General features: G+C 53.9%; 99 protein-coding genes and 3 pseudogenes (2 of these 102 cut by a window edge). 44 read left to right on the top strand and 58 right to left on the bottom strand.

The features are described 5' to 3' along the window. The 3 genes from FBY13_RS00790 to FBY13_RS00780 form a co-directional block, all read left to right on the top strand. Positions 1-1247, top strand: the 3' portion of a protein-coding gene (locus FBY13_RS00790) for an FdhF/YdeP family oxidoreductase (protein ID WP_145393226.1). 1081 nt of this gene lie to the left of the window's left edge; only the last 1247 of its 2328 coding nucleotides appear in the window; its start codon lies off the left edge, out of view; it ends in the stop codon at positions 1245-1247. 311 nt (positions 1248-1558) lie between these two features. Further along, positions 1559-2272, top strand: a complete 714-nt coding sequence (locus tag FBY13_RS00785) for an MgtC/SapB family protein (protein WP_145393225.1) — start codon at positions 1559-1561, stop codon at positions 2270-2272. Positions 2273-2526: 254 nt separating this feature from the next. After that, positions 2527-3063 (top strand): C40 family peptidase, encoded by a 537-nt coding sequence (locus tag FBY13_RS00780; RefSeq protein WP_063879641.1) that lies wholly within the window; start codon positions 2527-2529, stop codon positions 3061-3063. Positions 3064-3295: 232 nt separating this feature from the next. Here the strand turns inward: FBY13_RS00780 and FBY13_RS00775 are convergent, their stop codons facing one another. From FBY13_RS00775 to FBY13_RS00750, 6 genes are read right to left on the bottom strand one after another with little or no spacing between them, the layout of a single operon-like run. Then, positions 3296-3943, bottom strand: a complete 648-nt coding sequence (locus FBY13_RS00775; RefSeq protein WP_145393224.1) for a flavin reductase family protein — start codon at positions 3941-3943, stop codon at positions 3296-3298. Position 3944: 1 nt separating this feature from the next. Further along, entirely contained in the window at positions 3945-5369 is a 1425-nt protein-coding gene (locus FBY13_RS00770) for a M24 family metallopeptidase (RefSeq protein WP_063879643.1), read from the bottom strand. A 15-nt stretch (positions 5370-5384) separates the two neighbouring features. Continuing rightward, positions 5385-6209 carry an ABC transporter permease gene (locus tag FBY13_RS00765; protein ID WP_145393223.1) on the bottom strand — a complete coding sequence of 275 codons (825 nt, stop codon included), beginning with the start codon at positions 6207-6209 and terminating at the stop codon, positions 5385-5387. Next, positions 6202-7029, bottom strand: a complete 828-nt coding sequence (locus FBY13_RS00760) for an ABC transporter permease (protein WP_145393222.1) — start codon at positions 7027-7029, stop codon at positions 6202-6204. Before FBY13_RS00760 ends, FBY13_RS00765 begins: the two co-directional genes overlap by 8 nt. Before the next feature lie 9 nt (positions 7030-7038). Next, complete coding sequence (locus FBY13_RS00755; protein ID WP_145393221.1) at positions 7039-8088, bottom strand: PotD/PotF family extracellular solute-binding protein; 1050 nt, start codon at positions 8086-8088, stop codon at positions 7039-7041. A 20-nt stretch (positions 8089-8108) separates the two neighbouring features. After that, positions 8109-9215 (bottom strand): ABC transporter ATP-binding protein, encoded by a 1107-nt coding sequence (locus tag FBY13_RS00750; RefSeq protein ID WP_145393220.1) that lies wholly within the window; start codon positions 9213-9215, stop codon positions 8109-8111. 500 nt (positions 9216-9715) lie between these two features. Between FBY13_RS00750 and FBY13_RS00745 the strand changes: the two genes are divergently transcribed. Together FBY13_RS00745 and FBY13_RS00740 are read left to right on the top strand one after the other, a co-directional pair. Next, positions 9716-10819, top strand: a complete 1104-nt coding sequence (locus FBY13_RS00745; protein ID WP_145393219.1) for a sugar phosphate isomerase/epimerase — start codon at positions 9716-9718, stop codon at positions 10817-10819. A gap of 98 nt (positions 10820-10917) precedes the next feature. Then, positions 10918-11658 carry a GntR family transcriptional regulator gene (locus FBY13_RS00740; RefSeq protein WP_063879649.1) on the top strand — a complete coding sequence of 247 codons (741 nt, stop codon included), beginning with the start codon at positions 10918-10920 and terminating at the stop codon, positions 11656-11658. Between the two features lie 1227 nt (positions 11659-12885). On the opposite strand, the gene FBY13_RS00730 is transcribed toward FBY13_RS00740, so the two are convergent. From FBY13_RS00730 to FBY13_RS00680, 11 genes are all read right to left on the bottom strand, one after another. Continuing rightward, on the bottom strand, positions 12886-13296 hold the full coding sequence (locus FBY13_RS00730; protein WP_145393217.1) for a VOC family protein: 411 nt from the start codon (positions 13294-13296) through the stop codon (positions 12886-12888). 250 nt (positions 13297-13546) lie between these two features. After that, positions 13547-14221 carry a hypothetical protein gene (locus tag FBY13_RS00725; RefSeq protein ID WP_254353882.1) on the bottom strand — a complete coding sequence of 225 codons (675 nt, stop codon included), beginning with the start codon at positions 14219-14221 and terminating at the stop codon, positions 13547-13549. Between the two features lie 241 nt (positions 14222-14462). Next, the gene (locus FBY13_RS00720) at positions 14463-14903 is read right to left on the bottom strand and encodes an NUDIX hydrolase (protein ID WP_145393215.1); all 441 of its coding nucleotides are present in this window, start codon (positions 14901-14903) and stop codon (positions 14463-14465) included. Positions 14904-14964: 61 nt separating this feature from the next. Next, a complete protein-coding gene (locus FBY13_RS00715; protein WP_145393214.1) occupies positions 14965-16161 on the bottom strand; it encodes a PotD/PotF family extracellular solute-binding protein in 1197 nt (398 codons plus the stop codon). Between the two features lie 4 nt (positions 16162-16165). Next, complete coding sequence (locus FBY13_RS00710; protein WP_145393213.1) at positions 16166-17182, bottom strand: GTP-binding protein; 1017 nt, start codon at positions 17180-17182, stop codon at positions 16166-16168. A gap of 20 nt (positions 17183-17202) precedes the next feature. Beyond that, a complete protein-coding gene (locus tag FBY13_RS00705) occupies positions 17203-17487 on the bottom strand; it encodes a hypothetical protein (RefSeq protein ID WP_063879654.1) in 285 nt (94 codons plus the stop codon). A 10-nt stretch (positions 17488-17497) separates the two neighbouring features. Beyond that, positions 17498-18244: an SDR family NAD(P)-dependent oxidoreductase gene (locus FBY13_RS00700; RefSeq protein ID WP_063879655.1), complete on the bottom strand. Its 747-nt coding sequence runs from the start codon at positions 18242-18244 to the stop codon at positions 17498-17500. A 9-nt stretch (positions 18245-18253) separates the two neighbouring features. Next, positions 18254-19027: an SDR family NAD(P)-dependent oxidoreductase gene (locus FBY13_RS00695; RefSeq protein WP_145393212.1), complete on the bottom strand. Its 774-nt coding sequence runs from the start codon at positions 19025-19027 to the stop codon at positions 18254-18256. Positions 19028-19036: 9 nt separating this feature from the next. Further along, on the bottom strand, positions 19037-20407 hold the full coding sequence (locus FBY13_RS00690) for an MFS transporter (RefSeq protein ID WP_063879657.1): 1371 nt from the start codon (positions 20405-20407) through the stop codon (positions 19037-19039). A 34-nt stretch (positions 20408-20441) separates the two neighbouring features. Next, positions 20442-21317 carry a polysaccharide deacetylase gene (locus tag FBY13_RS00685; protein ID WP_063879658.1) on the bottom strand — a complete coding sequence of 292 codons (876 nt, stop codon included), beginning with the start codon at positions 21315-21317 and terminating at the stop codon, positions 20442-20444. A gap of 20 nt (positions 21318-21337) precedes the next feature. Beyond that, positions 21338-22714, bottom strand: a complete 1377-nt coding sequence (locus FBY13_RS00680; RefSeq protein WP_145393211.1) for an amidase family protein — start codon at positions 22712-22714, stop codon at positions 21338-21340. A gap of 295 nt (positions 22715-23009) precedes the next feature. Here FBY13_RS00680 and FBY13_RS00675 point away from each other — a divergent pair, with 295 nt between their 5' ends. Next, the gene (locus FBY13_RS00675) at positions 23010-24056 is read left to right on the top strand and encodes a GntR family transcriptional regulator (protein ID WP_145393210.1); all 1047 of its coding nucleotides are present in this window, start codon (positions 23010-23012) and stop codon (positions 24054-24056) included. Positions 24057-24430: 374 nt separating this feature from the next. Continuing rightward, on the top strand, positions 24431-26329 hold the full coding sequence (locus tag FBY13_RS00670; protein WP_145393209.1) for a M48 family metallopeptidase: 1899 nt from the start codon (positions 24431-24433) through the stop codon (positions 26327-26329). Positions 26330-26412: 83 nt separating this feature from the next. On the opposite strand, the gene FBY13_RS00665 is transcribed toward FBY13_RS00670, so the two are convergent. Genes FBY13_RS00665 through FBY13_RS00650 form a run of 4 tightly spaced genes read right to left on the bottom strand, consistent with a single transcriptional unit; the run spans position 26413 to position 30813 of the window. After that, positions 26413-26802 (bottom strand): RidA family protein, encoded by a 390-nt coding sequence (locus FBY13_RS00665; protein WP_145393208.1) that lies wholly within the window; start codon positions 26800-26802, stop codon positions 26413-26415. A 9-nt stretch (positions 26803-26811) separates the two neighbouring features. Continuing rightward, the gene (locus tag FBY13_RS00660; protein WP_145393207.1) at positions 26812-28143 is read right to left on the bottom strand and encodes an FAD-binding oxidoreductase; all 1332 of its coding nucleotides are present in this window, start codon (positions 28141-28143) and stop codon (positions 26812-26814) included. 32 nt (positions 28144-28175) lie between these two features. After that, positions 28176-29648: an aldehyde dehydrogenase gene (locus FBY13_RS00655; protein WP_145393206.1), complete on the bottom strand. Its 1473-nt coding sequence runs from the start codon at positions 29646-29648 to the stop codon at positions 28176-28178. Between the two features lie 34 nt (positions 29649-29682). Beyond that, positions 29683-30813: an alanine racemase gene (locus FBY13_RS00650; RefSeq protein ID WP_145393205.1), complete on the bottom strand. Its 1131-nt coding sequence runs from the start codon at positions 30811-30813 to the stop codon at positions 29683-29685. 94 nt (positions 30814-30907) lie between these two features. Between FBY13_RS00650 and FBY13_RS00645 the strand changes: the two genes are divergently transcribed. Next, a complete protein-coding gene (locus FBY13_RS00645) occupies positions 30908-31816 on the top strand; it encodes a LysR family transcriptional regulator (protein WP_063879665.1) in 909 nt (302 codons plus the stop codon). Between the two features lie 33 nt (positions 31817-31849). Here FBY13_RS00645 and FBY13_RS23610 read toward each other — a convergent pair. The 4 genes and pseudogenes from FBY13_RS23610 to FBY13_RS00625 form a co-directional block, all read right to left on the bottom strand. After that, positions 31850-31987 (bottom strand): annotated as a pseudogene (locus tag FBY13_RS23610) (cupin domain-containing protein); the annotation flags it as partial. A 174-nt stretch (positions 31988-32161) separates the two neighbouring features. Continuing rightward, on the bottom strand, positions 32162-33022 hold the full coding sequence (locus FBY13_RS00635) for an SUMF1/EgtB/PvdO family nonheme iron enzyme (protein WP_145393204.1): 861 nt from the start codon (positions 33020-33022) through the stop codon (positions 32162-32164). Between the two features lie 3 nt (positions 33023-33025). Beyond that, the gene (locus tag FBY13_RS00630) at positions 33026-35284 is read right to left on the bottom strand and encodes a hypothetical protein (protein ID WP_145393203.1); all 2259 of its coding nucleotides are present in this window, start codon (positions 35282-35284) and stop codon (positions 33026-33028) included. 75 nt (positions 35285-35359) lie between these two features. Beyond that, positions 35360-35599 (bottom strand): annotated as a pseudogene (locus tag FBY13_RS00625) (resolvase); the annotation flags it as partial. Positions 35600-35916: 317 nt separating this feature from the next. On the opposite strand from FBY13_RS00625, the gene FBY13_RS00620 reads away from it, so the two are divergent. From FBY13_RS00620 to FBY13_RS00610, 3 genes are read left to right on the top strand one after another with little or no spacing between them, the layout of a single operon-like run. Then, positions 35917-36480: a fasciclin domain-containing protein gene (locus FBY13_RS00620; RefSeq protein ID WP_063879667.1), complete on the top strand. Its 564-nt coding sequence runs from the start codon at positions 35917-35919 to the stop codon at positions 36478-36480. 40 nt (positions 36481-36520) lie between these two features. Further along, positions 36521-37075, top strand: a complete 555-nt coding sequence (locus tag FBY13_RS00615; protein ID WP_063879668.1) for an RNA polymerase sigma factor — start codon at positions 36521-36523, stop codon at positions 37073-37075. Next, on the top strand, positions 37072-37719 hold the full coding sequence (locus FBY13_RS00610) for an anti-sigma factor domain-containing protein (protein WP_063879669.1): 648 nt from the start codon (positions 37072-37074) through the stop codon (positions 37717-37719). The genes FBY13_RS00615 and FBY13_RS00610 overlap by 4 nt, the downstream gene beginning before the upstream one ends. Positions 37720-37843: 124 nt before the next feature. Here the strand turns inward: FBY13_RS00610 and FBY13_RS00605 are convergent, their stop codons facing one another. Continuing rightward, a complete protein-coding gene (locus FBY13_RS00605; RefSeq protein WP_145393202.1) occupies positions 37844-39484 on the bottom strand; it encodes a methyl-accepting chemotaxis protein in 1641 nt (546 codons plus the stop codon). Between the two features lie 886 nt (positions 39485-40370). On the opposite strand from FBY13_RS00605, the gene kup reads away from it, so the two are divergent. Then, a complete protein-coding gene (kup, locus tag FBY13_RS00600) occupies positions 40371-42239 on the top strand; it encodes a low affinity potassium transporter Kup (RefSeq protein WP_145393201.1) in 1869 nt (622 codons plus the stop codon). Positions 42240-42511: 272 nt separating this feature from the next. Here kup and FBY13_RS23355 read toward each other — a convergent pair whose 3' ends face one another. Then, positions 42512-42652, bottom strand: a complete 141-nt coding sequence (locus FBY13_RS23355) for a hypothetical protein (RefSeq protein WP_186440773.1) — start codon at positions 42650-42652, stop codon at positions 42512-42514. A gap of 189 nt (positions 42653-42841) precedes the next feature. Between FBY13_RS23355 and FBY13_RS00595 the strand changes: the two genes are divergently transcribed. After that, on the top strand, positions 42842-43258 hold the full coding sequence (locus FBY13_RS00595; RefSeq protein WP_063879671.1) for a GFA family protein: 417 nt from the start codon (positions 42842-42844) through the stop codon (positions 43256-43258). An 11-nt stretch (positions 43259-43269) separates the two neighbouring features. Here FBY13_RS00595 and FBY13_RS00590 read toward each other — a convergent pair whose 3' ends face one another. The 4 genes from FBY13_RS00590 to FBY13_RS00570 form a co-directional block, all read right to left on the bottom strand. Beyond that, entirely contained in the window at positions 43270-44385 is a 1116-nt protein-coding gene (locus FBY13_RS00590; RefSeq protein WP_145393200.1) for a HipA domain-containing protein, read from the bottom strand. Continuing rightward, on the bottom strand, positions 44385-44624 hold the full coding sequence (gene hipB / locus FBY13_RS00585; protein WP_063879673.1) for a type II toxin-antitoxin system antitoxin HipB: 240 nt from the start codon (positions 44622-44624) through the stop codon (positions 44385-44387). Before hipB ends, FBY13_RS00590 begins: the two co-directional genes overlap by 1 nt. A gap of 604 nt (positions 44625-45228) precedes the next feature. Continuing rightward, entirely contained in the window at positions 45229-47604 is a 2376-nt protein-coding gene (locus FBY13_RS00575) for a glycoside hydrolase family 3 N-terminal domain-containing protein (RefSeq protein ID WP_145393199.1), read from the bottom strand. A gap of 22 nt (positions 47605-47626) precedes the next feature. Further along, entirely contained in the window at positions 47627-49006 is a 1380-nt protein-coding gene (locus tag FBY13_RS00570; RefSeq protein WP_145393198.1) for an MFS transporter, read from the bottom strand. 525 nt (positions 49007-49531) lie between these two features. Here FBY13_RS00570 and FBY13_RS00565 point away from each other — a divergent pair. Further along, a complete protein-coding gene (locus tag FBY13_RS00565; protein WP_063879676.1) occupies positions 49532-50164 on the top strand; it encodes an acyl-homoserine-lactone synthase in 633 nt (210 codons plus the stop codon). On the opposite strand, the gene FBY13_RS00560 is transcribed toward FBY13_RS00565, so the two are convergent. Beyond that, the gene (locus tag FBY13_RS00560) at positions 50136-50885 is read right to left on the bottom strand and encodes a LuxR family transcriptional regulator (protein WP_109716372.1); all 750 of its coding nucleotides are present in this window, start codon (positions 50883-50885) and stop codon (positions 50136-50138) included. The genes FBY13_RS00565 and FBY13_RS00560 overlap by 29 nt on opposite strands. Before the next feature lie 609 nt (positions 50886-51494). On the opposite strand from FBY13_RS00560, the gene FBY13_RS00555 reads away from it, so the two are divergent. Then, on the top strand, positions 51495-52388 hold the full coding sequence (locus FBY13_RS00555; protein WP_145393197.1) for an SDR family oxidoreductase: 894 nt from the start codon (positions 51495-51497) through the stop codon (positions 52386-52388). Positions 52389-52442: 54 nt separating this feature from the next. On the opposite strand, the gene ampC is transcribed toward FBY13_RS00555, so the two are convergent. Both ampC and FBY13_RS00540 read right to left on the bottom strand, forming a co-directional pair. Beyond that, a complete protein-coding gene (ampC, locus tag FBY13_RS00550) occupies positions 52443-53582 on the bottom strand; it encodes a class C beta-lactamase (protein ID WP_304621912.1) in 1140 nt (379 codons plus the stop codon). Positions 53583-53915: 333 nt separating this feature from the next. Further along, positions 53916-55097, bottom strand: a complete 1182-nt coding sequence (locus tag FBY13_RS00540) for a glycosyltransferase (protein WP_145393195.1) — start codon at positions 55095-55097, stop codon at positions 53916-53918. A 260-nt stretch (positions 55098-55357) separates the two neighbouring features. On the opposite strand from FBY13_RS00540, the gene hpxO reads away from it, so the two are divergent. After that, entirely contained in the window at positions 55358-56515 is a 1158-nt protein-coding gene (hpxO, locus tag FBY13_RS00535; RefSeq protein ID WP_096010573.1) for an FAD-dependent urate hydroxylase HpxO, read from the top strand. A gap of 37 nt (positions 56516-56552) precedes the next feature. Here hpxO and dcp read toward each other — a convergent pair whose 3' ends face one another. Genes dcp through guaD form a run of 5 tightly spaced genes read right to left on the bottom strand, consistent with a single transcriptional unit; the run spans position 56553 to position 64539 of the window. Further along, a complete protein-coding gene (dcp, locus tag FBY13_RS00530; protein WP_145393194.1) occupies positions 56553-58595 on the bottom strand; it encodes a peptidyl-dipeptidase Dcp in 2043 nt (680 codons plus the stop codon). 60 nt (positions 58596-58655) lie between these two features. Beyond that, positions 58656-59432, bottom strand: coding sequence for a xanthine dehydrogenase accessory protein XdhC (xdhC, locus tag FBY13_RS00525; RefSeq protein WP_145393193.1), 777 nt, complete (start codon positions 59430-59432; stop codon positions 58656-58658). Continuing rightward, positions 59419-61785: a xanthine dehydrogenase molybdopterin binding subunit gene (gene xdhB, locus FBY13_RS00520; RefSeq protein ID WP_145393192.1), complete on the bottom strand. Its 2367-nt coding sequence runs from the start codon at positions 61783-61785 to the stop codon at positions 59419-59421. Before xdhB ends, xdhC begins: the two co-directional genes overlap by 14 nt. Beyond that, on the bottom strand, positions 61775-63214 hold the full coding sequence (xdhA, locus tag FBY13_RS00515; RefSeq protein ID WP_145393191.1) for a xanthine dehydrogenase small subunit: 1440 nt from the start codon (positions 63212-63214) through the stop codon (positions 61775-61777). The genes xdhB and xdhA overlap by 11 nt, the downstream gene beginning before the upstream one ends. Next, positions 63211-64539 carry a guanine deaminase gene (guaD, locus tag FBY13_RS00510; protein ID WP_145393190.1) on the bottom strand — a complete coding sequence of 443 codons (1329 nt, stop codon included), beginning with the start codon at positions 64537-64539 and terminating at the stop codon, positions 63211-63213. The genes xdhA and guaD overlap by 4 nt, the downstream gene beginning before the upstream one ends. A 384-nt stretch (positions 64540-64923) precedes the next feature. Between guaD and ydfG the strand changes: the two genes are divergently transcribed. Further along, the gene (gene ydfG, locus FBY13_RS00505) at positions 64924-65670 is read left to right on the top strand and encodes a bifunctional NADP-dependent 3-hydroxy acid dehydrogenase/3-hydroxypropionate dehydrogenase YdfG (RefSeq protein ID WP_063879687.1); all 747 of its coding nucleotides are present in this window, start codon (positions 64924-64926) and stop codon (positions 65668-65670) included. Positions 65671-65698: 28 nt separating this feature from the next. On the opposite strand, the gene FBY13_RS00500 is transcribed toward ydfG, so the two are convergent. Next, entirely contained in the window at positions 65699-66025 is a 327-nt protein-coding gene (locus FBY13_RS00500; RefSeq protein ID WP_063881184.1) for a YnfA family protein, read from the bottom strand. Positions 66026-66158: 133 nt separating this feature from the next. On the opposite strand from FBY13_RS00500, the gene FBY13_RS00495 reads away from it, so the two are divergent. Continuing rightward, a complete protein-coding gene (locus FBY13_RS00495; protein WP_063879688.1) occupies positions 66159-66482 on the top strand; it encodes a DUF1283 family protein in 324 nt (107 codons plus the stop codon). Between the two features lie 45 nt (positions 66483-66527). Beyond that, entirely contained in the window at positions 66528-66824 is a 297-nt protein-coding gene (locus tag FBY13_RS00490; protein WP_063879689.1) for a DUF1161 domain-containing protein, read from the top strand. An 87-nt stretch (positions 66825-66911) separates the two neighbouring features. On the opposite strand, the gene FBY13_RS00485 is transcribed toward FBY13_RS00490, so the two are convergent. Then, positions 66912-68378: an MDR family MFS transporter gene (locus tag FBY13_RS00485; RefSeq protein WP_109716381.1), complete on the bottom strand. Its 1467-nt coding sequence runs from the start codon at positions 68376-68378 to the stop codon at positions 66912-66914. A gap of 378 nt (positions 68379-68756) precedes the next feature. Here FBY13_RS00485 and FBY13_RS00480 point away from each other — a divergent pair, with 378 nt between their 5' ends. The 4 genes from FBY13_RS00480 to osmV are packed head-to-tail and all read left to right on the top strand — an operon-like array spanning position 68757 to position 72194. After that, complete coding sequence (locus FBY13_RS00480) at positions 68757-69473, top strand: ABC transporter permease (protein WP_063879691.1); 717 nt, start codon at positions 68757-68759, stop codon at positions 69471-69473. A 16-nt stretch (positions 69474-69489) separates the two neighbouring features. After that, complete coding sequence (locus FBY13_RS00475) at positions 69490-70401, top strand: glycine betaine ABC transporter substrate-binding protein (protein WP_063879692.1); 912 nt, start codon at positions 69490-69492, stop codon at positions 70399-70401. Between the two features lie 9 nt (positions 70402-70410). After that, a complete protein-coding gene (osmW, locus tag FBY13_RS00470) occupies positions 70411-71058 on the top strand; it encodes an osmoprotectant ABC transporter permease OsmW (protein ID WP_096010567.1) in 648 nt (215 codons plus the stop codon). Next, positions 71058-72194: an osmoprotectant ABC transporter ATP-binding protein OsmV gene (gene osmV, locus FBY13_RS00465; protein WP_063879694.1), complete on the top strand. Its 1137-nt coding sequence runs from the start codon at positions 71058-71060 to the stop codon at positions 72192-72194. The genes osmW and osmV overlap by 1 nt, the downstream gene beginning before the upstream one ends. 148 nt (positions 72195-72342) lie before the next feature. Here the strand turns inward: osmV and bioD are convergent, their stop codons facing one another. The 3 genes from bioD to FBY13_RS00450 form a co-directional block, all read right to left on the bottom strand. Further along, positions 72343-73041 carry a dethiobiotin synthase gene (gene bioD, locus FBY13_RS00460; protein ID WP_063879695.1) on the bottom strand — a complete coding sequence of 233 codons (699 nt, stop codon included), beginning with the start codon at positions 73039-73041 and terminating at the stop codon, positions 72343-72345. Positions 73042-73156: 115 nt separating this feature from the next. Next, a complete protein-coding gene (locus FBY13_RS00455; RefSeq protein WP_096010566.1) occupies positions 73157-74374 on the bottom strand; it encodes an ROK family transcriptional regulator in 1218 nt (405 codons plus the stop codon). A gap of 136 nt (positions 74375-74510) precedes the next feature. After that, positions 74511-75395, bottom strand: coding sequence for a LysR family transcriptional regulator (locus tag FBY13_RS00450; protein WP_145393189.1), 885 nt, complete (start codon positions 75393-75395; stop codon positions 74511-74513). Between the two features lie 94 nt (positions 75396-75489). Here FBY13_RS00450 and FBY13_RS00445 point away from each other — a divergent pair, with 94 nt between their 5' ends. The 6 genes from FBY13_RS00445 to FBY13_RS00420 all read left to right on the top strand — a co-directional run bounded on the left by FBY13_RS00445 (position 75490) and on the right by FBY13_RS00420 (position 80335). Continuing rightward, the gene (locus FBY13_RS00445; RefSeq protein ID WP_109716383.1) at positions 75490-76737 is read left to right on the top strand and encodes an MFS transporter; all 1248 of its coding nucleotides are present in this window, start codon (positions 75490-75492) and stop codon (positions 76735-76737) included. A gap of 165 nt (positions 76738-76902) precedes the next feature. Continuing rightward, positions 76903-77160 (top strand): hypothetical protein, encoded by a 258-nt coding sequence (locus FBY13_RS00440; protein WP_096010563.1) that lies wholly within the window; start codon positions 76903-76905, stop codon positions 77158-77160. 203 nt (positions 77161-77363) lie between these two features. After that, positions 77364-77909 (top strand): cytochrome b561, encoded by a 546-nt coding sequence (gene cybB / locus FBY13_RS00435; RefSeq protein ID WP_063879700.1) that lies wholly within the window; start codon positions 77364-77366, stop codon positions 77907-77909. A 165-nt stretch (positions 77910-78074) separates the two neighbouring features. Next, positions 78075-79259, top strand: a complete 1185-nt coding sequence (locus FBY13_RS00430) for a sugar transporter (protein WP_063879701.1) — start codon at positions 78075-78077, stop codon at positions 79257-79259. Between the two features lie 597 nt (positions 79260-79856). Further along, positions 79857-80180 (top strand): hypothetical protein, encoded by a 324-nt coding sequence (locus FBY13_RS00425; RefSeq protein ID WP_063879702.1) that lies wholly within the window; start codon positions 79857-79859, stop codon positions 80178-80180. A gap of 56 nt (positions 80181-80236) precedes the next feature. After that, positions 80237-80335: a YoaK family small membrane protein gene (locus FBY13_RS00420; protein ID WP_015700245.1), complete on the top strand. Its 99-nt coding sequence runs from the start codon at positions 80237-80239 to the stop codon at positions 80333-80335. 2 nt (positions 80336-80337) lie between these two features. On the opposite strand, the gene FBY13_RS00415 is transcribed toward FBY13_RS00420, so the two are convergent. Both FBY13_RS00415 and FBY13_RS00410 read right to left on the bottom strand, forming a co-directional pair. Then, the gene (locus FBY13_RS00415; RefSeq protein WP_063879703.1) at positions 80338-80604 is read right to left on the bottom strand and encodes a DksA/TraR family C4-type zinc finger protein; all 267 of its coding nucleotides are present in this window, start codon (positions 80602-80604) and stop codon (positions 80338-80340) included. Between the two features lie 102 nt (positions 80605-80706). Next, positions 80707-82302, bottom strand: a complete 1596-nt coding sequence (locus FBY13_RS00410) for an ABC transporter substrate-binding protein (RefSeq protein ID WP_063879704.1) — start codon at positions 82300-82302, stop codon at positions 80707-80709. 127 nt (positions 82303-82429) lie between these two features. On the opposite strand from FBY13_RS00410, the gene pepT reads away from it, so the two are divergent. Then, positions 82430-83656 (top strand): peptidase T, encoded by a 1227-nt coding sequence (pepT, locus tag FBY13_RS00405; RefSeq protein ID WP_063879705.1) that lies wholly within the window; start codon positions 82430-82432, stop codon positions 83654-83656. 61 nt (positions 83657-83717) lie between these two features. On the opposite strand, the gene FBY13_RS00400 is transcribed toward pepT, so the two are convergent. After that, positions 83718-85388, bottom strand: a complete 1671-nt coding sequence (locus FBY13_RS00400) for a methyl-accepting chemotaxis protein (protein ID WP_109716389.1) — start codon at positions 85386-85388, stop codon at positions 83718-83720. Between the two features lie 188 nt (positions 85389-85576). After that, entirely contained in the window at positions 85577-87097 is a 1521-nt protein-coding gene (locus FBY13_RS00395; RefSeq protein ID WP_145393188.1) for a carboxylesterase/lipase family protein, read from the bottom strand. A 172-nt stretch (positions 87098-87269) separates the two neighbouring features. Between FBY13_RS00395 and FBY13_RS00390 the strand changes: the two genes are divergently transcribed. Beyond that, complete coding sequence (locus FBY13_RS00390) at positions 87270-87704, top strand: DoxX family protein (protein ID WP_096010560.1); 435 nt, start codon at positions 87270-87272, stop codon at positions 87702-87704. 35 nt (positions 87705-87739) lie between these two features. Here FBY13_RS00390 and FBY13_RS00385 read toward each other — a convergent pair whose 3' ends face one another. Continuing rightward, on the bottom strand, positions 87740-89080 hold the full coding sequence (locus FBY13_RS00385) for a VOC family protein (protein ID WP_145393187.1): 1341 nt from the start codon (positions 89078-89080) through the stop codon (positions 87740-87742). A gap of 67 nt (positions 89081-89147) precedes the next feature. Beyond that, complete coding sequence (locus FBY13_RS00380; protein WP_063879710.1) at positions 89148-90488, bottom strand: aromatic acid/H+ symport family MFS transporter; 1341 nt, start codon at positions 90486-90488, stop codon at positions 89148-89150. A gap of 318 nt (positions 90489-90806) precedes the next feature. Here FBY13_RS00380 and FBY13_RS00375 point away from each other — a divergent pair, with 318 nt between their 5' ends. Then, positions 90807-91727 carry a LysR substrate-binding domain-containing protein gene (locus FBY13_RS00375; protein WP_063879711.1) on the top strand — a complete coding sequence of 307 codons (921 nt, stop codon included), beginning with the start codon at positions 90807-90809 and terminating at the stop codon, positions 91725-91727. Here the strand turns inward: FBY13_RS00375 and smrA are convergent. Beyond that, on the bottom strand, positions 91724-92290 hold the full coding sequence (gene smrA, locus FBY13_RS00370) for a DNA endonuclease SmrA (RefSeq protein ID WP_145393186.1): 567 nt from the start codon (positions 92288-92290) through the stop codon (positions 91724-91726). The genes FBY13_RS00375 and smrA overlap by 4 nt on opposite strands. A gap of 318 nt (positions 92291-92608) precedes the next feature. Between smrA and FBY13_RS00365 the strand changes: the two genes are divergently transcribed. Continuing rightward, a complete protein-coding gene (locus FBY13_RS00365; RefSeq protein ID WP_013025869.1) occupies positions 92609-93349 on the top strand; it encodes an FNR family transcription factor in 741 nt (246 codons plus the stop codon). A 119-nt stretch (positions 93350-93468) separates the two neighbouring features. Then, entirely contained in the window at positions 93469-94422 is a 954-nt protein-coding gene (uspE, locus tag FBY13_RS00360; RefSeq protein WP_063879713.1) for a universal stress protein UspE, read from the top strand. Between the two features lie 46 nt (positions 94423-94468). Here uspE and pntB read toward each other — a convergent pair whose 3' ends face one another. Beyond that, positions 94469-95857, bottom strand: a complete 1389-nt coding sequence (gene pntB, locus FBY13_RS00355; RefSeq protein ID WP_145393185.1) for a Re/Si-specific NAD(P)(+) transhydrogenase subunit beta — start codon at positions 95855-95857, stop codon at positions 94469-94471. A 3-nt stretch (positions 95858-95860) separates the two neighbouring features. Continuing rightward, positions 95861-97393 carry a Re/Si-specific NAD(P)(+) transhydrogenase subunit alpha gene (pntA, locus tag FBY13_RS00350; protein WP_145393184.1) on the bottom strand — a complete coding sequence of 511 codons (1533 nt, stop codon included), beginning with the start codon at positions 97391-97393 and terminating at the stop codon, positions 95861-95863. 534 nt (positions 97394-97927) lie between these two features. On the opposite strand from pntA, the gene ydgH reads away from it, so the two are divergent. Both ydgH and FBY13_RS00340 read left to right on the top strand, forming a co-directional pair. Then, positions 97928-98881, top strand: a complete 954-nt coding sequence (gene ydgH, locus FBY13_RS00345) for a DUF1471 family protein YdgH (RefSeq protein WP_063879716.1) — start codon at positions 97928-97930, stop codon at positions 98879-98881. A 210-nt stretch (positions 98882-99091) separates the two neighbouring features. Next, positions 99092-100480, top strand: a complete 1389-nt coding sequence (locus FBY13_RS00340) for a basic amino acid/polyamine antiporter (RefSeq protein WP_145393183.1) — start codon at positions 99092-99094, stop codon at positions 100478-100480. Here the strand turns inward: FBY13_RS00340 and FBY13_RS00335 are convergent. Then, positions 100477-100887: a hypothetical protein gene (locus FBY13_RS00335; protein WP_063879718.1), complete on the bottom strand. Its 411-nt coding sequence runs from the start codon at positions 100885-100887 to the stop codon at positions 100477-100479. The genes FBY13_RS00340 and FBY13_RS00335 overlap by 4 nt on opposite strands. Positions 100888-101061: 174 nt before the next feature. Here FBY13_RS00335 and rstA point away from each other — a divergent pair, with 174 nt between their 5' ends. The 7 genes and pseudogenes from rstA to FBY13_RS00295 all read left to right on the top strand — a co-directional run bounded on the left by rstA (position 101062) and on the right by FBY13_RS00295 (position 108572). Next, complete coding sequence (gene rstA / locus FBY13_RS00330; RefSeq protein WP_063879719.1) at positions 101062-101787, top strand: two-component system response regulator RstA; 726 nt, start codon at positions 101062-101064, stop codon at positions 101785-101787. Next, positions 101784-103085, top strand: coding sequence for a two-component system sensor histidine kinase RstB (gene rstB / locus FBY13_RS00325; protein ID WP_145393182.1), 1302 nt, complete (start codon positions 101784-101786; stop codon positions 103083-103085). The genes rstA and rstB overlap by 4 nt, the downstream gene beginning before the upstream one ends. 762 nt (positions 103086-103847) lie before the next feature. After that, a complete protein-coding gene (locus tag FBY13_RS00315) occupies positions 103848-104723 on the top strand; it encodes a hypothetical protein (protein WP_145393181.1) in 876 nt (291 codons plus the stop codon). A 225-nt stretch (positions 104724-104948) separates the two neighbouring features. Continuing rightward, positions 104949-105311 (top strand): annotated as a pseudogene (locus FBY13_RS00310) (ATP-binding protein); the annotation flags it as partial. A gap of 18 nt (positions 105312-105329) precedes the next feature. After that, positions 105330-106817: a carboxypeptidase M32 gene (locus FBY13_RS00305; protein WP_145393180.1), complete on the top strand. Its 1488-nt coding sequence runs from the start codon at positions 105330-105332 to the stop codon at positions 106815-106817. A gap of 168 nt (positions 106818-106985) precedes the next feature. Continuing rightward, a complete protein-coding gene (gene asr / locus FBY13_RS00300; protein ID WP_013025879.1) occupies positions 106986-107483 on the top strand; it encodes an acid resistance repetitive basic protein Asr in 498 nt (165 codons plus the stop codon). Positions 107484-107762: 279 nt separating this feature from the next. Then, positions 107763-108572, top strand: a complete 810-nt coding sequence (locus tag FBY13_RS00295) for a serine protease (RefSeq protein WP_096010555.1) — start codon at positions 107763-107765, stop codon at positions 108570-108572. Between the two features lie 93 nt (positions 108573-108665). Here FBY13_RS00295 and hrpA read toward each other — a convergent pair whose 3' ends face one another. Continuing rightward, a complete protein-coding gene (gene hrpA / locus FBY13_RS00290) occupies positions 108666-112565 on the bottom strand; it encodes an ATP-dependent RNA helicase HrpA (RefSeq protein ID WP_145393179.1) in 3900 nt (1299 codons plus the stop codon). 247 nt (positions 112566-112812) lie between these two features. Between hrpA and azoR the strand changes: the two genes are divergently transcribed. Next, a complete protein-coding gene (gene azoR, locus FBY13_RS00285; protein ID WP_063879724.1) occupies positions 112813-113412 on the top strand; it encodes an FMN-dependent NADH-azoreductase in 600 nt (199 codons plus the stop codon). A gap of 71 nt (positions 113413-113483) precedes the next feature. On the opposite strand, the gene FBY13_RS00280 is transcribed toward azoR, so the two are convergent. The 3 genes in view from FBY13_RS00280 to FBY13_RS00270 are tightly spaced (at most 11 nt apart) and all read right to left on the bottom strand, a layout consistent with a single transcriptional unit that may run on beyond the window. Beyond that, on the bottom strand, positions 113484-113804 hold the full coding sequence (locus tag FBY13_RS00280; RefSeq protein ID WP_145393178.1) for a YdbL family protein: 321 nt from the start codon (positions 113802-113804) through the stop codon (positions 113484-113486). An 11-nt stretch (positions 113805-113815) separates the two neighbouring features. After that, on the bottom strand, positions 113816-114004 hold the full coding sequence (locus FBY13_RS00275; RefSeq protein WP_063879726.1) for a YnbE family lipoprotein: 189 nt from the start codon (positions 114002-114004) through the stop codon (positions 113816-113818). Further along, a protein-coding gene (locus FBY13_RS00270) for a YdbH family protein (protein WP_186440772.1) crosses the window boundary here: on the bottom strand, positions 114001-115343 show its 3' portion. The gene runs 1279 nt beyond the window's last position; the window shows 1343 of its 2622 coding nt (coding positions 1280-2622); the start codon falls outside the window, past its right edge; its stop codon occupies positions 114001-114003. Before FBY13_RS00270 ends, FBY13_RS00275 begins: the two co-directional genes overlap by 4 nt.

Below are 115343 nucleotides of genomic sequence, written 5' to 3'. Positions count from 1 at the left end.
CCAATGCTGAACGCACGATCATTTGCTACGGCATGGGGATTACCCAGCATCAATACGGCACGCAAAATGTTCAGCAGATAGCCAATCTGCTGCTGTTGCGCGGCAATATGGGCAAGAAGGGCGCGGGTATCTGCCCTTTACGCGGTCACTCTAACGTACAGGGCGATCGTACCGTGGGTATTACTGAAATCCCCACAGAAAGCCTGCTGAACAGCATTGAAAAAGTGTTTGGTTTTAAACCCCCAGCCAAACACGGCCACGGCGCAGTTCAGGCCGTGCAGGCGATTCGCGATGGAAAAATCAATGCCCTGCTTTGCCTGGGCGGTAACCTGGCCGAAGCCATGTCCGACCCGCAGGAGACGTTCCCTGCCATGCGCAAGCTGGATTTAGTGGTGCACATGGCCACCAAACTGAATCGTTCTCATTTGTTGCTGGCAAAACACAGCTATCTGTTCCCGGTGTTGGGACGCACAGAGATTGACCAGCAGCAATCCGGTGCGCAGAGCGTAACCGTTGAAGATTCCATGTCGATGGTTCACGCCTCTCGCGGTACGCTTGAACCCGCCTCACCGCATCTGAAATCCGAGCCAGCACTGGTTGCCGGTCTGGCAAAAGCCACGCTGCCGGGCACTGTAGTGGACTGGGACAGTATGATCGCTGACTACAGCACCATCCGTAACGCCATTGAGAAGGTGGTGCCGGGCTTCGACAACTTTAATGAGCGCCTCCAGCAGCCGGGCGGTTTTCGTTTACCTAATGGCGCATCGGAACGCGTCTGGCATACGCCGTCGGGTAAAGCACAATTCTTGCTCATGGACGGCATCAACGAAGATCCGCGATCGTTCAAATGCCATGATTTGGTGCTGACCACGTTACGCAGTCACGACCAGTACAACACCACGCTTTACGGCCTGGACGACCGCTATCGCGGTATCAAAGGACGCCGGGATGTGTTGTTTATCAGTGAAAATGAGGCGGAGAAAAACGGGGTTCGCATGGGCGATCAGGTCAACATCATTGCGCTGGACCCGGACGGTAAGCCTACCCATCGTCGACTCAATAATCTGACCATCGCGGTCCATGACATGGCCGACGGCTCTGTCGCAGCCTATTATCCCGAGGCCAATGTGCTGATCCCACTGGACAGTTACGACACAAAGAGCGGTATTCCCTCCTATAAAAGCACCCCGGTGATGATGGAACCCGCCCGGTCAGAAGTACCAGCGGACGCGGCGACCCTGCGCTAATCGCTTTCTGCTGGCATAAACCAAACCTTAACGAACAGCCATCTGAGTGGAAATCTCTGCTCAGATGGCTATACAATCGCCGCGAATTTTACTCATGAGGCAATCAATCTTGGACAAAAGTCCCGAACGATTACACCTGGCTTCTGCAGTAAGATAGTCTTCTGGCTGTCTTAACTGCGCGTTAAGATGGCGGTTTTACAATCATCCCTCCACAACGTGATGCGCTCTGTGCATCAGCGCCTGCTGTAATCCATTTTATTCATCTTTACTTTTCCGTCCTGCGCATACTGCGTGGCGGAGAGAGGTTTATCATGGACTGGAAAATCTTTTTATTGCGCGTGTCGGCTGCGCTGATTCTGGGTGCGCTCATCGGCAGCGAACGTCAACTGCGTCAACGCATGACCGGCTTACGCACCAACGCGCTGGTCAGCACCGGCGCCTGCCTGTTTGTGCTGATGACCCAATGTGTACCGGGCATTGCCACCGACGCCACGCGCGTTGCCGCCTATGTGGTTTCCGGCATCGGCTTTCTCGGCGGTGGCGTGATTATGCGCGACGGGTTAAATGTGCGCGGCCTGAATACCGCCGCCACGTTGTGGTGTACTGCGGCCGTCGGCGTATTGTGCAGCATGGGGTTATTGCTCGAAGCGGCGATTGGCTGCATGGTGATTCTGTGCGCCAATATCCTGCTGCGCGAGCTGGCGCTGGGCATCAATCGTCAGTCTATCGTGTCGGCTGACGAGGCGGTACAGCATTATAAAGTGCAAATCGTTTGTCTGGCTCAGGATGAAGTTCAGGTGCGCAGCCTGATGCTGCACAGCCTGGGCAACAGCGGCTTGCGCCTGCAGTCGCTCCACAGTGAAGATCTGGACCCGCCGCACCGCATGGAAGTGAATGCCGAAGTGATGGGGCAGCCCAGCATGACCGGGCAGCTGGAAAGTCTGGTAAGCCGTATCAGCCTGGAGAAAGGTGTCAGTTCAGTGCGCTGGCAGTTGTGCGGGCTTGATCCAGATGAAAATGGGTAGGGAAAAAACAAGCAGCGCTACGTGAATTCTGAACGATGAGCAGGAGAGCGACCCAGTCAGATTAAACGTAGCGTTGTTATTTGGGTTCAATAAAATCTGTTTCCAGAAGGGGGGTTTTACGCTATATAACTATGACCTGATGCTCAAAGTGTAAGGTTAGGTAAAGCGGAGCTTTGATATTTCTATAGGCGAATGAATAGGTTATAAAGCTATTAACTTTGCTGGCCTCTTATCTTTACTGTGCGGATTACTCGATGAAGCGTAGAACATCTTTCTTTTTACTTTCCGGCCTTATATTGCTGATGTCCGGCTGCAGTCATCATCCTCGCTCAGACGCTCCCGAGGACACTTCCGCATCGGATTCAACGCAAAACCCTGACTTAATCCCGATTGTTGCTGCATTGCATGACCAAATGCATACCTGGCATGACACACCGTACCAATGGGGCGGAACGCAACTGTCGGGCGTCGACTGTTCGGGCTACGTCTGGCGCACCTTGCATGACCGCTTTAATCTGCCGATGGATCGCGTGACAACCGCCGATCTCCTGCATATGGGCGTTCGCGTCACGCCGGAACATTTACAGCCGGGCGATTTGGTCTTTTTCCGCATCGGCGGTGGTATGCATGTTGGGTTCTACGATACTGACCATCAGTTTATTCATGCCTCTGCCAGCAAAGGCGTGATTCGTTCTTCACTCGATAATCCGTACTGGAAATCCGTTTACTATCAGTCTCGCCGTCTGACACGTGAATATGGCGCACAGGTGACGCTGAATCGGGCAAGTTAATGCGTTGAACACAGGCGTTCTGCCCGAGCAAAGCATGAGTGGAGAAATCAGCCACGCGTCTCACGACAGAATGGTGGCTTATCTCCGCTCACTCAAACCTCAATGTGCCATGTGTTGCAGCCACGCTTAACGGGGCGAGGCAGCCGTTATGTAGCAGGTTGGAGTTTCTATTGGTTACTGTAAAGGCGCGCGTTACGCCTGCGGCTCCACAGATGCCTTCGTTTGCAACGCGTTATTTAATGGTTTGTCGTGATGCCCATTGCTCGGGCGTCAACGTTTTTACATCAAACTGATCGCGCGTCCGGCAATAAGTATTCCCACCCATACGACCAATCGCGTCCATAAGGTGCTGATCGATGTGCAGGTTTTCCAGGTTAACCGCATCGCTACGCACATAGACGCCGACCACTTCACCAAGAATAATTTCGCGCGCGGGGCCGACCTGCAAAGTGGTATGTCGGCGGCATTCCAGCGCGGCTGGCGCGGCAAGAATGCGCGGGCTGCATACCTTGTTGCCCGGAACGGTAGCCAGGCCAGCTTCACGCAGTTCATCCACCTCTGGCGCAAATTTAATCGCGCAAACTTCCATTTGTTCGACCAGCGCCTGGTCCACAATATGCACGGTAAATTCGCCCGTTTCACGAATGTTCCGGGCTGTGTCTTTAAAGCGCATATCGGCATAATTTTCGACACCAATAGCAACAATGGCCGGATCGTGAGTTAACACGTTGAAGAAGCTAAACGGTCCGGCATTCGCGTGCCCGTTTTTATCAACGGTAGTCACCAGGGCTACGGGGCGCGGTATCACCGTACCAATCAGTATTTTGTAGCGTTCCCGTTCGCCTAATGATGCGAAATCAAACCAGGTGTGCGAATTCATATCAAACTCCGGCTGCAATACGGTGGGTTTCAAGCGGCGTATGGCGGCTAAGGTTTTCGAAGCCGTCCTGGGTCACCACATAACAATCGCCGATGTTGCAACCGGCCGATAACGGCTCAAGCCATTGGGTGTGCAACACAAACACCATACCTTCCTCCAGACGATCGTAATTGTGAGACGAAATGTTGAAGCTGTTTTGCCCGCCCGCCATGCCGACTGAATGGCCCAGATTCGGGTTATGTGGGCCATGAGTGGCAGGGTAAACATGCATGAGTTTGCGTCCCTGTGCTTCCCAGTCTGCATCCGGGACATACTGTTGCGGAATTAAACGTGCTTCGCCGTCCGGCATGGGTGACCAGTTATACGGCATGCTGCGGGCTTCGGGTGAGGTCAACAGTCCCTGCGCGATCATGGGTGCAAAGGCAGCATTGTTAATATCACGCATTAACGCGCCCGGCTTAATGCGTTGCTCCGCACGTTTAACGCCTTCAGTACAAGCGTTTAACACCAGCTCCTGGCGGGCGGTAATATCGCCCACGGCAATCATGCGCGCCGTCTGGGCGGTATAGCCGCGCCAGGTGACATTTGAGATATACAAATTGATCAGGTCACCCGGACGAACAATATGTCCGTAAGGCTTGCCGCAGTGCGTACCAAACGCATTGATACCAATTTGATAGCCATCGCCGGTCTCACCACCGAATGCCATTTGCGCGGCGGTAAAGGCCGCAAAGATTTCATGATCGGTGATACCCGGTTTCGCCACATGGTAAGCCGCTTGCGTACCGATGCTAATCAACTGTGCCGCCGCCCTGAACATTTCGATTTCACGCGCGGAACGCACTTTTTGCAGTCGGTCCAGAATGGCGTTGTCTGCAATCCATTGACTGCCGGGTAACTGGATTTCCAGCGACGCCCAAAAAGTCAGGCTGGTACGATCGCCAATTTTCCCAATCTGTGCACGCGCTAATCCCAACTGACGCAGTATCGCGGCACATTTTTCGGCCGTTTTCACCACCGCGTCGCCGGGACGGTCAGCATATTCGCGGCCTATTGGCCCAATCTGCCAGATGTCCTCGACCAACAGCGGCTCACCGGCTGGCGGAAGCAGCACTGACTGGGTGAAAAACGACAGCAGCGTCAAGGGCTTATTGTTATCTGTGGGGATGATCAGCACACCTTCGCGCATCCAGTCGCAGATATAGCGAAGATAGGGATTTGACGCATGAAACCAGCCCACGCTGCCTGCGTGAACGATCAGCGCATCGTGTCCGGCCTCTACGGCCTGACGACGGATTTTACGCAGCCGCTCTTCAAACTCCTCCAGCGGCAAGGGCGGCGGGGCGGAAAACGTGAAGTCAGGCTGGAAATCAGCCAATAACGCGCCGATGCGATATCCTGCGGCGGCAGTCGCATGAGTAGTCATAGGAATCCTTTTTATTTACGGGTTTTGCGGACGCGGTGCCAGTACACGGCGCGCGACCAACATGCCCATCAGGGTTATCGCAATCAGAATGCCGGAGATGGCCGCAACGCGAACATCCAGCGACTCTTCAATCAGTGCAAACATGCGCAGGGGAAGGACTGTGGTGCGTGCGTCGGCAAGGAACAGCGTGACCGTGACGTTATCCAGAGACTGGATAAACACCAGAAATGCCCCGGCGGTGATGCCCGGCATCAGCAGCGGCAAGGTGACGCGGCGCAGGGTCATAAACCAGCTCGCTCCCATTACCGTCGAGGCTTCAGCCAGAGAGGGATTCATTCCCTGCGCAACCACGGATGCTGCCCGATACATCAGCGGGCCAAAAACCACGATGTGGCCAGTAACCGTTAACCATAGTGACGGTGTCACGCCAAAAAAGTTGGCAACGATTAAGGCCGACAGGCCGTAGACCAGGCTGGGCAGCACCAGCGGTGCCAGCAGTAATGGTTCAATGGCATTGACGCTTTTACGTTTCATTCGCGTCATGCCAATGGTGGCGGGCACGGCGAACAGCAGCGATCCCAACACCGCCAACCCGGCAATTTTCAGGGAGTTCCAGGCCGCGATCTGCTCCGTTCCGGAACGAACGGGGTCCAGTAAGGCCTCGTACCAGCGCAGGGAAAATCCTTCGGGCGGATACTTCAGTGTTTGACCGGCGGTAAACGACATCATGATGGCAATAACAATGGGCGCAACCAGATAGATAACGCAAAGCGTGCCAAAGCCATAGACGAACAGGTTATACAGTGCAGCAGGCACCGGGTTTTCTCGATGATTACGCATGGCCGCTCAGTCTCCGGTGGCGTGAAATCATGGTCAGGGCAACCAGCAGGCAGCCAGTAGAAAGCAGCAGCACCACGGCGATGGCAGAGGCCAATGGCCAGTCAAACAGCGTGCCGACTTCGCGATAAATCAGCTGTGGAACATACACATTGCGCGCGCCACCGATCACGGACTGGGTGACAAACGAACTACTGGTGCTGGCGAACACCAGAATCCAGCCGGCCAGTAAGCCCGGGAGCATTAAGGGCAGCAGTACGGTGACGAAAATTCGCCACGGACCTGCACCTGAAACCTGCGCGGCTTCCGTGAGTGCGTAGGGAGTCCGCGTCAGAATCGCAATCAACGGCAGGATAATTAACGGCAGATCGATCTGGCACATTGCCAGGACCAGACCCAGCTCGGTAAACATCAGGCTGGTTGGCATGCCGGTGATGCCCAGCGCCATAAGGGCATCACTGACAGGGCCCTGGCGTCCCAGAATGACAATCCAGGCAAAGGTTCGCACCACGTTGCTGGTCAGCATCGGTATCAGCGTAAGGAAAATGATCGTCTGACGCACTGTGCGACCGCTGTGCCAATACAGCAGAGCGATGGGAATCCCCAGCAAAGTCGTCCCAATAACGGTTTCAATGCCCAGTCTTGCGGTATTAAGCAGCACGCGGAAGTTAAACGCATCGCCAAAAAAGCGAGCGTAATGCTCAAGTGTGATACCGCTTTTGGTGATAAAGCTGAATCCGACTAAAACAGCGAGCGGCGTTGCGAAAAACACCACGGACAGCAGCAACATGGGCACCACATACGGAAAGCCGCTCTGTTTCATCACGCCACCTTATCCAGCAACAATCGTATCGAATTTGCGTATCCAGGCATCGCGATTTTTGTTGATCGCGGCCCAGTCGGGATAAACCAGCGAAGGCAGGTCCTGGCGAGTAACGTAGGCCGAGATGGCAGGCGTCAGCGCCACATTGTTGTTGGTGGGAAACATTTCTGCTGGCGGTAGCTTGAACTGATCCTGAGCGGCCTGTGAGATAGCGGCATCCATATAGGCATAAACCGCCCCTGTGTTTTTACTGCCTTTGGTCAGGTGAATGTTGACCGGTGCCGCCGGTGTGCCGGTTTTAGGATGCACAAATTCGGCATTCATGCCCAGGCTCTTCAGACGCGCGACGTTACTGGTGCTGCACATGAATACCGCAATTTCACCTTGCTGGAACAGCGTCATCTGGTGATTGGTGCTGTCGACGATGCTCTTTAGCTGCTCAGGATGTTTCTGGAAGAGTTGAAACACGGCATCCATATCATCTGGCCCTTTGCCGTATATTTTGGCAATTTCGGTATAGGCCATGACGGCGGTGTTAGAGCCAAACCCTGTCCAGGAGACCAGCCCTTTAAACCTGGGATTCTCAAACAGATCGGCATAGCCATCCGGCCTCGGTACCATATCGGGATTGTAGGCAATGCCGTTGACTTCCACGGTCACCGTCGGCCCGTATTCTCCCTGAAAACTTTTATCGAGCAGGTGCCAGTTTTTCAGTCGTGAAGGATCGATTTTTTCAATCAAATTATTTTGCAGGGCAACGTCAGTTTGCCCCGGAGACATCAGCAGTGCGTCATAGGGCGGATTGCCAGGGCTGGCCATCACTTTCGCGAGCTGGTCCTGGGCCATCGCTGGCGCAATCGTCAGGCCAATGCCTTCTTTCTGCAGCATCGGTGTTAATACCGTGCGATAAGCGTCCTCCCAGTTGCCAGGGAAGGTGGCTACCACGGCTGATTGCGTATTGGCTGCCAATGCCCGTAACGAAAGCGGCAGCAGTGAGGCTGCCGTCGCTCCGGCAATCAGTTGACCGAACCGACGACGACTGATGTTAACGTCTTTCATAGTTTTTCCTTCTTATGCGCTTAGGATTGCGGTTCTGCCGGAAAGGCATGGCAGCGTGTGGTATTGATCTCGGCGAACAACTGCGCGCCGGGGCGAAGAAGCGGGGTACCGGCACCACGCACTTCAGACGCGCGCAGGCTGCCACCACAGGGAAGCGTCATCTCGTGGAGCAACGTCGGGCCCAAAGGAACTGACACGCTCAGCGTAACCGGCTGCGTGTTTTCGTTGGGGTGCGGCATCAGGGTGATGTCTTCTGGTCGGCAGGTGATGATGACCTTAGCGCCCAGAATAAAGTTGAGTCGCCTGGGCAACCGCAGCGTCATATCGTCAGGCAGGCCAATTAAGGTGGTATCGTTGTCAAAGCGCAACACCGTGCCCGGCAATTGGTTGGTTTGACCGATAAAGGTGTTAACAAACAGCGTGCTGGGCTGGTCATAGACCGCCATCGGCGTATCAATCTGCTCGACATTCCCCTTGTTCATGAGCACCAACCGGTTCGCCAGGCTCTGGGCTTCCTCTTGATCATGCGTGACGATCAGCGTGGTGATACCCAACGTTTTTTGCAGGTGCAGTAACTCAACCTGGAGATCAAACCGCAGGGCGCGGTCGAGCGCACCAAAGGGTTCATCAAGCAATAATAAAGAAGGGCGGCCGGCAATGGCACGGGCAACAGCAACACGCTGCTGCTGTCCGCCCGATAATTCGCGCGGCAGGCGATTGCCGTACTCTTCCAGCCGCACCAGCGTCAGCATCTCTTTCACACGCGCTTTGCGCTCAGCGCGCGACATCTGCTGACAGGACAAGGGATAGGCGATGTTCTCAGCCACGGTCAGATGCGGGAATAAGGCGTAGTTCTGAAACACCATACCAATACCACGGGAGCGCGCTGACATTTGCGCAAGGTCCTGATGACCTAACACGATTTTGCCTGCCTTGGGCTGAATCAGTCCGGCAATGGCGCGCAAGACGGTCGATTTACCGCACCCGCTCGGCCCAAGCAGCGCCACAATTTCACCCGGCTCAATGGTGAACGAAATATCACTGATAGCATTACTGCTGCCGTAACTGTGGGTAAGTCCATGAACGCTAAGACGTTTACGTTCTGATGTTTTAGGCATAGTTGACATAGTGCTTCCCTGGTACGGCATCGTTTAATGGAACGATCAAGTCGATGCGGGGAATTTTGCAAGTGGCGTGCCAGCCTGAAATACAGGGCGAAGCGAAAAAGCACAATACGTTGATTATTAATGTAAATTATTTTCATTAATTTATTCGTATGTATTTGCGAATATCTTTGATTCAATTTTTATTCATACATAATCGATCAGCATTCACTTTTTTAGTGCGAAACTTCCTTAATTTGGTGCAGCCTGATGTCATTTTATGCCACTGCCGCAGCAGGGCTTGTTAACGGCAAAGGCGTTAATCGCGCGAGAATGCAGGTTGTGCAAGGGATTGAGAGAAGAGTAATTCCGTACAGAATTAATCGGTAAATAATTCGCAAAAATATGCGAATGTTTTTAATTTACTTTTTAGTTATTTGCATCAGAGAGTTAGCCATAGCTGTTCCTTGAGTGGCATGAGGCTTGCACGCAACAGCCTACAATGACATCTAAAGGGTTCGTCTATGAGATTGGGAATTGATGGGTTAAAGCTGCCGGAGGCAAAAAAACGAGGTCCACTCGCCAGCCTGGATCATGTGAAGGATCTGCGGCTGAGTGGCATTTTTTTCAGCACGCTACTGGATATGAGCCCACAGCTTGATATCGCTGAACTGCGTGACATCCGGCAAAAGGCTGATGATTTAGGTCTTTACCTCGAAAGTGGATTAGGCAAAATTAATCCCTATTGCAGCGCTGAATCACCCGAATTACGTGACATTGGCGACGGCGATATCATCGCAGGGTTAACGCGGATGATTGAATCGGGGGCAGAAATTGGCTGCCGAGAGCTTTGGGTGTCACCTGGCAATTTCAAACCGGCTTATCGCGGTCGGCTGGCGGTCGATCGCTTTCGTACAGATGTCACCTGGGATGAGCAGCTTAGCGCCACAGAAAAAGTGCTGCGCAAACTGGCGCCGGTGGCACGCGCTAATGGCGTACACATGAACATAGAAACCCATGATGAGATCACCTCATTTGAGATTCTACGTCTGATTGAAGCGGTCGGGGAAGATTGTCTGGGCGTGGTGCTTGATACCGCCAACATGTTGCAGCGTGGGGAACATCCGGTCTGGGCAACGCGCCGCCTTGCGCCCTGGATTCGTCAGACGCACATTAAAGATGCCTATATTGGTCGGGCGGAAGGCGGGCTTGATTTCCAGCCGCGCCCATGCGGCACGGGGATAGTGGATTTCACCGCCATTCTTACCTTACTGGCGGAAGTGAATCCCCAGCTAAACCTCTCGCTGGAAATAGCCCGATCGTCAGACGATCAGCGTCGTGATGCAAACCCACGTCAATGCATCCAGATTGACGATCCTGTCTGGCGGGCAGGTCATCCGGACCTGACGCCAGAAGAACTTGAGGCGTACTTCGCGATGCTCAATGCGTATGAAAAACGGGTCATGGCAGGTGAAGTGGCTGACTTTGAGTTTTACGAAACAGCGAACTACGGCTATCCCAGCTATCAGTATCAGTCCTACGGTTTTGAGCAGGCGATTGGCTTTATTCAACAATCCTCTGAGCATATCCGTGCCGTATGTGCCCGACTGAATATTGTGCTTAGCTAAGGTTTGCGCAGCGAAATTATTACAGAGATAGTACAATCCGGTTTTCAACAAGTGCGATAGCGGCTTGATGCCTGCTATTGCCTGACAAGGAACAAGAGATGAAAAAAACGCGCAGTCGGGCAGGTGCGGCAGTTTCTGGCACAGCGTTGACAGGTGGAGAAGGTCATGACGATGTTTCTGAGCGCATCCGTGCCACCCTGGCGGCGGCCATTGGCGAAGGCGCACTCAAACCGGGAAGCAAAATTCTGGAAGAAGCCATAGCCGAGCATTTTGGCGTCAGCCGGACTGTGGTTCGCGGTGCTTTAGGCGTTTTAGAAAGCGATCACCTTCTGGAGCGTAAGCGCAACCGGGGCACCTTTGTTGCCGAGCCGGGCATTGAAGAAGCAAAAAGCCTGTTTGAAGCGCGGCGTAAAATCGAAGGGCTGCTGCTCGAAATGGTTTTACGGCGAGCCACGCCAGCCCAACTGGATGCGCTGACGGCGTTAACCGATGAAGAAGAGCACATCCATCAGCATGGCGATGAGAAATCCAAAACCGTTTTATCCGGTAAGTTCCATCTTGTTTTGGCGGAGTTGGCCGGCAATCCCGTACTAACCGAGATGTTGTCGAAAGTTGTGGCACGGTTATCGTTGGTGATGGCGTTATATGAAGAAAAGCACAGTGACGATTGTGGTGCTGACCATCACCGCATGATTGTTCAGGCACTGAAGGATAACGACCTTAAACAGGCTCAGCATTTGATGGAACATCATCTGTCGGACATTGAAAGCCGCGTCCGCTTAACGGCAGGTCAGGGCGACCGTCACTCATTTATGTCGGTGCTGGAGAATTTTTCCTGACAAACTTGCCGACGCCGAGGCAACCGCACTCAGCCTGATGTTGGTTTGGGGCTTAATCGAGAATGACGTTATCCGGGTTGGAACTGAGCATGGCCTGGCAACAGGCTGTTAGCCGCAAGCCATTTTTCACGGTAACGAGCGGCAGTGAAAACAGATCGGACTGAACCAACAAAGCGCATGACGGGCAAACGTAGCGAGGTTACTGTGAAAAAACGTGGCAATGGCCAGACTCAAACCGACAACGCTACGTGAATTCTGAATAACTCGCAGGGGGATTATGCGCCAGTTTTCGCGTAGCGCGATCGATTAGGAATGCACTTCAAGACATAAAAGTGCGCAGGTGAGGAGCCAGTGATGTCGGGGAGCCATCTGAGTACGTAATTAGATATCTTATTTAACATAATATACATTATGCGCACCAATGCGCATGTAGATGGAATGTGCCGTGATTCGTTGACACTGGTCGTCAACTGGCTACTATCGATGATGATTCTACGAAGAGCTTACCGAGAGAGCACGAGTCGAGCGGGAAATCATGACAATGCATCATCGGTAGTATGGGAATCCATACCAAAGTTCGGGTGTCACAGAACCCCGAACCGCTTCGCGGCGATGTGAAGAATTTTAGCGGCTAAAATTTCTATGCAAAAAAAGGGATGAAAGAGATGTGCACCCACAACATGGAATCGAAATAATTGCCTGCATGAGTTTTGAAAGTAAAAGTAAATACAGATTAAAACTCATCTGGGATGACAATTATAAGAGAAGGAACGAAGAGGAATTTTTCGTCTCAATATAAATTGGTTCGCACAATGACATTATGCTAAAGAGGCCGCTGCGGGAGATATTTTCGCAGCGGCCTTTTCAACATAATGCGTCGACATTATGTGCACTTTAATATGGTGGGCTTTGACAGGGTCATAAAAACTGACGCTGCTACGTGAAAGTTAGCGTACTCGGGTGCCGCATTCCCCACAGAATTCACCCAAATCGATCACGAAATTTTGGCTGTCTGGTGTCGACAAACAGATCATTTTCGGGAAAAAATCAGCCCGTCGGTAATCACAATTCCCTCATTCATCTTCAGTCGTGCCTGAGGTTGAGATGTGATGCGTTGGCAGCTTACACCGCCAGGGCATGCAATGAAGAACAGCGCTGCCCTTTTCTTCTTTATCCTGATTAGACAGTTTTGACCAGAGCCGGTTAACGACTTCATCTCAGTTTTGTTTAAGCCTGCAGCAGGCTCTGCTCGAACATCGCCAGATTTTCCCGCGCTTCCTTGTACTGATAAGACGTCAGCTCAATCTGATTTCCATCGGGATCGGAAAAATAGACGGACATCGACACCCGATGATCGCTGATGGTGTAAGGTATTGATTGCGTGACCAGGACGTGCAGTAACTGACTGAAAGACGATGCATCCAGGCTAAATGCCACGGTATGACCTGGCGACTGATGCGTTCTTAAAAACAGCGAAATTGCGGCATCGTTATTTTTCAGGACCAGCGGACCGCCTTGCGAAAACCAGAACAGTAATGTTTCATCGCGCGAAAACCCCAGTACCTGCTGATACCAGTGTTCTGCCTTATCCAGGTCATGCACATAAATGTGCACGTGGTCGATCTTGAGTAAGTTCACTTTCACCTCAATGGGCAGGCGTAAAGAGAACCAGCATTAAACAGATTATTTATTAATGCAAAAAGTCGCGCATCAAATAGCACTTAATTTAACATAATTAAGGCGCGATGCTTTAACGCCCCGTTATAGTTTTAATGTAGCGATAACAGAGCGCAATTATTTTAGAATAAGGATCTGCCTAATGAACGTCGGCGACGGTTTCCCCCGCAGCCTGACAATACGGTAATTCAGGCAGACCCAATTAACTAATTTAAAGCAGATAGGAAGGCGATTTGTTGGTGAACTGCGTTATACAGTCATCTAATATTTGCTGCGTGACTTCAGTCACTTTGGCATAACTATTCGCCCGCCATTGCGGCAACGTATATTGCGGCGTGCTGGCCGTACTGCCGCACACAATACTGGTATAAAGTGACTTGCCATCTTTATCTTGTGTTGCGCGGGATAAGGCTGTCGTCATGATAAGCTCATAGTTATCATCGCCACCGGCAAGGTTTTTATAAATCAGCTTCCATGTATACGGGCTAATTTTCACTGCGTCCGGGTATTTTTTGGCAGGATGTTTATCCATTTCTGTCTTAAGAATCTCACTGACTCTCGGCATCAGATAAGCGACTGATGGATTAGCCAGTCCTTTCACTTCAGTGCCTTTGAGATCAGATTTTGTAAAGCCTGTCGCCTGTCCACCGGTCGTAAACATCATGGTGACGAACTGTAATGTTTTAAGTGCGACGACTTTTGAAGTATCACCTTGCGTCACGTATCGCAACTGATTATCGGTTGGTCGATTAAAGTCGGTTTCCAGCTCATTCCAGGCCTCAATCGTTATTTGAGAACTGTTGGCGGAGGTAATCGTTTCTGATTGAACCAGTTTACTGGTCGGCGGGAGCGGTTTTGACGCACATCCACTTAATAACAGCGCCATTGCCAACAGTGAATAATTCCTTTTTATCATCATTCTCAATCAATCTATTATTGTATGTGGAATGACTATCGGCGAGCAGACAGGAAGCTTTAATTAAATATGAAATATAATTTATGTATTCAACGAAGTTAATTCGATGCTGCCATCACCACGCCCTGCTCTTCCTAATACAAACCGCGCGGCGATGACGGTTATTTTGAATATATTTTATACAACCGTTCTCATTTTATTCAGGTCTGTTTCAGGGTAGCAGACGCAGGATATTGGCAGGATAAATCGTGTCGGCTGTTTCACTGAGTGCCTTGATGGTCCACCAACGTGCGCTGGCAATAACTGACTTCTCATTTTCACTCCAGCCCTGCGTGTTAATCTCGTCACCCGAGACAGTGACAACATAAAAACGCTCGTGTGCCAGAACACATTCACCTGAGGGCAGCGTCATCTCAAATTTGCGCTCACCCACGGACGGACCAACATTCTCCTGACGTATACCGGTTTCTTCATAAAGCTCTCTGACCGCTGCCTGCTCGAAGGATTCGCCCTCCTCTACGCCACCGCCGGGCGTTGCCCAGTAGGCATTGCCTGCCAGCGCATCCTGTTTCTGTTTATGCACGAAACGAAACAGCAAAACGGCATGGGAAGCATTGAGGATCAGTAATCGGGCCGAACGACGAGTGCGCATGTCATCTTCCTTTTTGATTGGGCCAGAAGCGCATTTAAGCGTTCTGGCCTGCCCTTGTCCATCAACTGGCGCGCAAAAAATCCTGCCAGCGACGCGTCAGATAGTTGTGTTCATCCATCACGGCGTTCCACACGGCAATATGGCTCATGCGCTGTTCGTAGCTTCCTCCGTCACGCACCTCACCTTGCGGAATCAACGGTGCGCCCCAGGCATCCAGCAGCACCTCGCTTGCCGGCTGACCGCCATACCAGAAGTCCCATTCTGCCGCAGACAAATGCGCCCGGCTGCGCGCCGCGTTGGAAATATAGTAACCCTGTCGCGCCATGACAGCGCCCGGCCAGCCGGATTGCCACCAGTTTAAATAGTCATAGGCCGCGTCTTTGATTTTGCCGGTCGCGCAGCGCGAAAGCGACATGCCGCCATACCAGGCGCGATAACCTTCTCGCGGGCGTGCCATTTTATAGCCGCGCTGATGAAAATGATGACGGAAATAGATGGGCGCCCAGAGGCTCTGCACTTCCACCTGCTGGTTGGCGATAAGGTCGCATGCCTCGTCCTGCGAGGCCCAGAATGCCGCGAAATGCCCATTGCGATTAAGGCGCGCCAGTTGCTGAGTCAGCAGATCAATCTCTTCAAGCGTAAGATTACCTGGGTTGGCAAAACGCGCCAGGCCAGCGCCCTGCATGGCAAGCGCGGCATCAATGCCGCCCATTGCCGCATCTTCCTGTAAAGCCACCTGCCCCGTCAGCGAAGGATGCAGGAGCCAGCCCCAGCTCTCCTCCTGCTGCTGCAACGCCGCGGGCAGTCGGTCGGCGTGATAAGCAAAGCTGTCTGCATTGTGCGTGAGCGGCAGCATACTGATGTGATCGCTGGCATGGCTGCCCAGATGCATATCGCGCTGCACATACAGCCGTTCAGAAGGCACGCTGCCGTCGGCCAGCGGCAGATCCGGACGTAACCTGCCGGTTTTCGCCAGCGGGGTAATTTCATCCCAGTATTTGAGACGTTTGATTTCCAGCGGCTGGATGGCCCGGGCAGGCCAGACAAAATCGATGTTGTGAAACCACTGATCGTACAGGTCATAACTCTCCGGCTGCATGACGGCAATGCGTTGCGCATCTTCCACGCTGTGCAGCAGGTATTCGATACGAATGCCCAGATCTTTTTCGGCCCTGACGCGCAGCATTTCCAGCAGCGTGACGGAGGTGCCGAGTACGCGTAATGTCAGTTGATCGTTGACTTTGGCTGCAGAGTTCATCGTTTTACTTATCCTTTAACGCCTGCTGGAAGCGGTTAAACCCTTGTTTCAGCCGTTCTGCGTCGAGTCCGCGCAGAATAAAAACCAGCTTCGATGTTTCTAAATCCCCCGGCCAGTCATTCATGTGTACCGGCGGATGTAACGTATGCTGAACCCCGTGGATCACCACCGGCGCACTGCTGCCGCTGAAGCGTAAGATGCCCTTCATTCTTAGTACCGATTGTCCATGGCTATGTAACAGCATTGACAGCCAGATAGCAAACGCCGGCCAGTTCAGTTCGTCTTCCAGCGTGATCACGCAGGTTTGTGTCAGAGGGTGATGATGCGTCGCCTGTCCGGTCAGACTGTACGCGGCGCTGCCCACGGCACCGAGCCAGCGAAACCGCTGCGCGTGCGTGCCTTTTGTCAGGCGCAGCGCAAATAACGCCTCAGGTTCGGCTAGCGCCTGCGCTGTGTCACTCAGTTCCGCCATGGGGTTTAAACCGGCAAGCCAGCTCTGCAGCGCCATCATCTCGTGGTGATCAATACGATCGCGTTTGCTGAGCAACAGTTTATCGGCCGCACTGACCTGGGCTAACCATTCCGGCTGATGGGCCGACTGCAGGCGAGCGTGCTCGGCATCCACCAACGTGACCAGCGTTCCCTGACTGAAATGGTGCTTGAGTTGCGCATCGTGCAGTAACGTCGACAGAATGGGCGCGGGATCGGCCAGACCGGTGGTTTCGAGAATCACCTGGCTAAACGGCGGCAGTTCGCCGCGGATACGGCGTTCATACAGATCCAGCAGGGCCGTTTTCAGTTCACTGCGAATCTGGCAGCACACGCAGCCGCTGGGTAACAGCACCGTATCCGGTGCCACTTCATTCAACAGATGGTGATCGATGCCAACTTCACCAAACTCGTTAACCAGCAGCGCCACATCGTTGAGATTTTGATGCGTCAGCCAGCCTTTCAGCAACGTGGTTTTCCCACTGCCCAGGAAACCGCTCAGGATATGCAGCGGCAGTTTTTCATGTTGCATAGCCGCTCCTTTTTGGGCCATCAGAGCGCCGCCAGCCAGGTTTCATCCAGCGGATCAAGAGTGCGTTTTGTCATCTTCTCCGCTTCTTTCCACAGCAGGTCCAGCGAGCTGACCATGACCTGCTGCCCGGTCGGGCTGGACAGCACCCAACTGGTGTGAAATCCCGTTAAGCTCAGGCGCCAGGGTTTGAGTGCCCGGTTAAGCAACGCCAGTTGCTTCAGACGCAGCTGGCGCTGGGGCAAGTCGTTTTCCAGCGCGTCGCTCCACTGCGGGCCGTTATCCAGTAATCCACACATTCCACACATAACCAGCTCCCTATGGCATAACATCGCCGGAATTAGGCCCCAGCGTCTGACCGACAAACAGATTGCCGCCCGGCTCGCTGGCGAGTAGCAGCGCGACCGGTGCCACCTCTTCTGCCCGCCCAAAACGCCCCAGCGGCAGCTCAGCGGCCTTGGCGGTTTTCCACGCCTGATTGATGCCGTCAATCAGCGGGGTTTCGATCGGTCCCGGCGCAATCGCGTTCACCAGCACATTGTCTGAAGAGACCTCCAGCGCCAGCGATTTGGTAAAGCCGATTACGCCCGCCTTCGCGGCGGCGTAATGGCTCAGTTCGGCACCGCCTTTGATGCCCAACTGTGACGCAATGTTGATTACCCTTCCCCAGCGCTGCGCCAGCATCGAAGGCAGCGCCCGCTGAGTTGCCAGAAAGACGCTGCGCAGATCGACCGCCATCATCTGCTCCCACATCGCCAGCGTGATGTCGGTGCAGCGGGCCTGCGTCAGCATCCCGGCATTGTTAACCAGAATATCAATCCCGCCGAAGCGTTCGAGGCAGGCATCCACGCCCGCCGTCGCCCCGTCCACCTCACCGACATCGGCCACCACGCCAAAGCACGGTGCGTTCAGCGCGCCACAGCGCGCGACCATCGCCTCCAGTTTGTCGCCGTCGCGATCAGTCAGTATCAGCTGCGCGCCCTCCCTGGCAAACAGCGTGGCAATGGCGGCCCCGATTCCGCTGGCCGCGCCACTGATCACACAGCGTTTGTTTGCTAACTGCATACTCTCTCCTTAATCAGGCCAGCGAACAGTCAGGCCGCCATCGACAATCAGACTTTGCCCGGTGAGATAACTGCTTTCTTCGCTGGTCAGAAACGCAATCGTCTTTGCCACCTCCTCGGCCCGACCAACCCGTCCCAGCGGAATCGCGCGAGCCGCCTTCGCCAGCCCTTCCGGGCCAAGCGAATTTTGTTTATCCAGCGACTGCGGCGTTTCGATCAGGCCGGGGATGATTGCGTTACAGCGCACGCCGCGCGGTGCCAGTTCGACGGCCAGTGACCGGCAAATGCCCGGCACGGCAGCTTTGGCGGCGGCGTAGTGCGCATGTTCCTGCCAGCCATAAACCCCGCCCGCAATCGATGACACGGCAACCAGGCTGGCCCCGGTCTGAAGATGCGCGGCGGCGGCGCGGAACAGCCGCATCACGCCTGTCAGATCGACATTCAGCATCTCATCCCAGCGCGCATCGCTCATCTCATCGATCCCTGCGCGGCGCAGAATACCGGCGTTGGCGACCACGTAGTCAAGCCGACCAAAGTGCTGCACACCCTGGGTGATAAACGCATCGACTGAGGCGGTTGAAGCGACATTGAGCGGCAGCCAGAGCGCATCGCCGCCCGCCGCTTCAACCTGCGCGGACGCCAGCGCCGGATCGTGAGGGTCCTGCGGGTAGTAACCCGCAATCACCCGCACGCCGCGTTGCGCGTACAGCGTTGCCAGCGCCAGACCAATGCCGCTGGCCGCGCCGCTGATGGCGGCAACCGGTGTTCCCTTATCATTCTGCATGTGCTGTCCTTAAGCCTGAGGCTGGGTAGAAGCGGTAGCGACCTGGCTATCCCGTTGCGTCACCGGGCGGGCAAACAGAATAATAATGCCCGAGACGAAACACGGCACTGCGCCGAACCACAGCGCGGCTTCCTGCCAGTGTCCGCCCTGGCTCAACACCGAGGTGGTGCCGACACCGGCCACGATAGCGCCCACGGGACCCATCGCCATGATCAGTGCACCAGCGGTGGCGCGGATGGCCGTCGGGAAGCTTTCACTGATAAAAAACAGGGCCGCAGCATAGGGACCGATCAGGAAGAACAGCCCTACGCTGTACAGGGCCACGATGATGGCAAAGTTGTCCGGACAGAACAGCATGGCGGCAAAGGCAATACCGCCCAGCATCCAGCCTCCGGCGATCGTGTTGCGGCGACCAATGCGATCACCGAGCCAGCCGTGTGCTAAATAACCGCAGTAGCCCACCAGGTTCGAGAGAATCAGGATCAGCAGCGAGTTATTAAATGACACGGCATGGGTTTTGGTAATCACCGTGGTGCCCAGAACGCTGAAGATCTGAATCGCGAACCAGTTCAGCAGGATAGCAATGCCCAGCACGAGCGTAGAACGCAGCGCCGTTCCCCGAAACGCCGAGGCAAAACCTGACTTAGGCTGATCCTCATAAGGCACTAAATAATCCGCGGCCACCTGACGCGCATCTTTATCATTACCCTGCTCGCGCAACGTTTTGATTTTTTTCTGCACTTCAAACTGTGGCGTTTCTTTGAGCCGGAGCGCCAGCAATGCGATGACTAACGAGGGACAGGCGGCAAAGATGAAGCTGCCCTGCCAGCCAATGATCGGCAACAGAATGGCGGTCAGCGCTGACGCGACCAGCGCACCCACGGGCCAGCCGCCCTGCACCAGGCTGTAAACGAAGCCCTTGCGTTTATTGAGCTTGGGATCGTCCAGTGCGCTGTACAGCTCTGACAGATAGGTCGCGTTTACCGTCTGCTCTGCGTAACCCAGACCGGCCACGGAACGGATGGCGGTTAGCGCACCCTTGCCCCATAAACCGCCTATCGCGGTCAGCAGCGAGCACAGCGCGGCGCCTCCGACCGTGATCACAATCCCCATGCGCCGCCCTAGCCTGTCAACCAGTGGGCCGATGGCCAGAGCGATTACCGCCCCGCCAAAGGCCACCCAGGTGGCAATCTCCGACTGCTCAACTTCACTCCAGCCAAAATGTCCGCCGATTTCCGGCAGCAGCGTGCCGAAAAGGATGAAGTCGTAGACGGCAAAAATCCAGGCGAAGAAGGCAATCCATGTGGCGAACTTCACATCCCTGATGGTTAACTGCTGCGGCTGCCAGCCATTTACAGATTTTTTTTTGTAGATGCTCATGTCGCGATCGCTCTGCTAGATAAAGGAAAGAGACTTAACGCGGTTTGCGCGCTAAGAAGTCGTCTGCGATTTCGTCAAAAGTGACAAATCGCACACCCTGGTGGCTTTGGATGTACTTGATCAAACGTTCCAGCATCAGCAGAACCTGCGGGCGGCCTGAAACGTCGGGATGGATAGTCATGGTAAACACGGCGTAGTCGTTTTCGCGGTAGACCCAGTCAAACTGGTCGCGCCAGATCTCTTCCAGATGACGAGGATTAACGAAGCCGTGGCTGTTTGGCGACTTTTTGATAAACATCATTGGCGGCAGATCGTCGAGATACCAGTTGGCGGGAATTTCCACCAGATCGGTCTCTTCACCGCGCGCCAGCGGTTTCATCCAGCTGTCGGGATGCTGGCTGTAATCAATTTTGGTCCAGCTGTCGCCAACGCGAACGTAGTAAGGATGAAAGTCGTTGTGCATCAGGCTGTGGTCGTACTTAATGCCTTTTTTCAGCAACAGTTCATTGGTCACATTGCTGAACTCCCACCAGGGCGCAACGTAGCCTGTCGGGCGTTTGCCAGCCAGCTGGGTGACCAGCTCAATACTGCGGTCCAGCACGGCCTCTTCCTGCGCAGGCGTCATGGCGATGGGGTTTTCATGGCTGTAACCGTGCACGCCAATTTCATGACCCGCATCTACCACCGCTTTCATCTGCTCGGGAAAGGTTTCAATTGAGTGACCGGGAATAAACCAGGTGGTACGTAACTGGTGCTCGGCAAACATTTTCAGCAGACGCGGTGCGCCTACTTCGCCGGCAAACAGGCCGCGTGAGATATCGTCCGGGGAGTCTTCACCCCCGTACGAGCCCAGCCAGCCCGCCACCGCATCGACATCCACACCAAATGCACACAAAATTTCTTTAGCCATGATTCATTCCTCTGGAGGAGTTAAGCGCAGACAGATGTGTCTGCTGTGAACGTGCCTGCTACCGTGCTGGCAGCATGAAGAAGCCGGCGATCTTCGCCAGCAGGAAGGGAAAAAAGCAGGCTGGTAGGCAGCCCGTCTGAATCGGTTCCGGTCGGAAAAGCGATACCCGGCATGTCCAACAGGCTGCCCGGCATGGTTAACCGCAACGTGGCCAGATTGGTGTCGGCAAATAAGGTGCTGTCACGCATCAACGGCGCAAGTTCCGGTGCGGTATGGGCGACGGTGGGCGTAATCAGCACCGCGCCATCCAGCTCTGCGGCGAGCGCCTGTTGCCACTGTTTACGCTGGGTAAGAAAGGTCGTGAGAACCGCCGGGTCCTGATGGCTGGCGGCAAGCAGTCGGTCGCGTACGCGCGGGTCCATTACCTCCGCGTCAGGCGAGGCTAACAGCTCGCGATGCAGCAGCCAGGCCTCACGTCCGCCCGGCCAGCCGTTGTCTTCAATCCACGCCAGCGCCTGGTTAAAGGCCGCCAGAGGCGCGCGCTCGACGTCAAATCCGGCAGCCGTCAGCTGCTCTAACCGGCGATAACCGTTGTCGCGTACCGCGGGCTGACACGCGGCCAGTAAGGCGTCATCGAAACGAAAATGCGGTGCGGGAAAACGCATCTTTTCCCGTCCGCACAGGATGTCATCCAGGGCGATGGCATCACGCACGCTTCGGCAAAGCGGTCCGACCGTGTCCAGCGACTGCGCCAGAGGATATACGCCGTCCATCGCGTAACGGTGGCGGCTGGCGCGATAGCCAATGGTGCCGCTGAATGCGGCGGGAATGCGTATTGAGCCGCCGGTGTCGGTGCCAAAGGCAATGCAGGCCAGCCCTTCGGCGATTGCCCGTCCGGCACCGCTGGAAGAGCCGCCCGGCGCATAAAGGTGCGGCGTGTTTGTACGGATGCCCGGTGTGCCAAAATAGGGATTTAATCCCAGGCCGGAGAAGGCAAACTCACTGAGATTGGTTTTACCCAGCGTCACCAGGCCTGCAGCCGAGCACTGGGCCACCAGCGCCGCGTCCTGCTGTGCGACAGGGACATTTTTTCGCGTGGCCGATCCGGCGGTGGTCTGGCTCGACTGAATATCGAACAGATCTTTCCAGGCTACCGGAATACCATCCAGCGGACTCAGCGGGCGGCACTGCTGCCAGCGCAGGGTTGAGGCTTCAGCCTCGTCGCGGGCACGCGCGGCGGTTATGGCGATAAAGACAGAGGGGGCGTTTTCTGCCGCCTTCAGGCAGGCCTCGGTAAACGCCAGCGGTGACAGACGCTGTTGTGCATAGAGTGCACTGATGCCCAGTGCATCAATCTGACCAGCCATAAATAACTGACGAACGTTTTCGGCCTGCACGCGATCACCTTTAAATGTATATTACGTTTCAATGTACATTTGAAGATAGCAATAACGGTGCCAAAAAAAGCACTGTTAAGTTGCATAATTGTGATCGTGTCGATCATTAAAAATAAAAAATGAGTTTATTCAACTGCTTAATTATCGTTGTTTAATTTTCATTACGGCATGGCAGAATAAATGGCGCGCCCACATTAAATGTATTAATTTATAACTGATCCATTATTGGGCGCGGTGCACTATATCAGTGCTGCATCAGTGCAGCGCAGCGCAGGCATCGGGAGTCGTGTCAGGTATGCTAATGTGGCTGGCGGGACGGGGAACTGAAGATGACACAATGCAAAACAAGGTAAATGGGACTGACATGGACGATGCAGGTTCTGCGCGTTACGAGAGTATCCGGCAGGTTTTACTGAGAGTTTTTCAGCAGGATGGCGTGCCTGAGGGGCTGGTATTACTGGAAGGTCCCCTGGCGCAGCTGTTTGGCACCAGTCGTGTTCCCGTCCGGCGCGCGTTAAGCATGCTGCACGAAGAAGGCTGGATTGCCCGCTTTGAAGGGCGAGGCTTTATTGTTGCACGTGATAATCAGGAAGTGGAGCCTCTCCGCATTGCGCTGACGCGGGAGCTGTTCGGCCTTGAACAGCGCGATGAACTGGTTGATACCCGCAGTACGGGTGAAAAAGTGCTGGAGAACCTGCAAGGTATTCTTTCTACCGCCATGGTCTTTGGCTGCTATCAGGTTGATGAACTGGGCGCCGCGAAACACTATAACACCAGCCGCGCGGTAATACGTGAAAGCCTGATGCGCCTGCGTGACAAAGGACTGGTGGAAAAAGAGCCCTATTCTCAATGGCTGACAGGGCCGCTAACTGCGCGTGAGCTGGCCGACCATTTTGAGATCAGAGCGAACCTGGAACCTGCGGCATTACGTAAAGCGGGCGACCGGCTCAGTGTGGCCTGGCTTAATGAACGACTCGATAACGTCCAAAAGTCCCGAGGCAAACAGCTGAACCCCGCTGAACTCGAAACGCTGGAAGAAGATCTGCATATACGCTGCCTTGAACCCGCCGGAAATAAGCTGATGATGCAAATTTTGCGGCAAAATCAGTCGCCGTTTATTGTCACCCGCATTTTTTATGATCTGCTCAAAATTCCCGTCGACAGCGCAATGCTTGATGAACACGGTCTGGTTTATGAGTTTTTGCTGAAACGAAACTGGGCGCTGGCGGCGGCCTGTATGCGAGATCATCTGGAGCGGGCGCAGGTCAGGACGTTGCAGCGTCTGAAAGTGTTGTCGGTATTACCGGTGCCTGAATTGCCGGTATTTATGGAGCGCCAGTAAAAATGAAACTGAGAGCCAGATAAACATCAGGCCGGCCTGGCTCCGGCTGCCGCGTTAAATAATCTGCGCAATTGTCGGGTGTAATCGTAAATTATCAGCCCAAAATCGCGTTGCCTGTAAAAATGCGGCTGTTGCGCCGCATTATCGATATAGAGATGAATCCTGTGGCAAGCCCTTCACGTGAATACACTGCGCGTTACCTGCCCGTCTTTCACCTGTCAGCGCTTGTGTTAAGAAGACTTAATGTAATTGTTAGCTTATAATAACTTCGCTTTTCAATAACACTAACAAAGCTGCAGCCTGCTGAGACGGATCTCACGCCATTTTCCTTATATGTCGGGAACCCTTTTCAGTATCGCCAGATAATAAACAGCTTGTCCCTCTCACCGACAGTTAGCGAGCTTATTATTGTGAATAAATTAACGGCATTGAAAAAAGGATATGCAAAGGTCTTTTTATGGCTTTTGCTCACGCTGTTTTTAACCCCTGCTATTACGTTGACGTTTGCCAAATACGGCAGCAACGAACTCGACAAAGAATATACGCAAATCTTTATCGATGATGCGCGTGCGCAAAATCAGAATGTGGGGAAATTAACGCGCTTCCTGCAAGCTAATCCCCCATCTACCGTATGTGGCCCTGTCGCCGACGATCTGCTCGACTATAAAAATGCCGTCTGCGGCCCGGGTTCTGAGCTGTCGCAATTTTATCTCATCGGTAAAGTCGCCCTGTGGACAATGGTTTTCAGCGGCGTCATTTTGCTGATGATTTTACTGTTTAGCGCCCTGGCCTTTAAAAGCAGACAAGGACAGTTACTCAGTCTCAGGCTCGCACGTCCCTTTCTTATGCTGGCGTGCTCGTTGCAGGTGCTGATACAGGGCGGGATGCTGGTATGGCTGTCGTTCTGGGGCACCGCCTTTTTCACGCAAAAATACTATCCAAAGCTGGTGCTGCTGGTCGCACTGCTGGTATTAGCCGGTATGTATTACATGATCAAAGGCATCTTTAAAAAGCTGCCGCCGGAGGACAGCATTGAAGGAGACGTGGTGACCCGTGAAGCCGCCCCTGCGCTCTGGGCGCGCGTTGATGCGCTGGCCGCGAAGGTCGGCACCACGTCACCGGATCACATCATTGCCGGAATCGATACCAACTTCTACGTGACAGAAGCCCCGCTGAGCGTAAATGATCAGCCGCTGCAGGGCCGAAAACTGTATGTCAGTATTCCCCTGCTGCGTCAGCTCAGTACCGCACAAGCGGATGGCGTGATGGTGCATGAACTGACGCACCTGCATGAAGGCGATACCGCGTCGGGTGCACTACTGGGGCCGAAGCTGCACCGGTTTGATATGTACACGCATTTGATGAGTGAGAATCTGGCAACGCTTATCGTTTTCTATCCGCTCTATCTGTACCGGCTGTTTTTTGAACTGGCCTGGCAGCGCAACAGTCGTGAACGCGAATTTGTCGCGGACCGAAATGCGGCAACGCTGGTTTCCTCGTCGGCGATTATCGAATCGCTGATCAAAATCTCAGCCTATGCCAGCTATCGCTATGAGGTGGAGCGTAAGCTTTTTGAGAATAAAACGCTGTATGAGAATGAACCTGGCATCAGTCAGGCGATCGCAGCCGGTCTGCCTCACCATGTTAGTTCTTCCGATTTTGTCAGCGCGATGCGCGAACAAAACATACCGCATCCGTTTGATTCGCATCCCCCGCTGTCTGAAAGGATGCGCAACGTTAACTATTCTGTGGAAGATGCAGATTATGCCGCTATCGCCGCGACCTCACCGGCAGACAGTTGGGTCGATCTGATCCCCGTAGCCGATCAGATTGAACAACAGCTCTGGCAGAAATATGAGCGTGACTTTACGTCGCAACATGAAGAGAGCCTGGCCTGGCGTTATCAGCCAACCGGTGAAGAAGAAACGGCGCTGGTCTTAAAGTACTTCCCGGATGTGCCCTTTACGCTTAAAGATGGCTCGCAGTTGACCATTACCTGGCAGGGCATTGTGCAGCCACAGTCCACCGGGCTGCTGGAATGGGATAATGTCAAAAACATCAACGTCCTCCGTCAGTTCGGCAGAGATATTTTGTATGTGCAGCATGTCCAGCCCAATGCGCAGGGCAAAAAGCGCAGCAAAATCCGCTTACCGGGTCTGAAAAAAGAGATTGAGAACGTTAAGTACACACTCAACTATTACTGGCATCGTCACCAGACCGTGCAGGCGCTGAAGGCACAGGAACTCGCCGAAAACAGCCAGGGCACGGCGTAAGCTCACCCGTCGCTGGCGTACCGGCGACGGTTTTATTTCCCGCCTGCAAACAGCGGGTGCCGTTAAGGTTCAGCACGAACCCGTTATCGGCCTGTCGCCGCGGTTGCTTCGACCTCCAGTAACACACCGTAGTGAAGTTCAGGAACGGGCACGATGGCTCTGGCGGGTTTCCACGCGCCAAGCCATTGTGCATACAACGCATTAAATTCCGCCCAACGTTCGACATCGACCAGATAGACTCTCACCATTACCAGATGATGCTTGTCCAGGCTTTCCTGCTGCAGGCAGGCCTCCAGGTTAGCCATTACCTGCAAAGCCTGTTCGGCAAACGACGCGGTGCTGAGCATTTCGCCCGCTGACGTAACCGGCAACAGGCCGGAGATAAACATCATCCCCGACGCCAGAGCATAATGTGAATAGTGGCCCGGATGCGGTTTGTCGTGGATATCGCGCGCGTGTATCACTGGTTGCATCTTTACTCCTTACATCATGCCCGGCTTTTTCATGCTGCTCCCGTCACGGAAACGGGAATAGCGGAACGCGGCAGGATCGACAATCGGTGCGTCTCCGGTCACCAGGTCCGCCGTCAAACGTCCCGCACCGGGGCCAATGCCAAATCCATGACCGCTGTAGCCGGACGAGAGGATAAGTCCCGGAAGCTGCGGCACGGTTGAGATGACCGGAATGTCGTCTGGCATACAGTCAATCACGCCGCCCCAGGCCTGGCTGACACGAAGCGACGCCAGCGCCGGAAACTCGTTGCCGATGGCCGCCAGCCCCTTTTCGACGACGCCGTCAGAGACCTGCGGGTCCAGTACACGGGTTTTCTCGAAGGGTGAAATGCCCTCCATGGGCCAGCTCGCCCGCGACTCTGGCCCCGTTAAGAAGGACGCCAGCCGGATTTTGGTTTGAAGATTTAAGCGGCGAGCTTTATATAACGGGAAAAACTCGCGGGCATAGCGTAATCCCTGAAAGCCCGGTTCCAGTCGTCCGGTTCCCGACAGCGCAATGGTATATCCGCCGTCCAGTCGTGGACGACAGGCAAAAGCATCCGTGTAAAAAGGCATGGTGATGAGTTGCTCTACGGGACAGGTACGAAACGCACTGCCAATCACGTTACCAGCCGGTAGATCGATGCCGTGACGCCGACAAAACAGCGATGTCCAGGCACCGGCGGCGCACACTACGCTGGCGGTTTTTATCAGCCCGCGTTCTGTGATCACCCCACTGACGCGCCCTGCCGAAATATCCAGACCGCGCACCGCACAGCGCTGAAACAGGAGTGCGCCCTTTTTCACGGCGGCTTCCATCAACCCCGGCGCGGCTAACGCTGGATCGGCGTGACCATCATCAGGTGAATGTACCCCGCCATTCCAGGCAGTGGTACTGCCCGGCGTCATGGCTTTGGCCTCGGCGGCACTGAGCATCCGACTGCGAATACCGTACTGCTTCGCCATTTTTCCCCAGTTATCCCAGTTGCGGATATCTTTTTCCGTCCGCGTGGCATAGACCAGCCCGCTGGCACGAAACCCCACGTCCATGCCAATTTCGTCACTCAGCGCATGCCAGCGTTGCAGGGCATGCATAATGAGCGGAATTTCCCGCTCATCGCGGTTAAGCTGACGGCACCAGCCCCAGTTACGGCTTGACTGCTCTGCCCCGACCAGGCCCTTTTCGATCACGGCAACCCGATAGCCTTTTTGCGTCAGTTCCCAACAGGTGGCTGCCCCTGCAATTCCTGCACCGATAATCACCACATCCACCGAATCGGGGAAATGGATACTGTCCTGAACAAGTCTGAGCGGTGCGGGCATAGTCTGTGCTCTCCAGCGAAGGTGTTAGCTGATTAAAAATCGATTAATACACTTTTGTAGCGCTGGCAGGACTCAAAGGCCTGCCTGCCAAGATCCTTGCCAAAACCGGACCCCTGGAAGCCCCCGGTCGGGATGATAAAGTCCCAGGTCCGACGATAACGATTGATCCAGACCGTGCCGCTATCCAGCGCTTTCATCAGCCGCATTGCACGCGGCATGTTCAGAGTATGCACGCCAGCACACAGGCCAAAGACATTGTGCTGCGCCAGTGCAAGGGCCTCTTCTTCATCGCTAAACGTCTGAATGGTCAGCACCGGTCCGAAGATCTCCTGCTGATTCGCGACGTTATCCTGACTGACACCGGATAACAGCGTCGGTTGCCAGAACCAGCCCTGCGCGGTGTTTTCGTAGCGTTGACCGCCCGCCAGAATGTTCGCACCCTGCGCGACGGACTGCGCGATAATCGCCGCCACTTTTTCGCCCTGACGCTGTTCGATAAGCGGGCAGTAACGGGTGGAAGCCTGCCAGGTCATACCGGGCACAGGTTTCTTGCACAAGGCAATCAGCTTTTCGATGACCGCTTCTGCTATGCCTTTCTGGATGATCAGGCGCGTGCCTGAGACGCAGGCCTGGCCAGCATTCACTGTGAAGCCCAGAAACAGACGCTCGGCTATCTCGTTGGCATCGCCTGCATCATCAAACACCAGTTGGGGACTTTTTCCACCCAGCTCCAGCGTCACCGGTTTGGTGCCGTGCAGCGCGGCCTGGCTCATGATTGCTGCGCCGGTCGCAGTGGACCCCGTAAAAGACACTTTTCTTACCTGCGGATGCGTGACCAGCGCATTGCCCGTGACCTGCCCGCCGCCCTGAATCACGTTGAGCACGCCTGCCGGAATGCCCGCCTGCACCGCCAGTTCAGCCAGGCGCGCGGTAGAAAACGGCGTCAGCTCAGAAGGTTTCAGCACCACCGCATTGCCTGCCGCCAGGGCCGGCCCGCACTTCCATGAGGCCATCGACAGCGGGAAATTCCACGGCGTAATCGCACCGATCACCCCATAGGGTTCCGGCACCAGCATTCCCAGGCTGCTGCTCTGGGTGGGAAAAACATCGCCACTGTATTTATCTGCGCATTCTGCATAGAAGCGCAGGGCCGCCGCAGTAAACGGAACTTCAATATTGCGGGTGTCCGTGATCGGACGCGTGGAACCGACCGCTTCGAGTTGCGCCAGGTAATCTTTGTCGCCGTCGATTAAATCTGCCCAGCGGGAAATCGCCGCCCCCCGTTCCCGTGGTGAACAGCTTGACCAGCCGCTGCTGATGCGCTTTTCATCCGCAATAGTCACCGCATCAGCCACTGTAGCGGCGTCCGCCTCGTTGATGTCGGCATAATGCTGACCATCAGAGGGACGTTTGATGCCCAGCGTGCGACCGGATGCAGAAACGAACTGGCCGTTGATAAAGTGGCCGGTAGAAAGACGGACCTTATCTGGATCAAAATCTGACATGATGTCCTCGCACAATGAATGAAAAAACGCCCGGCTACCAGCCGACAACCCGTTGCCAGACTTCATGTTCGCCGTTCCGGGTGTCGATCACCTGGTAATGCGTATGCATCGCGGCGGTCGCACAGGCATGATTGGGCAGCACGCGCAGCACGGTGCCGAGCGGGAAATCTGCCGTCGAATAATCACCGTAATGTGGCAGCGCAATAATCCCGTGTTCCTGATTCGTGGTCGTCAGGAGCAGCCCCAACGGGCAACCTTCGTCGTCGCACACCAGCCCATATCCGTAATCGGTGTGCTGAGCGGCGGTGCCGCGATCGCGTGACATGGCCATCCAGCCTGCATCGACGAAGATCCAGCCTTTGTCGTGATTGTGCCCGATCACCGTGGTGACGACGGAAAGCGCGATATCGTCGCGGGTGCAAACGCCCAGGTTGTGCATAAACAGATCAAAGGTGGAAAATACCCCGGCTCTGACTTCGGTCACGCCCTGCAGGTCATGGGCCGCATGCGCCGTCGGTGTGGAGCCTACGCTGACCACCGGGCACGTAATCCCGGCGGCACGAATATGATTTGCTGCCGTGACAGCAGCCTGACACTCTTCCTGTGCGGCAAGGATAATCTCCTCCTGCGACCGGCAGTGGTAAGACTCACCGGCGTGCGTCATCACACCTTCCACCACCATCCCGGCCTGGTGCAAATGACGGGCAATTGCCGTCAGCGCCGCGTCAGCAGGTTGAATTCCCCCGCGATGGCCGTCGCAGTCAATCTCGATAAATACAGAAAAGATCACCTGATGTTGTAAGCCGTAGTCGCTGACGGCCTGCGCCTGCGCCATGCTGTCCAGCAACACATGCACCTGTTTCCCGTTGCGGCGCAGGGCGGCAACGCGGGGTAACTTACCGGGCGCAATGCCCACCGCGTAAAGCACATTGCTATAGCCGGCGGCGGTAAAGGCCTCGGCTTCGGCCAGGGTAGAAACGGTGGCAGGCGAAGACAGATCCTGCAGCAAACAGGGGGCCGCCTGGAGGGTACGAAGTGTTTTGAGATGCGGGCGAATCTGACAGTGCTGTCCTTCAATCCGCTGGTATAACCGATTGATATTGCGTTCGAACTTAACTTTATCTAACAGGAGATAAGGTGTCGTCAGGGTTAAATGATTGAGCATCGTCGGCATTCCTGTAGAGGTTTAGTTGATGCTCTCATCGTTTAAATCTGTTTAAAATGCGGTCATGCCCAATTAATGATTAGGTTTGAACCTAATGATCAACAGTGAAGATTTACGTTTTTTTCAGGTCATCGCCTCACATCAAACCCTTGCCGCTGCCGCACGCTATCTGGACATCACCCCGCCCTCGGTGACGCAGCGTCTGCAAAGCATTGAAAATAAAATTGGGGTTAAGCTGATTCTGCGCCCGGCAAAACGCATCATCCTGACCGATGAAGGCGAAGCCTTGCTTGAGCGGGCGCGCGTGATTTTGCATGAGATAGACCAGTTGCAGGACGTGATTGACCAGACGCGAAACCGTATCAGCGGTACGCTGAGAGTGCTGGCCCCGCTGGGCTTTGGCTCTGAATATATTGCGCCCTTGCTGGCCGATTACGCGGACAGCCACGAGGATCTCAGTATCGATCTGACGCTCTCCGATAACCCCGACTGGATGCAGGCCGATAAGTGGGATGTGGTGATCTATATTGGTCATCTGCGTGACTCAACGCTTTACAGCACGTGGCTCGCCGCCAATCCGCGTATTCTCTGCGCCTCGCCCGCTTACCTGCAACACTATGGCACACCGACACATCCTGATGCGCTTCATCGCCATCACTGTCTGGTGATCAGGGAGAATGCCGAGGATGTCACGCGCTGGATATTTACCCATAACGGTGACGAAACCATCGTCAGAATTACGCCGCGCCTGGCCAGCAACGATGGCCGCATCATTAAAAAATGGGCGCTGGGCGGGAAAGGGATCATGGTGCGTTCGGCCTGGGATATCCGCAGTGAGATTCGTCAGGGGTTGCTTATCCCCCTGCTGCCCGCGTTCACCCTGCCGGCGGCGGATATCGTCGCCCTGACCAGCCTGCAGGAGAAAAAACGGCTTCCCCGCACCCAGGGCTTTATCGAATTAATGAAAAAAACCTTCAGCTCGCCGCAGTGGGAAGCCGGGTAGGTTTTCTCTCATCCCCCTGCCGCCAGCGGTGGCTCAGGATAAAAATTCTGCCTCTGTGACTTTCTCAAGCCAGGTCACCGGACTGCCGTTAAGGGATTCGGCAATCGCAATATGTGTCATAGCGGTGTTGGCAGTCGCCCCGTGCCAGTGACGGAAGTCTTCCGGTATCCAGGGCTCCGTTTGGGAAACGGAAAATATTGTACGTTAAGACCCAATTTTAACCACGCTGATATTGTAAGTACTCAGCCTAAGCGCTCTATGGTTAACACACACATCTCAGGATTTTTTTATGCCAAATTCGTCGTTTTTCGCCGGGCTGCACGTCGCGAGCAGGAAATAACTTAATCACTTTAACGGGCTGTTCTCCACGCAGCGGAACTCCGAACCCCACTCACTATCTGGCTTTTTACTGCTGCGAGTTATCGTATAGGAGTCAGAGCCGGCAATAAGGCCCCTGCGTACTTTTTTCTCGCCAGATGTAGGTCCTTGGGGATCGTTTTCAGGTGAATGGCTGTAGTAGTCTTTCGTATACCAGTCTTTTACCCAGTCGGCACCGTTCCCCATCATGTCATAGAGGCCAAGAGGATTAGGTGGGAAAGATCCGACCTGTTTTTTGTGCATGCTAGATGTAAAGTTACGGGCTCTGTCGTTGTCGTAGTACCAGCGATTAGTGCTGTTACCGTAAATCAAATACTTTCCTCTACTGCGAGCTGCGTACTCCCACTGAGCCTCAGTGGGTAGGTCTATACTACGGTTACTTGCTTGTCCGAGCCACTGACAGTAGTCGCGGGCATCCTGCCAACTAGCTGTGGCAGGATATGTTTCACCCAGCGCAGCCTTGTCCTCTTTACTGAAATATTTTCCCTGCGAAATAGTCTGATAGATAGCGTTCTGATCCCGCCCCTGAATAGTGAGCCAGTGATTAAACTCTCCCCAGGTAACACGGTATTTTCCGATACGGAAGTCAGATAGCGTAACCGAGTGGAGGTAGGTGTCCTGGTCGAAGTTATAGGGCAGTTTTTCTGCAACCAGAGGACCAAAATCCCCCATCTGAAAGCTGCCGCCTTTCACCGTCACTAGATTATCCAGCGAGGTACGAACCAGCGCATCCTGGTCGGCTTTTATTTTTTGCTCATCGCGGCAGCCGGTGATAGCGACCAGTACCAGTGCTGTCACGGTTAAGCGTGAAAGAGTCTCTCCGGTCATGGTTTATCGTCCGTGTTGGGTGGTGATGTAGGTGGTGCAGCTGTGCAGGAATGACGGTGACACAGGCGTGAGGGGCAGCATGAATTCGTTCGGGTGACCCGGTGAAACGGCGGGTGCATCCGGCAAATGAGTGTAAATGGCTTGCAGATTTTCCGCATAGTGGCTGGGAGTGATGGTGATCTTCTGTGCACACGGAATGAAGCTGGCATCGTATCCGTACTCGCGCGGTTGCTCACCTTGAGCAAGAAACGCTATAACGCGGGACTCGTTGGCTTTCCAGTCGCCTTTTTCACCGATGATTTTGGACAGGTGCTGCATGATATTCTCGTACTCACGCTTTGACTGCACCCAGCGCAGGACGGCGAGAATGGCGCGTTTGCGGCTGGCAAAAGTGGTGCCTGCCTCGCAGGCCTCCCCCTGGTGGCTGGCCGGACTGGCAACCTCATCCCAAAAATTTCTCTCTATCAGGGAGGCGATGGCTGCACCTTTGCTTTCAGGCGGGGCGTATTTCAGGTACTCATCATTGCTGAGTATTTTTTTCATAAGTCTTACACGGGCTTCTTTATCTTCCCATCCCATTTTTAATGAATCAATGATTTCATCACCGGCATCAATGACTCTGTTCAGATTGTACATTCCGGCGAGTAAAGGGATGGCGCAGAAGTAACGGTAATCGTCTTCCACCATGATACTCATCAGGCGTGTATAGTCGGCATTGCGCAGCATATAGGCGAGGCAGGGCATAAACTCTTTCATGATAGCCTTTCCATCCACATCAAGGGCTACTGAGCCTTTGGCGCCCAGGCCGGAGCAGACACCGCCTTTAACCAGAATTCTGACCTTTCCGTCTTTCCAACTGAATTCCATGCTGCCGCTCATACCCAGACCCGCCTGTCCGGTCACGCCAATGGACACTTTCGCCAGTGAGGTGAATTTTTCTCTTCCCTTGCCTTCCTTATCCGGATTGAGCCAGACCATTTTTCCGGCGAGATTGGCCCCAGCTTCCGCACCGGCAAAAATGCTCAGTTCTGCACCGGGTTTCACTTCTTCTGCCGCTTTTGAAATATCAACATTGCGCCACAGTCCGGGGGTGCCTGTTGGCGTCGCTTTGACGGGGAGGCCTTTCACCACGTCTCCGGAGAAGCTGATACCGGCTTCAATACCCAGACTGGCCCCGATACTGCCGGATAGGGCCAGCTCGAAATCAAAGCGCAGAACGCCGAGTAGCCCCATGCCGCCGCCGGGGATGCGGGCCGGGTCCAGCGGGTAGCAAATACGGGTTCCTGCATGGTCAGGCCAGCAGACTTTTGCGCTGCTTTTCGCTTCGGCCAGTGCCAGACTGGCGTAGGCGCTCAGTTTACCGCTGGTGGTGGCGAGCGGTTTTTCCTCGCCGGTACGGATGTCATATTCAAACGGATTCAGGGTGCCTTTAAGGCCAGCGCCGTAGGTCCAGCGCATCAGTTGGGCATGTCCGTCAAAGACGATGTTGCCGCTTTCCGATTCAGTATGTTTTTTCAGGCTGTCGTTCAGTTCTCTGGCCCAGTCCGTCAGGACGTCCCCATGGTCATCAATCAACTTTTGCTCCCAGACGGACATGAACGGCTTTACTTTTGCCAGCTGTGATTTCAGCTTATCCGTATCAATTTCCTGCCGCGTTCGCGTGACGCCATCTTCGCTGGTATAGCTGACGGTTTTGATAAAACTCTTTGTTGCCGGCTGTTTTTCGCCGTCATTCAGGCGATAGCGCCGCCAGTGACTGCAGATTTTATCGGAACGGACGTAGGTGTAGCGGCCTCCCCGGTATCCACCTCCCCGGATTTCAATCATCTCCATGATGCCGATGGCGCTTTTTTTCGCCTTATCGTCCAGCAGTGTGGACTTTGGAAGCTGACTGGCCGGCGTCAGATCCTGAAGCTCGTTTCGCAATGCACCGATGGCACTGTCAAGCTTTTGATATTCCTGTTTTAGCTGTGATTCGAGGCGGTTTCGTTCAGCGATCTGATGCCAGTCCAGACTGGTCATCTGCTTTGTCAGGTCGTCAATACGTAACAGGGCATCTATACGGGTTGCCAGCAGCTTTTCCAGTCGGCCATGCTCTCGTTCAATGGCATCATTATCGCAGGCATCAACAGCAATTAGGGTTTCACTGTCAGGATGAAAATAGAGTGCAGGTCCAAAGGTGCAGTAGGCTGTGACCCCCGTGGAGCGAAGTTTCAGGCGGGTGGACGTTGCATTGTCGGCTGGCGCGTTCTGACTTGTCATCTATATTAATCCCTCAATATATATGTGGTTATACCCACCGGCATCATACAACATTCGTAACTTAACCTAAATCACTCACTTCTGAGTGCCGGTAAGTGCCTGAATGCGGCATATCTGGGAGGGGCTATATCTTGTTGCATCCGCTGTTTCCCAGATACTCAGTTTCTTGATCTGCCGATAGTACAGGGCTTTCTGATGACGCTCCTGATCGGCCTGCTTTACCCGGTCTTTACCCAGCGTATGTGTCCGTTCAATACCCTTTTTTCGCTGGCGGCGGCTCAGCAAGCCCTTATGCGACATCGCGGCCATCAAGTCCGTATTGCTTTTAGCCTGGTGACAGCAAAAAAGTTTCATGCGTACCGCTGCAATACTGCGTCTTCCCCCTTGGCGCTGAGCCATGCAATACGGGAACGTGAAGAACGGATGGTAGGAGGTCTTCTGTCGCCCCCCACCCGACCTGTCGCGCCCATGCGGGCAGGAGAACGCCGGTTGAAAAGGCCAAGCTTTGCGACTGAGTGTGATAACAACGCGCCACGTTGAAAAAATTTATTTTTTTTCTGCATCCAGTTTGTATCCCGCTCTCGTATATCTCATTGAAAGCCACTTACTCCACGCTCTAATGAGGATTTACGATGAAAAAGCTAATTGCTGTTACCGTTGTATCAAGTGCATTGCTGTTTACCACCGCATCCATGGCCGCTATGACCTCGGATTCTGTTATGGTGGGCGGCGCGGCTATGTTCCCTCAGAAAAATATTGTTGAGAACGCGGTCAATTCCAAAGATCACACCACCTTAGTGGCGGCGGTTAAAGCGGCCGGTTTGGTTGATACCTTAGAAGGTAAAGGCCCTTTTACCGTGTTTGCCCCCACCAACGCGGCGTTTGCTAAGCTGCCAGCTGGCACCGTGGACAATCTGTTGAAGCCAGAAAATAAGGCCATGCTGACCAGCGTACTGACCTATCACGTGGTTGCAGGTAAGTATGATATGAAGGCGCTGGAAGCCAAAATTAAACAAGGCGGCGGTCATGCTGAGTTGAAAACCGTTAACGGTCAGCCGTTGTGGATCATGAATAATGGCCCCCATAACATCCAGCTGAAAGACGGTCAGGGCAACGTAGCCAATATCAGCACCTATGACGTCAACCAAAAAAATGGCGTGATAGATGTGATTGATACCGTATTAATGCCGAAGTAATTATTTATACTCGAACGGAAACAGATCATCCGGGACGCTTATGGACAAGGTGCAGGCAGTGGAGCAGGTAAAACTAATGAAGGCAGTCGTCGACGGCGATCGCCGGGCATTTGAACACCTTTACCGGCTGACATCGCCACACCTGTTTGCCATCGCGTTGCGCATGTTGCAGCACCGCCCCTGGGCAGAGGAGGTGCTGCATGATTGCTATATCACCATCTGGAGCAAGGCGGAAACCTATAATGCCGAGCTGAGCTCCCCGTTGACCTGGATGACCCATATTGTCCGTAATCGCTGTATTGACTGGCTACGCAGCGGACAGGCGCGTATGGCCAGTTCGGAAGAGGCGCATAATGATGCGCTTCTGGTTGCTGAACATGACGAACTGCATAACAGACAGGATGATGCACAAGCCGCTCGCTTACAGCGCTGTCTGGGAAACCTCAGCAGTGAGCAGCGTCAGAGCATTACCCTTGCCTACTATCAGGGCATGTCTCACAGCGATATTGCTCACTGGCTCCAGCAGCCGGTCGGATCGGTAAAAAGCTGGATCCGCCGGGCGATGGCGCACCTTCGGGAGTGTGTCGGACTATGAATAAACAACACCAACGTGACGATGCACTCTCTGCTGAATATGCGCTTGGTACGCTACGCGGTGGCGCGCGATTACGTTTTCAGAAGCGCCTGCAGACCGAGCCTGGACTCGCTGAACAGGTCGCCAACTGGCAAAACCTGCTGTCCGGGCTGGATCTTCACGTCATGCCGCAGGTGCCACCGGCGTATGTCTGGAAGAAAATTGCGTTAAGTCTGCCGGCCAGGAAAAGGCCCCGCGCTGCTCGCGCCTATATTGGCTGGATGGTTGCCGCCGCCCTTGCCGCCCTGACGCTGGTGTCTTATCAGGCCATCAAGGCCCCAGAATTTACGCCGCTTACCGTGATGAATGACGCCCAGCACCAGGGGCAATGGGTCGTCAGTGCAGACAAGACGCTGACACAATTGCGCGTCACGCCGTTGCAGCCCGCGACGGTAGCCGCCAACAACAGTCTGCAACTGTGGCTGATTCCTGCCGGCCATCAGCCGGTTTCTCTGGGACTGCTCCACGCGCGGGACACTACCGAGCTTAAACTCGCGGGACGTGATGCGGTAAAAAACGGGGTTATCGCGATTAGCCTTGAACCGGAGGGCGGTTCACCAACAGGTCAGCCCACCGGTCCGGTGCTCTACAGTGGCAAAATATAATATCGAAATGCGATACGACACGTGATGCAGACCCTGGGCATATTCGAGTGAAAAAAACCCCTTTCGAGCCTTATAGCGCCCCCAGGGTGGTCACTATCAGCGCGACCACCCTGGGCGACATCCACTAAAAACGTTGCCAGTTATCTTCCTGCTTAGCATAGGCCGCACGAGCCTGAATAAAGGCCGGAGAAACGGCGACAGGACTGGCCTGGACAACCGGCGCATGCTCCGCCAGCACAAATGCCGCGACAAGCTCGTTCAGGGCCGTAGCCTGATCCATCAGTGAGCGAGAGGCCGACGAGGCTTCCTCCACCAGCGCCGCATTCTGCTGTGTCACATCATCCATTTGATTGACCGCCTGATGTACCTGACCAATACCGAGTGACTGCTCCTGAGATGCGACGGCAATTTCATCCACAAGATCGGTCACCTGACGAATCGCCTCATTCATGCGCCCCATGTTCTCACCCACCTGCTCCGCCTGATTCACACCGGTTTCCACATAACGCATGGAGGATTCGATAAGCTCTTTAATTTCGCGCGCCGAAGCCGAAGAACGCTGCGCCAGATTGCGAACTTCCCCGGCTACGACCGCGAATCCCCGACCCTGCTCACCTGCCCGCGCGGCTTCTACGGCGGCATTGAGCGCCAGAATATTCGTCTGGAAAGCCACGCCTTCTATCAGGGTGATTATGGCGGTGATCTTTTCAGAACTCTGTTTAATGTCGGTCATGGTGCCGAGCATCGTATGGACTTTCGTGGAGCTGTCATCGGAAATTTCACGGGCGTTTTTCGACAGTTGACTGGCAAGTCGGGTGTTTTCTGCCGTCTGACGGACGGTTTCACTCAGCTCTGACATGCTGGCGGCCGTTTGTTCCAGCGAAGCCGCCTGCTGCTCGGTGCGGGAAGAGAGATCTTCATTGCCCGCAGAAATTTGCGAAGAGGCTGAACTGACCGAATGGGCCGACCGTTCAACCGATGAAAGCGAGTTCGCGACATTCCCGATAAGATGATTAAAGGCTTTAGCCGTCAGACCAATTTCATCCTTGCGCGAATCATCGGCACGCAGCGTAAGATCAAGCCGCTCACTGGCGCGTTCCATAGCCGCTCGCATACCGTTAAGGTTTTTACGGATGCCCAGAATCGTCCTGATGGAAAAAGCCCCGAGCAACAGGATAATCGCGACTGAACCGGCAATTAACGACCAGAGTGTTTGCCGGTAAACCCGGTTATTCTCTTTTTCAAATGCCGCGCCGACCTCTACATTGAGCTGGAGTTGTTTCTGATAACTTTCAATTAAATCACGAATAGTCTGACCGACGCCGCTATTTCCCTGCAAATCCACCAGGGCGGTATCATTATGTGTCCGCGAATTTGTCAGAAAAGCCGGCAGGCGCGCTTCCATTTGTTTAATCAGCGCTAAGGCATTTTCACTGAGCTTCGTATCCTGATCGTTAGTGGTTTCGTTCTTGAGATAAAATTCAGTCAGTGCTTTAAGCGCTTCAATACGCGTGGAAATTTCCTTTTCAAATTCAGCCTGTTTATCAAGGGCTTTTGCACTTTGATGCCGATAGAGCGCTACGTTAAGTCGGTTACTGCCGTTAACCATTTTATCCAGGTCAACAATCGAGGGCAGTGTGTTGGTTTGCACGTACTGGAAGCGCGACTGAAAGCCGCCTAATACCATGATGACGATCACAACCATAGCAATCATTGATGCTGAGAGTAATGAAAACGTCAGGAAAAGCCGCTGAGTAATAGTCATGTAAATTTCCCAAAATAATAGGTTCGCCAGTCTGTACACCGTACTGAATGACATTCGCTATTCAGGTATCGACAGAGCGGGAATAAGCATTAATGCGCCCAATGATCATTGCGGGGAATAACGGAGATAGTGGGTATAATCGGGATAAAAAGTATTAGTGTGTTGAATGGATAAAGAAATTGACAACCTGATCTTATCTAAAAACAATAAAAATGATTAATGGATAGAGCAAAGTGGAATTTATCATTGTTGATGGCGGAATACGCTTTTTAAAAAAAGCATGTGACGTTAATGCATGAAAGTTCGGTTAAGGGTAGTTAAATATCGTTCCTGACGGCGTGCAGAAGGGCGATATCTTTGCCAACATCTTTGAAATAAATTAACCGCATAAAATGACGAGCGAATTAATCATTAGTAAGGACTATTTTTAAAATATTTTCATTTTTTGTGTCACGTCTTCCAAAAAACCGGTTATCTGCTTCTGTGATATTGCTTACATGCAGACAGTGGGTGTCAGTCAGGATGACGCTGTTCTGCGTCAGCCCGGTAGTGCCGTTTGGCAACTTATCTGGCTTGCTTCATCTCGCGCATTGCGCGGCCTTGATGTGGTGAAGCCGTCGGGAATTTGCCTTAGTGCATCATTATTTTACAGGCCGTTTTAGGCTGTAACGGAATAACCCGGTCACGGGCGCAAAAGAAGTGATGAGTTAATCGACAACCGTGTAAAAATGCCGTAAAAAAAAGGCACAAACCTGTAAAAATGTAGTTCATAACTTCACCACCTACTCCCTAACTCACGCTAAACCGCGTAATCTCATCCTCACCTCTGACCGGGATAATGACCCGGCGGACGTTGGTGATTACGCGAAGCAAAACAGGATATTAAATGGCGCAGTCTGAAAAGCAGTCCCTGCCTGCAGGTATGTTGGCGGCAGCGGGGATCGTATTTGGTGATATCGGTACCAGCCCGCTCTATACCTTAAAAGAGTGTCTTTCTATTCTTCCCTCTGGGGTGGTGACAGAAGAAGCCGTGATGGGTTTTCTGTCCCTGATATTCTGGGGGCTGACGCTGATTGTGACGGTTAAATACGTCATCTTTATCATGCGCGCAGACCACGATGGCGAAGGCGGAATACTGACGTTAATGTCGCTGGCCCGACAAAATGTTGGCGCACGGCTCAGTCGCATTATCGTCCTTGCTGGCCTGACGGGCGGGGCCTTTTTTTACGGTGACGGCATTATTACTCCCGCTATTTCTGTGCTTTCCGCCGTTGAGGGGATTGAAGTGGTGGCCCCGGCCCTGGATCGTTATATCGTTCCGCTGTCCGTGGTGATCCTGACGTTGCTGTTTGTGATTCAAAAGCACGGTACTGAACGCGTCAGCCGCATCTTTGGGCCAATCATGCTGGTGTGGTTTATTACCCTGGCAGTCCTTGGGGTACGCGGCATTATTATGAATCCCCACGTTTTACATGCGCTTAATCCGGCGTTTGCCCTGACCTTTTTACTCAATCATGAAGCCCTGTCCTTTGCTGCCTTAGGGATGGTGGTGCTGGCCGTTACCGGGGCTGAAGCCCTGTATGCGGATATGGGACATTTAGGCAAAACCCCTATCCGCCTCGCCTGGCTGATCATTGCCCTGCCCGCACTGGTGCTGAACTATTTTGGTCAGGGTGCGCTGGTGCTGGCCGACCCCAGCGCAGTCAAAAATCCGTTTTATATCCTGGCCCCGGTCTGGGCGCAGATTCCCCTGATTGTGCTGTCAACGCTGGCCACGGTTATCGCTGCCCAGTCGATTATCAGCGGCGTGTATACGCTGACGCATCAGGCTATCCGCCAGGGCTTTCTGCCGCCGATGCGCGTGATATTTACGTCTGCTACAGAATCGGGGCAGATTTATATTCCGGTCGTAAACTGGCTTCTGTTTGCGGCTGTTACCGTGGTAATCCTGGCTTTCCGTCAGTCTTCGGCGCTCTCTTCTGCTTACGGTATTGTGGTGACGGGAACCATGGTGCTGACGGCCTGCCTGGCCGGTATTGTTGCCTTTAAAAACTGGAAGTGGCCATTACCTGTTGCGCTGTTTTTCCTGCTCTGCATGTTGTTAATCGATGTACCGCTGTTTGCGGCAAACCTGATGAAGCTGCTGTCGGGAGGTTGGGTGCCGGTGCTGCTGGCGATGACGATGCTGGTGCTGATGCTTATCTGGAGCAGTGAACGCTCCCGGCTTATCCGCCGTCTCACCGACGATCCAGTCAGGCTGAAAGCGTTAATCAGCTCTCTGGAAGCCTCTCCGCCCATGCGCGTGGGGGGAACAGCCATCTTCCTGACGCGCAAAGAGTATGAAATTCCGCAGGCCCTGCTGCATAACCTGAAACACAACCGGGTGCTGCACGAGCGTACCGTGTTACTGCACATCAAAACGGTCGATCTGCCCCGCGTGCACAATCAGAAACGCATCGCGCTGCGCCAGCTGTCGCCTTCGTTCTGGCAGGTTACCGCCGCGTACGGCTGGCATGAACGCCCGTCAATGAAAGATGTGTTGCACCTTTGCGGGCTGGAAGGATTTGGCTGCACCTTGAATGAAGCGTCGTTTTTTACTTCTCACGACACGCTGGTAATGAAAAAACGTCGCGGCCTGGCCCATGCTAAAGGGGCGATATTCCACTTCTTCCAGCGTAATGCATTACGCGCGCATGAACAGTTCAGGATACCGGCCAATCGGGTGATTGAACTGGGTGGGCAAAAAGAGTTCTGATAAGGGATTGCGGCAGAGTCCCTGAGGGGCTTTGCCGCTTTTTCCGCTTGCGTGATGAACCTTAACTGCCAGCGCACCGCGTTCAACCTTCTGTTGCCAGCCCACAATCCTTCGCTGCGCCTCGTCAGGCTTTTTTCAAACTCGCAGGCTGAAACTGCGTCAGACAGGTCAGCGCAGGCTGTGCGACGTCGGCCCAGGGACAGGTTTGCTCTTCTCGTGGCTAAAAAACCTTTCGTTGCTCTGGCGTTCACTTTCTGCTGAGTTCGCCTGTTTTAGCGCTGCGCCATAATGCCGTGCAGCCGTCTCTGTTTCTTGTCTTCGGGAAGCCGTGGGTTATTGCCCATCAGGCCGGACTGACACACGGCGAGCATCCTGTTTGGGGACGGCACAAGCGGCTCATGAGTCATCGGCATGCTGACGCCTTTCACCCTGACGGGCACGTCATGCTAAAGAAAATCGCTGCACACTTCGGGTGACATGCTGGTGTCTTTGACGTTAACCCTTCACAATAACCTTATCGGTTCCCCCTGTTTTGTTGATGCCACTAGCACTTCATGCCTGTCGCGCGACGCAAGGTTGCAGGATGAAAAAAGGAGCAAGCCATGTCTGATGCTACATCGGGTCAGTGCCACTGCGGCGCTGTTGCGTTCAACGTTGAACTGCTGGATGGCCTGAAAACCGCCCGGCGCTGTAACTGTTCGTTTTGTCGTATGCGCGGTGCGGTCGTGGTATTTGCCCCCGTCTCCGGGCTTGAGGTGGTCAAAGGTAAGGATAAGCTAAGCGAGTATCGGTTTAATACGGGTGAGGCGGTTCATTACTTTTGCTCTGTCTGCGGCATTTACACCTTTCACCAGAGCCGTTCCAACCCTGAACAGTACGGCGTGAATGCCGCCTGTCTGGCGGGGGTTTCTCCTTTCGATTTTGCCTCCGTTCCTGTGACAGATGGTAATCATCATCCCAAAGATGGCGGTAAAGGCGGTGTGGCCGGTTATCTCCACTATGTGGCAGAAAAGCCCTGACGGTCAGTCCGTCAAAGCCAGTCAGGCTGGCGTACCCTTTCCAGCATGATCATCGCATGGCTGAACACCGCGTCGGCAATCGCCAGAGGGTAATCGTCAGGCAGGCTGTCGCGCAGCTTAACGATCGCAGCCGGTAAGCCCGCAATAAAGGCCGTGAGGATCTGCTGCATCTTCACCTGGCTCAATCCGACGCTGCCCGCGCTGGCGACAAAATGCGCTGGCCAGATCGCGTCAATGTGATGCCGTTTCCCCTCAGGGCCGGGCACGCCCATCGCCAGCTGAAAATCTTGCCTGTCTGTCCTGCGCTGTGAAAGCCCGGGACAGGCAGACAGGATCGGGCTAAAGGGGGCCAGTCGGAAACTGCCGCCACGGGCGATGAGTATCCGGATCTGTTTGGCGTGCCCGCCGGTAGCCCCAATCAGCCACTGAAAAACCAGATAGCGCATCATCTCCTCACGGTCTTTCATGGCGCAGCTCGACCCCATCAGCAAGGCCATCACATCCTGAAGCCCCGGTCCACCCTGCTGTTCATAACGGCTTGACGCCGGTAATCCCAGCGCCTGGCACACATCCTCTTCAGGAAGATAATAAAGATGTTTTCCGTCGCGGCTCCAGCGGCGATCGTAGCTTTCGATGCGTAATTTCCGGCGGCCATCCTCATGAAACAGCCTGGCATCCGCTACCGGGAGCCTTAGCTCGCGGGCAAGGGCCATACACAGATAGGCATTGTCGATATCAGACTGCTGTGCCTCGTCTGCAGCGCTGACCACGCGGTAGGTCGCGTTATCCGGCGCAAGGGGTTGCTGCTTCACCGGCAGCAGCGTGATCGCGCCGGGCAGTTGGTGTCCCACTTTTTGCAACAGTGCAAAGACATCGCAGGATTTTATCGGGTGATCAGCGTAAATATCGCTTTTAATCAACGTGCTGGGTGAGAGAAGGTTTTCAAAAAAATAAGCCACCTTCGCAGAATGTATCGCAGCATGCTGCAAGGGCAATGAAAGCGACAGCGGCCTGGCAAGCGGGTGCCTGAGCCACTCCTCGTCATACTGGAAACGGAGTGCGCCGCTGTGATGCAGCGTCAGCGTGCCCGTCCGCGCCCCGTTCATCCAGGCAATCAGCTTCGCCATTACCAGGCATCCTCCGATGAGGCTGACGCGGGTGGATTCCCCTGAAGCACGACGGCAAGATTCAGCGCCTGCAAGATTTTGAACAGGGTAGCCAGCGACGTCGTCTCCGGGTTGTTTTCGAAGTGGGACAAGGTTGCCTGTTTAAGGCCCACGGTCTTCGCCAGTTCAGCCTGCGTCAAGCCATCTTGTTGACGCAATAGCTTTACCTGGTTCGCCAACTGCCTGGGGCTGTAGATCATGTGGCACGCTCCGTAATAAGTGAGTTTTATCCCCGCCAGAGGATATTATCAGACTAACTGCAAAATAACCCGAAAAGCAAAAATATCCTCTGTAGCGGATATTTCAGAGAAAACATCGCCCCGCTTTCTCCGCACGCATTTCTCCCTGAGGGTAACGTATTCCACTACAGAGCAGGACAGGCAGGATGGTGCGCTTACCCTCAATACCTCGACGATACCGCGCCATATGACCCGCTGGCGGGATGTTGCCGGGATAAACAGGGGAAATTACGGGTCGGGCTGACTGGCAGCCAAAAAGGAAACAGGCGGTGTATTGCGTTACGCTGGGCAGCGAATCCCTGGGCGGTTCAGGCCTGGATCAACGCCGGGTTAAGGCAGCAGAACAGCTATCGCGGCGGATGGTCCTGGTGCCCTGCCAGATAGCTTCAGTTTTCAGGCGTTGCCCTTCTGCTTATGTATTGCAGATGTCACTGGCGGATTTTCCCGATGTCGGCATACTGCTTCATTATCTGACGCGCGCGTTAAACAAGGTGAGCAGACTATATTAGCCATAAAAGGCACAAGGATGATGCCCTGCCCATTCCATGATGGGCAGGGTTAAAGGTCAGGAAATGTTTATCGTGCAGTCGCTTAACATGCGCCAGTGACAAGGCAGAACACGTGTTTCACCCGTCACCGTTACTGTACTGACGCCGTGGATATCGCGACAGGAAGAACCGACCTGCAGCTCAAACTCGCCGGGTTCTACGATGCGCTGACCATCGCGGCGCGTAAAGTTGAGCATATCCACCGGAAGCCTAAAGCACAGTTCGGCGGTTTTACCCGGCTGGAGCGTGACACGCTGGAAAGCTTTAAGCTCCTGAAGCGGTCGCACCATGCTGGCCACCTTGTCCCGGACATAAAGCTGCACCACTTCACTGCCCTGCCGTTCGCCGGTGTTGGTGAGCGTGACCCGGAGTCGAATCTCCCCGTCAATCGCCACGTTGTCCTGTTCTGGCTGCGGCTGGCCCCAGTCAAAGGTCGTCCAGCCGCGGCCAAACCCAAACGGATAGCGCGCGCCAAAATGGAAGGCGATCGGCGTACCGCCGCTTTTCAGTTTGTGATTGTAATAAAACGGCATCGCACCGACGTTTTTCGGTACGCTCACCACCAGGCGGCCCTGGGGTTCCGCGCGGCCGGTCAGAATATCCGCTATCGCCCAGCCGCCCTCCTGCCCCGGTGCCCAGGCCAGCATAAAGGCGGCAACCTTGTCTTCCAGACCTTGCAGGCTATAAGGCCGTCCCCCGGTCATCACGACGATCAAGGGTTTTCCGGTTGCGGCAAGGGCCTCCAGCAATGCTTGTTGTACGCCGGGCAAATTCAGGCTGTCGGTGTCAGAACCTTCACCCACGGTGCCGCTCTGGAACAGGCCTGCCAGATCGCCCACGCAGGCAATCACCACATCGCTGTCTTGCGCCACGCGAACGGCATCGGCGATCAGGTGGGTATCCTGTGACACAGGCGATTGCTGCATGGGTTTCGCCGCACTGTCGCCGGGGAACACAGGGGCACCTGCAGTGCGTTTCTCAATAATATGACAGCCTTTGGCATAGCCGACATTTTCCTGCCCCAGGTAATGCTGCAGCGCGGCGAGCGGCGTGGTGACCTGCGACGTTTCCTCCAGCATATCGCTGATAATTAGGTGAACGGGAAAGCTGTAACCGCTCAGTAGCGCAAGCGGATCGTCCGCACAGGGCCCCACTACCGCAACGCGTCCGCCGGTTTTCAGCGGCAGAATACCGTTGTTTTCCAGTAAGGTGATCGACTGGGTTGCTACATCACGTGCAACCTGACGGGTGGCATCGTCCTGCAGAGAAATTGCCGCTTCATTGATATAAGGATGCTCAAATAAGCCCAGGCGGAACTTCTCGGTCAGGATGCGTGCCACGATCTCGTCAACCTTATCCATCGACAGCAGATTACGCGACACGGCGTCGGCCAGATGGCGAGCGCAGTCATCCTTCGGCAACTCCACGTCCAGCCCGGCATTAAACGCCAGCGCAGCCGACGTTGCCGCATCCTGCGCCACGCCATGATGCTGGTGAAGCAGACTGACACCGCCATAATCAGCCACGATGATGCCGTCAAATCCCCACTGTTTGCGCAACACCTCGGTCAGCAAAAAGCGATCGCTGTGGCCGGGTTGATTATCAATGTCATGGTAGGCCGGCATCACCGATCCCGCGTTCGCCAGCTTTACCGCCATTTCAAACGGCAGCAGAAAGATATCGTTTAATTCGCTGAAGCCGAGGTGAACGGGCGCGTGATTTCGTGCGCCCTCGCTGAATGAGTGACCGACGTAATGCTTAAGCGTGGCCAGCAGATCGCGCTTATCGCCTTGCAGGCCTTCGACATAGGCGGTTGCCATCACCCCCACCAGCCAGGGATCTTCGCCAAAGGTTTCTTCTGTCCGGCCCCAGCGGACATCGCGGGAAACATCCAGCACGGGGGCCAGTCCCTGTTTGCAGCCAATTGAGCGGGCTTCGTCGCCAATGTGCTGAGCCGCCCGCCTGATCAGTTCAGGCGCCCAGGTTGATCCGTAATTCAGCGATGAGGGAAAAAGCGTTGCCCCTTTGCACAGCAGGCCAACCAGGCACTCTTCGTGAAACAGCGCTGGAATCCCCAGGCGCGATCCTTCCATCACATCACGTTGCAGGCGATTCGCCGCCCGTACGCCGGTTGCGGCGTCAACAATATGTGTTCCCAACGGGCGGGTAATCTGGCCGATGCCGCGGGTTAATCTCTCTTTAAGGGCATTCTGGGCACTCACACCGGTAAAGGTGTCGCTTAAATCTGTCCGTTCCAGATGGTTGCCCTTTTCATCCAGGATAAGCCAGTAAGCATGCATCTGCGCGAACTTTTCCTCTGCCGTCATGCGTGGCAGCAGGTCGGCAACACGTTCACTAACAGAACGCTGAGGGTCCTTGTAGATTACGGTCATGTTTCACTCCTTCGTACTGATTTCAGATAGCGTTTTGGGCGTCCATTTTCTCTTCAGCGGCACGCTTTGCGGCCAGCTCAAGGGCAATCGCATTGACGCGGGTGCTGTTAAGCTTGTAGAGGCAAAGCAGCAGCAGCATGGCAATAAATAAAACGCCGGGAATAATGTTGTGCATCAGATTGATAGTGGTAATTACGTGAGGCGTTTGTGCCGCCACGCCAGGCTGGTAGTGCACCAGCCCCAGAATCCAGCCCACGACGGCACCGCCCATAGCGAGGCCAAATTTGATGGCAAACAAGGCGGTGGAGAAGACCAGGCCGTCCAGCCTTCTCCCGCTGCGGTGTTCTTCGAAATCCACGACATCGGAGAACATATTCCACTGAATGGGTGTGGTCAGATTTTGAACAAAGCCAAAAACGATATTTATGCCGATGATCAGCCAAACCTGTGAAGGCGGAATAAAATAAATGGTCGTGACGAAAAAAACAAAACTGACCAGGCAAATCTGATAAGCACGCACGCGATCAAATTTCCCCAATAACCGCTCTGAAAAAAATGCACCGCACAATGCCGCTATCATGCCGGTAATAATAAAGGTGAATACCAGGTCAGGCCGCAATAAAACATAGTTCATGTAATATATTGTGGACGAGCCACGCGTTACTACCGCAGTCAGCAACAGGATGTTGAAAATAACAATGATGAGCCACTGGCTGTTTTTACTTAACAGCTTCAGGTCGGACCACATCGAGCTTGCACTATCGCCGCGCGGTAAATAACGTTCCCGGGTCATAAAGAAGCAACAGTAGATTAAAATCACCCCTAAAAAACCCATGAACCCCATGGCAAACAGGTACCCTTTCGCCTTGTCGCCCTGACCTAACAGATCCACCAGCGGTAGCCCGATGACCGTGACCACCAGTCCGCCGATAAAGGCACAGGCAAAACGCCAGGATTGCAGAGAATGGCGTTCCCGTGGATCGAGCGTCAGCGCACCGGGCATGGCGCAATAAGGGACATTTACTGCAGAGTATATGAAGCTGAGGATGGTATAGGTGACACAGGCATAGACAATTTTCGCGGTCGGACCCACATCAGGTACATAGAAGGTTATCAGGCAACTCACGCCAAACGGAATCGCAAACCACATTAGCCAGGGCCGAAAACGTCCATGTCGGGTTCGGGTGCGGTCAACTAACGCCCCGATACAGGGATCGACAAAGGCATCCGCCAGGCGAACCATCAAAAACATCGTCCCCATAATCGCGGCGGGTAAACCAAATACATCTGTATAGAAGTAGGCCAGAAACAAGGTAGCGGTTTGCCATACCATGGAACTGGCGGCATCACCGATGCCGTAACCAATTTTATCTTTTGTTTTAAGCACAGAGGATATAGTCATTGTTATGAGCCTTATAATTAGGTAAACACCTTGATCAGTCAGCTATCCACGGCCTGTATGGACAGGCAGGTCCGGCTCAAGTATTAGTAATACGGCCCTGTGCCAACAATTCCAGAAATTAACAGCCAATTTATGATATTTGGTTTTTTTACCGCTTTGTGATGCAGGCCATATAGATAACCAATAAATCAATTAATGTTGAGCGACATATTTATGACATTCGGCGGGGTTACTTTGTTAAAAACCGGCAGGCGTCCCATATAAAATTGGTATGACACGGGAATATGCACTATTGAAATAGTACAGGGCGGTGACTATTTGTATTGTTTTCTGTTGCGTTATGGCAAATAATATCCCCTCAGGGAGAATTTTACCGCTTGAGATGCGTTATCCTGCCCACTGACAGACAGAGAATCCCTATTTCAGTCGAATAAAGTGTTATTTAGCTGAACGTCAGCGCGAAAAGTTAGTAAAATCAGTACAGGATAGCCGTGAGGGCCGCAGTAACTTTTTAGAGGAAATGGAATGCTTGAACTGTTTGACGTCAGTTACGAAGAGCTGCAAACCACACGTTCAGAAGAACTTTATAAGCTCAGAAAAAAAACTTTTAGCGACCGCCTGGGATGGGAAGTGGTATGCAGCCAGGGCATGGAGTCGGATGAGTTTGATGGGCCAGGGACGCGCTATATTCTGGGGATCTGTGAAGGGCAATTAGTGTGCAGCGTGCGCTTTACCCGTCTGGATCGGCCCAATATGATCACTCACACCTTCCAGCACTGTTTTAACGACGTCCCCCTGCCCGCCTGTGGCACGGAGTCAAGCCGCTTTTTCGTCGATAAAGCACGCGCACGCGAACTGCTGGGTGAACACTATCCTATTAGTCAGGTATTGTTTTTAGCGATGGTGAACTGGGCGCAGGATAACGCGTACAACCATATCTATACGATAGTCAGCCGGGCAATGCTGAAAATTTTGAAACGGTCCGGATGGCAAATCAGCGTCGTCAAAGAGGCTTTTCTGACTGAAAAGGAACGGATTTATCTGCTGACTCTGCCAGCCGGAGAAGAGGATAAACAACAACTGGGTGGCGATATTGTCTCACGTACGGGCTGTGCGCCCGTCGCGGTAACTACCTGGCCGCTGACGCTGCCGGTCTGATAAGGTCTAACTCCACACCCAGTCTTATAGCCTGTCGGGCGTTACTGACGCCCAATTTAACCACGACGTTTTTGATGTGGAACTTCACGGTGCTGACGGAAATACCGGTAATGGCGGCAATTTCAGAATAGGTTTTACCCATGCTCGCCCAGTACAACACTTCATTTTCACGCGACGAAAAAATCGTTTTGTCGGCGTTCTGATTCACCGTCGGTGCTCTTTCGGCTTCTGTCCCGGCCAGTCGATACATCTGCTCATTAAAATCAATCAACAGCATCTGCATGGTGCCCTGCTCAGACGCAAGGCGCTGCTCGAGGGCTGCCTGATCGTTGCCCTTAATAATGACGGAGAGCAACGCGAGGTTGTTCATATGGTCATGGAGCACGTAGGTAAAGCCATTAACGATGTTGTACTGCTTTGATAATGAGAAAATTTTGGTAAACCGCAGATCGGACATCAGGGTAATGTTTTCATCCCAGGCAAACGGCGAGGTCCGTTTGAAGGCGGTGAGGATGACCGGATCGGTTAACTGAAAATTGTTGGCACGGTATAACCTGACCCATTCGTCAGGATAACTGGAAATAATCAGAACATTTGAAGGATTTTTTTTGCTCACAACCGTGTAAGCGTACTCAGGACTGCCAAGCGGAGATAACTTTCTCTGTATGTAAGTCTGAAGCGTATCCATTATTGTTTGATTTTCAAGAAAAAAAGAAAACATTCAGGCTCCATGCTGCTTCTTTTACTTAATGATGACATAACCTGCACTTTAGTACAGGTAAGATGATACTTAAGAATAACTTACAATGATTCATCCAGAGGTTACAATGGCTTCAAGTTGTTTAGCGGTAAAAAAAAACCTGACCTGCAAGGCCAGGTCGCTAAAACAGCCAACACCAGGGAAAAACTTTCCGGCCAGACGTCACAAACTATAAAGTGGTGCTGGCCGGGACACTCATAGTAACATCTTAGAAACATTTGTACAAACATTTAACATCACTGCGCATTGCTTTATTCTCCTCCTTAATCTCCTTTAATACAATCGCTTATTCATACTCGTCATAACTGCCCTGTTCTCAATAGCTTAGCGTAAGCAACCCGCGATTATTCGTCGCTGCTTTTCTCCTCCGTTTCGTGCCTGCGCCTGTCGCCAAAATACATGATCGATATATTCTGCTATTACCGCTGCGCTTAGCGGACATTACGTCGGGGAATTTGTCTGATAAAGTCCTTTTTTAACTGGCTTCGTGTATTAAATAAGCAGTTGAATGTGACAAACATCACATCTGTGCCAGGCTTAAGTTCCTGACAACAGTTCAAGGAGCTCACTATGACGACGTCAAATAAATCAATTCTCGACCCAGATCGCTTTCCGAAGCCGCCATTCAGGCAGCAGCCGCAACAGGCACCCGGACTGGCCAGTGAAATGGACCCTGCTCCCGATCATGGTGAAAAAAGCTATCGTGGCCACGGTCGTCTTGCCGGACGTAAAGCGCTGATTACCGGCGGCGATTCAGGTATTGGTCGCGCCGTCGCCATTGCCTATGCACGTGAAGGGGCGGACGTAGCCATTAACTATCTGCCGGAAGAAGAGTCAGATGCGGTGGAAGTGGTTAAACTGATCGAGGCCGAAGGCCGTAAAGCGGTGGCGATTCCCGGCGATCTGCGTTCCGAAGCTTTTTGTCAGAAGCTGGTTAAAGAAGCGGCTGAGAAACTGGGCGGGCTGGATATTCTGGTTAACAACGCCGGACGTCAGCAGTTTAATGAATCCATTCGGACGCTGAGCACAGAAGACTTTGATGCCACCTTCAAAACCAATGTCTATGCGCCATTCTGGGTAACGAAAGCGGCACTGGCTTATCTGCCGCGCGGTGCATCGATTATTAACACCTCTTCTGTTCAGGCCTTTAAGCCCAGCGATATCCTGCTGGATTATGCCCAGACTAAAGCCTGTAACGTGGCCTTCACTAAGGCACTGGCCAAACAGCTCGGCCCGGAAGGGATTCGCGTTAACGCGGTCGCCCCAGGCCCTTACTGGACGCCTCTGCAGCCGAGCGGCGGTCAGCCACAGGAGAAAGTGGAGCAGTTTGGTGCCGATGCACCGCTAGGCCGTCCAGGCCAGCCGGTTGAGATCGCCCCGCTCTACGTTACCCTGGCTTCAGATGAATGCAGCTTTGCATCTGGACAGGTATGGTGCTCTGACGGCGGTACCGGTACGCTCTAATCCGCATTGATCCCCTAATGGCCGCGCACAGCGGCCATTTTTTTAGTCTCGGCGTTACTGAATGGCCTCCAGGATGGCGGCAGCCGCTTTTATCCGCGCCGGGTTGGGGTAGTTTTTATTCGCCAGCATCACAACGCCGCTGTTCAACTGTGGGATAAAGGCAATGTAGGCACCAAATCCGTTTGTGGAGCCGGTCTTATGAATCCAGCTGGCACGATCCGCCGGTTTGGGCGGGTTCAACAGCGTTGCCGGTTGTGCCTGTCGCGCCATGTTGTTGTCGCTGGCGTCAACGATCGTTTGGGTAGCCATCGGCCAGGGATAGCTTTCCCAACCCAGCCCCTGAGACAGCTTGCCTGCCGTTAAGTAGCGCGACTGTGCCGTGATCATACCATTTCGCAAAACGGTATTACCGGACGATAATCCGTTCGGATTCGCATTGGCCTGCATAAAGGTCATCATGTCGCGTGCGGTAGACTTCACGCCATAGGTTTCTGCTGACAGCATACCGGGCGAGACGCGCACCGGCTGTCCGTCTTTATATCCCCACGCATAGTCAAACATCATGGAAGCCGGAACCCTGTAAAAGGTGCGCGTCAGCCGCAATGGCGTAAAGACGTTCTTCTGCATCGCCTCTTCAAACTCGCCTTTTATCATCAAATATCCCAGCAACCCCAGGCTGACATTGGAATAGCGGCGCTGCGTGCCGGGTGCGGCGTCAGGCTGCCACTGTTGCAGGTAAGTCAGCAACGTATCCTGGTCGGTCACGCTGGCGGGAAGCTGTAATGGCATGCCGCCAGCACTGTAGGTGGCAAGGTGCACCATTTTAATCGCCTGCCACTGGGGGCCTTTCAGGGCGGGCCAGTACTTTTGTACCGGGTCGTTGAGATGAAGTTGGCTGTTACGCATCATCACGCCCGCCAGTACGCCGGTAAACGTTTTGCTCACAGAACCCAGTTCAAACAACGTGTTTTCGGTTACGCGTCGATCGGATGCGGTATCGGCTACACCAAAGTTCAGGTATTGCGGGCGGCCTTTATACAGCACTGCGACCGACATGCCTGGTATGCCCTCCTGCTCCATCAGCGGCGTAATGATGTTCTTCACCCGCGAGGCAATGTCCTGCGAGGATAAATCTGCAGCGCTGCTGCTGGCGCTAAGGGCGACAAGTAATGCAGTAAGGTATCGTTTCATCAGCACTCATTCAGGTGGCAGGTTATTTACATTGAGCCGCGCATGATTGCACGCAAAGCTGTGCCTGGGTACTGCAGGCACCGGAATTACGCGTATTACAATGCGATTGCTCAACATAACAACGCGTCTGACAGCTGGAGAGATCACATTTTGCAGCGGCGAGCGTCAACTGAGGTAACGGCGCGCGTGGGGGAAACGTGGGTGCGGGTTGTGACAATGCGCTGCTGACCATCAGGCCGGACAGCAGCAAAGCAAGCAGATATTTCATAACCGATCTCCAGAGAAACGCGTCAGTTAAGTATGGTGACTCTGGCGCGTAACGTCTGATAAATCTTACTAAATTGAGATCGCGGGTGGATGTTCAACAACATCGACGACGCCACGACGATAAATTTCGTTAAGGCGCGCGCAATACTGGCGCGGATCGTGCTGCTGTTTAATGCGTAAAATCGATCCTTCAGCCTTTTCCGTTAATACCTGTGGATGCGCCAGGATATCCAGCAGTGTTGATTTCAGGCCGTCAATTAACGCCCGGCGCAGACGGTGTTTATCGGCTTCGCTGTTGACCTGATATTCGCGATCGTCATTCAGCGTACCGCCGATCGTCCAGCCTGCACTGGCAGGATTAATTTCCGGCAGCGCGCGCACATTACTGGTTAATACCGGGCAACCGCTCGCCTGCATTTCCAGTACCGAAAAGCCGTAGGTTTCCTGCCAGGTGGGTAATAAGCCAACATCGCTGCGCTGAAACAGTTTCAACAGTTCCGGATTCGCCATCTGAGAGTGATGGGTAATAAAGCTGAGGCGGGAAATGCGATCCTGGATAGTGCGATAAAAGGCGTCATCGTCCTGGAACTGACGGTGTGCCACATTATGCCGCTTATTCAGGTCACCAATAAGCTGAACGTCTAGCTGCGACGCATCAATCTGGCCGGCTTCAACCAGTTCGCTCAGCGCCAGCACAATTTCTGCGCCGCCTTTGCGATAAAACTCGTTGCCGACAAACACCAGACGGATGTTGTCACTCTGGCGTGCAGTTTTTTCTGGGGTAAACAACGTTTGCGGCGGATGCATCACCAGGGTTTTGGCACGAATTTTTGCGGCGACATCGGGTTTAAACAGCTTCATCTGAATATGAAGCGTGGCCTCTGAAATGGCAATCAGGCCGAAACAGTTGTCTTTCAGTAAATACGGAATCAGGCGCTTTAATTCTGGGTTGTCCTGTTTGGCAACCCCCGCCACCGGCAGCACGCGCGGCAGTTCTGTTTCAAATGTCGCCACCCAGTTCATCTGGGTGATCGCCACTTCATTAAACAGATGCAAAATATCGGGCTTCTGCCCCATTGCAAATGGCACAGGTAAAAAGACAAAGCTTTTATTTTTTTTCAATAAACGGGTACGCAGCGGATTGAGGAAATAGAAAACGTTACGTTTTTTCAGGTTGATATAGTCGTTTTCCGGATTGACCAAAATATTGCGCTGCTCCGGATAGTGATTGTTACTTATTCCGATTTTCATGGAGGATTCCGAAGTCATTGTGAGGGCGAACGTGATCTATATCACGCTAAATATGAAACGGATTATAGGTAACATCTTAAAAACGCAGGGTTACTGTGGTTTACAGATTTCTCTGCACCGGCCAGGTGCAGATCGTTGCACAGCTACCGTGCATCGACTGAGGTTGTCTGTTGTGTTATCCCGACAGATTCAGGCATCCGGCCCTTTTCGCTTCTGGTACAAAAGTTGCAAATTACTGATATGTACACAGGAGATAACATATGAAAGCGATCGTCATTGGTGGCGGAATGGGTGGGATGACCGCCGCACTGGCTCTGGAACAGGCCGGTTTCGAAACTGAAGTTTATGAGGCGGTCAAAACGATACGGCCTGTTGGCGCGGCGATTTCTGTCTGGCCAAACGGCGTGAAGTGCCTTAATGCACTGGGACTGAAAGAAAAAGTCCGCGCTCTGGGCGGTAACATGGCGTTTATGGCCTATCAAGACGCGTTTTCGGGTGACACGCTGACCCGCTTTAGCCTGGCACCGCTGGTGCAACAGGTGGGCGAATTTCCCTACCCCATCGCCCGCGCGGAGCTTCAGGCGATGCTGCTGGATGCTTATGGCCGCAGTCGGGTGAATTTTGGCAAACGTATCGTCCAGGTGGAGCAGTACGCCAGCGGCGTTATCGCCACCTTTGACGATAACAGCCAGGCGCAAGGCGACTTTCTGGTCGCGGCTGACGGGACGCATTCGGTGATCCGCGATTATGTACTGGATGAAAAATTGCCACGCCGCTACGCGGGCTATGTGAACTGGAACGGTCTGGTCAGGATTGATGAGTCCATCGCGCCCGCCGACCAATGGACAACCTTTGTGGGCGATGGCAAGCGCGTTTCACTGATGCCGGTAAGCGGTAATCGTTTTTACTTCTTCTTCGATGTCCCGCTGCCCGCCGGTCTGGAGCAGGATCGTTCAACGATGCGGGACGATTTGCGCCACTACTTCAGCGACTGGTCTGAACCCGTGCAAAAGCTTATTTCGGCAATTGACGTGGACACCACCAACCGGGTCGAAATTCACGACATTGAACCTTTTCAGCGTTTTGTTAAAGGCCGGGTGGTATTGCTTGGCGACGCGGCACACAGCACCACGCCCGATATCGGCCAGGGCGGTTGTGCTGCCATGGAAGATGCCATTGTGCTGGCGTCCGCGCTGTCTGCGCATTCGCTTGGCATCGAGGATGCGCTACTGCGTTACCAGATGCGCCGTGTCGAGCGCGTTAAGGATTTGGTGTTGAAAGCGCGTAAACGCTGTGACATCACCCATGCTAAAGATCCCCAGATGACCTCGGCGTGGTATCAGTCGCTGAAGACGGAAACCGGCGAACGGGTACTGGCTGGGTTGTGCGAAACCATTGAAGGCGGTCCGTTGGGTTAATAAAACAGGGCGGCATCGCCGCCCTTTCGCTTCTTGCTTATTCCGCTAAGCCGCGGTTTTTCAACATAGGTTCGAGCTGCGGCTCACCGCCGCGCCAGGCTTCATACAACGCTTTAAGATCGCTGCTGTTACCGCGTGACAAAATCTTTTGTCGAAAGATATCGCCATTTTCCCGCGTCAAGCCGCCCTGTTCGACAAACCACTGGTAGCCGTCGTCGGCCAGCATCTGAGTCCAGATATAAGCATAATAACCCGCAGAATAGCCGCCGCCCCAGATATGCTGAAAATAGCTGGAGCGATAGCGTGGGGGAACGGCAGCCAAATCAATATCGTCGCTGCGTAACGCCTGCTGCTCGAATCCGTCAACGGACTGCACCGGCGTTCGACCGTCAAGGCTGTGCCAGTGAAGGTCCAGTAGCGCGGCAGCCAGCAGCTCGGTCATCTCATAACCTTTGTTGAATTTACCTGCCCTGATGATTTTTTCATGCAGCGCCACCGGCATGGGTTCGCCGGTCTGGTAATGCCGGGCGAAATGGCGAAACACCTGCGGCTCACTTGCCCAGTGCTCGTTAATCTGCGAGGGGAACTCGACGAAATCACGCGGCGTTTCCGTTCCTGACAGGCTGGGATAACGCTGACTGGCAAACAGGCCATGCAACGTATGACCGAACTCATGGAACAGGGTAATAACCTCATCCCAGCTCAGGAGTGCGGGCTCACCGTCGGCGGGTTTGGTGTAGTTACAGACGTTGTAGATCACCGGTTTGGCGTCGAGCAGCGTGGACTGGTTAACAAAGTTGCTCATCCATGCGCCGCCGCCTTTACTGTCACGCTTGAAGAAATCGGTATAAAACAGCGCCATCCCACTGCCGTCAACATCAAAGATTTCATATACCTGTACGTCTGGATGGTAAACCGGCAGATCGAGACGCGGGGCAAACTGAATACCATAGAGCTGGGTCGCAGCCCAAAACACGCCATTTTCGAGCACCGTGTTGAGTTCAAAATAGGGTTTGATCTGGCTTTCATCCAGATCGTACTGTGCCCGCCGCACCTGTTCTGCATAAAAATTCCAGTCCCACGCGCTGAGCGTGAAGTTGCCCTGCTGGCTGTCGATGGTTTGCTGAATGGCCGAGGCTTCCCGCTCCGCACGGGCTCGGGCGGCGGGAACGATATTACGCATAAAGGCGAAGGCTGCATCCGGGGTTTTTGCCATCTGATCCTGTAACTGCCAGGCGGCAAAGCTGGCAAATCCCAGTAGCTTCGCCTGCTCAGCGCGCACCTGTGCCAGACGCAACACCAGCGCTCGCGTGTCGTTGTCATCGCCTTTCTCACTGCGCGTCATGGCGGCATGGAACAAGGCCTGCCGCGTCGCGCGATCTTCCAGAGACTGAAGCGCAGGCTGTTGCGTGGTATTTTGCAGCACCAGCCACCAGGCATTCTCCAGGCCACGCGCGCGGGCAGCCGCCTGGGCGACGGCCAGATCGGACGGGCTCAGCCCCGCGAGTTGCTGGACATCATTCACCATCAACCCGCCCGCCTTGGTGGCAGCCAGCAGCTTGTTGGTAAACTGCGTGCTGAGCCGGGCCGCTTCCTGGTTCAGCGCCTTTAACTGCTGCTTTTGCGCTTCCGGCAGGTTCGCCCCCGCCAGCTGAAAGCGCTGCCATAGCACGTCGACCAGGCGTTTCGATTCGGCATCAAGTTGGTTGCGCTGCAAATAGACCTGATCGATGCGTGAGAACAGCGGCCGGTTCAGCATGATCTCATCGTTTAGTGCGGTGAGCTGTGGCGCGATGTCCTCGTCAATCTGCTGAAGATAGGGGCTGGTATGGGCGGAGGTCATCGCGTTGAACACCAGGCTTACGCGGGTCAGCAGTTGGCCGCTTTTCTCCAGCGCCTCGCAGGTGTTAATAAAGGTCGGCGCATCAGGATCGGTGGCGATGGCCTGCACTTCCTGGCGCTTTTCTTCAATACCGGCCTGCAGCGCAGGGAGAAAGTCGGTTTCCTGAATCTGATCAAAGGGTGGCGTGTGATAAGGCAAACTGCTGACGCTAAAAAAAGGATTTTGACGGGCGTTCATAGGCGCTCCTGGAGAACAACACAGAGTCTCATAGTGGCAGGTTGCCTTTGACAGAACAACCTACCCGCGTGGTTGTTGATACACCGCGATAATTTCCCCCGCAATCGCGACGGCGATTTCGGCGGGCAGCTTCCCTTTGACATCGGGTAAGCCCATGGGACAGCGCAGGCGCGCCAGCCGGTCTTCGCCAATCCCTTTGCCTTCCAGCCGGTAGCGAAAGCGCTGACTTTTGCTTTGCGAACCGATGACGCCGGCATAGCGAAAATCACCCCGCCGCAGGATAGCCTCGCACAGGGCAAGATCCAGCGGATGATGGTGGGTCATAACGATATAATAGCTTCCGGGGGCCGCCCCGGCCACGCAGTCCAGGGGATCGTCGGGCTGCTGGACGTTGACGCCAGGCGGCACCGACACAAACTGGTTATCCCGACTGTCAATCCAGTTAACGTGACAGGGTAACGTAGCCAGCAGGCTAACCAGTGCCTGACCGACGTGACCGGCACCAAACACCAGGATTTCTGGCTGCGCCTGCATGAGCGGTTCAAACAGAATCGTGGTCATTCCGCCGCAGCACTGCCCCAGTCGCGCGCCCAGGCTGAACTCTTCGGTATGGGGGCGCCGCTCTCCACCTTCTAACAGCGCCCGTGCCTGAGCGATGCACTGAAACTCCAGGTGACCGCCACCGATGGTGAGAAAGGTTTCACTGTCCGTCACCACCATCTTGGCACCGCCGTCACGCGGTACTGAGCCTCGGTCTTTCAGCACGGTGATCAGTACGCAGTGTTGCCGCTTCTGGCGCAGGTCGTGCAGAATGGCAATCCAGTCATGATAAATCATCCGCGCCTCCGGTCATGCGCTGTACACCCCAGAATACCCGCTCCGGCGTGGCGGGCGCATCCAGCCCGGGATGCAGGCGATAACCGGCCACGCTGGCCACTGCATCCTGCAATGCACACCAGGCGGCAATCCCCAGCATGAAAGGCGGTTCGCCCACGGCTTTCGAATGAAAAACCGTGTCCTGCGGATTCTTGCGGTTTTCCACCAGGGTGACGCGCATGTCGGCCGGTACATCACTGATGGCAGGAATTTTGTAGCTCGCGGGGCCGTCAGTCATCAACTGGCCCTGGTCATTCCAGACCAGTTCTTCACAGGTCAGCCAGCCCAGCCCCTGTACAAATCCGCCTTCAACCTGTCCGATGTCGATAGCCGGATTCAGCGACGCGCCCACATCGTGCAGAATATCCGCCCGTAGCAGCCGGTATTCACCCGTCAGCGTATCAATAATCACCTCACAGCAGGCCGCACCGTAGGCGAAGTAGTAAAAAGGTTCGCCGCGACCGGCCTGGCGATCGTAATGAATGCCGGGCACGCGATAATAGCCGGTAGCCGAAAGCGGCACCTGGTTCAGCCAGGCAAGCTGGGCGACCTGAGCAAAGGTGTAATAGTGATCCGCCGCCCGAACGATGCCGTTGCTGAAATTCACCGCATCTGGCGCACACGCGTGCAGCGTGCACAACATGTTCGTCATGCGCTCACGCAGGATTTCGGCGGCGTTCTGTGCCGCTTTGCCGTTAAGATCTGTGCCACTGGACGCCGCCGTCGGCGAGGTGTTGGGTACTTTCCCCGTATCGGTGGCGGTGATTTGAATGCGATCGACCTCAATTTGCAGCACCTGGGCGACAATCTGCGCCACTTTGGTGTTGAGTCCCTGGCCCATTTCTGTCCCGCCATGGTTGAGCTGCACCGTACCGTCGGTATAGATCAGAATCAGCGCTCCGGCCTGATTGAGGAAACTGGAGGTAAAGGAAATACCGAATTTAACCGGCGTCAGCGCCAGTCCGCGTTTCAGCACGGGATGCGTCGCGTTAAACGCTGCGATGGCTTCGCGCCGGGCATAATAGTCACTGCTGGTTTCCAGCTGCGCCGTGATCTCATCCAGCAGATTGCCTTTCACCTGCTGGTGGTAATGGGTGATATTGCGCTCATGCTTGCCGTAATAGTTGCGTTTGCGCAGCGTGAGCGGGTCCAGCCCCCGCTCACGGGCGATGTGGTCCATGATTTGCTCGATGGCGACCATGCCCTGCGGACCGCCGAAGCCGCGAAAAGCCGTATTGGATGCGGTATTAGTGCGACAACGGTAGCCCGTGATCAACGCATCCCCAAGGTAATAGGCGTTATCCGCATGAAACATGGCCCGATCCACTATCGATCCGCTCAGATCGAGCGAGTAGCCGCAGTTCCCGGCAAGATCGATTTTTACACCGCACAGCCGTCCGTCGTCGTCCACGCCCACATCGTAACGCACATAAAAAGGATGCCGTTTGCCGGTAATACGCATGTCATCGCGTCGGGCCAGGCGCATTTTAACCGCGCGCCCGGTCAGGTTCGCCGCAACCGCACACAGGCAGGCAACGCTCGCCGCCTGGGTTTCTTTGCCGCCAAATCCCCCGCCCATGCGCCGCATATCAATCGTCACTTTGTTCATGCTGATGCCCATGACCTCTGCCACCAGCTTTTGAATTTCCGTTGGATTTTGCGTGGAGCAAAAGACCTGCAGCGCATCGTCTTCACCGGGGATGACCATTGCCGTCTGGGTTTCCAGATAAAAGTGCTCTTGTCCGCCGATATGAAATGCGCCCTGAACGCGGTGCGGAGCACGCGCCAGCGCCGCCTCGACGTCACCGCGCTGGTGGATGTGGGGTTCCTGGACAAAGCTGCCCTGTCGCAGCGCCTGTTCCACGTCCAGTAATGCGGGCAGAACCTCATACTCGATGATGGCCGCCATCGCGCCCTGCCTGGCCGCGTCTGGCGTTTCGGCCAGGACGGCAAGAATGATCTGCCCAACGTATTCAACTTTTTCCTGCGCCAGCAGCGGATCGCCGGGCTGCAGCGGCCCGACGTCGTTTACCCCGGGCACCTCTTGCCAGGTCAGGACGCGCACCACGCCGGGAATGGCATAGCACGGCTGCACGTCAACCTGCGTGATGCGGGCATGTGCATGTTCACTCAGGCGAGGACAGAGATGCAGCAGGCCGGGCTGCTCCGCTTTATCATTGATATACATCGCTTCGCCAGACACATGTTTATCGGCGCTTTCATGTTTATTGCTGCGCCCCACGCCGCTGCTGATGTCACGCGCATGGGCAATGGGTAAGGCGGAATCGGGCAACGCCGGACGGTTATGAGACATAGCGGCTTACCTCGGTAATGGATAATCCATTCAGACGGTAGAAATAACGGCGCAGCAGGTTGCCCGCCACCTGCAGGCGGTAATCGGCACTGGCGCGGAAGTCGCTGAGCGGCTGGAAGGTTTCTGCCAGCGCCTGGCAGGCCTTTGCCATCGTTTCTGCGGTTAAGGGTAATCCGACGATGGCCTGCTCACAGCCCGCCGCGCGCACTGGCGTTGCTGCCATACCGCCAAAGGCGATGCGCGCCGCGGTGACAATGCCGTTCTCGGTCTGGATGTTAAAGGCGGCAAACACGGCCGAAATATCATCATCCAGACGTTTTGACACCTTCCAGGCCACAAAATCAGGTGACACCGTCACTTTTGGAATGAAGATGCTATGAATAAATTCCCCTGCCTCCAGCACGGTTTGGCGGTAATCGGTAAAAAAGTCGTCGAGTGACAAGGTACGTTGCGTGTTGCCTTTGTGCAGAAGCAAGGAAGCATTTAACGCCAGTAGCGTAGGTGAAGCATCGCCAATCGGGGACGCATTCGCAAGATTACCGCCCAGGGTGCCGAGCTGACGAATTTGCAGTGAGGCAAAACGCGTCAGCATCTCGGTCAAACCCGGTATGCGCGTCGCCATAAAATCGGCGATTTTTTCCAGCGAGGCCGCGGCTCCCAGCCGATAATACGCGTCATCCTCATGGCACACTTTCAGCGCATCAACCTGTCCTAGCGCAATCATCAACGGAATGCTCTGATAACGCTGGGTGATCAGCAGGCTGAGATCGGTGCCCCCTGCCAGCAACGCGGCGTCGGGCTGCGCCGCGTAAAGCGTGGCGAGCTGTTCAACGGTTTTGGGGATATAGCAGTAGCGGCCTTTGTCCTGTACCACCTGGACTTCCTGGCTGTCCAGCGCGGTCAGGCGCTCAACCACCTTCTCTTCCTGCCGATCAAAGCGGTCAGGCTGCGGCTGCGTCACCACCTGCTCGGCGGCGGCCATGATGGAACGATAGCCGGTGCAGCGGCACAGGTTGCCGGCCAGCGCGTGCTCTGCCTGCTGACGATCCCAGCCATGATTGTTTTTCTGCAAACTGAACAACGACATCACAAAACCCGGTGTGCAGAAGCCACACTGTGAACCGTGGCAGTCCACCATGGCCTGCTGAGCGGGATGCAGAGTTTTGCCCTGACGTAAATCTTCAACCGTAATAAGCTGTTTGCCCTGTAATCCACTCACCAGCATCAGGCAGCTGTTAACGGTCTGATACTGTAATTTTCCGTCTACCACACTGCCCAGCGTCACGCTGCAGGCACCACAATCACCAGAAGCACAGCCTTCTTTGGTTCCACAGCGGCGCTTGTGGGTGCGCAGATAAGACAGCACCGTCAGATTAGGATCGATCTGTTCTTCGGTGATCGGTAAATCGTTAAGCAGGAACTGAATCATGCGGCATTCTCCCTTGTGGCGGATTGCCAGACTGGCTGACCGTTAACCCAGGTCTGAACGATGTTTCTGTCATCGCCCAGGGTCATCAGCACAAAGAGTTTCTCCCAGATATCCTTGCAGTTATTCATGCGCAGCTTTTGCAACGGGGAAACGGCCATATCCAACACGACAAAATCGGCTTCTTTACCTGGTAAAAAATTACCAATGTGCTGGTCAAGATCCAGCGCATGAGCACCGCCCAGCGTGGCATGATAAAAGGCTTCTGCCGCACTCAGCCTGTATTGTTGCAACTGGCCGACCTTGTAGGCTTCCCCCAGCGTTTGCAACATATTAAAGGTGGTTCCCGCCCCCACATCGGTGCCCATGCCGACGTTGATGCCCTGCTGCCAGCTGCGTTTGATATTAAACAGGCCGCTTCCCAGAAACAGGTTTGAGGTCGGGCAAAAGGCAATGGCGGAATCGGTATCATGCAGGCACTGCCATTCATGATTTTCCAGATGCAGGCAGTGTGCAAACACGCTGCGACGACCGGTCAGCTGGTATTGGTGGTAAACGTCGAGATAGCCATTGTGATCGGGGAACAGCGCTCTCACCCAGGCCACCTCCTGCGGGTTTTCGCTGAGGTGCGTATGGAGCCAGACATCAGGATAGGCCGTACGAAGCGTCTGCACTTTTTCCAGCAAGGCGGGCGAAGACGTGGGCGCAAAACGCGGCGTCAGGGCATAGCCCAGGCGGCCCCGCTGGTGCCAGCGTTCAATCAGCGCACGGGTTTGCTGATAGCTTTCTTCCGGCGTTTCGACGAGGTAATCGGGGGCGTTGCGATCCATCATCACTTTTCCGGCAATGATGCGCATATTCAGCGCTTCAGCCGCGCTGAATAAAGCCTCTACCGACTGAGGATGAACCGTGCCAAAGATCAACGCGCTGGTGGTGCCGTTGGCCAGCAACTGGTGAAGAAAAAACGCCGACATTTGCGCGGCATGTTCCGGGCAGCGGTACTGGCCTTCTACCGGGAACGTATACTGATTCAGCCATTCGAGAAGCTGTTCACCAAAGGCACCGATCATTTCCGTTTGGGGATAGTGGATATGGCAGTCGACAAAACCCGGCATGATCAACTTACCGCGCAAATCGATGACGGCGTCTGGACGAAGGCTGTCGCTCACCTCATGCCAGTCATGCAGCGCCACGACGCGGCCCTCACGTAAAATGAGCAGGCCATCGTCGATATAACGCGCCTGGGCTAAAATAGCCTCAGGATCTTTTGCCACGTCGACGAAATCGAAAAAGCTGGCGCGAATCGCTGTGTCCGAGCTTGTAAACATAGGGTTTCCTCTTACCGGACGCGTCATCTCGTCGTCCTGTTCCTTTAACACTCTCTATAGGTAATCACGTTGCAAGAGTCGTGCCAGCAGCAGTTTAATTAAAATCCTTTATTTTCATAAAGATAGATGGATTTATTTGTTGCGCAACATTTACGCTGACAAATTCACCACGCAACCGATTGCTCATCCAAGGCAATCGGTTGCTAAGCCATCTGCCGCCTGAATGCTTCCCCAGCAGCGTCGGGCACTGCACGATTTCAGTGCGGCCTGCGCTAAAACAGCGCAACGTCGCGGTCATCATTGCCTCAGAATTCAACGGGCATACGCAAAACTGACATGCTAAGGTGATGCAAACACCACGAAACGGGATAAGGGAAAAGCGAGATGATTATATTTGTTACGGGGGCCACCGCAGGATTTGGCCAAAGCATTACCCGCCGGTTCATCGAAACCGGTCATAAGGTCATCGCCAGTGGACGTCGTGCAGAACGCCTGAAGGCGCTAAAAGCGGAATTGGGCGACAATCTGTATACCGTTCAGTTAGATGTGCGTAACCGGGCATCCATTGAAGAAGCCATCACGCAGTTGCCTGATGCGTGGCGTCATATTGATGTTCTGGTGAATAACGCGGGCCTGGCGCTGGGCATCGAACCGGCGCACCGGGCAGATGTGAATGACTGGGAAAATATGATCGACACCAATACCAAAGGGCTGGTCTATATGACGCGCGCCGTCTTGCCTGCCATGGTAGAGCGTAACGTCGGCCACATTATTAATATTGGTTCCATTGCCGGGAGTTGGCCTTATGCCGGGGGCAATGTCTATGGGGCAACCAAGGCATTTGTGCGCCAGTTCAGCCTTAACTTACGTACCGACTTGCACGGCACGGCACTGCGCGTGACCGATATTGAGCCGGGCCTGGTCGGCGGTACCGAGTTTTCCAACGTGCGCTTTAAAGGCGACGATGACAAGGCCGATCGGGTTTACGAAGGCGCGACAGCCCTGACGCCGGAAGATGTCACCGAAGCCGTTTACTGGGTGGCGACACTGCCGAAGCACGTCAACATTAACACTCTGGAAATGATGCCTGTCAGTCAGACCCTGGCGGGACTGAAAGTCCACAAACCCTGATCGCAGCGCCAGCCGCCCGGGCTGGCGTTTACGCTTTGCCCCAACCCACCACGATAATTACCATGCCGCTCAGAGCAATGAGTGCGCCACTCCAGTCCCATACGCTCAGCCTGACCCCGTCGACTACGCGCAGCCACAGCAACGCCGTCAGCACATAAACGCCGCCGTAAGCCGCATAAACACGTCCGCTGGCGGCAGGATGTAAGGTGAGCAACCAGACAAACAGCGCCAGGCTTAATGCAGCAGGAAATAACAACCAGACAGAGGCGCCCTTCTTCAACCAGAGCCACGGCAGAAAACAGCCAATAATTTCCGCCAGTGCGGTTATAAAAAACAGGAAGGTGGTTTTGAGCAGCACGATAATCTCTCTGACAGGTAAACAACATGCACACAACTGGTGAGCAAGTAATCGTCAATGGTATACTATCCTCATTTGATGCAATAGTTTTACCCATAGGTAAAAGCAGAGTTAATCGAAGGATATTACGATGAAAAAATTGGTTCCGGTTCTGATGGTGGCCCTGCTTTCTGCGACCGCCCTGTCTGTGAGTGCAGCTACCGATCACCTGATTATTGAAAACGGCAGCAGCGCGCTGAATAACGAAGCGGCACGCCAGAGTAAAGAGCAGTGGAATGATACGCATATGCTGCGTAATAAAGTGAACAATCGGGTGGAAAAAGAGTTCGATAAGGCCGATCGCGCCTTCGACACACGGGATAAGTGCGAACAAAGTGCTAACCTGAATGCTTACTGGGAACCGAACACGCTGCGCTGTTTAGATCGCCGCACAGGCCGCCCGGTACTGCCGTAAATTTCAGCTATAGTAATGACTGACGCATGACAAAAGGAAAGGGTTATGAAGATCAAGACTGCATTACTGACCGCGACGTTTTTGGCATTCCCCTTGCTGGCTCAGGCATCCTGCGAATCTGTAAAAGCGGATATCAGCCAGAAAATCATTCAAAACGGTGTGCCCGAATCTGGCTTTAGCCTTGACGTGGTCGCCAACGATCAGGTTGATCAGGCGGGCGGTCAGGTGGTCGGTCATTGCGACAACGACAGCCAGAAAATTGTCTATAAAAAGCTGGGCCGCGATGAAGGTGCATCTGTACCGGACAGCGCAGGCAGCTCGCAAGATACCTCAACACAATAACGTTCAGGGCGACGATAACTGTCGCCCTTTCTTTTCGCGCTATCCCTCTGACCGCCTGTCACGCAACGCGTTACTGCTGCTCCCGCCTTATTCAGCCTGCTGTGGCTGTTGGCGCGGCATTTTCCATGCTACCCACATCGTCAGTAACGCAATCACCAACGCCACGATAAATACCGAATGCAGCGATGCGGCAATGGCCTGCAGCATATGTTGCAGGACATCGGGGGCCAGCCGATCACGGGTTTCCTGTGACATGATTTGCTGAACCGGGTCCTGCGCCTGCGGCAGTCGCCACTGCAGATTCAGATTCAGCACGGCACCCATCACCGCCGTACCCAACGCCGAACCGATCATGCGGCTAAACATGACCGACGCGGTACAAATACCGCGCACGTCATAATCAGCATGATTCTGCACGGACACCAGAAAGGTCGTGCTGGTCATTCCCATGCCGGTGCCGATGACAAACGCCGTAAATCCGGCCTGAAACAGCGAGCTTTCTCGGTGTAACAGCAGCAGCAAGGCGCTGCCGCTAATCAGCAACAGCGCGCCCAACAGCGCGGTAAAGCGGTAGGATGTCACCAGCATCAACCGGCCACTCAGGGTGCTTGCCAGCGGCCAGCCTATCGACATCATCGCCAGCGCGGTCCCCGCCTGAAGCGGCGATCCTCCCGTCACGCCCTGAATCCAGGTCGGCAGAAAAGCGCTGACGCCCATCATGGTCGCACCAATCACCAGATTGCCTAAGTTTCCTGCGATGATAAGCCGGCTCTTCCAGATGACTAACGGAAACAATGGCGACCGGGTGCGCTGCTCATGGCGGGTTAACTGCCAACCCGCCACCAGGCCAATGAGTAAAAACAGCAACAGCCAGTATCCCAACTGCTCCGCCTGCAACAGCGCAATCAGTACGGCGCTGATACATAACGTCAGCCAGCCGCTGCCGGTCAGATTCAGGGACTGAGACGGCTGAGCTTTCTGCGGGTGAGCGGGCAACAGCGCCGCCAGCATCAGCATACTGATCATGCCAATCGGTACGTTGACCCAGAAAATCACTGACCAGCTAAAGTGCTGAACCAGCCATGCGCCAGACAACGGGCCGATAATGGCGGCGACGCCCCACACGCTGGACAACCAGCCCTGCACGCTGGCCCGTTCACGCGGGGAATAGACGTCGGCCACGATGGTGGAACTCAGCGGCATGATGGCACCGGCACCCAGTCCCTGGAACGCGCGGAAAATAATCAGCCAAAGCATACTTTGGGCAAAGCCGCAGAGCACGGACCCCATTAGAAAGAGGGTGATGCCAAGGAACAGCATCTTTTTTCGTCCCCACAGGTCGGCCAGCCGTCCATAGAGCGGCACGCTTACCGCCTGCGTCAGGAGATAGACCGAGAAAACCCAGCCGAACTGCGAAAAGCCGCCCAGGTCAGCCACAATGGTGGGCATCGCGGTCGCCACAATAGTGACTTCAATGGCCGCCATAAACATCGCCAGCATACAGGCAAAAAGAATCCAGTGACGGCGCGATGGTGCGGAGGTGCTGTTGGTCATGATGCTCCCTTTTTGAGTCCTCTAAGGCTAGCGCAAATTTAGCGCGACAGGAATCACTTCAACTCAATATGTGACACCGTCACCTAATAGATGCGTTTTTAGGTAGTTTCGCCCTTAAACCAGTTGCTATAAGGGCTGAGGCGCTTTTGGGCTATTCCTATCTTCCTGATTTTTCCGATAAAAACTGGCGCGCTTCGCTTGGCGCTGCTATAGGAATAAAGCTGTATTTTCTGCAGTTGCTGAAATTACGCAGAAAATGGCAGCGGTTTTCGATCTTTAGCGACAGTCATGGTTTTGGAAGCTGCAATCAATTTAGCCGCTTTTGTCATGCTGTTTTGGGTATGTATAACAACAGATCTGTTAACAGGGAGAATCCATATGCATAACGCTTCACTGGCCAAACGTGCCGGTCTTGCGCTGCTTGCTGTTGTAGCAGTGTTGGGCGCACTGGTCTGGGGGCTTGGCTGGGATACACTGGTCGCCCGCAGAGTCGATCTGATTTACCTTGGACAGCAGCACCTGTTTTTGGTGTTTTGGTCAATGCTGTTCGCGCTGCTAGTCGGTATTCCCAGCGGTATCCTGCTCAGCCGCCCTTTTGCACGTCGCTGGGCAGAATATGTGATGCAAATCTTTAACGTCGGCAATACGCTGCCGCCGCTGGCCGTACTGGCGCTGGCCATGGTGGTCATCGGCATCGGTGACAAGCCTGCCCTGATCGCGCTGTTTCTGGCCTCCTTACTGCCGATTGTCCGTAACACCTATTCCGGACTCAGCGCAGTGCCGCCTTCCCTGCTCGAGGCGGCAAACGGCATCGGTATGACAAAGTGGCAACGCCTGCGTCAGGTTGAAATCCCTAACGCCTTACCGGTAATTCTGGCTGGCGTGCGCATCGCCACGGCCATTAACGTAGGCACCGCCCCGCTGGCGTTCCTGATTGGCGCCAGCAGTTTCGGCGAGCTGATTTTCCCCGGCATTTATCTTAACGACTTCCCTGTGCTTATTCTGGGTGCGGTTGCAACCGCGCTGGTTGCACTGGTGCTGGATATGCTACTGGCGTCATTAGGGCGCTATCTCAGTCCGCACGCTGCGGCATAACAATAAGGGGTTTGTAATGCTAACGCGCTGGATTAAGAGCTGTACTCTGGCATTGATGACCACGCTGGCACTCAGCCAGACCGTACAAGCCGCCACACCACTGGTGCTCGCGACAAAAAGCTTTACCGAGCAACACATTCTGTCTGCCATGACGGTGATGTGGCTGCAAAAGAAAGGCTTTGACGTTGTCCCGAAACGCAACATCGCGACCACCATCAGTCGTAATGCCATGATCAACAAGCAGATCGACATGACCTGGGAATACACGGGTACCTCGCTGATTATCTTCAACCATATCAACAAACCGATGTCCTCTGAGGAGGCTTACAACACCGTTAAAAATCTGGATGCCAAACTGGGCCTTATCTGGCTCAAACCGGCCCCGATGAACAACACCTATGCCTTTGCTATGCAGCGCGCCCGGGCTGAAAAAGAAGGCATTTCTACTCTGTCGCAACTGGTTGCAAAAATGGAACAGGTGCGAAAAACGGACCCAAAACATAACTGGCGTCTTGGTCTGGACCTGGAATTTTATGGCCGTTCCGATGGGATGAAGCCCCTGCAGAAGGCCTATAACCTGACGCTCGACAGGCCACAGATTCGCCAGATGGACCCGGGCCTGGTCTACAACGCTGTACGCGATGGTTTTGTTGATGCCGGGCTGATTTACACCACGGACGGGCGCGTGAAAGGGTTCGATCTTAAGGTGCTGGAAGACGATAAACACTTCTTCCCCAGCTACAACGTGACGCCGGTGGTGCGTAAAGACGTCCTGGAGAGCCATCCCGGTCTTGAGGCGGCGCTGAATCAGCTTTCCCCGCTGATTACCGACGAGGCCATCACCGAGATGAACAAGCGGGTGGACATCGACCACCAGTCACCTGAACAGGTGGCGCGCGATTTCCTTCAATCCAAAAACATGCTGTAAGGAGGCATCATGGATACCCTTCATTACATCATTGATAACTGGAATAACCTGCTCACGCTCACCTGGCAACATACCTGGCTGGTGCTGGTCGCGGTGGGATGCGCCATTGTGATTGGCGTGCCGCTTGGCATTTTGATCGTGCGGTTCAAATGGCTGGCAACGCCGGTGCTTGGGGTTGCCACGATTGTACTGACCATCCCAACCATTGCCCTGTTTGGCCTGATGATTCCGCTGTTCTCCCTTATTGGTAAGGGAATCGGTGCCTTGCCCGCTATCACAGCGGTGTTCCTCTACTCATTACTGCCTATTGTGCGTAATACCCACACCGCGCTGGAGAATCTGCCAGATGGCCTGCGTGAAGCCGGTCGCGGCATTGGCATGACGTTCTGGCAGCGCCTGCGTTGGGTGGAGATTCCCATGGCGCTCCCGGTGATCTTCGGTGGTATCCGTACCGCTGTGGTCATGAACGTCGGCGTGATGGCTATCGCTGCAGTAATCGGCGCGGGCGGCCTGGGCATGCTGTTGCTGGATGGTATTAGCGGCAGTGATATTCGTATGCTGATCGCCGGGGCGCTGATGATTTGTCTGTTGGCTATTGTTCTTGACTGGCTGCTGCACCGTTTGCAGCTGGCGCTGACTCCTAAGGGAATTCGATAATGATAAAACTTGAAAATCTGACGAAAACCTTCAGCCAGAAAAATGGCACGCTGATGAAAGCGGTGGACAATGTGAGTCTGGAAGTTCCCGCCGGAGAAATGTGTGTGCTCCTGGGCCCTTCCGGCTGTGGTAAAACCACCACGCTGAAAATGATTAACCGGTTGATTCCCGCCACCAGCGGCCGGATTTTAATTAACGGCGAAGATACCAGTACGCAGGACACCACCACCCTGCGCCGCAATATCGGTTACGTGATCCAGCAAATCGGCCTGTTCCCCAATATGACGATTGAAGAGAACATTACCGTCGTGCCACGCATGCTGGGCTGGGATAAGAAGCAGTGCCGCGAGCGGGCAACGGAGTTGATGAGCATGGTGGCGCTTGATCCGCACAAGTTCCTGCACCGCTATCCGCGCGAAATGTCCGGGGGCCAGCAGCAACGTATCGGGGTGATCCGCGCGCTGGCGGCGGATCCACCGGTGCTGCTGATGGATGAGCCTTTCGGCGCGGTAGACCCGATAAACCGGGAAGTGATTCAGAACGAGTTTCTGGATATGCAGCGCCAGTTAAAGAAAACGGTGATGCTGGTCAGCCACGATATTGATGAAGCGTTAAAGCTTGGCGATCGTATCGCGGTCTTCGGTCAGGGCAAAATTGTCCAGTGCGCCAGCCCGGATGAGTTGCTGGCAACGCCAGCAAACGAGTTTGTTGGCTCGTTCGTCGGTCAGGACCGTACCCTGAAGCGTCTGCTGTTAGTTCAGGCCGGCGATGTCACCGACCAGCAGCCAACGATCACGGTGAAACGCTCAACGCCGTTAACGGAGGCCTTTGGCACCATGGACGACAACGACATGCGTTCCATTACCGTGGTGGACGACGACGGTAAGCCATTAGGTTTTGTGAAACGTCGCGAAGCACGAAATGCCAGCGGTCGCTGCGAAGAGATGCTGCATACCTTTAAAGTCACCGGCAAAGCCGAGGAAAACCTGCGTGTGGTGCTGTCAAAACTCTATGAGCACAACACTGTATGGATGCCAATTGTGGATGAGGATGGACGCTACAGCGGGGAAATTTCTCAGGATTATATTGCTGACTATCTCAGCTCAGGGCGAACACGTCGTCGTCTGAACCCGTAACGAATCAGGGCCGCAATCGCATTGCGGCCCTTTTATGATTGACCTTGCTTCTCATCCCATATCACTGTCTGTTGGTGCTCTCAGACACATCACGTCTGAAAAAATAAAGCGTTCTGATTAGCGGACTACCCTGATATTGCGGTTTATATCAGGCTATTTTTGCACGGGCAAAATGCAGGTTATCCGCATTAAGCCGCGAGATATCAAGATATGGCGACAGGTCGCGTTGCTCTGCGCGCGGTAAATAAGGCAACTCACCCAGAAGGGGCGCGGAAATCTGTTCACGCAGGACAGCAATGATATCGGCATAGTGCGCCAGTCCGGGATTAATACGATTTGCGACCCAACCCACAAGCGGTAAACCGTCTGCCAGAATCGCCTCGGCCGTCAGCAGCGCATGGCTGATGCAGCCTAACTTAATACCGACGACTAAGATCACCGGCAGTTGCTGCTCGACCACCCAGGTCGAAAGCGGTTGCGTATCGTTCATCAGGCTGCGCCAGCCACCGGTGCCTTCGACCACCACGCGGTCGACAAGCTGATTGAGGTGCTGCAGCCCTTGGGTGATTTGCGCATAGTCCACCTTTTCAGGCGGATAGCCGCAAATTTCCTCTTTCTCAAAAATCACCGGATTGACGGCATGATACGGCAGCGCAAGGGAAGAGGCGTTTTGCAAAAATAAACCGTCCTTGTTTCTCAGGCCCTCTTCTGTCCTGACCCCGCAGCGGGCAACAGGTTTGTAACCCGCTGCCCGCTCGTTCGCCTGGCTAAAACTTTGTAGCAGCGCGCGTGAGACCACGGTTTTTCCCACTTCGGTATCGGTTCCAGTAATAAATAGCGTTTTCACTCGACTTCTCCTTCACAAGCGGTATGGGCTAATCGACGATTAGGCTTTCGTGCGAATTAACATTCTAAGGAAGGAAAAGGCCGGGCAGATTGCGTTAGCGCAAGGTTAGTGATGCTTAACCTTGCAGTAACTTAACTAACAGGTAACCACTGTAGAGTGAATCCTTGATCAAGGCGGCGGCGCCAAGTGTGCCAGGCTCAGTAAATTCAGTCGGTGCTAGCTGAATTTCAGCGCTGTAAGCAGGTAAAGATTGCTGATGAATCGTGTTCTGTACGGCGGGAAATAAAATATCTGCCGCCTGATTTAGCGGCGAACCTATAAGAATTTGTTGAGGATTAAAGATGTTGACCATCATGCCCAGGATTCTGCCAACGTGATGTCCCACCGTCGCGATCGCATCCCGGGCGAGCCGATCGCCGGCCTGCGCTGCCTCGCAGAGAGCGGAAAGCGTTAACGCCTGATGATGTAACAGGCTGTCAGGCTGGCCTGGCAGCCGTTGGGCGACCAGCGCCAGCAGGCTGCCGGTGCTGGCAACCGTCTCCAGGCAGCCGTGATTGCCGCAGTAGCACTGCTGACCGTAAGGATCGACCTGAGTATGGCCCACTTCGACCAGCGCCCGTCCGCTTTTGTGCAGCAGTTGACCGCCCGTGATCACACCCGCGCCGACGGTTTCATCGATCACAATCTGTATCACGTCCTGTGCGCCACGAGACGCACCAAACAACGACTCAGCCAGCGTCCAGGCTGAGATATCATGCTGGATAAATACCGGCAGACCGGTGCGTGCCGCCAGGGTGCTGCCCAGAGGCATGTCATGACAACGGTAACCCGGTAAACGGTGCACGACGCCGGAGGCGGCATTAATCAAGCCCGGCAAGGTGATGGCAATCGCGGTGAGCCTTTCTAACTGCTTCTGATGCCGAATAAAAAACGCATCGACATGGTCGGTCAGGGTCGTCAGCAACGGCTGTGTTGGGTCATCGGGCAAAGGCAGATGATCCTCAACCCGCGCCCTGCTGCTCAGATCGCGTAAGGTGAGCGTCAATATGCCACGATGCAAACGGATAGCCAGATAGTGCCAGGCATCCGTATCAAGGATAAGGCCAATCGCCGGACGTCCACGGGCACCCGGCTCCTGAAACTCGGTTTCCTGAACCAGGTGGGCATCAAGCATTTCCCGCACGATTTTTGTGATGCTGGCAGGGGCCAGTTGGGCCCGTTTTGACAGTTCAATACGCGAAATGGGCCCATGCTGATCGATTAACCGGTAAACGACCCCCGCATTAATTTGTTTGATTTGGTCAATATGGCCAGGTTGACTGTCCGAACTCACACCCTGCTCCGGTTATTTTCGCGCTTCTAAATAAATATCCGCTATGGTGCGGCAGATTGGCTTGTTACGGCAAAGATTTGCTTAGATATGTGATTTATCACACATAATTTTTCTGACATTGTGGGATCGCTGCCCTTTAGCGACGCAGCAAAGCCATCATATGCGTCATCTGCGCGCTCATCTCTCTTTCACCCGACCACACCAGCCACATCTCCGAGCGCGCATCCGGTTCCTTAAGCGGCAGCCATACCACATTCGCGAGGCGCGCGTGGCTAAATGACAAAGGCAGGATGGAAACGCCCAGCCCGGTCGCCACCAGTCCTAATATGGTCATCGCTTCACCGACTTCCTGAGTGATATAGGGCCGGATCTGATAACGCTGCAGGAGATCAAGAATTTCGCTATAAAGCGCTGTTCCCACCTGGGGATCAAAAAACACAAAAGGTTCGCTGGCCAGTGCCTGTAGCGAAATCTGCCCTGCTGCGGCCAGCGGGTGCGCTTTATGCACCACGGCACACAGCGGCTCACGCAGCAAAAGCTGATGATGCAGATCCGCAGGAAGCGGCGTGTTACGCATCACCCCAAGATCCAGTTTCCCTTCATGCAGCGGAGCCAATTGCTGGCGGGTATTAATTTCCTGCATCTGAACATGCACCTCAGGCCAGCGCTGACGAAACCGATAAAGCGCATCCGACATCACGCCGATAAAAGCAGCAGAAGAGGTAAAGCCAATGCGCAGCTCCCCCTCTTCACCGCGATGCAAACGCGCTGCGCGCTGCGTTGCCTGATCAACCTGCAGCAGGATGGCCCGCGCGTCCTGCAAAAACTGCTGTCCGGCGGGCGTGAGCTGCACGCTGCGATTGGTGCGGTTAAAGAGCTGCGCGCCTGTTTCCGCCTCAAGCTGCATAATTTGCTGACTCAGCGGCGGTTGCGAGATGTGTAAGCGTTGGGCTGCGCGGCCAAAATGAAGTTCTTCCGCAACGGCGATGAAATAACGCAGATGACGCAGCTCTATATTCATATGTTAAACATCTTATTTGAGATTATTAATATATTAGACAACCTAATCTGCCTTTTCTAGAGTAACGCTATGTTTTTACTCATAAGGACCCATTGTGAATCGCTCCTCACCTGCGCTGCCGCTGGACAGAAACGTGCCGGAACAGTCTGACGTTCCTGCGTCTGACGGCATCGTGCGCGGCACACGCCCGTTTATGCGCGTTACGCTCGCCTTGTTCTCTGCCGGGCTGGCGACCTTTGCCTTGCTCTATTGCGTACAGCCTATTCTGCCGGTGCTCTCCACACAGTTTGGCGTTTCACCCGCCGCGAGCAGCATTTCTTTGTCCATTTCAACCGCAATGATGGCCCTGGGGCTGCTGGTTACTGGCCCGCTGTCGGACGCGATTGGACGTAAGTCCGTGATGGTGACGGCATTAATGCTGGCGTCAATCTGCACCCTGCTGTCGGCCACCATGACCAGCTGGCACGGCATTTTGCTGATGCGGGCGTTAATCGGCCTGTCGCTGAGCGGTGTGGCCGCCGTAGGGATGACCTACCTGAGTGAAGAGATTCATCCCAGCGTGATCGCCTTTTCCATGGGGCTGTATATCAGCGGAAACTCGATTGGCGGTATGAGCGGCCGTTTAATCAGTGGCGTGTTAACCGACTTTTTTTCATGGCGCGTGGCCATCGCGGCAATTGGCTGCTTTGCCCTGGCCGCCGCCCTGATGTTCTGGAAAATCTTACCGGAATCCCGTCATTTCCGTCCGGCCTCTCTGCGCCCACGCCATCTGGCGATCAATTTTCGACTGCACTGGCGGGATGCGGGATTACCGCTGCTGTTCGCAGAGGGCTTGTTATTGATGGGGGCCTTTGTGACGCTGTTCAACTACATTGGCTATCGCCTGCTGGGCGCGCCCTGGCATTTAAGTCAGGCCGTGGTGGGATTGTTGTCGGTTGTCTATCTGACGGGTTCATGGAGTTCGCCGAAGGCCGGGGCATTAACCAACAAGTTTGGTCGCGGTCCGGTGATGTTGGGTTCTACCCTGATTATGCTGACAGGCTTACTCCTGACTGCCTTTAACGCCCTTGTGCTGGTGTTTGTCGGTATGATGCTGTTTACCGCCGGTTTTTTCGCCGCCCACGCTGTTGCCAGCGGCTGGATTGGTCCTCGCGCCCGCCGGGCAAAAGGTCAGGCCTCTTCGCTGTATTTGTTCAGCTATTACGTGGGCTCCAGCGTGGCTGGCACGGCAGGCGGCTTTTTCTGGCATCAGTTTGGCTGGGGCGGTATTACGCTGTTCATCTCCGCTTTACTGCTGGTGGCACTGTGGGTTGCCTGGCAGTTGCACAGGCGCAAACTCTAGCAAATCTTAATAAATATTCCGGGTGGTTTGCTGCCCGGAATATCTCCTGTACAAGAATTGTCCGTATTATCAGCGTGATTGCTGATTTCACGCGTTTCCCCGCTATACTCGTTTTGATCCCAAAGATTAATGTAATCTTTGAATTCACAGCAAAGGGGAGACCTAATGGCGCGTTACTATTACGTCAACAAACAATCAGGCTACAACAATAATCATGTTGTGCATGCAAATGGCTGTAAATACCTTCCGGACCTGGAAGGTCGGCTGTTTCTTGGCACGTTTTATTCGGCGACCGCCGCCATTCAGCAGGCGCGCAAATATTATCCCGGCTCTTTAGGCTGTGAGGAATGTTGCCCGGTGACCGCGGCTAAACCTCAGCCTGCCCAGGACAGTGTGGCGCTTAAGCACGGCGTCGATTTCTGATTACGCGCGCCCGTTTGACGTAACGATGGCGGTTCCTGGCCGCCATCCTCAACCACTCCCGTGTTGCCCTTTATATCGCCCCTCTCTGCTGCCTGACGCGGCCAATCATCCTTTCGTCATCCCAGACAGAAGTGGTCAATTCGTTAAGCTTTTTCGCTTTTTTCCGTTATCTTAGAGCCCTTACTTTCTGACAGGGATTTACCATGCGTGATAAATTTGCCGCATCTCAAATTGCGCTTCACTGGCTTACCGTTTTGCTGCTCATCGTCGCCTATGCCACGATGGAGCTGCGCGGCTATGTCGAACGCGGCTCCTGGCAGCGCTTTGCCATGATGGTGACGCACTTCAGCGCCGGGGCGACCATTCTGGTGGTGATGTTGTCGCGGTTGTTGCTGAAAATCCGTCATCGCAGTCCTGCAATTATTCCCCCGGTGCCGCGCTGGCAAACCGGCCTGGCCCACCTGACGCACACACTGATTTATGCGCTTTTCATTACCCTTCCGGTGCTGGGTCTGGCATCGCGTTATCTGAAAGGACGTGAGTGGTGGTTATTTGGCATTCCGATGCCGATGGCCGGTGAGCCTGACTTTGATCTGGCGGACACACTGACCGACTGGCACGAGACGCTCGCCCCCTTAGGCTACTGGCTGATTGGCTTGCATGTGGCAGCGGCGCTGTTTCATCACTATGCCCTGAAAGATAATACGTTGCGGCGCATGATGCCCGGACAGCGTAATCGCCAGCCATAAACACCACCTGCAGGCGTCAGGCTAAAAAATTTCATCTTAATCGGCGCCTGGTGGTTCCACCCGGCGCTTAATTCCTCCACAATAACCGCTAAATTGTGACGCAGGTCACTCTCATGGGGTGAGCACTCTCATCCATTTTTGACGCACAGACTGATTTAACTTCTCATGCCATCAACAACTGTTTCCCGTAAAACGGCCTGGCTACGCGTGGTGCTGCTGGCCATCGCCGCTTTTGTTTTTAATACTACCGAGTTCGTGCCGGTGGGATTGCTTTCAGATATTGCTGCAGGCTTTTCGATGAAAACATCGGAAGTGGGCATTATGCTGACGATCTATGCCTGGGTGGTGGCCTTGTTGTCACTGCCTTTGATGCTGTTGACGCGAAATTTTGAGCGCCGGTTACTGTTAACAGTGCTGTTTAGCGTCTTTATTGCCAGCCATGTGCTCTCGACGTTTGCATGGAGCTTTAGCTCCCTGATCGTGTCACGCATTGGCATTGCGCTATCCCACGCCGTGTTCTGGTCCATTACGGCTTCGCTGGCCATTCGCGTTGCGCCTGCAGGTAAAAAGACCCAGGCGCTGAGCATGCTGGCGACCGGGACTGCGCTGGCGATGGTGCTGGGCGTGCCTATCGGCCGCATTGTGGGCCAGGCACTGGGCTGGCGTACCACATTCGGCGTGATCGGACTGTCTGGATTGGTGCTGATGATTATGCTGGTCCGCATATTGCCCCGATTGCCCAGCGAGCACACGGGATCGCTCAGCAGCGTTCCCCTGCTGTTCCGCCGTCCGGCGCTGGTGGGGATGTATCTGCTGGTGACGTTGGTGGTGACCGCGCACTACACCGCCTACAGCTACATTGAGCCCTTTATGCAGCTTGTCGCCAACGCCAGCGAGGGGTTCACGACGTTACTGCTGCTGCTGTTTGGTTCGGCGGGCATTGTCGGCAGCCTGTTGTTCAGCTCGCTGGGTAAAAAATTCCCCTCTGCACTGCTGATTGCCGCTATCGCCCTGGTGACCCTGTGCATGGGGCTGTTAATCTTCGCGGCTGTCCGCCCTGGGGCTATCATTACCCTGTGCGTGATTTGGGGAATGGCCATGATGATGATCGGCCTGGGGATGCAAATCCGCGTGCTGTCTCTGGCCCCTGATGCCACGGATGTGGCGATGTCATTAATGTCCGGTATTTATAATATCGGCATCGGCGCGGGTGCGCTGTTAGGCAGTCAGGTTAGCGCTTATATGAGTCTGTCTGATGTGGGTAATGTGGGGGCGATGATTGGTCTGGCCGCACTATTATGGTGTGTCTATATTTTCAAACGTTATCCACAGTTACGTTCTAATGGCTGATAATAACAGGCTTCAGATTTTATCTGGAGCCTGATGTTATTTACTGCTCCCCGTCACGCTCGTCTCAAATAAGATCACAGACCGTGCGACGTAAAACCCCGGCACCCTTCTATGCCCTGCTAAATAGCCGCTTATCAGGGTGAATCACTCTGACATTCTGAGAAATAGCGCTGCGTTCCGCCTCACCGAAAACGGTCAGATTGCTGAACAGTCATGCACCGTCCAGCCTGACGTACCGGACATCGGTCTGGCGGAAGTAAGTCCCCGGCCCTGTTTACCCGCCCATCGACGATAAAATGCCCCCTGAAAATACCTGCAATCCTTAAGCTTATATTCTTAGCCCTTTTTATGGTCGTTACGCCCAGCGGTGCAGGATCAACAGGTTTAAACGTGTTGTATTAAATGCTTAATTAAAATGCATCGCTCATTGATCAAGGAACGTATCGCGCATTGATTTAGGCCAATAGAATTTAACCTGCGGGTTATAAAGCCCGTCGGTTACTACGCAGAACTTAATATCACATCAATAATCTCAACACTTCCATTACATCTGTTTACCCCGTATAACAGAGAAAATAATTAACGTCAGGTGTCATGATGACGAGAAAATGGTTAACGCTCTATTTATCGCGCAACGTCAGCCAGGTGATGCTGGAAGACTTTCGGGCAATTTTACCCGCGGATGGGTTGAAAATTTTTGTTAATGACTTAGACGACACACACCATGCCACAGTAGAATGTGTTCAGGCCGAGGATTCATGCGCACTCATCGCCTCTGCCGTTGTCGTGTGGCGTCAACTGGGCCATATCCACACGATGATGTACACCAAAGGCGAGCTGCAGCGTTCGGTTAATGAAGCGACCCAGTTTGAGCTGTTTACGTTGCTGAAGAACCATCGCGCCGTGCTACGGCTGGCGTAGCCCCGGAATAACAGTGTCCCTGAATATTCATCCCTAACAACCCTGACAGGATAAACATGAGAATTGGTCTGTTGTTCCCCATCGCTATCATCGTGGCCGGTATCGGTTTTCTCGCCTGGTTTATTGGCAGTGGCCTGGCCATGCCGGGCTCCTGAGCTTAACGTAGCTGACTGTCTTTACTGCCGCGACGGTTATACAGACTGCTGTCTTTTTGTTGCTTATCGATTTTTTCCTGACAGGCGACACAGTAGCGCACGCCTTTCAGTGCCTGACGACGCGCAGCCGGAATCGGCTCACCGCAAAGTTCACACTCTGTCGCGCTTTCTCCCTGGCCAAGCGACTGACGTACGCGTTCAATACCGTCGTTGACCGTACTGTCGATCTGTTCCTGTACCGCCCCTTCTGAAGCCCAACCGTTTGCCATTGCCATTTCCTTACTTCGTATCAAACACCTCTTAAATGTACAACATATCTGATATTTTGCAGGCAAAACGGCGCACGTCCCTGTGAGCCTGCTCAGCATGGGTTACTGTTTAATATCGACCTGATAAAAGATGTGTTTGCCAAAAGGATCGACCTCATAGCCGCTGACCGTATTGCGGACTGGCTCGTAAATGGTCGAGTGCGCAATCATGACGGCAGGCATTTGATCATGCATCATCTGCTGTGCCTGCAGGTACATGCTGGTCCTTTTACTTTGATCCGGTTCGGCCCGCGCCTGGGTGATCAGCGTTTCAAACGGCTGATAGCACCATTTTGAAGAGTTTGAACCGCCTTTCGCCGAGGTACAGCTGTAGAGCGGCCCGAAGAAGTTATCAGGATCGCCCGTCGCAGTGGTCCAGCCCATCAGCGCGGCCTGATGTTCGCCGCTGCGCACGCGTTTAAGGTATTCGCCCCATTCATAACTGACGATATTGGCTTTAATGCCAACTTTGGCCCAGTCAGCCTGAATCATCTCCGCCATCCTGCGCGCGTTGGGATTGTAAGGGCGCTGAACCGGCATTGCCCACAGCGCGATTTCCGTACCCGGCTTCACGCCAGCCTCTGCCAGCAGTGCTTTTGCCTTTTCTGGATCGTAGTCATAATCCTTAAGATCCTTGTCCGCGCTCCATACACCCGGCGGAAGGATGTTTTTAGCAACCGTACCTGTGCCTTTAAAAATCGCCTCAATAATGGCCGGCTTGTTTATCGCCATAGCCAGCGCCTGGCGGACTTTCACATTATCTGTCGGCGCTTTGGTGGTATTAAACGCCAGGAACCCCGTGTTCAATCCTGCCGCCTGCTTCAGGGTGATGTCCTTGTTCTGCCGCATTTTTTCGAGATCGGCCGGATTCGGGAACGGCATCACCTGACACTCATTTTTTTCCAGCTTGGCATAACGGACCGCCGCATCAGGCGTGATGCTGAAAATCAGCCGATCAAGTTTGGCTTTTCCCTGCCAGTAGTCAGGAAACGCCTTGTACAGAATGCGTGAGTCTTTTTGATACTGAACCAACTGGAAAGGCCCGGTACCGATCGGGTCCATATCGACCTTCTCGGGCGTGCCCGCCTTCAGCATTTTGTCAGCGTATTCAGCAGAGTGGATGGAGGCAAAATACCAGGCCAGATCGGCAAGAAAAGGGGCTTCAGGATGAGCCAGCGTAAAACGCACGGTATGGTCATCTACGCGATCGATGTGGGTGATGAGCGTCGCCAACTCCAGGCTGTCGAAGTTGGAATAGTTGCCACCCGATACCGCATGATAGGGATTTTTACTGTCCATCTGGCGCATAAAAGAGAAGATCACATCATCCGCGTTAAACGCGCGGCTGGGCGTAAACAGCTTATTACTCTGGAATTTGACGTTATGACGCAGATGGAAGGTATAAACCTTACCGTCGGGACTGATGTCCCACCGCTCTGCCAGGCTCGGAATCAGTTCCGTTGTGCCAGGCTTAAAATCTACCAGGCGGTTGAATACCGGCACTGCGCTGGCATCCACGCTGGTTCCCGAGGTGTAAAGTTGCGGATTAAAGTTCTCCGGGGAGCCTTCTGAGCAGTACACCAACGTTTTCGCATTGACGCCGCTCGCCAGAGCAATACCCGCAGTAAGCAGTGCCAGGGTCGTTAGCCTGTTTCTCATTATTGTCCTCGCTTTCTGTTGACTTCCGTTAGTCAGAATATCTAAATGAATTATTTAGATGTTTGATAGATAGCATGAATCCCCACCATAGCGAACCCCGCAGTACGTCAACTAATAAGGATTAGTGATGACCGACAAACTTCAGACGCAACTGATCACGCGTTTTTTTCGTTACCTGGCGGTAAGCAGTCAAAGTGATGCCAGGTCCAGCACATTGCCGAGTACCCCGAGCCAGCACGCGATGGCGAAGCTGCTGGCGGACGAATTGCGCGAGCTGGGCCTTGAGCAGGTTGTGATTGATGAACATGCCACTGTGACCGCGGTAAAACCGGGCAACTGCCCCGGCGCGCCTCGCATTGGGTTTATTACGCACATCGATACGGTTGACGTCGGGCTGTCCCCTGACATTCATCCACAGATCCTGACCTGGCAAGGAGAGGATCTCTGCCTGAACCCGCAACAGGACATCTGGCTGCGTCGGGATGCGCATCCGGAGATCGCGCCCTACACCGGTCAGCCGATCATTTTCAGCGACGGCACCAGCGTATTAGGGGCGGATAATAAAGCGGCGGTGAGCGTCGTCATGACGCTGATGGAGAATTTACAGGGCAAACATGGCGATGTGGTGGTGGCGTTCGTCCCCGACGAGGAGATTGGCCTGCGCGGGGCTAAAGCGCTGGATCTTGAAGCCCGCTTTAACGTGGATTTTGCCTGGACGATTGACTGCTGTGAACTGGGCGAAGTGGTGTATGAGAACTTCAACGCGGCCGCAGCGGAAATCCGCTTTACCGGCGTACCGGCGCATCCGATGTCGGGGAAAGGCGTGCTGGTTAACCCCTTGCTGATGGCCCACGATTTTATCAGCCACTTCGACAGACAGGCGACGCCGGAACATACAGAGGGCCGTGAAGGCTATATCTGGTTTAACGAAATGCAGGCCAACGCCAGTGTTGCAACGCTTAACGCATCGATTCGCGATTTCGATCTGACAAGTTTCGCGGCACGAAAACAGCAGCTTCAACAGGTTGTCGAGCTTATCGCCGCACGCTATCCCACGGGCAAGGTAGAGATGACCGTTCGCGATATTTACAGCAACATTAGCAACGCTATTGGTGACGATCGTCGGGCCGTTGATCTGATTTTTGCTGCCCTGCGCGAACTGGATATTGCGCCCAAAGTGATCCCTATGCGTGGCGGTACCGATGGTGCAGCGCTTTCTGCCAAAGGATTATTAACACCGAACTTCTTTACGGGCGCGCATAACTTTCATTCACGCTTCGAGTTTCTGCCCGTCACCTCGTTTGTGAAGTCCTATCAGGTGGCAGAGAAGCTGTGCTATCTGGCAGCGGAATAGTTCATCAGGAAAGCCGTTGTAAAACACCGCCTTCGCGATGAAGGCGGTGCACAGGTTTCGCTTAGAAGGTTACCCAGTCGCCGTTATCCGCGGTGGCGGTTTTCGGCTGAAGAGGTGCCGATGGGCTGGCCGGTGTTGATGGTGGTTTTCGGCTGGTCACGAGTGCCGCTGGCGCATCACTGGATAAACGGAACTGCGCCACCGAAGCCTGCAGGGCTTCCGTTTGCAGGGCCAGCGCACTGGCAGCGGCAGACACTTCTTCGACCAGCGCGGCGTTTTGCTGCGTCACGCTGTCCATTTCGGTCACCGCCGTGCCGACCTGCGAAATGCCTTTGCTTTGTTCTTCTGAGGCCTCGGCGATTTGCTTCATGATCGCATCAACATCCTGAACCGACTTCAGGATACCGCTCATGGTGCCGCCGGTGGTGCTGACCAACTGGGCGCCCTTTTCCACGCGCTCAACCGAATCGGCAATCAGGCTGGCGATCTCTTTCGCTGCACCGGCGCTGCGTTGCGCCAGGTTTCTGACTTCACTGGCCACTACGGCAAAGCCACGGCCCTGTTCGCCGGCGCGGGCAGCTTCCACTGCGGCGTTGAGCGCCAGAATATTGGTCTGGAAAGCAATGCTGTTGATGACGTTGGTGATCTCTGCAATTTTCTTCGAACTGTCAGAGATGCCGTTCATGGTGGTCACCACTTCACCCACCAGGCTGCCGCCCTGTTTCGCCGTTACCGTGGCCGCTTCGGTCAGCGTGCTGGCCTGACGTGCATTTTCCGCATTGAATTTCACGGTCGCCGTCAGTTGTTCCATACTGGCAGCGGTTTGCTCCAGCGCGGCGGCCTGCTCTTCGGTGCGGGATGACAGATCGTTATTACCAATGGAAATCTCGGCGGCACCGCGTGAAATATTTTCCGTACCGCTGCGAATAGCACTGACGGCTTCGCGCAGACTGTCCTGCATGGCGCTCAACAGCGGCACCAGTTTACCGACGCAGTTACGGCCCATATCCTCGACGGGTTTGCTCAGGTCACCTTTGGCAATCACTGAAAAATGCTCGCGAATTTTTTCCAGCGGCTTGACCAGCATTTTGACCAGATAACGGTCGGTAAACAGCAGAATCAGCAAGCCAATCACCACCGTGACTGAAATCATTGTTTTCGTCATCGCGGTCAGACGATCGACTTCGACGCGCGTTTGCCCCAGTTTTACGCTGGCCACTTTATTGAAGTTTTCAGTACTGGCACCGAAGGCACGGCTCAGCGCGGGCGTGACGTCATTCGCCTGTTGGCGATAGACATCCAGCGAATCCTGACGGGCACGCTGAAGCTGGACAGTAACGCCTTGGTCGAGCAATTTTTGCCATTTATCAATCACGTCATTGGCAACGGCAGGGTCCATCGGGCCAGGAGAAAGCTGTTTAAACAGGGTCAACTGCTGAGACATGCTGTCTAATGCCTGTTGTACGGGCGCAAAAGCCTCATCGTTTTGCGCCACACCGGCCGTTTTTTTCTCCATTACGCGCGACAAACGCGTGATCATACGAAAATACTGATCGTTACCTTTACTCAACGCGGTCATCTGCTCAACGATATGGCGGTCGACATCATTGCCGTCACTTAATGACGTAAGTGAATGAATGCTGAACAGACCGATACCGCTCCACAGCAGGCAAAACAACCCGAGTATCGTCAGCATTACCGCGCGAATAGTGAAATTTTTAAGCATACCCATACTGAAATCCCTTAAACGTTAACCCGTAAAACCGGGCGTATGGGATATATCGGCAGAAAAGCCGAAAATGTAACGGTATTGTTATACTTTTTTATGCGGTCACGGCTGCGTGGCAAGAAATCATAGCCTGCAGTGAAAATCAGGCCCGGCGGTGGCCGCAAGTGCATCCGGCACTGACGAATCTGGCCCTACAGCCGCACCATTCGCGACATCATCAGGCGAAACAGAGACAGGCGGCGACGCATAAAACCCCGCAGCAGCCTGAATGACGCCTTACCTTCGCCGCCAAGTGACATTGTCACGTCATTGTCAGCGCGCCAGATGGGCCATGAGCGTTCTCCTTCAAGCTGCGTCGTCTTACTGTTAACGTCGCGGGCGAAGCGGAACCAGTAGTCGCTAACCTGCTGCGCAAAGGCGCGGTCTGCAGCCGTGAAGCAGCGGTCTTCACTGATTACGGGCATGTTCTCAAGGGTATTCATCACATAGGGGATTTCATTACCGTGCCAGGTACCGTGCGGATAGAGATCCCGGGCATTTTCAGAGACGTAATCAAACCAGTAACGCCAGCCCGGCATAGCGACTTTTTGCTGTGCCCGCATCACCAGCCAGGGAAGAAGCGTAAAGGTCATATCGCGTGCTGCGGCACGCCCGAGCAGCGCATCCTGCTCAACACGGTAAATCCACTTCAGCACACGATAGCTCAACCGGTTTTGGCGGCGAATCCGATCTACCACGGTGGCGGCATCGACGCCGAAATACTCCAGCACGCTGGCCTCGTCGCTGTTGCTCCCTGCCATCAGCGGCAGAGGATGCTGGCGTCCGGCCATAAAGGTCTCCAGCACAGGGGCAGGCAGAACCGCATCGCCCGCGATAGCAACCGGGCCAAGTCCATAGCGGCTGTCCAGGGCCCAAAAGGCATCGGCAGGCAGCGCGCGGAGCTGTTCCATGCTGGCATCAGCGGGTAAACCCAAACCGGTGGCGACCTTCACCCCTTTCTTAAGCGCCGCAGCGCGGGGAACGTCAGGCAGGCTGTAGGCACTTTGCACTATCCCTTTGTGGAAAAGACCAGCCGCCAGCGGTGAGCAGCAGAGTGATAACACGCTACGTGCACCCGAGGATTCACCGAATAGCGTAACGTTACTGGCATCGCCGCCAAAGGCGTGAATGTGCTGCTGTACCCATTTTAATGCCGCGATCTGATCCAGCAGGGCAAAATTATGAAGTGTGCCGCTCGCCGCCTGCTCCTTTTCCATCGCCGGATGCGCAAAAAAGCCCAGATGGCCCAGTCGGTAGTTAATCGTGACGATCACCGCCCCGCGTGAGGCCAGCGGTTTGCCATTATAGGGTGCCAGACCACCCGAACCGATCGTGAAACCGCCACCGTGCAGCCACACCATCACCGGCAAGGGTTTTTCTGGTCGCAGCTCTGGCGTCCAGACATTCAGGTAAAGACAGTCCTCGCTGAAATCACCGGGATCGCCCCCGCCCATGGCAAGACAATAGTCGCGGTTCTGCCAGCTTGCGGCAGAAAAGTGCAGCGCGCGTCGTACGCCCTGCCAGGGTAGCACCGGCTGGGGCGCACGCCAGCGTTGTTCCCCCACTGGCGGTGCAGCGTAGGGAATGCCTTTAAACACGAAGATGCCCTCATCAATGCCGCCCTGCAGCTCTCCGTCAGCAAGGGTGATCTTCAGGCCCTTTTCATTTTTCATGCGTTGTTCCTTGTCTGCGTCCGCTGTCATTATTTCAGGCTATTTGCCGTTGTCCAGAAAGGGGAACGGTAAATACGCCTAAAACGCACCGGTTACGCACGCCATCGTTGACCGCTACCCGCGAACGTGTGTTTAGTACAGCGTATCGTTTAACCCGTTAGAGGAACGGAAAATGTTCAGTGGCATCAATCAACTTTTTGTTCGAATGACCGATCATCCTGATTTTGGCAAGCTGTTGTTACGTTTGACGTTGGGTGGATTACTGCTGTTTCACGGTGAGTTCAAGCTGGTACACGGCGTGGGCTGGATTGCTCACCTGCTGCGACAGCACGGCCTGCCGGGCTTTCTTGCCTGGGGCGCATGGCTGGGTGAAATAGTTGCTCCGCTCATGCTGATTGTGGGATTCATGACGCGGCCTGCGGCGTTTATCATTGCGGTAAATATGGTGGTGGCGACGCTGCTGGTAAAAACCGGGGCGGTCTGGCACCGCACGGACGTGGGAGCCTGGGCGCTGGAAACCGAAGCGCTATTCCTGCTGGGAGCCTTTATCATTATGTTGCTGGGCCCGGGGAAATATACGCTGATACGCGATTCCCGGTTGCAGTAGCTGAGTAAATCGGGGCGATAGCCGCCCCGATGTTGTTATGCCTGTATGCCACACCGCTGTAGTGAGGCTTGTTGTCGTGCGGCGTACAGCGCCATTTCGTCCAGTACGGCACAGCCCAGTGCGGTTTCAAAGCTGCTGCGGCTTGCCTGACCCGCAGAACGCGCCTGCGTTTTATCCCCAAGGTTAGACTGAAAAATACCTGCCGCACTCACCGGCAGAAAATCCTCATAAATAATGGGATCGGCCAGCACCCGGCCCTGGTCGATCAGGCTATCCAGTGATTCACCGTGCCGGGGCGGTTCCGCCTGCCCCTTGTCACTGAGGCGATAATGAAACCAGGCGAGTCCCGCCTGGCGCAGTTGCATTTCGTTATCCGGGAAAGCCTGAAATACGGCGGTCAACTGCTGCTGATGCTGTTGATTGTCAGCCCCGCTACCGGCCTCATTCAGCAGCCGATCGTAAAGCGCGCGCCCTTGCGGCGTTAAGGCGGCTCCGCGCTGTTCAATCTCACCAAAACGTGCAGTGTGGGTGCCCTGATAGCCATCTTTGAAAACCACAGGTTCTTCCAGCGCTTTAAAACTGGTCTGACGCAGTAAAATGGGGACGCTGCGCCGTGGTGGGCCTTCAATAACCGCTTTGGGATCGATACCGCGTGCCGGCATTAACGCCTGGACGCGGTCAATGTCCAGCGTGCGTGGCGTAAGATGGTTGATATGACAGGCAGGGAAACACACCACGTCGGCAATCAACCGGTGTTGCTGATTGAGCGCCTGATAGGTTTTACTCTCAACGAGGCTGTGTGAGTGCCAGCGAAAGGTTTCTAACGCCTCGTCGATAAACTGCTGCGCCTGCGCCTCGGTCAGTCCGCCCTGCTGCTGATGCTGTTTAATCAACGCGCGGCAGCCTGCGGTGAAAATATCCCGCGAAGCCAGAATAGTTGTGGCGTCGTCGCGCAGCGCCTGATCCTCGATGAGTTCCAGTCGCAGTAATGAGGTGAAGATACGGAAGGGATTGCGCCGCAGTGCCTCGTCATCAATGGGACGAAAAGCGGTTGAGTGAACCGGCACGCCCGCCTGAGAAAGGTCGTAATAGCCTACCGGGAACATGCCCATCACAGCGAACATCTGGCGCAACATGGCCAGCTCTTCAGCACTGCCGACGCGAATCGCGCCGTGACGTTCCAGGTTTAAACGGCTCATCTCATCAGCCTGGGTTAAGCGTTGCTGCAATGCACTATCTGCCGCCAGCGTATCCTGATTAACCTCTTTGACTAACTGCATCAGCGTGCCGTAGAGCGGCACCTCTTGCTGATACATGTCCGACATTGCCCTTGAAAAGCCGGTACGGATGGCATCCGCACTTAAAAAATTATCCATAATAACCACCTGACAGCGTGAGCGTTGCAGCTACTGTAATCCAACGCGTTGTCGCCAGCGGAAAATATCATGAATTTGTGATCGGCTTAAAACCATAACGGTTTTTAATCACCAGCATTATCGTCGTGAGCACGGCTGGAATCGCCAGCAGTAAAAAGATCAGGTTGAAAGACCAGCCCAGCGTCAGCATTTCGGCTCCCACAAACGCGCTCAGGATGGCACCAAGTCGTCCAACACCGTGCATCCAGCTGGAGCCGGTCGCGCGGGCATGAGTGGGATAATAGCTGGCTGATAAGGCATTCATGCCGGTGTTGGCCCCGTTAAAACAGAAGCCGCTAAAAAAGGCAATGCTGCTCATTATGGTGACCTGTGCCGGTGAGAACCCTAACGCCACAATGGCAATGCCACCGCAAAAGTAGATGACGGCCAACGCCAGGTTGGCATTGAACCGGTCCATCAACCATCCGGCAAATAAGGAACCCAGCGTGCCGCCCGCTTGATACATCGCAGTAATAATCGCGGCCTGGGTAACGGTCATCCCCTGCTTACTCACCAAAGAAGGCAGCCAGCTGCCTATCAGATAGACCAGAAACAGCCCCATAAAATAGCCGCCCCACAGCATCAGGCTGCCGGTGCGATAACGGGGGGAAATCACCGTCGCGATGGCATTCTTTTCAGGCTGCGCAGCGTCCGCTTCAGAGGCGTGAAACTGGCTATGCGAGTGGGTGCTGCCGGGGATAATACGTTCCAGAATGGTTCGGATGCGTTCTGCTGGCGCACCCCGGCTAATGAGGAAACGCACGGATTCAGGAAGCTGCTTTACTAATACCGGCAGCACCAACAGCGGCAGAATGCCGCCTAATAACAGGACGGAATGCCAGTTGTAGCGCGGCAACAGCCAGGACGCGGCAAATCCGCCACTGGCTGCACCAAAGGTGAAGCCGCAGAACACCACGGTGATAATAAACGAGCGTCGGCGTTCAGGGGCATATTCGGCAACCAGCGTGCTGACGTTCGGCATGGCTGCGCCCAGCCCCAGCCCGGTCAAAAAGCGGAACAGTACCATCTGTTCAATGGAATGGGAAAACGCGGTGGCCAGCGTCCACAGGCCGAAAAAAAGCACGCTGAAAATAATCATTAAGCGACGGCCAAAGCGGTCGGCCAGCGGCCCGGCAACCATTGCGCCCAGCGCCAGGCCGATGAGTGCCGCGCTGATCACCACGCCCAACTGCGAATTGGTCACGTTCCAGGCCGTTTTCAGCGAGGGGGCGATGAATCCCATAATGGCGATATCCATGCCATCGAGGGCGACCACGATAAAACAGAGGACAATCAATCGAATCTGGCCACCGCTCAGGCTACCCTGATTGATTAACCGGCGAACATCTACCGCCTCAACGCTGCTCACGGGCAACCTCTCCTTAACGAAATAAACCATCAGTTTTGGTAGAAAAAACGGCGCTTATGATAGCCGATCGTTAATGATAAAACGCAGAATTTTGCATGCAAATAATAATCATTCAACAAGCGAATAATTAAGTCGATGATTTTACAGCGACTGCGCGCAGGCCATGACGAAAGGAATCGTAGCGCAGGTATTTATTATCAATAACTTACAGGGATTACCGTTAAAAAGTACACTTTGTTAATAAATATTTGCAGCAAAGTTAACAAAATCCGGTTTAAATAGTTGCCAGTCACCTGGCAATGTCATTAAGTTTGGGAAATGGAAAAAAATATCCTTTTCAATCAGCGCATTCGCTTGCGTCATTTACATGCCTTTGTTGCCGTTGCGCAGCAGGGAACGCTGGGGCGTGCAGCCGAGACATTGAGTCTCAGCCAGCCTGCACTCTCTAAAACCCTTAACGAATTAGAGGAACTGACAGGCGTCAGGCTGTTTGAACGTGGCCGACTGGGCGCACAACTCACCACCATGGGGGAGCAGTTTCTGACCCATGCGGTAAAAGTGCTGGATGCACTGAACCATGCCGGTCAGAGCTTTAACGAACAGATTAATGAGCGTCCGGTGATTATCCGCCTTGGCGCGCTGACCACGGCCGCCATGGGCATGCTGCCACAGATTCTCGATCGCTTTCATCAGCTGCGCCCCAATACCACCATTCAGGTTGCCACCTTACATAACAATGTGTTGCTGGCCGGGCTAAGAGCTGGTGAATTTGACATTGGTATTGGTCGCATGGCCGACAAAGAGATGATGACCGGCTTAACGTATGAGCTTCTGTTTCTGGAGTCGTTAAAGCTGGTCGTCAGACCCGAACATCCTCTGTTAAGTGACAATGTCACGTTGTCGCGCGCGATGCAGTGGCCGGTGGTCATCTCTCCCGAAGGAACTGCACCGCGCCGTCTTGCGCAGCAGATGCTGGATGAACAAGGCTGTTGTTTGCCGCCGCACTGCGTTGAGACATCCTCAACCTCACTGGCACGCCAGCTGGCGCTGCGCTATGACTACATCTGGTTTGTGCCTTCAGGTGCCATTAAGGAAGATCTCAGCCACAATGCCCTGTTCTCGCTGCCGATTACCTCTCCAGGGCCTGGCGAACCGGTCGGTATAATCACCCGCACTGGCGATACTTTAAGCCTGAGCGCTGAAGTGCTTATGAGCACCATTCGTAAGTTTCACAGCTAGCGACTGCGTTTTGCATGTCGCTCCCAGTTTTCCTGGCGCGCTTTTTCGGTCTTACGCAATCCGACGTAAAGCGCGCCCGCCCCGCCATGCTGCTTTTGCGCCACACAAAACGTCTGTACCTCATCCAGTTCGCGCAGCCAGCGATCAAGATAACTGCGCACGATATTGGCGTGGGATTCGCTGTCGCGCCCTTTACCATGAATGATTAGCAGGTTGCGAAACCCGGCTTGTCGCACGTCCCGAATAAACATAAACAGGTTCTGTCGACAGGCTTCCACGGGTTGGCGCAGTAAATTAAGGCTGGCGTCCAGCGCATACTGGCCTTTGCGTAATTTATCTAGCACACCCTGCTGAATACCCTCAGCTTTGTATTCCAGCGGCTGATCCAGCGGGATAATGTCCAGATAGCCGCGGGTTAAAAAATTTTCATCTTCCTGTTCTGGTGGCGGCTGGCGGGTTTTCTTGCTGGCGGAGAGATTATTCCACAGCGTATTATCCGCATCCTTCAGTGGCGTAACGTCATTCATCGTGTCACGGAACAGATTGTCATCGTCAAGGTTCATGGCTCGCCCCTGTTAAATGATATGACGCAAAATTGTATATAACCCGAATAGTAGCAAAATCGGGAAAGTCTGCGCTAATCCCGTTTTTAACGTTTTCGCCAGGCATGACAGTGAAGATGGATTCTGTTTGAGATCAAAAAAGCGTAAACATTTATTTACGGATGTTACACTTTGACATCAAAAAAGCCCGTCAGAACAGCCTTTAGCCGCCGTTAACAAACCACACTTTCTGTAGGCCTAAAAACTGCTCGGATGAGTTCCTTTACGACCAAAAAATGGTAAAATTGACCGCAGTCAATTATCGTCGAGCAAACCATTATGTTCCCTGAAAAACGTATACAGTCAGGCGGTTGTGCGATTCACTGCCAGGATTGCAGCATCAGCCAGTTATGCATCCCTTTCACACTTAACGAACATGAGCTGGACCAGCTTGATAATATTATTGAGCGAAAGAAACCCATTCAAAAAGGCCATACGCTGTTCAAAGCGGGTGACGACCTACGATCGCTTTATGCTATTCGTTCCGGCACCATTAAAAGCTATACCATTACCGAACAGGGCGATGAGCAAATTACCGGCTTCCACCTCGCCGGCGATCTGGTCGGCTTTGATGCCATTATGAATGCCAGCCATCCCAGCTTTGCCCAGGCGCTGGAAACGGCGATGGTCTGTGAAATCCCCTTTGATACGCTGGATGATTTGTCGGGCAAAATGCCTGCTCTGCGTCAGCAGATGATGCGTTTGATGAGTGGCGAAATCAAAGGCGATCAGGACATGATCCTGTTGCTGTCGAAGAAAAACGCAGAGGAGCGCCTGGCGGCCTTTATCTGGAATTTATCCCGCCGTTACGGCCAGCGTGGTTTCTCCCAGCGTGAGTTCCGTCTGACCATGACGCGTGGCGATATCGGCAACTATCTGGGTTTAACCGTTGAAACCATTAGCCGTTTACTGGGCCGCTTTCAGAAATCCGGCATGCTGGCCGTGAAAGGCAAATATATCACCATTGAGAACCACGCCATGCTGGAAGGTCTGGCGGGTCAAAGTCACCAGGCCGCCTGACAGATAAGCCGGGTTAATAAATCTTATTTTATTGATCCGGCTACATCTTTTTCACTTTCTTAGTGCACTTAACATAGGCTATCTTTAATCCAGTCGCTTTGGTTTAAGGAGAGTAGCCTATGTCCCAGTATCAAAATATTCTGGTCGCCATCGATCCGCAACAGGATGACCAGCCCGCGCTGCGACGTGCGGTATATCTCAACCAGCTTATCGGCGGCAAAATCAAAGCTTTTCTGCCTATCTACGACTTCTCATATGAAATGACCACCCTGCTCTCACCGGATGAGCGTACCTCCATGCGTCAGGGCGTGATCAGCCAGCGCTCAGAGTGGATACGTGAACAGGCCAAAGCCTATCTGGATGCTGGCGTGGATATCGATATCAAAGTGATCTGGCACAATCGCCCTTATGAGGCCATTATCCAGGAAGTGTTGGCGCACCAGCATGATTTAGTGCTTAAGATGGCACATCAACACGATCGGCTGGAGGCGGTAATTTTTACCCCCACGGACTGGCATTTGTTACGCAAGTGCCCTTGCCCAGTGTGGATGGTCAAAGATCAGCCCTGGCCCGAAGGCGGCAAAGCACTGGTGGCGGTTAACCTTGCCAGTGAAGAACCTCACCATGATGCACTGAATCAGAAATTAATCCGCGAAACCGTCAAACTGGCAGAAAGCGTTAACCATACCGAAGTTCACCTGGTCGGTGCCTATCCCATTACGCCTATCAATATCGCCATTGAGCTGCCCGACTTTGATCCCAGCGTGTACAACGACGCCATCCGCGGTCAACACCTGGTGGCGATGAAAGCCTTGCGGCAGAAATTCTCCATCAGTGAAGAATTTACGCATGTTGAAAAAGGCTTACCGGAAGAAGTGATCCCCGAATTATCGTTACATCTGGACGCGGGAATTGTTGTCCTGGGCACTATCGGCCGTACCGGGTTGTCTGCGGCGTTTCTGGGTAACACGGCTGAACAGGTCATCGATCATCTGCGCTGTGACCTGCTGGCGATAAAACCGGATGATTTTGTTTCACCGATTACGCTGGATGACGAAGACGAGAACGACTGATCCGTCTTACTGCAAAAAGGGCGACCCGGTGAGTCGCCCTTTTTTATTACAGCGCTTTCAGGATATTTTCCACGCTGGCTTTGGCATCACCAAACAGCATATGGGTGTTTTCTTTAAAGAACAGGGGATTCTGGACGCCGGCATAGCCGGTATTCATCGAGCGCTTAAACACAATCACATTCTGCGCCTTCCAGACTTCAAGCACCGGCATACCGGCAATCGGGCTACCGGGATCGTCCTGAGCGGCGGGATTGACTGTGTCGTTGGCCCCGATGACCAGCACCGTATCCGTGTCGCTGAAATCATCATTGATTTCGTCCATCTCCAGTACCACGTCATAAGGCACTTTTGCCTCTGCCAGCAGCACATTCATATGACCGGGTAAACGCCCGGCGACCGGATGAATACCAAATCGTACTTTTATGCCACGGGCACGCAGCTTTTCCGTGATCTCCGCCACCGGATATTGCGCCTGCGCCACCGCCATGCCGTAGCCGGGCGTGATAATGACGCTACTGGACGCTTTAAGCATTTCAGCCGTGTCTTCCGCGCTGATTTCACGGTGCTCTCCAGCCTCTTCACTGTCCGCTACCGCGCTGCTGTCGCTGCCGAAACCGCCTGCAATCACGCTAATAAACGACCGGTTCATGGCCTTACACATAATGTAAGAGAGAATCGCCCCCGACGACCCCACCAGCGCGCCTGTCACGATCAACAGATCGTTGCTGAGCATAAAACCAGCCGCCGCCGCCGCCCACCCGGAATAGGAGTTCAGCATGGACACCACCACTGGCATATCTGCCCCGCCGATGGAAGCGACCAGATGCCAGCCAAACGCCAGTGCGATCACCATCATGACAAACAGGGCAAATCCCTGCGCGCCGGGACTGTCAGTGTTAACGAACCAGACCAACAGCAGGAACGACACCACCAACGCCAGCAGATTCAGCTTATGGCGGTGTGGCAGCATCAGCGGCCGCGACGACAGTTTGCCACACAGCTTACCGAAGGCGACCAGGGATCCGGTAAAGGTGACCGCGCCAATAAAAATGCCGATAAACACTTCACTGAGGTGGATGTTTTCCATCACCGCAGGCAGACCGGGCGCATGATCGATATAACTGTTAATCCCCACCAGCACCGCGGCCAGGCCGACAAAACTGTGCAGTATTGCGACCAGTTCGGGCATTTCAGTCATTTCAACCCGTTTTGCCAGCCGGATGCCGATGGCGCCGCCGATGATCATTGCCAGCAAAATCCAGACGACATTGCTGCTGTCCGGGCCGAAGATGGAGGCGAACAAGGCAATTGCCATGCCGCTGATGCCAAAGATATTCCCTTGTCTTGAGCTTTCATGTTTTGAAAGACCCGCAAGGCTCATAATAAAAAGTATTGCGGCAACAATGTATGCTGCAGTCACTAATCCGCCAGACATCGGTTACCCCTTACGAAACATTTTCAGCATACGCTGCGTGACGGTGAAGCCACCGAAGATATTGATACTGGCGATCAATACGGCAATAAAAGAAAGGAAACTGACCCAGCCGCCATGACCCATTTGCAGTACGGCCCCCACCACGATAATGCCGGAAATGGCATTGGTGACTGACATCAACGGTGTATGTAACGCATGGCTCACGTTCCACACCACGTAGTAACCCACCACGCAGGCGAGCGCGAACACCGTAAAATGCGAGAGAAATTCACTGGGTGCCACATTGGCCAGGCAACCAAACAGCACGATGAACACGGCCAGCAGCAGATACTTACGCCGTGGCGATACGGCCGCAGGCTCGCTCTTTTTCTGCACAGGTGCAGCGGTGGTGGTGGCTTTCGGAGCGGCTGACACCTGAATTGGCGGTGCAGGCCAGGTGACATCGCCTTCACGCACGACCGTTACGCCACGAATGACCACATCATCGAAATCAATATCGATCTCACCGTTTTTCTCTTTACACAGCAGCTTCATCAAATTGACGAGGTTGGTACCGTAAAGCTGTGAGGACTGGGTCGGCAAACGGCTGGGCAAATCGGTGTAGCCAATAATTTTCACGCCGTTCTCTGTGACCGTCACCCGATCGGCAACGGTGAGTGCGCAGTTGCCGCCGGTTTGCGCCGCAAGGTCAACAATAACGCTGCCCGGCTTCATGCTGGCAACCATCTCTTCGGTAATCAGCGTTGGCGCCGGCTTACCTGGAATCAGCGCCGTGGTGACGATGATATCCACCTCTTGAGCCTGCTGCGCAAACAGCGCCATTTCAGCTTTAATAAAGGCATCGGACATTACTTTGGCGTAGCCATCGCCGCTGCCGGCCTCCTCTGCAAAATCCAGTTCGAGAAATTCCGCCCCCATACTCTGGACCTGTTCTTTGACTTCAGGGCGCGTATCAAAGGCACGCACGATGGCACCAAGGCTGCCTGCCGCACCAATCGCCGCCAGGCCGGCAACGCCTGCACCAATCACCATGACTTTAGCCGGTGGGACTTTCCCCGCCGCCGTGATTTGCCCGGTAAAGAAGCGGCCAAACTCATGAGCGGCCTCGACGATGGCGCGATAACCGGCAATATTTGCCATGGAACTGAGCGCGTCGAGTGACTGGGCGCGAGAAATACGCGGCACCGCATCCATGGCCATGACGGTGACATGACGCGCAGCCAGCTTTTCAAGCAGCTCAGGATGTTGGGCGGGCCAGATAAAGCTTACCAGGGTACTGCCCTCGCGGGTGAGCGCGATCTCTTCGTCATCCGGTGCATTGACCTTTAGCACGATATCGGCCTGCCAGACCTGCTGGCTGTCACTCACCGCAGCGCCAGCGGCCCTGTAGCTGTCATCATCAAAGCTGGCGCGCTTGCCTGCATCATGTTCAATGGTCACGCTGAAACCCAGCTTGATGAGCTGTTCAACGGTCTTGGGCGTGGCTGCCACGCGCGACTCGTTAGCCAATCGCTCTTTGGGTATTCCAATTAACATAGTTTTCCCTTTCATCGATTAAAGGAGGATGATCCTTGTGGTACACAATGCCGTGACGACACCCGCTTTCAGGCGTTGTGAATGAAATGCAATAACCTAATCGTATCTAAACCTACTGAAATTGTTACGGACGATCTACTACACAGACCCACATCTGTCACATTTGCCGTAATATCCAGTTGAAGCACGGCAATTCCGCCTGTCCGCACTGCACGAAGACTCTCGCAGCAGATAATCTGCTAAATATCACCTGTTCCGCCCTGATATTCCTTTTGGAAAAAGCCAAAATTAACAATGTATTAACCACTTAATCGATACATTTACTGGTCAATTCATCTTATTGTCGTAAGCGTAAGGCAAAATAGCGTAGCGTGACGCTGTGATTAAATAATCTGGTTCACAACAAGAGAGATATCGCAAAAAATGGCTGCGACAGCGTGTTTATAACATGTAATAATCAGCGGCTAATCTGTTATACATCAAGAGTCCAGCACGTTTTCGTACTCATTTTGCGTAAGGCGAAGGATCATTTTTATGAAGCTGAAGAACACTATTCTGGCATCTACCCTGTTATCTCTGCTGGCAGCAAATGCGTTTGCGGCTAAAGAGCTGACGCCAGAACAAGCGGCCGCGTTGAAGCCATTCGAACGTATTAATATCACCGGTCGTTTTAATGCAATTGGCGATGCGGCTGATGCTGTATCAAAGCGTGCTGATGAAATGAATGCAGATTCCTATTACATTCAAGGCATTAACGACAGCAACGGTAACAGCGGTAACTGGCGTGTGACCGCCGATCTGTACAAGGCTAATGCCCCTAAAGCCAGCCAGGAAACCGACTATCGGATGTTCAATGGCCTGAAAGAGCTGCCGAAGGCGGAAGCTTATCGTCTGGAGCCTTTCGATACCGTTACCGTCAGCGGCTTTTTCCCAAGTCAGCCTGAGGTAAATGAAGCCATTTCCAAAGCCGCGAAAGAAAAAGGCGCAGCCTCCTTCTTTATTGTGCGTCAGGTTGATGCCAATACTGGCGGCAATCAGTTTGTGACGGCCTACATCTATAAGGCCGATGCCAAGCAACGTGTGGTACAGAGCCCGGACACCATCCCGGCCGACTCTCAGGCAGGTAAAGCGGCTCTGGCCGCAGGCGGAGCCGAAGCGAAGAAAGTTGAAATTCCGGGCGTGGCTTCATCCGAAACCCCAAGCAACGCCGTGGGCCGTTTCTTTGAGACCCAAAGCTCAACCGGTAAGCGTTATTCGGTGACTTTGCCGGACGGCAAGGAAATTCAGGAAGTGAATGCGGTGACCGCGGCGCAGATGCAGCCGTTTGATACCGTGACCTTCAGTGGGCATTTCGGTTCGCCGACTGAAGTCTCACAGGAAACCGCCAAGCGCGCAGGCGCGAAAGGCGCTAAATTCTACCATGTGACGCGTCAGTGGCAGAACCAGAGCGGTGGTAACCTGACCGTAACGGCTGACCTGTTTAAGTAACACGCGCCAGGGCGGCGATCGCCGCCCTGCTGTCTGTTTGCATAATTCCTGCTCGATTTTGCATAACCACGCATTGCCATCCCGCACCGCACTCCGTAAAATCCTCCGCCTGTTTTTCAGAGTATTAAACGCGTTATACGTAACACAATCACGATATAACGTTGTGTTTATGCTGGTTATCCAGCCACTTATACTAGCAGGAAGAACGTTTTGGAGAAAAAATTAGGCCTCAGTGCCCTGACAGCGCTGGTACTCAGCTCAATGCTGGGAGCCGGTGTTTTCAGCCTGCCGCAAAACATGGCGGCAGTTGCAGGTCCGGCGGCCCTGTTAATCGGCTGGCTAATCACCGGCGCGGGCATTATTTTCCTGTCGCTGGCCATGCTGTTACTGACGCGACTGAAACCCGAACTGGACGGTGGCATTTTTACCTATGCCCGCGCCGGATTTGGCGAACTCACTGGTTTTTGTTCCGCCTGGGGTTATTGGCTGTGCGCGGTTATCGCTAACGTTTCGTATTTAGTCATTGTTTTTTCTGCGCTGAGTTTCTTCACCGACACGCCTGACAGAATCCTCTTTGGCAATGGTAATACCTGGCAGGCCATGCTGGGCGCATCGGTATTGCTGTGGCTGGTGCACTGGCTGGTGCTGCGCGGCGTGCAAACCGCAGCCAGCATTAATCTGCTGGCGACCCTGGGCAAACTGGTCCCGTTGCTGCTGTTTATTGTGCTGGCCGTGATCGCCTTTAATTATGACCGCTTCCGGTTTGATTTTTCCGGGCTCAGTCTGGGCGTACCGTTGTGGGAACAGGTTAAACAGACAATGCTGATTACCCTGTGGGTGTTTATCGGCGTTGAAGGTGCGGTGGTTGTGTCATCACGCGCCCGTCATAAAAAAGATGTCGGACGCGCCACGCTGCTGGCCGTGCTGGCTGCCCTGCTGGTCTATTTACTGGTTACCCTGCTGTCACTGGGTGTGGTTCCCCGCGCTGAGCTGGCGGAAATGCGCAATCCCTCCATGGCAGGCTTAATGACGCGGCTGACGGGGAGCTGGGGCAACGCCATTATCGTGGTGGGCCTGATTATTTCTGTTTGTGGTGCCTATCTGAGCTGGACCATTATGGCGGCTGAAGTGCCCCTGATCGCCGCACAGCAAGGTGCGTTTCCACGCAGCATTGCCCGCCAGAACGCACGTAACGCGCCTGCCGCCTCATTGTGGCTGACCAACGGCAGCATTCAGGTTTGCCTGATCCTTATCGCCCTGACCGGTGCGGATTACAACACCCTGTTAACCATTGCGTCTGAAATGATTCTGGTGCCCTATCTGCTGGTCGGCCTGTATTTGATTAAGGTCGTTAAAGGACAGCAAAAGCCCTGGGCACTGGCCGTGGGTGTCGGTGCCAGCCTGTATGGTATCTGGCTGTTGTATGCATCAGGCCCACTGCATCTGTTTATGTCGGTGGTGCTGTATGCTCCAGGTATTTTACTGTTTATTTTTGCGCGACGTGGCGGACATGAGGTGGCGTTGAAGCCGGTAGAACGGGTTGCCATGATGGTAATCGTAGCGGCAACCCTTCCTGCGATGTGGGAATTGCTGGCTTAGTGAGACTGCCCCAGAACCACACACAGCAGGTCATCCTGCTGTGTCAGCGCAACAGGCTTGCGGTATTCTTCATGAATCGCCTCCAGCTGTTTATCCGACAACGGATACGGCAGTTGGATATCGAAGCGGCAAATCTGTTGCTGCTCAGCGAGCGTAATCAGACGGGCGATGTTAATTTCATCGCTGACCTGGGTTGAAATGATTTGTAATGCTAATTCTTTAAGCTGATCTTCACTCGCCTGCAAGCTGTGCGCAGATTTGCGTGTCACCATGCCGAATATAGGCAGTACGCCGTAGATCGCATCCACAAAGCTCCATCGTTTTTTACAGGATGCCGACAGGAAATCACTGTAATTAAAGCAGATGCGATCGCGGTATACCGCTGATGCCAGCTCTTTATCAAACACTTTGGCTCCTCAAGGTGATCACAATGAATCCGGAACTCACGTTAAACGCAGGGTTAATGATTGCATATTTTGCGGAATATATCCCAGTTACTCAAGGATATTTCGTGTGATTGCATAGAGCTCTGCGCCAGGAAAAGTTATGCTTTACTCCTCCTTTTTACGTTAGAAAGAATCATGCACAAAATCGTTTACGTAGAAGATGAACCCGAAGTCGGTTCGTTGATTGCCGCTTATCTTGGACGGCATGATATTGAAGTGATTGTGGAGACGCGCGGCGATCGGGCGGAAGCGACCATTGCCGAACAGCAACCCGACCTGGTCATGCTGGATATTATGCTGCCCGGTAAGGATGGCATGTCCATCTGTCGTGATTTACGCGCAGAATGGCAGGGGCCGATTGTGCTACTGACCTCTCTCGACAGCGACATGAACCATATTCTGGCGCTGGAGATGGGCGCGCAGGATTATATCCTCAAAACGGCTCCCCCAGCGGTGTTGCTGGCTCGGCTGCGGCTGCATCTGCGGCAGTCCCAACAGGGGCAGAGTGAAGAAGCCCCTGCGCCGGCGAAAAACAACCGCATGTTGCGCTTTGGTTCACTGACGATTGATGCGCTCAATCGCCAGGTCGTGCTGTTTGATGAAAACATTGCCCTCTCTACGGCGGATTTCGATTTGCTTTGGGTACTGGCAAGTCATGCCGGGCAAATTCTGAATCGTGACGCCCTGCTGAAAACCCTGCGCGGTGTCAGCTATGACGGGATGGATCGCAGTATTGACGTGGCGATTTCGCGCCTGCGTAAAAAGCTACACGACAGCGCCACTGAACCCTTTCGTATTAAAACCATCCGTAACAAAGGCTATCTGTTTGCGCCGCAGGCCTGGGACACGCGTTCGGTATGAAAAAACTTTTTATTCAGTTCTACCTGCTGCTGTTTGTCTGTTTCCTGGTGATGTCGCTGATGGTCGGGCTGGTATACAAATTTACCGCCGAGCGCGCCGGTCGCCAGTCGATGAACGACTTAATGGCCAGTTCGCTCTATCTGATCCGCAGTGAGCTGCGTGAAATCCCCCCGCGCGACTGGAACAAGACCATTAAAAGTCTGGATCTCGGCTTGTCGTTTGAGCTGCATATCGAGCCAATGAGTAAATTTGAACTGGATGAAAACGAACTTCGTCGGCTGCGCGCAGGCGAAATCGTCGCACTGGATGATAAGTACACCTTCCTGCAGCACATTCCGCGCAGTCACTACGTTCTGACCGTGGGGCCAATCCCTTATCTCTTCTACCTGCATCAGATGCGACTGCTGGATATGGCGCTGGTGGTGTTTATCGGCATGTCGCTGGGGCTGCCGGTCTTTATCTGGCTGCGCCCGCACTGGAAAGAGATGCTACGACTGGAACACGCCGCCCAGCGTTTCGGCCAGGGGCAGTTGGATGTCCGAACCCACTTTGACAGCACCTCCAGCCTGTTCAGGGTTGGGGTGGCGTTTAACCAAATGGCAGAGAACATCAATACACTGGTCGCCAGTAAAAAGCAGCTGATTGACGGTATCGCCCACGAATTACGTACCCCGCTGGTGCGCCTGCGTTATCGCCTGGAGATGAGCGATAACCTGACGGAAGCGGAGTCGGCGGCATTAAACCGCGACGTCAGTCAGTTAGAGAGCCTGATTGAAGAGCTGCTGACCTATGCTCGCCTTGACCGGCCGCGCGTCGATCTTAATTTGCAATCGCTTGATCTGGCGAACTGGTTACGTGAACGCATGGAAGACTTCCGGGCAATCAACCCGGAGACGCAAATTGACCTGGATTTGCCCCAGCGTGAAAACTACGGCATCTCGGACACCCGGCTGATGGAGCGCGTGCTGGATAATCTGGTGAACAACGCCCTGCGCTATGCCAGTCAGCGGTTACGGGTCAGCCTGTGGTTTGATGGTGCCCAGGGAAATCTGCAGGTTGAGGATGACGGCCCAGGCATTCCCCTTGACGAACGTGAACGCGTATTCGAACCTTTTGTGCGGCTCGACCCGAGCCGTGATCGCGCAACCGGCGGCTGTGGACTTGGCCTTGCCATCGTTCACTCTATCGCCCACGCGCTAAGCGGCAGGGTTTCCATTGAAACCAGCCCGCTTGGCGGGGCCAGCGTCCGTCTCTGCTGGCCACTGGATCTTCCCTTTCGGGAACTCCCACGACAGTAACGCATTCAGGAGCTTAGTATGACTTAAGCCTGTGAACACCTTTGGAAGACCTTCCAGCGCCTGTCGCTTTTCAGTCACGTCAGCGCTATCTCCGGATGGGATATGCAAACCATGATGCCCGCCGGTGGCAGCGCCGCACGGTGCGAAGCTATTTCTTGATTATTATTGCCCGAACTTTTTCTCTTAACAATTTCCAATAACATAATCGATTGATAATTAATCAAAAAAACGCCATCATGGCATCTCTTTTTACATAAGAAGTAATTCTTATTAGCGTCCCGCAAATACAAGCCGTACTGCTATTAGATATTAGAAAAAATTCCAGTAAATTAATTAGTTACCTTGACAAACTTTCGCCATGAATAACTTCAGATAATTCAATCGATGGACATGTAAAAGGATCTGGTGTGTCCGATTATCGGTTCCACTGACCAAATTAATTTTTCTCAAAAAAAGAGTCAAATATTAGATCAACCAGCTTCCGGGTAATATCCATCCCTTAGAACTGATAAACTATGGGCTTTAACATTAGTTAAACACCTTCCTGCCCCAGGCTTATTTATCACCCGCATTATTTATCGTTAAATAAAATTTGACAGGTGATTATATCGTACAATGCTTTGCTTCTATATTTAGGTGTAATTGATCTGGTTATTAATATAAAATCGCAACTCCTGCCTGAGAGGTTGTCAGCTATAAACTTGTACTATTTCTCAATGGGTAGTGCTAAACAATTCCCTAAACAATATTCAGGTACATCAAATGAGAATTAAAACGCTAAACTTTCAGTTTATTAGCTTGTTGTTTTTATTATGCTCATCTGGATGCATTGCAGCAGTTGTCCATCTCCCGGTGATTACATCACTCATATGGCCAACGTCACTCAGTACTAAAACGACTTATTCGCCTCAATTGATGAATATAGATGAGAGTATTGCCAATCAGCAATTGACAAAGCGAGATGGTTTGAGAATAGGGTATGTTGATACAATAGGAAAGCCTTATCGTGGAGTTATGCCGTCGGACGACAATTGGGACGGGGTATATTCTGTTTTTCCCTTAGCGAATAATGGGGAGACGTTCAGAGACTATGTTGAGCGTCTTTATAATGCGGGGTTAATGTCTGGAAGTCTCGTTCTCTCATGGGGTAGTTCCGGCGAAGTAGACAAATGTCAGGGGATTGTCTTATCGAATGGAGTTTTACACTCAGCCACTGGTTCGACAATTCAGGATGCCTGGTCATCAGTAACAGCCGGAGCAATCCTGAATGTGCAACCAATTTGTTCTCAAATACCCCCCGCTGCAACGAGTTGTCATATAGAAACCGCTACGGTAAAATTTGATTTTGGCAATGTAATTAAAGCCGAATCGGCTAATGCCTCCCTTAGCGAAAATATCTCTATATACTGTACCGATGCGACTAAAGTCAGTTTAAGTGAAGCCAACAGAGGCATTATAGCGCTCTCAAACGGTGGTTCAGTAGCCGTTACTGACAATTCAAAAGGCCTGGATGGCTCATCAACTCATAATGTACCGTCAAAAGGTCGTGAGCTGGTAAAATTAACAGCAAAAATCACAAACCCGGGAAAAACGGGTTCATTTTACGGCTCATCAGTCATAATGCTGACATATCCTTAGATATCACAGGATATTTGGGAGGCTGTTAAGAGAAAAAGGACAAGTGGTGATAATAATCAAGAAATCGTGAGCGTTACTTACGAACCTCTATTACTCTGCCCCAATATTAAATGCAATAGTCATTACGTTATGTGGCTTTGTTGACCTTCCTCTTCCATTTCGCCAGCATACTGCACATTCCGCTGTTGTCAGATAATTTACTGAGGGTTAAGGTAGCCGGCAACCATTTCAGATACCTTGCTCATGGAGCGTGTACTGGATAATCTGGTGAATAACGCCCTGCGCTATGCCAGTCAGCGGTTACGTGTCAGCCTGTGGTTTGATGGTGCCCAGGGAAATCTGCAGGTTGAGGATGACGGCCCAGGCATTCCCCTTGACGAAAGTGAACGCGTATTCGAACCTTTTGTACGGCTCGACCCGAGCCGTGATCGCGCAACCGGCGGCTGTGGACCTGGCCTTGCCATCGTTCACTCTATCGCCCACGCGCTCAGCGGCAGGGTTTCCATTGAAACCAGCCCGCTTGGCGGGGCCAGCGTCCGTCTCTGCTGGCCCCTGGATCTTCCCTTTCGGGAACTCCCACGACATTAACGCATTCAGGAGCTTTGTGTGACTTCAGCTTATCAACAACTTTGTGCCACTTTTCAGCGCCTGTCGCGCTTCAGTCACGTCAGCGCCATCGCCGGATGGGATATGCAAACCATGATGCCCGCCGGTGGCAGCGCCGCACGTGGCGAAGCGCTGGCAGAGATGAGTGTTTTGCAACACCAGATTCTGACGGACAAACGTCTGGGCGAGTGGCTGGAACAGGCCGAGCAGCAACCGCTGAATGATGTAGAGCGCGCCAACCTGTTTGAGATGCGTCGCGCCTGGACGCAGGCCACCTTGCTGCCCGCTGAACTGGTCGAGGCAAAATCCATCGCCGGTTCCCGTTGCGAACATGCCTGGCGCAGCCAGCGTCCGGCGAATGACTGGCAGGGTTTTGCCCCGAATTTAAAAGAGGTGGTGCGCTTAAGCCGTGAAGAAGCGCAGCTACGCGCGCAGGCCAATGGCTGTTCCCGTTATGATGCCCTGCTTGACGTGTTTGAGCCGGGGATGACCAGCGCCCGGCTGGATGAAACCTTTGGGCAGTTAAAAACCTGGTTGCCCCAGCTGTTACAACAGGTCGTGGAAAAACAGGCGCAGCAGCCGGTGGTAAAACCTCAGGGACCGTTCGCTATTGATGCGCAGCGCGAGCTGGGGCTTAGCATTATGGCGGAGCTGGGATTCGATTTTAACCATGGTCGGCTCGATATCAGCGCACATCCGTTCTGCGGCGGTGTACCGGAAGATGTGCGCATTACTACGCGTTACAATCAGGATGAGTTCCTGAGCGCGATGATGGGTGTGATTCATGAAACAGGTCATGCCCGTTACGAGCAAAACCTGCCAAAACAGTGGTGTGGCCAGCCGGTCGCGCTGGCGCGATCCACGGCGATCCACGAGTCGCAGAGCCTGTTTATGGAAATGCAGCTGGGCCGCAGCAGCCAGTTCCTGCAGCGCATCCTGCCGCAGGTTATCAGCAAAATGGGTGACCAGCCGGCACTGCAGGCCGATAACTTCGTGCGCCTGACTCAGCAGGTTAAACCCGGTTTAATACGCGTTGATGCTGACGAACTCAGCTACCCCGCGCACGTTATTCTGCGTTATGAAATCGAACGTGCTTTGATCGAAGGCGATATTGAGGTTGAGGATATTCCCGCCCTGTGGGATGAGAAGATGCAACAGTCCCTTGGTATTGATACGCGCGGAAACTATCGCAATGGCTGTATGCAGGATATTCACTGGACTGACGGTGCATTTGGCTATTTCCCGACCTACACGTTAGGCGCGATGTACGCCGCACAGCTGTTTCAGGCCATGCAAAAAGCCATTCCGCAGTCGGCCGAGCTGATTCAACATGGCGAGTTACAGCCCATCTTTAACTGGCTGCAACAGAATATCTGGCAACACGGTAGCCGGTTCTCTACCGAGCAGTTGATGCTTAACGCCACGGGCGAAGCGCTTAATCCGCACTATTTCCGCAAACATCTTGAGCAGCGTTACCTGAACAGTTAAGGTAGCAGGCGACCTGAGGGTCGCCTTTCTCTGTCCCCTTCCACATGTTGTACAATCGGTTACACGGCGATACCAATGACCCACGGACGCGCTGCTTATTTTCTCATATAGTCATTTCACCGGCCCCGCAGTGGGCTACACATGAAAAAATAGTCCGAGGGTTTTGCAATGAAAAAATTATTTGCACTGGTAATCGCCGCTGCTATGGGTCTGTCTTCAGTTGCTTTCGCTGCCGAGACAACTGCTGCTCCAGCAGCTGCTGCAACCACTACTACTACCGCTGCACCTGCTAAAACTGAACACAAAGCTGCTGCTCACAAGAAGCATCACAAAGCTGCACAGAAAGCACAGGCTGCTAAGAAGAAAGCCGTTAAGAAAGACACCGCGCAGAAAGCTCAGGCTGCTAAAAAGAAAGTAGCTAAGAAAGATACCGCTCAGAAAGCGCAGGCTGCTAAAAAACACCATAAAGCTAAACCAGCTCAGAAAGCCCAGGCTGCTAAAAAGCACCACAAAGCTAAACCAGCCCAGAAAGCTCAGGCTGCTAAAAAACACCACAAAGCTAAAGCAGCCCAGAAAGCTCAGGCCGCTAAAAAACACCACAAAGCTAAACCAGCTCAGAAAGCCCAGGCTGCTAAAAAACACCACAAAAAAGCCGCTAAAAAATAAGGCTACCCCTTCGGGTTCCGAGTAAGCGTTAATCATTAAAAACACCCGGTTCTGCCGGGTGTTTCTTTACTGGAGTGGCTAATATGGTCCGTCGCTATCGCTTCGAAATTATTCTGATTGTGATGATCTTATGTGGCGTTATCGCGGCCAGTTTTTTTATTTAGTCGCTGTAGCGTACTGATTAACTGAAAAAACTCCCTTTTTTACCGCTCACTGACTATAGTTATGTCACTTCAGCTATAACAAAAACGTTTTCTTTTTCTCGCTATTGAGAGTTCTATGCGCCTGGCTACCCTGTTAATCGTTGGACTTTTCAGTTTCACCGCTTGTGTTCATGCCGATGATGATGATGACTCGCCGACGCCTGCCGAAATAAAAATGCTGTTTTTCGGTAAAGATCACCGTCAGGCAATTACCGACGTCAGTTCCGCGCCCTGGGATGCGATAGGCCAACTGGAAACCGAAAGCGGTAACCTGTGCACCGCCACGCTGATCTCTCCCCATCTGGCCCTGACGGCGGGTCACTGTTTACTGACGCCACCGGGCAAGTTTGATAAGCCGGTTGCGCTGCGTTTTATGTCCACCAAAAAAGGGTGGCGCTACGAAATTCATGATATTGATGCCCGCGTTGAACCCTCTTTGGTTAACAAACTGAAGGCCGATGGCGAGGGATGGATCGTGCCCAGCAGCGCGGCACCGTTCGACTACGGTCTGGTTATTCTGCGTAATCCGCCTTCAGCCATCACCCCTATTCCCCTGTTTGACGGTTCACGCAGTGATTTAACGGAAGCGCTGAAAGACGCTGGACGTAAAGTCACGCAGGCTGGCTATCCGGCCGATCATCTGGACACCTTGTATTCGCACAGCGACTGCCTGATAACAGGTTGGGCGCAACGCGCCGTATTATCGCACCAGTGTGATACCTTGCCTGGCGACAGTGGTTCGCCTTTACTGTTGAAAGGCGATAAAGGCTGGCAGCTCATTGCCGTACAGAGTTCGGCACCGGCAGCAAAAGACCGCTATCTTGCCGACAACCGGGCCATTGCCGTGACCTCGTTTAAAGACCGGCTTGAAGCGCTGGCCCAGTAGCTTGCCTGAGGGTTTACACGCTCTGAACGCATAAAAAGCCCGCATCCATCAAGGTGCGGGCTTTTTTTCGCTCATCACATCAGGCATCAATGGCTACCCTGCAATTTGCTCCATCGCCTGTAAGATACGTTTATCCGAGATCGGATAAGGCGTGCCAAGCTGCTGAGCAAACTGGCTGATACGTAACTCTTCTATCATCCAACGGATATGCTGCACGTCTTCATCATCCTGACGCTGTGGCGGCAGTTTGTTACGCCAGGCCTGCCATGCTTGCTCAATGGCCTGCACTTTGAGCATACGGGCACGATCGCTGTGAGGATCGACCGGCACCTTCTCCAGCCGACGCTCAATGCCCTGTAAATAACGTAACGTATCTGCCAGATGCTGCCAGCCGTTCTGGGTGACAAACCCCCGGTAAACCAGGCCATTCATCTGCGCTTTAATATCCGACAGCGCCAGTGCCAGCGTCATATCAACGCGTCCTTTAAGACGCTTATTGATGTTAAATACCGCTGTCAGAATCTGCTCAACCTGCTTCGCAATCGCGACCACGGTGTCATTCAGCTCGGCGCGCACTTTCTCACGCAGCGCTTCAAACTGCGTTTGTTCCCATGCCGGACCACCGGCCTCTGCGATTAACTTATCCACGCCGCAGGCGATGCAGTCATCGATCAACTCCATCACCTTGCCGTAAGGGTTAAAATACAGCCCCAATTTGGCTTTGTTGGGTAATTTTTCGTGCAGATACTTCACTGGTGACGGGATATTCAGTAACAGTAAACGACGCTGACCGCGCCACATCATTTTCTGCTGCTCATGCTCACTGTCAAACAAACGGATGCCGACGCTGTCCTTCTCGTCCACCAGGGCTGGCCAGGCTTTAACCTGATAGTTGCCGCGTTTTTGCTCGTAACTCCGGGGTAAATCGCCGAAGCTCCAGAGATGTAAACCGCTCTGCTCCAGGCCATCGTCCGCCACCTGGGACAGCGTTTCCTGTACCTTGCCTTTTAACAGCACTTTCAGCGCGGCCAGATCTTTACCTTCCTGCAGTTTGCGGTTGTGTTCATCGACAATACGAAACGTCATTTTCAGATGATCGGGCACCTGTTCCCATTGCCAGTTGTCCCGTTCCAGCGTCACGCCGGTCATCCGGCGGAATTCCCGCGACAGCGCATCGAGCAATGGCATCTCCATTGCAGTAACCCGGCCTAAGAAGGCTTCAGCATAGTTAGGTGCAGGCACCAGGTTGCGCCGCAGCGGCTTAGGTAAGGATTTGATCAGTGCGATGATAAGCTCACGCCGCACGCCGGGGATCTGCCACTCAAAACCGGCTTCATCCACCTGGTTAAGCAGCGGTAACGGAATATGAACCGTGACGCCATCAGCATCCGCGCCCGGCTCAAACTGGTAACTCAGTTTAAGTTTGAGGTTTCCCTGATGCCAGACGTTGGGATAATCGAGCTGACTAACCTTATCTGCGCCCTCTTTGATCAGCATCTGCTTGTCAAAATTCAGCAGCTCAGGATTGGTTTTACTGGCCTGTTTCCACCAGCTATCAAAATGGCGGGCTGAAACAACGTCTTTGCCAATGCGCTGGTCGTAGAACGCAAACAGAGTTTCGTCATCCACCAGGATATCGCGGCGACGGGATTTATGTTCCAGATCCTCGACTTCACTGCGTAGTTTCTGATTGGCACGGAAGAATGCGTGGCGCGTTTGCCAGTCGCCTTCAACCAACGCATGGCGAATAAACAGCTCGCGGCTGAGGGTCGGATCGATGGTGCCGTAGTTCACCTTGCGCGCGGCCACAATCGGCAAACCGTACAGGGTAACCTTTTCGCTGGCCATAACGGCGCCCTGCGATTTCTCCCAGTGAGGTTCACTGTAGCTGCGTTTAATCAGGTGCTGAGCCAGCGGCTCAATCCACTCGGGATCGATACGCGCCGCGATGCGGCCCCAGAGGCGGCTGGTTTCAACCAGTTCTGCCACCATTGTCCACTTAGGCGGCTTTTTAAACAGACCGGACCCTGGGAAGATGGCAAAGCGAGCATTGCGCGCGCCCGTAAACTCCTGTTTATCGGCATCTTTCTGACCGATGTGTGACAGCAATCCGGTCAGCAAGGCACAGTGAATCTCTCTGTACTCCGCTGGCTCGCTGTTAACGGGAATGCCCAGTTCACGCACGACCTGGCGAAGCTGGGTATAAATATCCTGCCATTCCCGTACCCGCAGATAGTTCAAAAAGTCTGTTTTGCACTGGCGACGGAATACGTTACCGGACAGCGCTTTTTGCTGCTCGCCGAGGTAGTTCCACAGATTCACAAACCCGACAAAATCCGACTCTTTATCCGCAAAGCGACGGTGTTTTTCATCCGAGGCCTGCTTCTTGTCTGCGGGACGTTCGCGGGGGTCCTGAATGGATAAACCAGCGACGATAATCATCACTTCCCGGACGCAGCCATACTGCTGCGCGGCCAGCACCATGCGTGCCAGGCGCGGGTCCACGGGCAACTGCGCCAGCTGGCGGCCCGATCCGGTAAGCTTATACTGCCCGTCGTCACTGAGGGTTAATGCCCCCAGTTCCTCCAGCAGCCTTACGCCGTCCTGGATGTGACGTTTATCCGGCGCTTCCACAAACGGGAAAGCGGCGATATCACCCAGCCCCAGCGCCGTCATCTGCAAAATAACGGACGCCAGATTGGTGCGCAGAATTTCAGGATCGGTAAATGCCGGGCGGCTGAGAAAATCATCTTCGGCGTAAAGCCGGATACAGATCCCTTCGGATACGCGCCCGCACCGTCCTTTACGCTGATTAGCCGATGCCTGAGAAATCGGCTCTATCGGCAAGCGCTGGACTTTTGTCCGGTAGCTGTAGCGGCTAATACGCGCGGTGCCGGGATCGATAACGTATTTAATTCCCGGTACGGTGAGCGAGGTTTCGGCGACATTGGTCGCCAGCACAATACGCCGTCCGCTGTGCGACTGAAACACCCGGTTCTGCTCGCTGTTAGAAAGACGGGCATACAGCGGCAGCACTTCGGTATGGGGCAGATCGCGCTTCATCAGCGCGTCGGCGGTATCACGGATTTCACGCTCCCCGCTCATAAAAATCAGGATGTCACCCCGGCTTTCACGCCCAAGCTCATCCACCGCATCGAAGATAGCCTGAAGCTGATCGCGGTCAACATCTTCAGCCTCTTCTACTACCGGGCGATAACGCACTTCTACCGGATAGGTGCGGCCCGACACCTCAATCACCGGCGCGTTATTAAAATGCCGCGAGAAGCGCTGTGGATCGATGGTCGCTGAGGTGATGATAACTTTGAGATCGGGACGACGGGGCAACAGTTCACGCAAATAGCCCAGCAGGAAGTCGATATTCAGGCTGCGTTCATGGGCTTCATCAATGATGATGGTGTCATATTGCATCAGCAACCGGTCCTGCTGGATCTCCGCCAGCAGGATGCCGTCTGTCATGAGTTTAATCTGGGTGGTTTCGCTGACCTGGTCGTTAAAACGCACCTTGTAACCCACACAGCCACCGAGCGACGTTTCGAGCTCGTCGGCGATGCGGTTGGCAACGGTTCGTGCCGCCAGCCGACGCGGTTGGGTATGACCGATTAAACCGGTAATACCGCGCCCCAGCGTCAGGCAAATTTTCGGTAACTGGGTGGTTTTACCCGAGCCGGTTTCACCCGCCACGATGACCACCTGATGGTCACGAATCGCGTCAGCGATGGCCTGCTGCTTCTGGCTGACCGGCAGGTTTTCCGGAAACGTAATACGCGGCGTCGCCGCAACACGATGTGTCACACGCTGTTCTGCAGCGATGATATCCTGCTCTAGCTCGGCAGCAAGACTTTGCTGTGCCTCAGGATTTTTGATTTTTTTAGCGCCGTGTAGCCGACGCTGTAAGCGTTGACGGTCGCGCAGCATTAACCCATCAAGCCGCGACCAGAGCGGCGTTAATGGCGATGAAACCGGAGAAGACATAGTGATGACGTACCCTACTCAGACGGGGTGGACTCAGCGCACGGCGCTAAGATAACCGGCTGATTAACGATAATAATTGCGCCTAGCATAGCACATTCCCTTTCGCGTCGTGGCCGTCGGCAAAACCAGCTTGTTCAATTAATTCGAATATAGCTCTCGAAATATTGCGCTTTCACCCTCGGCCTGATGTTTGTAGAGTGTAAATCATTGAGCGGAAAGCCTTCCGCATAACAGACAGGAAACTACCATGAGCAAAGTATTAGTTCTGAAATCAAGCATTCTTGCGGGTTATTCTCAGTCAAGCCAGCTGGCTGACTTCTACATTGAGCAGGCTCAGGCTAAAGGCGACCAGATCACCGTTCGCGATCTGGCAGCAAACCCGGTTCCGGTACTCGACGGTGAGTTAGTCGGTGCGTTACGCCCTTCTGATGCCCCACTGTCACCCCGCCAGCAGGATGCACTGGCGCTGTCTGATGAACTGATTGCAGAACTGCAGGCGCACGACGTCGTAGTGATTGCAGCCCCGATGTACAACTTCAACATTCCTACCCAGCTGAAAAACTATTTCGATCTGATCGCCCGTGCTGGCGTTACGTTCCGTTATACCGAAGCGGGCCCTGAAGGCCTGGTGAAAGGTAAGCGTGCTGTGATTCTGTCCAGCCGTGGCGGTATTCACAAAGACACTGCATCTGACCTGCTGACCCCTTACGTTAAGCTGTTCCTGGGCTTTATCGGTATCACCGATGTCGAGTTCGTGTTTGCTGAAGGCATCGCTTACGGCCCTGAAGTCGCCACCAAAGCAACCAGCGAAGCCAAAGACGCGATTAAGCAGATCGTCACGGCGTAATTATGCTGTTTTGATCCAGAACCGGGCACCCGCCCGGTTTTTTTATGCCTGAAATGTATCGCCCGGCCAGGTTATTTCTTTAGCCATTGACCGTTAATGCCGCGCACGTATTCACCCGCAGCCGCACGCGTGACCAGCTTTTGTCCCGCAATTCGGGCCACGTCGTCTGTTTTCAGGTTGTTCTGCTCGGCAAGACGTTGGTACTCGACGTTTCGTCCGTCATTAATGCGTTTAACCAGCGCCAGCGTTTCACTGTCGTCTGATCGCGGCGCAATATAGCCCGACAGGGTTTCGCCCACCCGACCTGACTGACGCGCCTCATCAAGCGTTAAAGCCCAGGCGGGCTGGCTCATCGTCGTCGCCAGTAAAAGTGCAATACCGATGCGTTTCATGCTGGCTCTCCTCAGAACAGGCCGCTCTGATTTTTCAGTAAGGCTTCGACATCCTTGTCCACTTTAATGTGGATCTCATGCTCAATTTTCACATTCATATTAATGGTGATGGGCTCTTTCGGTGCGGTCACTTCAATGCGCGGCACGCAACCCGTTAGCGGTAGCCAGGCTACCATCAGCAGTACAGCCCTGAGGCTCATGGTGATTGATCCTTTTTCGACGGCAAGGTGGCGTTTTGCTCCACCCAGGATTGCAAATTATCGCCAAAACGCAGGCTGCGCCACAGCTGGAACAGGTTTTCCTGATGACGATAGTTTAAATTCACGGTCTGAGTACGATTACTGAAACGGCTGGTGCCTTTCACTTGCGACTCCATGGTTAGCTCCCCGAGATTATCCAGATTAAGGGTGGCCCACGAACGCGAAATCTCCATATAGCGCAGCCAGTCCATCGCCGCGCCAGCGGCAATATTATTCCGGGTAATGGCATCGGCCATGTCTTTATCCAGGCGGAAGGTTAGTGGCCCGCTGTTGGCTATCCAGCCGTTTTCAACGATCCAGCGAGGATTGTTGATCCACAGCGGTAATTCGCCGTTCACGCTTCCTGACATGGCAAACTGTTTGGGATCAATAGCACTGACAAGCTTGCTCAGGCTGATGTTTCGCAGCGAAACGCGCGCCGGGCTGTGCTGCGGCAGCCGTAATGACGGCATCGTGATCTGGCCGTCCAGCAGATCCATGCTGACATCCTGTAACCATAGCGGATCGCTTTCACGCCAAGGATAAGCACCTTGTAAATCGACCCGAATATTCTGCATGGCAAACTGGTTTTTGACTTCAGCGATACGTAATGAAACCGGCCCGCGACGTCCAAAATGCCACTGCTGATGTTGTAGACGGAAAGGCAGGGAAAAATCGATACCGTTGACCTGGCTGTCGGGTGTCCAGACGCTGCCGTTTTTCACAGTCCAGTGTCCGCCAGCCTGAAAGCCCTGCTTAGCCGCGGCAGAAAATGCCACCTGGGCGCGCAACTCACCTGACTGAATCTTCATTTTCAGTTCAGGACTGAGCAGCGGCTGAAATACCGTCAGCGACTGGGTTGGCCACCAGGCCTGTCCACGTAAACGCTCGCCGTCCCAGCGACCGTTAACACGCACCGGTCCGACCTTGCCCGCTTTCAGCTGTCCGCCCCAGACGAAATGACCTGGATCGCGGCCTGTCGCCGCAAAGTCGAGGGTGGAATCTGCCAGCCAGCCGCCGTAGCTAAAGCGCGTTTCCCCTGCCTGCATCTGGAACTTACCGTTAAATGATGGATGGCGCTCATCACGCTGCCAGTTGACCGGTGCCGTCAGCGTTAAGCGGGGCTTTTCAACCCGAACGCCACCGTATTCAAGTTGGTTAAACCCTGTAGACAAGCGATCAAGATGAATCAGCGTATCGCGCCAGCCGCCGGTGCCGTTCACATCCCACTTCGCCTGCAAGGGGCGCATTTCGCCCTCACCCCAATAGCGCCAGTTCCACACACCCGAATCGGGCCAAA

This window comes from Pantoea sp. SJZ147 (assembly GCF_007828605.1).
In the GTDB taxonomy this organism is placed as follows: Bacteria; Pseudomonadota; Gammaproteobacteria; order Enterobacterales; family Enterobacteriaceae; genus Pantoea; species Pantoea allii.
The sequence above is the reverse complement of the archived record's forward strand: the minus strand, read 5'-3'. Positions and strand labels throughout refer to the sequence as shown.

Coding starts and splice junctions, on each gene's coding strand:
- FBY13_RS00475 (WP_063879692.1), top strand. CDS start 69,490: ATGCTAACGCGCTGGATTAAGAGCTGTACTCTGGCATTGATGACCACG.
- hpxO (WP_096010573.1), top strand. CDS start 55,358: ATGAAAGCGATCGTCATTGGTGGCGGAATGGGTGGGATGACCGCCGCA.
- FBY13_RS00690 (WP_063879657.1), bottom strand. CDS start 20,407: ATGAGCATCTACAAAAAAAAATCTGTAAATGGCTGGCAGCCGCAGCAG.
- FBY13_RS00415 (WP_063879703.1), bottom strand. CDS start 80,604: ATGGCAAACGGTTGGGCTTCAGAAGGGGCGGTACAGGAACAGATCGAC.
- FBY13_RS00635 (WP_145393204.1), bottom strand. CDS start 33,022: ATGACCGGAGAGACTCTTTCACGCTTAACCGTGACAGCACTGGTACTG.
- ydfG (WP_063879687.1), top strand. CDS start 64,924: ATGATTATATTTGTTACGGGGGCCACCGCAGGATTTGGCCAAAGCATT.
- FBY13_RS00655 (WP_145393206.1), bottom strand. CDS start 29,648: ATGTCAGATTTTGATCCAGATAAGGTCCGTCTTTCTACCGGCCACTTT.
- FBY13_RS00375 (WP_063879711.1), top strand. CDS start 90,807: ATGGAAAAAAATATCCTTTTCAATCAGCGCATTCGCTTGCGTCATTTA.
- cybB (WP_063879700.1), top strand. CDS start 77,364: ATGCGTGATAAATTTGCCGCATCTCAAATTGCGCTTCACTGGCTTACC.
- FBY13_RS00605 (WP_145393202.1), bottom strand. CDS start 39,484: ATGACTATTACTCAGCGGCTTTTCCTGACGTTTTCATTACTCTCAGCA.
- FBY13_RS00710 (WP_145393213.1), bottom strand. CDS start 17,182: ATGCAACATGAAAAACTGCCGCTGCATATCCTGAGCGGTTTCCTGGGC.
- rstB (WP_145393182.1), top strand. CDS start 101,784: ATGAAAAAACTTTTTATTCAGTTCTACCTGCTGCTGTTTGTCTGTTTC.
- FBY13_RS00420 (WP_015700245.1), top strand. CDS start 80,237: ATGAGAATTGGTCTGTTGTTCCCCATCGCTATCATCGTGGCCGGTATC.
- FBY13_RS00760 (WP_145393222.1), bottom strand. CDS start 7,029: ATGAAACAGAGCGGCTTTCCGTATGTGGTGCCCATGTTGCTGCTGTCC.
- FBY13_RS00560 (WP_109716372.1), bottom strand. CDS start 50,885: ATGTTTTCTTTTTTTCTTGAAAATCAAACAATAATGGATACGCTTCAG.
- FBY13_RS00485 (WP_109716381.1), bottom strand. CDS start 68,378: ATGACCAACAGCACCTCCGCACCATCGCGCCGTCACTGGATTCTTTTT.
- FBY13_RS00720 (WP_145393215.1), bottom strand. CDS start 14,903: ATGCGCACTCGTCGTTCGGCCCGATTACTGATCCTCAATGCTTCCCAT.
- FBY13_RS00695 (WP_145393212.1), bottom strand. CDS start 19,027: ATGCAGAATGATAAGGGAACACCGGTTGCCGCCATCAGCGGCGCGGCC.
- osmW (WP_096010567.1), top strand. CDS start 70,411: ATGGATACCCTTCATTACATCATTGATAACTGGAATAACCTGCTCACG.
- FBY13_RS00430 (WP_063879701.1), top strand. CDS start 78,075: ATGCCATCAACAACTGTTTCCCGTAAAACGGCCTGGCTACGCGTGGTG.
- pntB (WP_145393185.1), bottom strand. CDS start 95,857: ATGTCTGGCGGATTAGTGACTGCAGCATACATTGTTGCCGCAATACTT.
- FBY13_RS00365 (WP_013025869.1), top strand. CDS start 92,609: ATGTTCCCTGAAAAACGTATACAGTCAGGCGGTTGTGCGATTCACTGC.
- FBY13_RS00770 (WP_063879643.1), bottom strand. CDS start 5,369: ATGACTACTCATGCGACTGCCGCCGCAGGATATCGCATCGGCGCGTTA.
- FBY13_RS00765 (WP_145393223.1), bottom strand. CDS start 6,209: ATGCGTAATCATCGAGAAAACCCGGTGCCTGCTGCACTGTATAACCTG.
- FBY13_RS00425 (WP_063879702.1), top strand. CDS start 79,857: ATGACGAGAAAATGGTTAACGCTCTATTTATCGCGCAACGTCAGCCAG.
- FBY13_RS00785 (WP_145393225.1), top strand. CDS start 1,559: ATGGACTGGAAAATCTTTTTATTGCGCGTGTCGGCTGCGCTGATTCTG.
- FBY13_RS00665 (WP_145393208.1), bottom strand. CDS start 26,802: ATGCAACCAGTGATACACGCGCGCGATATCCACGACAAACCGCATCCG.
- FBY13_RS00620 (WP_063879667.1), top strand. CDS start 35,917: ATGAAAAAGCTAATTGCTGTTACCGTTGTATCAAGTGCATTGCTGTTT.
- xdhB (WP_145393192.1), bottom strand. CDS start 61,785: ATGTCTCATAACCGTCCGGCGTTGCCCGATTCCGCCTTACCCATTGCC.
- FBY13_RS00400 (WP_109716389.1), bottom strand. CDS start 85,388: ATGGGTATGCTTAAAAATTTCACTATTCGCGCGGTAATGCTGACGATA.
- FBY13_RS00705 (WP_063879654.1), bottom strand. CDS start 17,487: ATGTGTGGAATGTGTGGATTACTGGATAACGGCCCGCAGTGGAGCGAC.
- FBY13_RS00540 (WP_145393195.1), bottom strand. CDS start 55,097: ATGAAAATCGGAATAAGTAACAATCACTATCCGGAGCAGCGCAATATT.
- FBY13_RS23355 (WP_186440773.1), bottom strand. CDS start 42,652: ATGCCGATGACTCATGAGCCGCTTGTGCCGTCCCCAAACAGGATGCTC.
- azoR (WP_063879724.1), top strand. CDS start 112,813: ATGAGCAAAGTATTAGTTCTGAAATCAAGCATTCTTGCGGGTTATTCT.
- FBY13_RS00780 (WP_063879641.1), top strand. CDS start 2,527: ATGAAGCGTAGAACATCTTTCTTTTTACTTTCCGGCCTTATATTGCTG.
- FBY13_RS00740 (WP_063879649.1), top strand. CDS start 10,918: ATGAAAAAAACGCGCAGTCGGGCAGGTGCGGCAGTTTCTGGCACAGCG.
- kup (WP_145393201.1), top strand. CDS start 40,371: ATGGCGCAGTCTGAAAAGCAGTCCCTGCCTGCAGGTATGTTGGCGGCA.
- FBY13_RS00700 (WP_063879655.1), bottom strand. CDS start 18,244: ATGCAGTTAGCAAACAAACGCTGTGTGATCAGTGGCGCGGCCAGCGGA.
- FBY13_RS00385 (WP_145393187.1), bottom strand. CDS start 89,080: ATGGATAATTTTTTAAGTGCGGATGCCATCCGTACCGGCTTTTCAAGG.
- asr (WP_013025879.1), top strand. CDS start 106,986: ATGAAAAAATTATTTGCACTGGTAATCGCCGCTGCTATGGGTCTGTCT.
- FBY13_RS00750 (WP_145393220.1), bottom strand. CDS start 9,215: ATGTCAACTATGCCTAAAACATCAGAACGTAAACGTCTTAGCGTTCAT.
- FBY13_RS00495 (WP_063879688.1), top strand. CDS start 66,159: ATGAAAAAATTGGTTCCGGTTCTGATGGTGGCCCTGCTTTCTGCGACC.
- rstA (WP_063879719.1), top strand. CDS start 101,062: ATGCACAAAATCGTTTACGTAGAAGATGAACCCGAAGTCGGTTCGTTG.
- xdhC (WP_145393193.1), bottom strand. CDS start 59,432: ATGATTTATCATGACTGGATTGCCATTCTGCACGACCTGCGCCAGAAG.
- FBY13_RS00565 (WP_063879676.1), top strand. CDS start 49,532: ATGCTTGAACTGTTTGACGTCAGTTACGAAGAGCTGCAAACCACACGT.
- FBY13_RS00410 (WP_063879704.1), bottom strand. CDS start 82,302: ATGAGAAACAGGCTAACGACCCTGGCACTGCTTACTGCGGGTATTGCT.
- guaD (WP_145393190.1), bottom strand. CDS start 64,539: ATGTTTACAAGCTCGGACACAGCGATTCGCGCCAGCTTTTTCGATTTC.
- FBY13_RS00660 (WP_145393207.1), bottom strand. CDS start 28,143: ATGCCCGCACCGCTCAGACTTGTTCAGGACAGTATCCATTTCCCCGAT.
- FBY13_RS00590 (WP_145393200.1), bottom strand. CDS start 44,385: ATGGCGAAGCTGATTGCCTGGATGAACGGGGCGCGGACGGGCACGCTG.
- smrA (WP_145393186.1), bottom strand. CDS start 92,290: ATGAACCTTGACGATGACAATCTGTTCCGTGACACGATGAATGACGTT.
- hrpA (WP_145393179.1), bottom strand. CDS start 112,565: ATGTCTTCTCCGGTTTCATCGCCATTAACGCCGCTCTGGTCGCGGCTT.
- FBY13_RS00715 (WP_145393214.1), bottom strand. CDS start 16,161: ATGAACTCTGCAGCCAAAGTCAACGATCAACTGACATTACGCGTACTC.
- FBY13_RS00685 (WP_063879658.1), bottom strand. CDS start 21,317: ATGGCTAAAGAAATTTTGTGTGCATTTGGTGTGGATGTCGATGCGGTG.
- FBY13_RS00315 (WP_145393181.1), top strand. CDS start 103,848: ATGAGAATTAAAACGCTAAACTTTCAGTTTATTAGCTTGTTGTTTTTA.
- FBY13_RS00675 (WP_145393210.1), top strand. CDS start 23,010: ATGCTAATGTGGCTGGCGGGACGGGGAACTGAAGATGACACAATGCAA.
- FBY13_RS00775 (WP_145393224.1), bottom strand. CDS start 3,943: ATGAATTCGCACACCTGGTTTGATTTCGCATCATTAGGCGAACGGGAA.
- FBY13_RS00725 (WP_254353882.1), bottom strand. CDS start 14,221: ATGGCGCTGTTATTAAGTGGATGTGCGTCAAAACCGCTCCCGCCGACC.
- ydgH (WP_063879716.1), top strand. CDS start 97,928: ATGAAGCTGAAGAACACTATTCTGGCATCTACCCTGTTATCTCTGCTG.
- uspE (WP_063879713.1), top strand. CDS start 93,469: ATGTCCCAGTATCAAAATATTCTGGTCGCCATCGATCCGCAACAGGAT.
- FBY13_RS00645 (WP_063879665.1), top strand. CDS start 30,908: ATGATCAACAGTGAAGATTTACGTTTTTTTCAGGTCATCGCCTCACAT.
- FBY13_RS00395 (WP_145393188.1), bottom strand. CDS start 87,097: ATGAAAAATGAAAAGGGCCTGAAGATCACCCTTGCTGACGGAGAGCTG.
- FBY13_RS00755 (WP_145393221.1), bottom strand. CDS start 8,088: ATGAAAGACGTTAACATCAGTCGTCGTCGGTTCGGTCAACTGATTGCC.
- dcp (WP_145393194.1), bottom strand. CDS start 58,595: ATGAACGCCCGTCAAAATCCTTTTTTTAGCGTCAGCAGTTTGCCTTAT.
- FBY13_RS00610 (WP_063879669.1), top strand. CDS start 37,072: ATGAATAAACAACACCAACGTGACGATGCACTCTCTGCTGAATATGCG.
- FBY13_RS00480 (WP_063879691.1), top strand. CDS start 68,757: ATGCATAACGCTTCACTGGCCAAACGTGCCGGTCTTGCGCTGCTTGCT.
- FBY13_RS00440 (WP_096010563.1), top strand. CDS start 76,903: ATGGCGCGTTACTATTACGTCAACAAACAATCAGGCTACAACAATAAT.
- FBY13_RS00575 (WP_145393199.1), bottom strand. CDS start 47,604: ATGACCGTAATCTACAAGGACCCTCAGCGTTCTGTTAGTGAACGTGTT.
- FBY13_RS00390 (WP_096010560.1), top strand. CDS start 87,270: ATGTTCAGTGGCATCAATCAACTTTTTGTTCGAATGACCGATCATCCT.
- FBY13_RS00570 (WP_145393198.1), bottom strand. CDS start 49,006: ATGACTATATCCTCTGTGCTTAAAACAAAAGATAAAATTGGTTACGGC.
- FBY13_RS00490 (WP_063879689.1), top strand. CDS start 66,528: ATGAAGATCAAGACTGCATTACTGACCGCGACGTTTTTGGCATTCCCC.
- FBY13_RS00650 (WP_145393205.1), bottom strand. CDS start 30,813: ATGCTCAATCATTTAACCCTGACGACACCTTATCTCCTGTTAGATAAA.
- xdhA (WP_145393191.1), bottom strand. CDS start 63,214: ATGATTCAGTTCCTGCTTAACGATTTACCGATCACCGAAGAACAGATC.
- FBY13_RS00615 (WP_063879668.1), top strand. CDS start 36,521: ATGGACAAGGTGCAGGCAGTGGAGCAGGTAAAACTAATGAAGGCAGTC.
- pepT (WP_063879705.1), top strand. CDS start 82,430: ATGACCGACAAACTTCAGACGCAACTGATCACGCGTTTTTTTCGTTAC.
- FBY13_RS00295 (WP_096010555.1), top strand. CDS start 107,763: ATGCGCCTGGCTACCCTGTTAATCGTTGGACTTTTCAGTTTCACCGCT.
- osmV (WP_063879694.1), top strand. CDS start 71,058: ATGATAAAACTTGAAAATCTGACGAAAACCTTCAGCCAGAAAAATGGC.
- hipB (WP_063879673.1), bottom strand. CDS start 44,624: ATGATCTACAGCCCCAGGCAGTTGGCGAACCAGGTAAAGCTATTGCGT.
- FBY13_RS00745 (WP_145393219.1), top strand. CDS start 9,716: ATGAGATTGGGAATTGATGGGTTAAAGCTGCCGGAGGCAAAAAAACGA.
- pntA (WP_145393184.1), bottom strand. CDS start 97,393: ATGTTAATTGGAATACCCAAAGAGCGATTGGCTAACGAGTCGCGCGTG.
- FBY13_RS00280 (WP_145393178.1), bottom strand. CDS start 113,804: ATGAAACGCATCGGTATTGCACTTTTACTGGCGACGACGATGAGCCAG.
- FBY13_RS00595 (WP_063879671.1), top strand. CDS start 42,842: ATGTCTGATGCTACATCGGGTCAGTGCCACTGCGGCGCTGTTGCGTTC.
- FBY13_RS00275 (WP_063879726.1), bottom strand. CDS start 114,004: ATGAGCCTCAGGGCTGTACTGCTGATGGTAGCCTGGCTACCGCTAACG.
- FBY13_RS00555 (WP_145393197.1), top strand. CDS start 51,495: ATGACGACGTCAAATAAATCAATTCTCGACCCAGATCGCTTTCCGAAG.
- FBY13_RS00450 (WP_145393189.1), bottom strand. CDS start 75,395: ATGAATATAGAGCTGCGTCATCTGCGTTATTTCATCGCCGTTGCGGAA.
- FBY13_RS00630 (WP_145393203.1), bottom strand. CDS start 35,284: ATGACAAGTCAGAACGCGCCAGCCGACAATGCAACGTCCACCCGCCTG.